Annotated in this window: 89 protein-coding genes and 3 pseudogenes (1 of these 92 only partly in view); 52 read left to right on the forward strand and 40 right to left on the reverse strand. The window is 68.0% G+C overall.

All coding sequences use genetic code 11. From position 1 onward, the window contains the following. The 8 genes from K883_RS19590 to K883_RS19625 all read left to right on the forward strand — a co-directional run. Window positions 1-1,201 (forward strand): thioesterase domain-containing protein (locus K883_RS19590; RefSeq protein WP_036455738.1); only part of this gene is annotated, 1,201 nt, incomplete at its 5' end. Then, a complete protein-coding gene (locus K883_RS19595; RefSeq protein ID WP_085976443.1) occupies window positions 1,201-2,709 on the forward strand; it encodes an MFS transporter in 1,509 nt (502 codons plus the stop codon). The genes K883_RS19590 and K883_RS19595, both read left to right, overlap by 1 nt. A gap of 377 nt (window positions 2,710-3,086) precedes the next feature. Continuing rightward, window positions 3,087-9,437 carry a sulfolipid-1 biosynthesis phthioceranic/hydroxyphthioceranic acid synthase gene (pks2, locus tag K883_RS19600; RefSeq protein ID WP_020822408.1) on the forward strand — a complete coding sequence of 2,117 codons (6,351 nt, stop codon included), beginning with the start codon at window positions 3,087-3,089 and terminating at the stop codon, window positions 9,435-9,437. Window positions 9,438-9,455: 18 nt separating this feature from the next. Continuing rightward, entirely contained in the window at window positions 9,456-10,754 is a 1,299-nt protein-coding gene (locus tag K883_RS19605) for a cytochrome P450 (RefSeq protein WP_020822409.1), read from the forward strand. After that, complete coding sequence (locus tag K883_RS19610) at window positions 10,751-11,089, forward strand: hemophore-related protein (protein WP_172417511.1); 339 nt, start codon at window positions 10,751-10,753, stop codon at window positions 11,087-11,089. Before K883_RS19605 ends, K883_RS19610 begins: the two co-directional genes overlap by 4 nt. A 48-nt stretch (window positions 11,090-11,137) precedes the next feature. After that, window positions 11,138-11,905, forward strand: a complete 768-nt coding sequence (locus tag K883_RS19615; protein ID WP_179945107.1) for a siderophore-interacting protein — start codon at window positions 11,138-11,140, stop codon at window positions 11,903-11,905. A gap of 2 nt (window positions 11,906-11,907) precedes the next feature. Further along, window positions 11,908-13,647, forward strand: coding sequence for an AMP-binding protein (locus K883_RS19620; RefSeq protein WP_036455744.1), 1,740 nt, complete (start codon window positions 11,908-11,910; stop codon window positions 13,645-13,647). Between the two features lie 810 nt (window positions 13,648-14,457). Further along, window positions 14,458-15,336, forward strand: coding sequence for an SDR family oxidoreductase (locus K883_RS19625; RefSeq protein ID WP_020822413.1), 879 nt, complete (start codon window positions 14,458-14,460; stop codon window positions 15,334-15,336). Here the strand turns inward: K883_RS19625 and K883_RS19630 are convergent. Together K883_RS19630 and K883_RS19635 are read right to left on the reverse strand one after the other, a co-directional pair. Then, the gene (locus K883_RS19630) at window positions 15,333-16,778 is read right to left on the reverse strand and encodes an amino acid permease (protein ID WP_020822414.1); all 1,446 of its coding nucleotides are present in this window, start codon (window positions 16,776-16,778) and stop codon (window positions 15,333-15,335) included. The two genes, K883_RS19625 and K883_RS19630, sit on opposite strands and share 4 nt — an antisense overlap. A gap of 75 nt (window positions 16,779-16,853) precedes the next feature. Beyond that, window positions 16,854-17,756: a PAC2 family protein gene (locus K883_RS19635; RefSeq protein WP_014380025.1), complete on the reverse strand. Its 903-nt coding sequence runs from the start codon at window positions 17,754-17,756 to the stop codon at window positions 16,854-16,856. Between the two features lie 479 nt (window positions 17,757-18,235). On the opposite strand from K883_RS19635, the gene metH reads away from it, so the two are divergent. Further along, on the forward strand, window positions 18,236-22,030 hold the full coding sequence (gene metH / locus K883_RS19640) for a methionine synthase (RefSeq protein WP_020822415.1): 3,795 nt from the start codon (window positions 18,236-18,238) through the stop codon (window positions 22,028-22,030). Between the two features lie 247 nt (window positions 22,031-22,277). Here metH and K883_RS19645 read toward each other — a convergent pair whose 3' ends face one another. The 10 genes and pseudogenes from K883_RS19645 to K883_RS19690 all read right to left on the reverse strand — a co-directional run bounded on the left by K883_RS19645 (window position 22,278) and on the right by K883_RS19690 (window position 32,778). Next, window positions 22,278-23,045 carry a mannan-binding family protein gene (locus tag K883_RS19645; protein ID WP_014711532.1) on the reverse strand — a complete coding sequence of 256 codons (768 nt, stop codon included), beginning with the start codon at window positions 23,043-23,045 and terminating at the stop codon, window positions 22,278-22,280. Next, window positions 23,042-23,716 carry a tetratricopeptide repeat protein gene (locus K883_RS19650; protein ID WP_020822416.1) on the reverse strand — a complete coding sequence of 225 codons (675 nt, stop codon included), beginning with the start codon at window positions 23,714-23,716 and terminating at the stop codon, window positions 23,042-23,044. The genes K883_RS19645 and K883_RS19650 overlap by 4 nt, the downstream gene beginning before the upstream one ends. A 30-nt stretch (window positions 23,717-23,746) precedes the next feature. Next, window positions 23,747-25,006 carry an MlaD family protein gene (locus tag K883_RS19655; RefSeq protein ID WP_020822417.1) on the reverse strand — a complete coding sequence of 420 codons (1,260 nt, stop codon included), beginning with the start codon at window positions 25,004-25,006 and terminating at the stop codon, window positions 23,747-23,749. Then, the gene (locus K883_RS19660) at window positions 25,003-26,244 is read right to left on the reverse strand and encodes an MlaD family protein (protein WP_020822418.1); all 1,242 of its coding nucleotides are present in this window, start codon (window positions 26,242-26,244) and stop codon (window positions 25,003-25,005) included. Before K883_RS19660 ends, K883_RS19655 begins: the two co-directional genes overlap by 4 nt. Beyond that, complete coding sequence (locus K883_RS19665; RefSeq protein ID WP_020822419.1) at window positions 26,241-27,380, reverse strand: MCE family protein; 1,140 nt, start codon at window positions 27,378-27,380, stop codon at window positions 26,241-26,243. The genes K883_RS19660 and K883_RS19665 overlap by 4 nt, the downstream gene beginning before the upstream one ends. Further along, window positions 27,377-28,432: an MCE family protein gene (locus tag K883_RS19670; protein ID WP_036455746.1), complete on the reverse strand. Its 1,056-nt coding sequence runs from the start codon at window positions 28,430-28,432 to the stop codon at window positions 27,377-27,379. Before K883_RS19670 ends, K883_RS19665 begins: the two co-directional genes overlap by 4 nt. Then, complete coding sequence (locus K883_RS19675; protein ID WP_009953394.1) at window positions 28,425-29,480, reverse strand: MlaD family protein; 1,056 nt, start codon at window positions 29,478-29,480, stop codon at window positions 28,425-28,427. Before K883_RS19675 ends, K883_RS19670 begins: the two co-directional genes overlap by 8 nt. Continuing rightward, window positions 29,477-31,047, reverse strand: a pseudogene (locus K883_RS19680) (MCE family protein). The gene K883_RS19675 and the pseudogene K883_RS19680 overlap by 4 nt, the downstream one beginning before the upstream one ends. Before the next feature lie 23 nt (window positions 31,048-31,070). Beyond that, window positions 31,071-31,934 (reverse strand): ABC transporter permease, encoded by an 864-nt coding sequence (locus tag K883_RS19685; RefSeq protein WP_014711536.1) that lies wholly within the window; start codon window positions 31,932-31,934, stop codon window positions 31,071-31,073. Window position 31,935: 1 nt separating this feature from the next. After that, window positions 31,936-32,778, reverse strand: coding sequence for an MlaE family ABC transporter permease (locus K883_RS19690; protein WP_008256279.1), 843 nt, complete (start codon window positions 32,776-32,778; stop codon window positions 31,936-31,938). Window positions 32,779-33,082: 304 nt separating this feature from the next. On the opposite strand from K883_RS19690, the gene K883_RS19695 reads away from it, so the two are divergent. The 5 genes from K883_RS19695 (at window position 33,083) to K883_RS19715 (ending at window position 36,875) form a co-directional block, all read left to right on the forward strand. After that, entirely contained in the window at window positions 33,083-33,685 is a 603-nt protein-coding gene (locus K883_RS19695) for a TetR/AcrR family transcriptional regulator (protein WP_014711537.1), read from the forward strand. 46 nt (window positions 33,686-33,731) lie between these two features. Continuing rightward, on the forward strand, window positions 33,732-34,013 hold the full coding sequence (locus K883_RS19700; RefSeq protein ID WP_009953388.1) for a phosphoribosyl-ATP diphosphatase: 282 nt from the start codon (window positions 33,732-33,734) through the stop codon (window positions 34,011-34,013). A gap of 2 nt (window positions 34,014-34,015) precedes the next feature. Beyond that, complete coding sequence (gene hisG, locus K883_RS19705; protein ID WP_008256290.1) at window positions 34,016-34,870, forward strand: ATP phosphoribosyltransferase; 855 nt, start codon at window positions 34,016-34,018, stop codon at window positions 34,868-34,870. 119 nt (window positions 34,871-34,989) lie between these two features. After that, window positions 34,990-35,508 (forward strand): membrane protein, encoded by a 519-nt coding sequence (locus K883_RS19710; RefSeq protein ID WP_026071592.1) that lies wholly within the window; start codon window positions 34,990-34,992, stop codon window positions 35,506-35,508. Next, window positions 35,505-36,875, forward strand: a complete 1,371-nt coding sequence (locus tag K883_RS19715; protein ID WP_014711538.1) for an FAD-containing oxidoreductase — start codon at window positions 35,505-35,507, stop codon at window positions 36,873-36,875. The genes K883_RS19710 and K883_RS19715 overlap by 4 nt, the downstream gene beginning before the upstream one ends. A gap of 3 nt (window positions 36,876-36,878) precedes the next feature. Here the strand turns inward: K883_RS19715 and K883_RS19720 are convergent, their stop codons facing one another. Next, window positions 36,879-37,775 (reverse strand): RecB family exonuclease, encoded by an 897-nt coding sequence (locus K883_RS19720; protein WP_014711539.1) that lies wholly within the window; start codon window positions 37,773-37,775, stop codon window positions 36,879-36,881. 74 nt (window positions 37,776-37,849) lie between these two features. Between K883_RS19720 and trmI the strand changes: the two genes are divergently transcribed. Next, complete coding sequence (trmI, locus tag K883_RS19725; RefSeq protein ID WP_014711540.1) at window positions 37,850-38,695, forward strand: tRNA (adenine(58)-N(1))-methyltransferase TrmI; 846 nt, start codon at window positions 37,850-37,852, stop codon at window positions 38,693-38,695. A gap of 140 nt (window positions 38,696-38,835) precedes the next feature. On the opposite strand, the gene K883_RS19730 is transcribed toward trmI, so the two are convergent. After that, the gene (locus K883_RS19730) at window positions 38,836-39,135 is read right to left on the reverse strand and encodes a DUF503 domain-containing protein (protein WP_008256301.1); all 300 of its coding nucleotides are present in this window, start codon (window positions 39,133-39,135) and stop codon (window positions 38,836-38,838) included. A gap of 8 nt (window positions 39,136-39,143) precedes the next feature. Then, on the reverse strand, window positions 39,144-39,755 hold the full coding sequence (locus tag K883_RS19735) for a lipoprotein LppK (protein ID WP_014711541.1): 612 nt from the start codon (window positions 39,753-39,755) through the stop codon (window positions 39,144-39,146). Window positions 39,756-40,064: 309 nt separating this feature from the next. Here K883_RS19735 and arc point away from each other — a divergent pair, with 309 nt between their 5' ends. Further along, a complete protein-coding gene (gene arc / locus K883_RS19740) occupies window positions 40,065-41,894 on the forward strand; it encodes a proteasome ATPase (protein WP_008256304.1) in 1,830 nt (609 codons plus the stop codon). A gap of 39 nt (window positions 41,895-41,933) precedes the next feature. On the opposite strand, the gene K883_RS28385 is transcribed toward arc, so the two are convergent. After that, window positions 41,934-42,167 carry a hypothetical protein gene (locus K883_RS28385; protein WP_231504864.1) on the reverse strand — a complete coding sequence of 78 codons (234 nt, stop codon included), beginning with the start codon at window positions 42,165-42,167 and terminating at the stop codon, window positions 41,934-41,936. Between the two features lie 51 nt (window positions 42,168-42,218). On the opposite strand from K883_RS28385, the gene K883_RS19745 reads away from it, so the two are divergent. Next, a complete protein-coding gene (locus K883_RS19745) occupies window positions 42,219-43,790 on the forward strand; it encodes a hypothetical protein (protein ID WP_231504865.1) in 1,572 nt (523 codons plus the stop codon). Window positions 43,791-43,797: 7 nt separating this feature from the next. Here the strand turns inward: K883_RS19745 and K883_RS19750 are convergent, their stop codons facing one another. Beyond that, the gene (locus tag K883_RS19750; protein ID WP_008256307.1) at window positions 43,798-44,403 is read right to left on the reverse strand and encodes a hypothetical protein; all 606 of its coding nucleotides are present in this window, start codon (window positions 44,401-44,403) and stop codon (window positions 43,798-43,800) included. Window positions 44,404-44,526: 123 nt separating this feature from the next. Between K883_RS19750 and dop the strand changes: the two genes are divergently transcribed. The 11 genes from dop to K883_RS19805 all read left to right on the forward strand — a co-directional run bounded on the left by dop (window position 44,527) and on the right by K883_RS19805 (window position 56,616). Further along, window positions 44,527-46,035 (forward strand): pup deamidase/depupylase, encoded by a 1,509-nt coding sequence (dop, locus tag K883_RS19755; RefSeq protein WP_008256308.1) that lies wholly within the window; start codon window positions 44,527-44,529, stop codon window positions 46,033-46,035. 117 nt (window positions 46,036-46,152) lie between these two features. Beyond that, window positions 46,153-46,344, forward strand: coding sequence for a ubiquitin-like protein Pup (locus K883_RS19760; RefSeq protein ID WP_008256309.1), 192 nt, complete (start codon window positions 46,153-46,155; stop codon window positions 46,342-46,344). Next, entirely contained in the window at window positions 46,341-47,216 is an 876-nt protein-coding gene (gene prcB / locus K883_RS19765; RefSeq protein WP_008256310.1) for a proteasome subunit beta, read from the forward strand. Before K883_RS19760 ends, prcB begins: the two co-directional genes overlap by 4 nt. Further along, entirely contained in the window at window positions 47,213-47,980 is a 768-nt protein-coding gene (gene prcA, locus K883_RS19770; protein WP_008256312.1) for a proteasome subunit alpha, read from the forward strand. The genes prcB and prcA overlap by 4 nt, the downstream gene beginning before the upstream one ends. Before the next feature lie 214 nt (window positions 47,981-48,194). Continuing rightward, window positions 48,195-49,553: a Pup--protein ligase gene (gene pafA, locus K883_RS19775; RefSeq protein ID WP_008256314.1), complete on the forward strand. Its 1,359-nt coding sequence runs from the start codon at window positions 48,195-48,197 to the stop codon at window positions 49,551-49,553. Between the two features lie 75 nt (window positions 49,554-49,628). Then, window positions 49,629-50,636: a helix-turn-helix transcriptional regulator gene (locus tag K883_RS19780; protein WP_008256316.1), complete on the forward strand. Its 1,008-nt coding sequence runs from the start codon at window positions 49,629-49,631 to the stop codon at window positions 50,634-50,636. Continuing rightward, the gene (locus K883_RS19785) at window positions 50,633-51,604 is read left to right on the forward strand and encodes a helix-turn-helix transcriptional regulator (RefSeq protein WP_008256317.1); all 972 of its coding nucleotides are present in this window, start codon (window positions 50,633-50,635) and stop codon (window positions 51,602-51,604) included. Before K883_RS19780 ends, K883_RS19785 begins: the two co-directional genes overlap by 4 nt. 94 nt (window positions 51,605-51,698) lie before the next feature. After that, a complete protein-coding gene (tatA, locus tag K883_RS19790; protein WP_008256319.1) occupies window positions 51,699-51,977 on the forward strand; it encodes a Sec-independent protein translocase subunit TatA in 279 nt (92 codons plus the stop codon). 55 nt (window positions 51,978-52,032) lie between these two features. Continuing rightward, window positions 52,033-52,989 carry a twin-arginine translocase subunit TatC gene (gene tatC / locus K883_RS19795; RefSeq protein WP_008256322.1) on the forward strand — a complete coding sequence of 319 codons (957 nt, stop codon included), beginning with the start codon at window positions 52,033-52,035 and terminating at the stop codon, window positions 52,987-52,989. 19 nt (window positions 52,990-53,008) lie between these two features. Further along, window positions 53,009-55,789, forward strand: coding sequence for a DEAD/DEAH box helicase (locus K883_RS19800; protein ID WP_008256325.1), 2,781 nt, complete (start codon window positions 53,009-53,011; stop codon window positions 55,787-55,789). Window positions 55,790-55,854: 65 nt separating this feature from the next. Further along, a complete protein-coding gene (locus K883_RS19805; protein WP_008256331.1) occupies window positions 55,855-56,616 on the forward strand; it encodes a DUF4333 domain-containing protein in 762 nt (253 codons plus the stop codon). A gap of 7 nt (window positions 56,617-56,623) precedes the next feature. On the opposite strand, the gene K883_RS19810 is transcribed toward K883_RS19805, so the two are convergent. Continuing rightward, window positions 56,624-57,580 carry a 5'-3' exonuclease gene (locus K883_RS19810; RefSeq protein WP_008256332.1) on the reverse strand — a complete coding sequence of 319 codons (957 nt, stop codon included), beginning with the start codon at window positions 57,578-57,580 and terminating at the stop codon, window positions 56,624-56,626. A 142-nt stretch (window positions 57,581-57,722) separates the two neighbouring features. On the opposite strand from K883_RS19810, the gene K883_RS19815 reads away from it, so the two are divergent. The 4 genes from K883_RS19815 to K883_RS27115 all read left to right on the forward strand — a co-directional run bounded on the left by K883_RS19815 (window position 57,723) and on the right by K883_RS27115 (window position 60,211). Next, window positions 57,723-58,850 carry a M24 family metallopeptidase gene (locus tag K883_RS19815; protein ID WP_008256333.1) on the forward strand — a complete coding sequence of 376 codons (1,128 nt, stop codon included), beginning with the start codon at window positions 57,723-57,725 and terminating at the stop codon, window positions 58,848-58,850. A 106-nt stretch (window positions 58,851-58,956) separates the two neighbouring features. Beyond that, a complete protein-coding gene (locus K883_RS19820; protein WP_225337376.1) occupies window positions 58,957-59,325 on the forward strand; it encodes a hypothetical protein in 369 nt (122 codons plus the stop codon). A gap of 240 nt (window positions 59,326-59,565) precedes the next feature. Beyond that, complete coding sequence (locus K883_RS19825) at window positions 59,566-59,859, forward strand: hypothetical protein (RefSeq protein ID WP_014711543.1); 294 nt, start codon at window positions 59,566-59,568, stop codon at window positions 59,857-59,859. Between the two features lie 88 nt (window positions 59,860-59,947). Then, window positions 59,948-60,211, forward strand: coding sequence for a hypothetical protein (locus K883_RS27115; protein ID WP_080687334.1), 264 nt, complete (start codon window positions 59,948-59,950; stop codon window positions 60,209-60,211). Window positions 60,212-60,274: 63 nt separating this feature from the next. Here the strand turns inward: K883_RS27115 and K883_RS19830 are convergent, their stop codons facing one another. Then, on the reverse strand, window positions 60,275-60,685 hold the full coding sequence (locus K883_RS19830) for a F420-dependent biliverdin reductase (protein ID WP_008256343.1): 411 nt from the start codon (window positions 60,683-60,685) through the stop codon (window positions 60,275-60,277). Between the two features lie 35 nt (window positions 60,686-60,720). Here K883_RS19830 and K883_RS19835 point away from each other — a divergent pair, with 35 nt between their 5' ends. Genes K883_RS19835 through K883_RS19850 form a run of 4 tightly spaced genes read left to right on the forward strand, consistent with a single transcriptional unit; the run spans window position 60,721 to window position 64,148 of the window. Next, a complete protein-coding gene (locus tag K883_RS19835) occupies window positions 60,721-61,470 on the forward strand; it encodes an SDR family NAD(P)-dependent oxidoreductase (protein WP_008256344.1) in 750 nt (249 codons plus the stop codon). Window positions 61,471-61,501: 31 nt separating this feature from the next. Then, complete coding sequence (locus K883_RS19840; protein ID WP_008256345.1) at window positions 61,502-62,668, forward strand: bifunctional cobalt-precorrin-7 (C(5))-methyltransferase/cobalt-precorrin-6B (C(15))-methyltransferase; 1,167 nt, start codon at window positions 61,502-61,504, stop codon at window positions 62,666-62,668. Further along, entirely contained in the window at window positions 62,665-63,420 is a 756-nt protein-coding gene (gene cobM, locus K883_RS19845) for a precorrin-4 C(11)-methyltransferase (protein WP_008256346.1), read from the forward strand. The genes K883_RS19840 and cobM overlap by 4 nt, the downstream gene beginning before the upstream one ends. Next, window positions 63,420-64,148, forward strand: coding sequence for a cobalt-precorrin-6A reductase (locus tag K883_RS19850; RefSeq protein WP_008256348.1), 729 nt, complete (start codon window positions 63,420-63,422; stop codon window positions 64,146-64,148). Before cobM ends, K883_RS19850 begins: the two co-directional genes overlap by 1 nt. Here the strand turns inward: K883_RS19850 and sigC are convergent. Both sigC and K883_RS28395 read right to left on the reverse strand, forming a co-directional pair. Then, window positions 64,137-64,691, reverse strand: coding sequence for an RNA polymerase sigma factor SigC (sigC, locus tag K883_RS28390; protein WP_225337380.1), 555 nt, complete (start codon window positions 64,689-64,691; stop codon window positions 64,137-64,139). The two genes, K883_RS19850 and sigC, sit on opposite strands and share 12 nt — an antisense overlap. A 126-nt stretch (window positions 64,692-64,817) precedes the next feature. After that, window positions 64,818-65,612, reverse strand: a pseudogene (locus K883_RS28395) (DUF2275 domain-containing protein); the annotation flags it as partial. 61 nt (window positions 65,613-65,673) lie between these two features. Here K883_RS28395 and K883_RS19860 point away from each other — a divergent pair. Then, window positions 65,674-67,326 (forward strand): PPE domain-containing protein, encoded by a 1,653-nt coding sequence (locus K883_RS19860; RefSeq protein WP_008256352.1) that lies wholly within the window; start codon window positions 65,674-65,676, stop codon window positions 67,324-67,326. A gap of 118 nt (window positions 67,327-67,444) precedes the next feature. On the opposite strand, the gene K883_RS19865 is transcribed toward K883_RS19860, so the two are convergent. The 3 genes from K883_RS19865 to cobG are packed head-to-tail and all read right to left on the reverse strand — an operon-like array spanning window position 67,445 to window position 70,681. After that, window positions 67,445-68,938 carry a precorrin-2 C(20)-methyltransferase gene (locus K883_RS19865; RefSeq protein ID WP_008256354.1) on the reverse strand — a complete coding sequence of 498 codons (1,494 nt, stop codon included), beginning with the start codon at window positions 68,936-68,938 and terminating at the stop codon, window positions 67,445-67,447. Then, a complete protein-coding gene (locus K883_RS19870; RefSeq protein WP_008256356.1) occupies window positions 68,935-69,561 on the reverse strand; it encodes a precorrin-8X methylmutase in 627 nt (208 codons plus the stop codon). Before K883_RS19870 ends, K883_RS19865 begins: the two co-directional genes overlap by 4 nt. A 19-nt stretch (window positions 69,562-69,580) precedes the next feature. After that, window positions 69,581-70,681: a precorrin-3B synthase gene (cobG, locus tag K883_RS19875; protein ID WP_008256359.1), complete on the reverse strand. Its 1,101-nt coding sequence runs from the start codon at window positions 70,679-70,681 to the stop codon at window positions 69,581-69,583. Between the two features lie 102 nt (window positions 70,682-70,783). On the opposite strand from cobG, the gene K883_RS19880 reads away from it, so the two are divergent. The 4 genes from K883_RS19880 to K883_RS19895 all read left to right on the forward strand — a co-directional run bounded on the left by K883_RS19880 (window position 70,784) and on the right by K883_RS19895 (window position 74,809). Further along, window positions 70,784-71,611: an ABC transporter permease gene (locus K883_RS19880; RefSeq protein ID WP_008256361.1), complete on the forward strand. Its 828-nt coding sequence runs from the start codon at window positions 70,784-70,786 to the stop codon at window positions 71,609-71,611. Between the two features lie 11 nt (window positions 71,612-71,622). Continuing rightward, on the forward strand, window positions 71,623-72,378 hold the full coding sequence (locus K883_RS19885; RefSeq protein WP_008256363.1) for an ABC transporter ATP-binding protein: 756 nt from the start codon (window positions 71,623-71,625) through the stop codon (window positions 72,376-72,378). 103 nt (window positions 72,379-72,481) lie between these two features. Continuing rightward, window positions 72,482-73,156: an alpha/beta hydrolase family protein gene (locus K883_RS19890; protein ID WP_036429219.1), complete on the forward strand. Its 675-nt coding sequence runs from the start codon at window positions 72,482-72,484 to the stop codon at window positions 73,154-73,156. A gap of 138 nt (window positions 73,157-73,294) precedes the next feature. Next, on the forward strand, window positions 73,295-74,809 hold the full coding sequence (locus tag K883_RS19895; protein ID WP_268818657.1) for a molybdopterin-dependent oxidoreductase: 1,515 nt from the start codon (window positions 73,295-73,297) through the stop codon (window positions 74,807-74,809). A gap of 4 nt (window positions 74,810-74,813) precedes the next feature. On the opposite strand, the gene K883_RS19900 is transcribed toward K883_RS19895, so the two are convergent. Then, entirely contained in the window at window positions 74,814-75,014 is a 201-nt protein-coding gene (locus K883_RS19900; protein ID WP_020822433.1) for a hypothetical protein, read from the reverse strand. 56 nt (window positions 75,015-75,070) lie between these two features. Between K883_RS19900 and cobN the strand changes: the two genes are divergently transcribed. After that, the gene (cobN, locus tag K883_RS19905; RefSeq protein ID WP_008256369.1) at window positions 75,071-78,646 is read left to right on the forward strand and encodes a cobaltochelatase subunit CobN; all 3,576 of its coding nucleotides are present in this window, start codon (window positions 75,071-75,073) and stop codon (window positions 78,644-78,646) included. A gap of 83 nt (window positions 78,647-78,729) precedes the next feature. Here the strand turns inward: cobN and K883_RS19910 are convergent, their stop codons facing one another. Continuing rightward, window positions 78,730-79,533 carry an SDR family NAD(P)-dependent oxidoreductase gene (locus K883_RS19910; protein ID WP_014711545.1) on the reverse strand — a complete coding sequence of 268 codons (804 nt, stop codon included), beginning with the start codon at window positions 79,531-79,533 and terminating at the stop codon, window positions 78,730-78,732. A 16-nt stretch (window positions 79,534-79,549) separates the two neighbouring features. After that, window positions 79,550-80,197 carry a TetR/AcrR family transcriptional regulator gene (locus K883_RS19915; protein WP_014711546.1) on the reverse strand — a complete coding sequence of 216 codons (648 nt, stop codon included), beginning with the start codon at window positions 80,195-80,197 and terminating at the stop codon, window positions 79,550-79,552. Window positions 80,198-80,325: 128 nt separating this feature from the next. Here K883_RS19915 and K883_RS19920 point away from each other — a divergent pair, with 128 nt between their 5' ends. After that, window positions 80,326-80,706, forward strand: coding sequence for a PPOX class F420-dependent oxidoreductase (locus tag K883_RS19920; protein WP_014711547.1), 381 nt, complete (start codon window positions 80,326-80,328; stop codon window positions 80,704-80,706). 3 nt (window positions 80,707-80,709) lie between these two features. On the opposite strand, the gene K883_RS19925 is transcribed toward K883_RS19920, so the two are convergent. Continuing rightward, window positions 80,710-81,417 carry a dienelactone hydrolase family protein gene (locus K883_RS19925; protein WP_014711548.1) on the reverse strand — a complete coding sequence of 236 codons (708 nt, stop codon included), beginning with the start codon at window positions 81,415-81,417 and terminating at the stop codon, window positions 80,710-80,712. Between the two features lie 73 nt (window positions 81,418-81,490). Here K883_RS19925 and K883_RS19930 point away from each other — a divergent pair, with 73 nt between their 5' ends. The 3 genes and pseudogenes from K883_RS19930 (at window position 81,491) to lnt (ending at window position 86,546) form a co-directional block, all read left to right on the forward strand. Next, a complete protein-coding gene (locus tag K883_RS19930) occupies window positions 81,491-82,012 on the forward strand; it encodes an FxsA family protein (protein WP_014711549.1) in 522 nt (173 codons plus the stop codon). A 149-nt stretch (window positions 82,013-82,161) separates the two neighbouring features. Further along, window positions 82,162-83,694 (forward strand): amidohydrolase, encoded by a 1,533-nt coding sequence (locus K883_RS19935; RefSeq protein ID WP_085976496.1) that lies wholly within the window; start codon window positions 82,162-82,164, stop codon window positions 83,692-83,694. Next, window positions 83,687-86,546: pseudogene (lnt, locus tag K883_RS19940) on the forward strand (apolipoprotein N-acyltransferase). Before K883_RS19935 ends, lnt begins: the two are co-directional and overlap by 8 nt. Before the next feature lie 9 nt (window positions 86,547-86,555). On the opposite strand, the gene K883_RS19950 reads toward lnt, so the two are convergent. Next, on the reverse strand, window positions 86,556-86,891 hold the full coding sequence (locus K883_RS19950; RefSeq protein WP_007770897.1) for an RNA polymerase-binding protein RbpA: 336 nt from the start codon (window positions 86,889-86,891) through the stop codon (window positions 86,556-86,558). 173 nt (window positions 86,892-87,064) lie between these two features. Between K883_RS19950 and K883_RS19955 the strand changes: the two genes are divergently transcribed. From K883_RS19955 to K883_RS19965, 3 genes are all read left to right on the forward strand, one after another. After that, window positions 87,065-87,415, forward strand: a complete 351-nt coding sequence (locus tag K883_RS19955; protein ID WP_081490098.1) for a hypothetical protein — start codon at window positions 87,065-87,067, stop codon at window positions 87,413-87,415. A gap of 361 nt (window positions 87,416-87,776) precedes the next feature. Further along, a complete protein-coding gene (locus K883_RS19960; RefSeq protein ID WP_014711554.1) occupies window positions 87,777-100,322 on the forward strand; it encodes a type I polyketide synthase in 12,546 nt (4,181 codons plus the stop codon). Between the two features lie 26 nt (window positions 100,323-100,348). Beyond that, window positions 100,349-102,958 carry a sugar epimerase family protein gene (locus tag K883_RS19965; protein WP_036455748.1) on the forward strand — a complete coding sequence of 870 codons (2,610 nt, stop codon included), beginning with the start codon at window positions 100,349-100,351 and terminating at the stop codon, window positions 102,956-102,958. On the opposite strand, the gene K883_RS19970 is transcribed toward K883_RS19965, so the two are convergent. From K883_RS19970 to K883_RS20015, 10 genes are all read right to left on the reverse strand, one after another. After that, a complete protein-coding gene (locus K883_RS19970; protein WP_014711556.1) occupies window positions 102,955-104,181 on the reverse strand; it encodes a cytochrome P450 in 1,227 nt (408 codons plus the stop codon). The two genes, K883_RS19965 and K883_RS19970, sit on opposite strands and share 4 nt — an antisense overlap. 19 nt (window positions 104,182-104,200) lie before the next feature. Further along, window positions 104,201-105,160, reverse strand: coding sequence for an SDR family NAD(P)-dependent oxidoreductase (locus K883_RS19975; RefSeq protein ID WP_014711557.1), 960 nt, complete (start codon window positions 105,158-105,160; stop codon window positions 104,201-104,203). Window positions 105,161-105,371: 211 nt separating this feature from the next. Continuing rightward, the gene (locus K883_RS19980; protein WP_014711558.1) at window positions 105,372-105,794 is read right to left on the reverse strand and encodes a hypothetical protein; all 423 of its coding nucleotides are present in this window, start codon (window positions 105,792-105,794) and stop codon (window positions 105,372-105,374) included. Next, a complete protein-coding gene (locus K883_RS19985) occupies window positions 105,791-106,840 on the reverse strand; it encodes an NAD(P)H-dependent amine dehydrogenase family protein (RefSeq protein WP_014711559.1) in 1,050 nt (349 codons plus the stop codon). Before K883_RS19985 ends, K883_RS19980 begins: the two co-directional genes overlap by 4 nt. Before the next feature lie 13 nt (window positions 106,841-106,853). Beyond that, the gene (locus K883_RS19990) at window positions 106,854-107,285 is read right to left on the reverse strand and encodes a hypothetical protein (protein WP_014711560.1); all 432 of its coding nucleotides are present in this window, start codon (window positions 107,283-107,285) and stop codon (window positions 106,854-106,856) included. A gap of 13 nt (window positions 107,286-107,298) precedes the next feature. After that, entirely contained in the window at window positions 107,299-108,024 is a 726-nt protein-coding gene (locus tag K883_RS19995) for a hypothetical protein (protein WP_008256388.1), read from the reverse strand. Beyond that, window positions 108,021-108,149: a hypothetical protein gene (locus K883_RS28400; protein ID WP_007770904.1), complete on the reverse strand. Its 129-nt coding sequence runs from the start codon at window positions 108,147-108,149 to the stop codon at window positions 108,021-108,023. Before K883_RS28400 ends, K883_RS19995 begins: the two co-directional genes overlap by 4 nt. A 17-nt stretch (window positions 108,150-108,166) precedes the next feature. Then, window positions 108,167-108,961, reverse strand: a complete 795-nt coding sequence (locus K883_RS20005; RefSeq protein WP_014711561.1) for a CbbQ/NirQ/NorQ/GpvN family protein — start codon at window positions 108,959-108,961, stop codon at window positions 108,167-108,169. A 22-nt stretch (window positions 108,962-108,983) separates the two neighbouring features. After that, window positions 108,984-110,513 (reverse strand): nitric oxide reductase activation protein NorD, encoded by a 1,530-nt coding sequence (locus tag K883_RS20010; RefSeq protein ID WP_014711562.1) that lies wholly within the window; start codon window positions 110,511-110,513, stop codon window positions 108,984-108,986. Window positions 110,514-110,692: 179 nt separating this feature from the next. Next, entirely contained in the window at window positions 110,693-111,340 is a 648-nt protein-coding gene (locus K883_RS20015) for a hypothetical protein (protein WP_095532428.1), read from the reverse strand. A 389-nt stretch (window positions 111,341-111,729) separates the two neighbouring features. Between K883_RS20015 and K883_RS20020 the strand changes: the two genes are divergently transcribed. After that, a complete protein-coding gene (locus tag K883_RS20020; RefSeq protein WP_008256395.1) occupies window positions 111,730-112,833 on the forward strand; it encodes an NAD(P)H-dependent amine dehydrogenase family protein in 1,104 nt (367 codons plus the stop codon). A 7-nt stretch (window positions 112,834-112,840) separates the two neighbouring features. On the opposite strand, the gene K883_RS20025 is transcribed toward K883_RS20020, so the two are convergent. After that, window positions 112,841-113,440 (reverse strand): TetR/AcrR family transcriptional regulator, encoded by a 600-nt coding sequence (locus K883_RS20025; protein WP_036428842.1) that lies wholly within the window; start codon window positions 113,438-113,440, stop codon window positions 112,841-112,843. Between the two features lie 209 nt (window positions 113,441-113,649). On the opposite strand from K883_RS20025, the gene K883_RS20030 reads away from it, so the two are divergent. Both K883_RS20030 and K883_RS20035 read left to right on the forward strand, forming a co-directional pair. Further along, a complete protein-coding gene (locus K883_RS20030; RefSeq protein WP_008256400.1) occupies window positions 113,650-114,438 on the forward strand; it encodes an SDR family NAD(P)-dependent oxidoreductase in 789 nt (262 codons plus the stop codon). Window positions 114,439-114,500: 62 nt separating this feature from the next. Continuing rightward, window positions 114,501-115,343 carry the 5' portion of an NAD(P)H-dependent amine dehydrogenase family protein gene (locus K883_RS20035; protein ID WP_014711564.1) on the forward strand. 240 nt of this gene lie beyond the right edge of the window, so 843 of the gene's 1,083 nt are visible here — the first part of the coding sequence; it begins with the start codon at window positions 114,501-114,503; its stop codon lies off the right edge, out of view.

Here is a 115,343-nt window from a genome sequence, read left to right on the forward strand (position 1 = left end):
TGTCACTGGCGCCGTTGACCCGGCCGATGTTCGGGCCCGGCTGGGTCAGCGGCTGCCGGCCTACATGGTCCCGGCGGCGGTGGTGGTGATCGACGCGCTGCCGTTGACGGTCAACGGCAAACTGGACACCCGGGCCCTTCCGGCACCCGAGTACTGCGAGGGCGATCGCTACCGCGCGCCGGCCACGCCCACCGAGGAGATCGTGGCCGGCATCTACGCCCAGGTGCTCGGGCTCGAGCGCGTCGGGGTCGACGACTCCTTCTTCGATCTGGGCGGGGATTCCCTGTCGGCCATGCGGGTCATCGCCGCCATCAACAAATCCCTGGACGCCGGCCTCGTGGTGCGCACGTTGTTCCACGCGCCGTCCGTCAGGAGCTTGAGCCGGGAATTGGGCCAAGACGCCGGCGAGGTGGAAGTCGTGCCCGTCGAGTTCCTCAAGGAGGGCACCGGTATTCCGCTGTTCTGCATCCATCCCGCGAGCGGGCTGAGCTGGCCGTATCACGCCCTCGGAAATTACCTGGACTGCCCGATCATCGGAATTCAGCAAGCCCCGCAAAACGGCGAGGCCGAACCCGCGTCAATCCGCGACATGGCGAAAAACTATGCCGACCGGATTCAGGGGGTCGATCCGACCGGACCCTACAACCTTCTCGGCTGGTCTTTCGGAGGCGTCGTCGCCCATGAAATCGCCATCGAGCTTCAGCGACGCGGATGCTCGATCGCACGCCTGATCCTTCTCGACGCCCTCCTGACCGTCCCGAACAGCGACGTCCTCAACAGCGATGTGTTGGTCGAGAAGGCGCTGGAAGAAGTTTTGCGGTTCTGCCGCATCGACATTCCCGATGAGCCGCTCACCTACGAGCTGGCAGAAGAACTACTCCGCGAACGAGGAATCGTCGAATTGGCTCGATACAAGCCGCTCCTCGATTCGATCGTCCGCAACGACGACACGAATCTGGCGTTGGCCCGAGACCATGAACCAGGGGTTTTCAACGGTGACGTGGACGTTTTCGCTGCCGTGGAGGATGACGACGACCAGAATTCGTCTCCGCTGCAGAGTTGGCGACCTCACATTACTGGCGAAATCCATTGCTACGCGGTCGATTCCAGGCATCAAGAAATGCTGAATACAGAATCGCTCATCCAGTATGGCCAACAACTCAAAGTTCTATTAGAACTCGAAGGTGCGCGCACAGAATGATGGCCGTCAAACCGAGCGCGCCGCGCCCCGCGAAGAGGCGCCTTCCGCCTTTGCTGCGGTCTCGCCCGTTCGTCGCCGTCGTTGTCGCGATCGGCGGCATGCAACTGATGGTGGCGATGGACGGCCCCGTCGCGATCTTCGCGCTGCCCAGGATCCAGAACGAGCTGGGCTTGTCGGATGCCGGGCGGAGCTGGGTGATTACCGCCTACATGCTGACCTTCGGTGGCCTGATGCTGCTGGGTGGCCGCCTGGGTGACACCATCGGCCGCAAGCGCGCTTTCATCGTCGGGGTCGCGCTGTTCACTTTCGCCTCGACCTTGTGCGGCATCGCCTGGGACGGGGGGACCCTGATAACGGCGCGGCTGCTGCACGGCGCGGCTTCCGCGATCATGGCGCCGACCAATTTGGCGCTGATAGCGACCACGTTCCCGAGGGGATCGGCACGCAACGTCGCAACAGGGGTGTTCGGCGCGATGTCCGGTCTCGGCGGGGTGCTGGGCCTGGTGGTGGGCGGCGCGCTGACCGACGTGTCGTGGCGGCTGGCGTTTTTGGTGAACGTGCCGATCGGGCTGGCGGTGATCTGCCTGGCCGTCATCATGCTGCAGGAAACCCAGAAGGAGCGGATGAAGCTCGACGCCACCGGGGCCGCGCTGGCCACGTTGAGCTGTACCGCCGCGGTGTTCGGCCTGTCGATGGGCCCGGAGCACGGGTGGCAGTCGGCCATCACGATCGGTTCGGGCCTGGTGGCCCTGGCCGCCCTCGTGGCGTTCGTCGTGGCGGAGCGCACCGCCGAGAACCCCATCGTGCCGTTCGGCCTGTTCTTCGACCGCAACCGGCTGGCCGCGTTCGCGGCCATGTTCCTCGGCGGTGGCGTGCTGTTCAGCCTGACCGTGCTGGTCGGCATGTATGTGCAGACCGTCATGGGCTACAGCCCGCTGCGCGCTGGTGTCGCCTTCATCCCGTTCGGCATCGGGGTGGCCATCGGGGTCGGCGCGGCGTCGAAGCTGGTGATGTGGTTCCCGCCGCGGGTGGTGGTGCTCGCCAGCAGCGGCCTGATTCTGATCGCAACGCTGTACGGCGCGACACTCAACGCCGGGATCCCGTACTTCCCGAACCTGCTTGTGCCGCTCAGCATCGGCGCCCTTGGTATCGGCGCGATCTTCGTCCCGCTCACGCTGTCGGTGATCGCCAGCGTCGGCTCCGACCGGATCGGGCCCACCTCGGCGATTGCCGTGATGCTGCAGACCTTGGGCGGACCGCTGGTGCTGGTCATCATCCAGGCCGCCATCACATCGCACACGCTGCGGCTGGGCGGCACCCTGGGTCCGGTGAAGTCCATGAACGCCGCGCAGTTGCATGCACTGGACCGCGGCTACACCTACGGCCTGTTGTGGCTGGCCGGGGTCGTCGTGCTGCTCGGCGCGGTGGCGCTGCTGATCGGGTACACGGCAGCGCAGGTGGCCCGCGCGCAGGAAGTCAGGAAAGCCGTCGACGCGGGGGAGATCTAGCTCGTCGCTGCCACGGCCGAAGTGTGCGGCGTCGACGAAAAATGCTGTTGCAGACCGTGATCCGCGCAGCGATCCGGTTTCTGGTGGAGTATTGTCCGCCGCCGACGCAGCCACCACTCTGTTGGCTCGCGTCGACCACTCTATGTGCGGGTCCTGACTACGCTACCGACTTGATAAGCCTGACAACGGGATTGCAAAACCACAACGCTCTGAATCATGCACCTTGTCGAGCCGTTCCGGGCGATGCCCTACAGCGCTCGCAACAGCTGCGCACCGATGTGTTCGGCCCTTGCCCACGCGAGATTTGGAGGACCGGTGAGTATCAATCCGTTCGACGACGACCCTGGCAGCCAACTCAGTTGCTGTGAGGGCGCGAAATGACTACCTACCCGATCGACGACGTCATGCAGCGCTCGCCGTCGACCGACTCGCCCCCGATCGGCGCCACACCTGTCACTCCCATTGCTGTGATCGGCATGGCGTGCCGGCTACCGGGAGGCATCGATTCCCCGGAGCAGTTGTGGGAGGCGTTGCTGCGCGGCGACGACCTGGTTACCGAGATCCCGCCCGACCGCTGGGACGCCGACGAATACTACGATCCCGAGCCGGGTGTGCCGGGCCGGTCGGTCTCGCGGTGGGGCGCATTCATCGACGACGTCGCCGGCTTCGATCCCGAGTTCTTCGGGATCAACGAGCGGGAAGCGACCGCGATGGATCCGCAACACCGGATACTTCTGGAAACCTCGTGGGAGGCCATGGAACACGCCGGTCTTACGCGGGAGCGGATCGCCGACTCGCGCACCGGCGTGTTCATGGGATTGACGCATGGTGACTACCAACTGCTGGCCGCCGACGCGCACTCCGTCGAGGGGGCATACGGCTTTTCCGGCAGCAACTTCAGCCTGGCCTCCGGGCGCATCGCCTACGCCCTGGGGGTTCACGGTCCCGCATTGACCGTGGACACCGCCTGTTCCTCCGGCCTGACCGCGATCCACCTGGCTTGCCGCAGCCTGCACGAGCGCGAAAGCGACCTCGCCCTTGCCGGCGGCGCCACGCTGGCGTTGGACCCGCGGAAGTTCGCCGCGGGGTCGGCCGAGGGCATGCTGTCGCCGACCGGGCGCTGCCACGCCTTCGACGTCGCGGCCGACGGGTTCGTGGGCGGCGAGGGCAGCGTCATGCTCTTACTCAAGCGGCTTTCCGACGCGCTGCGCGATGGCGACCGGATTCTGGCCGTCGTGCGGGGGACCGCCGCCAATCAGGACGGTCACACCGTGAATATCGCCACCCCGTCGAAGACCGCGCAGACCGCGGTGTATCAGGCGGCGTTGGCCGCCGCGGGTGTCGACGCCCGAACGGTTGCCATGGTCGAGGCCCACGGGCCCGGCACCCCGGTGGGTGACCCGATCGAATATGCCAGCCTGGCCGACATTTACGGCGTCGAGGGGCCCTGCGCGCTGGCGTCGGTGAAGACCAACTTCGGCCATGCGCAGGCGGCCTCCGGAGCGCTCGGGATGATGAAGGCGATCCTCGCGCTGCAACACGGTGTGGTTCCCCGGAATCTGCATTTCACCCGGCTGCCCGATGACCTGGCCAAGATCGATACGAAACTCTTTGTGCCCCTTGAGACTACGCCGTGGACTACCAACGGGGACCACCCACGACGGGCGGCGGTCTCGTCGTACGGCCTGTCGGGAACCAACGTGCACGCCATCGTGGAACAAGCACCCGAACAAGCCCTGAAAACCGTTGTATCCCAGTCTGAATCGTCGACGACGGAACCGATGATATTCCCGCTGTCGTCCACCTCGGCCGATGAACTGCGCCGCACGGCCGGCCGGCTGGCCGGCTGGGTGCGAGCACACGACGATCTGGCGTTGCCCGACCTGGCCTACACCCTGGCGCGTCGGCGCGCCCACCGCCCGGTACGCACCGCGGTCATCGCGGATAGCCGGCCCGGGCTCGTCGTGGCTCTGCGCGAGGTCGCCGACGGCGATGCTCCGTATCAGCCCGCGGTCGGACAGGACGACCGCGGGCCGGTTTGGGTGTTCTCCGGGCAGGGTTCGCAATGGGCGGCGATGGGCGCAGACCTGCTGGCGACCGAACCGGTGTTTGCCGCCACCGTCGCGGAGGTCGAACCGCTGATCGCGCGGGAGTCCGGATTCTCGGTGATCGCAGCCATGTCGGCGCCGCAGACCGTGGCCGGTCAAGACCGTGTCCAGCCGACCCTGTTCGCCATGCAGGTCGCGCTGGCGGCCACGATGAAGGCATATGGAGTGCGCCCGGGCGCGGTGATCGGGCACTCCCTCGGCGAGGCCGCGGCAGCTGTCGTCGCGGGTGCGATGTCGCTGGAAGATGGGGCGCGGGTGATCTGCCGCCGCTCGCGGCTGATGTCCCGCATCGCCGGTGCGGGTGCCACAGCATCGGTGGAATTGCCCGCCCAGCAAGTGCTTTCGGAGCTGACGGCGCGTGGCGTCAACGACGTCGTGGTGGCGGTGGTGGCCTCGCCGCAGTCCACCGTGATTGCCGGTGCCGCCCAAACGGTTCGCGACCTGGTCGCGGCCTGGGAGCAGCGCGATGTGATGGCCCGCGAGGTCCCCACGGACGTCGCCTTTCATTCGCCTCAAGTCGATCCGATCATGGACGAGCTGACCGCGATGCTCGCAGAGATCAGACCGATGACACCGGAGGTTCCGTACTACTCGGCGACCCTGTTCGACCCGCGCGAGCAGCCCGTGTGCGACGCCCGCTATTGGGCGAACAACATGCGCCGTATGGTGCGGTTCGCCACGGCCGTGCAGGCCGCTTTGGAGGACGGCTTCCGGGTCTTTGCCGAGCTGGCGCCGCACCCGCTACTTACCCGCGCTCTCGAGCAGACCGCGCGCGGTCGGGAGATGCCGATGGCCGCTCTGGCCGGGATGCGCCGTCAACAATCGCTTCCCTACGGGCTGCGTGGTTTTGTGGCGGATCTACACAGCGCGGGCGCCGCGGTCGATTTCTCCGTGCTCTACCCGAGTGGGCGGCTGGTGGACGCGCCGCTGCCGACCTGGACGCACCGCCGGCTGTGGTTGAGCGGCGGCGGCCAGGAATCCCCGACACACGGCGGCTGCACCGTTTCCGTGCATCCACTGCTGGGTTCGCACGTGCACTTGCAGGAGGAGCCCGAGCGCCACGTGTGGCAGGCCGAGGTCGGCACCGCCGCGCAGCCGTGGCTCGCCGACCACCAGATCCGCAATGTGGTTGTGCTCCCGGGAGCCGCGTACTGCGAGATGGCGTTGGCCGCCGCGCGCACCGTGCTGGGCGAGACGGCCGAGGTTCGCGACATCCGGTTCGAGCAGGCGCTCCTGCTGGATGAGCAGACCACGATCGGCGCCTTGGCGTCGTTGTCCTCACCGGGCGTCGTCGAGTTCACCGTCGAGTCGAATCGGGGCGGCGAACAGGCGCGGCATGCCGCCGCAATCCTCCGTGCCGCAGAGGATGACCGGCCGCCCGCGTACGACATGTGCGCGCTCCTCGCCGCGCATACGGGTAGCGATGATGGCGACGAGGTGCGCGCGCGCATGGACCGACGTGGCGTTCAGTACGGTCCCGCATTCGCCGGTCTGGGTGTCGTCCACACCGGCAAAGAGGCGCCCGGCACCGTCCTGGCCGAGGTGGCGCTGCCCCGCCAAATCCGCTCGCAACAGGCTCTTTACGGCGTACACCCCGCATTGCTGGATGCCTGTTTCCAGTCCGTTGAAGCTCATCCGGACGTCCGGGCCCTGGGCGACGGCGCGCTGGGGTTGGTGTTGGGTATTCGTCGACTCCGCGCCTACGGCGCCGCCCGCAACGCCCACTACTGCTACACACGGGTGACCAAGGCCGACACTTCCGGGGTCGAGGCGGACATCGACGTGCTCGACGAGCACGGGGCAGTCCTGCTCACCGTGCAGGGCCTGCGGGTGGGCACCAGCGCATCCGAGAGCGGCAACAAAGATCGGGTGCTGGCCGAGCGGCTGCTGACCGTCGAATGGCGGCAACGCGAATTGCCGGAGCCGGACCACACCGACGCCGGAAGCTGGCTTTTGCTCGGCACTTCCGCCACCGCGGACGTGGCCGCCAGCTCGCTCGCCGACGCGTTGAAAAACCACGGGATGCAGTGCACGACCATGTCCTGGCCGCGGCACGCCGACCACAGCTCCACCGTGGGTCAGCTCGGAAATCATCTGCGTACCGGTGGATTCGCCGCAGTGGTGATCCTCACCGGGCCGGACAACGGTGAATCCGACGAGCAGTGTGCGCTTTTGGGTCGGGACTACGTGCGACATCTGGCGCGCATTGCCCGCGAGCTGGTGGACGTTCCCGGCGAACCGCCGCGCTTGTACGTCGTCACCCGCAACGCCCAAACGGTGGTGTCCAACGACGAGCCCGACCTCGCGCAGGCCGGGCTGCGGGGCCTGGTCCGGGTAATCGGCATGGAACACCCGCATCTGGGCGCCAGTCTGATCGATGTGGACGAAACCACCGACGCCGAGCAGCTGGCACGGCAACTGCTCGCCGGTTCGGACGAGGACGAGACCGCCTGGCGAAATGGCGCGTGGTACACCGCGCGGTTGTGCCCCGCTCCGCTGCTCTCCGAGGAGCGGAAAACCGCCGTCGCCAACCACGAGTCCGACGGGATGCGGCTGCAGATCCGTACGCCCGGCGACCTGGAGTCACTCGAACTCGTTGCCTGCGACCGCGTTCCACCGGGACCCGGAGAGATCGAGGTCGCCGTCAGCGCGTCCAGCATCAACTTCGCCGACGTCCTCGTCGCGTTCGGCCGTTATCCGGCCTTCGAGGGCCGGCTGCCTGCGCTGGGCACCGACTTCGCCGGCGTGGTGACGGCGGTCGGACCGGGCGTGACCGGCCACCGGGTGGGGGATCATGTCGGCGGCCTGAGCGCCAACGGTTGTTGGGGTACGTTCCTCACCTGCGACGCGCGCCTGGCCGTCACGCTGCCGCCCGGCCTGGCCGACGACCAGGCGGCGGCGGTCACCACCGCGCACGCCACCGCCTATTACGGCCTGCATGAGCTGGCCCGAATCAAAGCCGGCGAGCGGGTGCTGATCCACTCCGCGACGGGTGGGGTTGGACAGGCGGCAATCGCCATCGCCCGGGCCGCGAAGGCCGAGATCTTCGCCACCGCGGGCAGCGAGCAACGCCGACAATTATTGCGCGACATGGGTATTGAGCATGTCTACGACTCGCGAAGCGTGGAGTTCGCCGACCTGATACGGCGCGACACCGACGGCTATGGCGTGGACATCGTGCTCAACTCGGTCGTCGGCGCCGCCCAGCGCGCGGGCGTCGAATTGCTGGCGTTCGGTGGCCGATTCGTCGAAATCGGCAAACGCGACATCTATGGTGACACCCGGTTGGGGCTCTTCCCGTTCCGGCGAAACCTGACGTTCTACGCCCTCGACCTGGCGTTGATGTCATTCAGCCACCCGGACAGGTTGCGAGACCTGCTGAACACGGTGTACCGGCTCACCGCGGACGGCTCGTTGCCGATGCCGCAGAGCACGCACTACCCACTTGCCGACGCCGCCACCGCGATTCGGGTGATGAGCGGCGCGCAGCACACCGGCAAACTCGTGCTCGATGTCCCGCGCACGGGCCGCAGCCGCGTGATGGTGCCGCCCGCGCAGGTCGGGGTCTTCCGCAGCGACGGGGCTTACATCGTCACCGGTGGGCTGGGAGGCTTGGGGCTGTTCCTGGCCGAGAAGATGGCTACTCCCGGTTCGGGAGCCGGTTGCGGGCGTATCGTGCTGTCCTCGCGCTCGCAACCAACTCCCGAGGCGCTGGAGATGATCGAGCGCATCCGCGCGATCGGTGCCGACGTCGTGGTCGACTGCGGCGACATCACCGAGGCCGAGACGGCCCGGCGATTGGTGGCCACGGCAACCGCCACCGGGCTTCCGGTGCGCGGTGTGCTGCACCTGGCGGCTGTGATCGAGGACGCCACGCTGACCAATATCACCGACGAGCTCATCGAGCGTGACTGGGCACCAAAGGTTTACGGTGCATGGAATTTGCACACCGCGGCCGCTTCGCAGCCATTGGACTGGTTCTGCTCGTTCTCCTCGGCCGCCGCGCTGGTCGGCTCGCCCGGTCAGGGCGCCTACGCCGCCGCCAACAGCTGGCTGGACGCCTTCACCCGCTGGCGCCGGGCTCGAGGTCTGCCGGCCACCGCGATCGCGTGGGGCGCCTGGGCGCAGATAGGACGCGCCACCGCCTTGGCCGACCGCGCCGACGCTGCTATAGCTCCCGACGAAGGCGCTTATGCATTGGAAGCGCTGCTGCGCCATGACCGCGCCTGCACCGGCTACGCCCCGATAACGGCCACACCGTGGTTGGCCGCTTTCGCCCAACGCAGCCCCTTCGCCGAAGCGTTCCGCTCCAACGGGCAAAGCGCCACGGGCACAAGCAGACTGCGTGCCGAGCTCGAAGAGCTAACCCTCGACGAGTGGCCCACCCGGCTGCGGCGATTGATCTCCGACCAGGTCAGTCTGATCCTGCGTCGCAACATCGACCCCGACCGTCCGCTGTCCGAGTACGGACTCGACTCGCTGGGCGGCCTCGAACTACTTACCCGCATCCAGACCGAAACGGGCATACGCGTGACGCCCGCCGACATCGCCCGCATTGGCACCATTCGCGGTCTGGCGGAACTGCTGTGCGCAAAGCTGGCGCCCGCGGACGCGGCGTGAGGCGGAAAGGATTTCATCATGGCTTCCGATCACATGGTCACAGGAAAGTCCGCTCCGAGCGGACCCGAGCACCTCGACTTCTTCACCGACAAGGCGCTCGTCGACGACCCCTACGACTACTACGACGCGATCCGTCGTTGCCCGGTATGGCGTGAGCCGGCGCACGGTGTGGTGATGGTGTCGGGGTACGACGAGGCCCTCGCGGTGCAACGCGACACCGAGCAGGCCCTGTCGGTATGCAACATCGTCAGCGGGCCATGGTCGGGGATTCCGACCAAAACCGACAGCGACGACATCTCGGACGTGATCGAGCGGCACCGCAAGAAGGTTACGTTCGGCGACTACTTCATCACGTTCGATCCACCGAAGCACACCGCGCACCGCTCGCTGTTGAGCCGGTTGTTCACGCCGAAACAGCTCAAGAACAACGAGGACTTCCTGTGGCGCCTTGCCGATGAACAACTCAACCGCTTCGTCGCAAAGGGTAAGTGCGAGATCGTCTTCGACTACAACTTCCCGTTCACGCTCGACGCGATCACCGACCTGCTGGACGTACCAGAGTCCGATCGAGAGCGATTCCGCCACGCAGCGAGGGCCAGCAGGCTCGAAGGCGACCGCAGCGGTTTCGTCGGCGTGAAAGAGGAGTGGTTCGTGGAGTACATCGAGGAACGGCGGCGCAATCCGCGCGACGACGTCCTCACCGAGCTTGCGTTGGCAAAGTTTCCCGACGGCACGACCCCCGACGCGATAGACGTCGCCCGCGTTGCCACCTTCATGTATGCCGCGGGCCACGGCACGACGATCGACCTGCTGAGTCTCTCGATGCTCACGTTGGCGGAGCGACCGGACTTGCAAGAGCAGCTGCGCGAGGACAATTCAAAGATTCCCGCCTTCATCGAGGAGATGCTGCGCATCGAGAGCCCGATCAAATCGAACTTCCGCCTGGCCCGGCGTAGCACCAGGATCGGCGACGTCGATGTGCGAGCCGGTACCAGCATTCTGGTGATGAACGGTGCGGCAAACCGCGATCCCCGGCGGTTCGACGATCCCGACGAATTCCGCCTCGGCCGCCCGAACATACTGCATCACATGGCATTCGGCCGTGGTGTTCACACGTGCCCGGGCGCGCCCATCGCCCGCGCCGAAGTGCGGGTGAGCCTGGAACGAATCCTGGCTCGGATGCGCGACATTCGGCTTTCCGAGGCCAAGCACGGTCCCCCGGGCGCTCGCCGGCTCGACTGGGACCGCACCCTGTTGTTCAGGCGCCTCAAGGAATTGCACCTCGAGTTCACACCCGTTCAGGAGGTATCCAATTGACCACGCAATCGTTGACCCGAGTGGCTGTCGGCGTTTGCGCGCTCGCAGTGTCGTTGACCGCCGGTGCCGGTCTTGCGTCCGCCGATCGGGACCTGAGTCCGTTCGTCAACACCACCTGCAATTACGGACAGGTGATATCGGCGCTGCAGGCGGCGGATCCGCAAGCCGCCGCACAATTCAACTCTTCGCCGGAGAGCGTCGCCTTCCTGCGTCAGTTCCTCGCGTCCCCGCCGGGTCAACGCCAGCAGATGGCCCAGATGCTGGCCGGCCAGCCGGGGGCCGACCAGCAGTTTGAACTCGTCCAGCGCGTCTTCGGCACCTGCAACAACTACTGAGCCGACCGGCACCTACCGTCGACCACCGAAAGCGTTTTGGAGTTCTTTGTGGCCACCCTCATCGATCGTTTCCCACTGATCAGCACGCTGCGAGACGCTGTCTTCCTCTCCGCGACGGTCAGCGAGATCGAAAGTCTGACACCAAGAATGCGCCGCATCCGGTTCAGCGGCCCGCGGCTGCAGGGACTGACCTGGACGCCGGGTCAGCAGGTCCGGCTGCAGGTCGCGAACCTGCGTGATTCCGTTGTGCGGCTGCGCCCGTACCCGGTGCTCCGCACGTATTCCATCTACGCCGTCGACCCCGACCTCGGTGCGCTCGACATCGTGATGGTCGACCACGACGGCGATCCGAAGAACGCGACGCCCGCCCGACGCTGGGCGACGGCCACCTCCGTCGGAGACCAGGCCCAGTTCACCCGTCCCCAGGGCAAATTCGTCATCCGCCGCGACGCGCCCTACCACGTGTTCGCCGGCGAAGAAACCGCGTCGGTCGCGTTCGCCGCGATGCTGCGCTCTCTGCACCCGTCCGCCGAGGTTTACGGCGTGGTCGAGGCCGCGACCGACACCGACCACCTTCCCCTCGTCACCCCCCTGACCCGGGTCGAGCGCGGTGACGCCCCGGCGGCGGACTCCGCCGTGCTCGCCGATGCCCTACGTAGCCTCCCGCTGCCCGCCTATCCCGGCGTCGCCTACCTCGCCGGCGAGGCCCGCACCATACAAACCTTGCGCAAGATCCTGACCACCGAACGTGGCTGGGATCGACGCCAGATATGCACCAAACCCTTTTGGACCCCCGGCCGAGCCGGCATGGAGTGATCATGGTTGAGACGTCCATTTCGAACCTGCTGTGTGAACGAGCCAGCTTGCAGCCCAACGACACGGCGTTCACCTTCATTGACTACGAGCAGGACTGGAACGGAATGGCCGAAAGCCTGACGTGGTCGCAGCTGCAGCGGCGAACGGTGAACCTTGCCCGGCAGCTTCACGATTGCGGGTCGACGGGTGACCGCGCCGTCATCATGGCCCCGCAGGGCCTCGACTACGTCGTGGCGTTTCTCGGCACACTGCAGGCGGGGCGGGTCGCGGTTCCGCTTTCGGTTCCGCTGGGTGGCGTCAGCGATGAGCGCGTCAGTTCGGTGCTGCGCGATGCGTCACCGGCTGTCGTCCTCACCACGTCCGCCGCTGCGGAAACCGTTGCGAACTATGTCAAGTCGGAGTCCGGCGGGCCCGTGCCGTCGGTGGTTGAGGTCGACCTGCTGGGCCTGGACGCCCGCACAGGATCCGGCACCGGGAGCGAGAATCACGCAGATCTGGCGTATTTGCAGTACACGTCCGGGTCGACCCGTCAGCCCGCCGGGGTCATGGTCTCGCATCGGAACCTGCTGGCCAATTTCGGGCAGGTGATGTCCGACTTTTGTGTGGAGTACGGCGGCGTCGCTCCACCCGATACGACCATCGTGTCGTGGCTGCCGTTTTACCACGACATGGGCTTGGTACTGGGGGTGTGCGCACCGGTCCTGGGCGGTATTCGCACGGTGCTGATGAGTCCGGTGTCGTTCCTGCAGCGACCGGCCCGATGGATGCAATTGCTGGCCAAGGAAAGTCACGCATTTTCCGCGTCGCCGAACTTCGCTTTCGAATTGGCGGCCCGCAAAACCTCAGACGAGGACATGGCCGGACTGGATCTCGGGGACGTACTGGTCATCCTCAGTGGTAGCGAACGGGTGCATCCGGCGACCTTGCGGCGTTTCACCGGGCGGTTCACGCGCTTCAATCTGCCCGACAAAGCGGTGCGGCCCGCCTATGGGCTCGCGGAGGCAACGGTGTACGCGTTGACCCGCACACCGGCGCAACCACCCAAAATCGCCCACTTCGACTCCGAGAAGCTGGCCACCGGGATTGCGCAGCAGTGCGAAAGTTCAACCGGCACACCACTGGTCAGCTACGGGGCGCCGCGGTCTCCGATGATTCGCGTCGTTGATCCCGACACCAGGATTGAGTGCCCCCAGGGAACGGTCGGTGAGATCTGGGTGCATGGCGACAACGTCGCCATGGGCTATTGGCTAAAGCCCCAGGAAACCGAAACCACCTTCGGCGGTCGGCTTGTCGCTCCGTCGGCCGGCGCACCGGAAGCGCCGTGGTTGCGAACGGGGGACTCGGGATTCTTCTTCGACGGCGAGCTGTTCATCATCGGCCGCATCAAGGATCTGCTGATCGTCTACGGGCGTAACCACTCGCCCGACGACATTGAAGCGACGGTCCAGGAGATCACCCGGGGCCGGTGCGCGGCGATTGCGGTTCCGCATCAGGGCATGGAAAAGCTCGTCGTGATCGCCGAAGTCAGGAACAGGGCCGCGTCCCGCGACGAGGCAGTGGACACGCTCGCCGTCGTGGAGCGTGACGTCACCTCCGCGGTCTCCCACTCGCACGGCGTCGGCGTCGCGGATCTGGTTGTGGTGGCACCCGGGTCGATACCGATCACAACCAGTGGCAAGGTGCGGCGCTCGGCGTGCGTCGAGCAGTATCGGCAAGGTCAGTTCGCCCGCTTGAACGCGTAGGGGACCACCCACGCCGCCGAAACAGCGTTGATCGCCTTTTTTCTCCGTCTTTTAGCCGGCGAATTTGGTTACGCCCGTCATTACGCGACGTTCTTCTTTGTCGCTGCATTCCACGTCTTTCCCACCGGGCGCCAGCAGAATAGGTTGCTGCCCTGACGATGCCAGAGATAGGTGTCCACGTCACCGAAGCTGGCATGGGACACAAATTTCCACACGGGTAGATTCGATGGAGTCGATTTTCTGTGCATCATCCCTCCCGTCAATTACTGAAGCCGACTAGGCCGAGGGTGGATGCGTTGTTAAATCCGGCGCGCGGTGGCTGGGTTGGCGGGGCCACCGCGCGCCGGTGGCTTATCGGATATGGCCGAATTCGACTTCTACATGGGTCACTGGCGGTCGGGCAGAGCTGTCGACTGTCATCCCGTGGCCCCCGCCGACATGCGCAACTGCGTGTCATGCCCGGAGCCTACGGTCGGCATTGGTGTCGGCGGGCACGGTGCGAACGAAATAGAGTAGTGGGGGCCGCAAGTTAGCGTAGTGTTTACACAGACTCATCGATCCGCAAAGAGTGGGCGGAGATAACCATCGCCCCGCGACATTTTATGAGACGCGCGCTAAATACCGACCGCTTTCTGTAATCAATTTCGTGGACGCTAATTCCATTCGTGCATAATTCGTCCGCCTGGTGATCCACGGCAGAGCCTCGATCGACCGATCAGCGTCCTCGGCCCGTGCCGCCGAGGCCGATGCCGACCGTCCCGCGCCGGCGGCCGCAGTCATTCGGGTCCACCGCGCGGTACGTTGTCGGCCATGACATTGCTGCGGGACCAAGTCGTTTTCATCACCGGCGGCGCCCGGGGGATCGGCGCCGAGGTCGCGCGCCGGCTGGCCGCCGAGGGCGCCAAGCTCGTCCTCACCGATCTCAACGAGGCCGACCTGACGGCGCTCGCCGGCGAGCTCGGCGAGGACCGGGTGCTGACCGCCGTGGCCGACGTGCGCGACCTGTCGGCGATGCAGGCGGCCGCCACCCGCGCCGTCGAGCGGTTCGGCGGCATCGACGTCGTCGTGGCCAACGCCGGCATCATGAGTTACGGGTCGGTGACCCAAGTCGACCCCGAGGCGTTCAAGCGGGTCCTCGACATCAACGTGCTCGGCGTCTTTCACACGGTCCGCGCCGCCTTGCCCGCCCTGATCGAGCGCCGCGGCTACGTGTTGATCGTCTCCTCGCTGGCCGCCTACACGGCCTGCCCCGGGCTGGCGCCGTACAACGCCTCCAAGGCCGCCGTCGAGATGCTCGCCAATGCGCTGCGGCTGGAGGTGGCCCGCCACGGCGTGCACGTCGGCTCGGCGCACATGTCCTGGATCGACACCGCGCTGGTCCGCGACACCCAAACCGACCTGTCCGCGTTCAACCAACTGCTGGCCAGCTTCCCGTGGCCGCTGAACAAGACGACGACCGTCGACAAATGCGCCGCCGCGTTCGTCAAGGGCATCCGGCGCCGGCGCACCCGCGTCTACTGCCCGCGCTGGGTGGCCCTGTTCCGGTGGGTCAAGCCGGTGTTGTCCAGCGCGGTCGGCGAAGCGCCCCTGCACAAATCGACCGCCGAGCTGTTACCCCAACTGGACGCCCAGGTCGCGGCGCTCGGCCGTTCCACCAGCGCCTATAACCAGGGACTTGGCAAGTCCTAGCCGGTCTGGGTCGCGCGCTGCGACGCGATGGCCGCCACCCGGTTGCGCACCAGGAGCCACCCGGCGCTCAGCGCCGGGATGACCACCACGACCGTGGCGATGGTCCAGGTGCCGGTCTGTTTGTCGAAGGCCATCATGACCAGGACGCCGGCCAAGAACGCCAGGGTGAGATAGCCCGAATAGGGCGCCCACGGCATGCGAAACCGCGGCCGCTGCAACAGCCCGGCCTTGGCCATCCGGTAGGCGCGCAGCTGACAAAGCACAATGGTCGCCCAGCACGCGATGATGCCCGGCGCCACGATGTTGAGCACGATCTCGAAGGCTTCGCCGGGATTGACCGCGTTCAGGGCAATGCCGAACAGGCAGATGGCGGCCGCCATCGTGATGCCGACGTAGGGCACCCCGTTCTTGGACATCCGGGTCGCGAACCCGGGGGCGCTGCCGCTTGCGGCCATCGAGTGCATGATGCGGCCGGTGGAATACAGCCCCGCATTCAGGCTCGACAGGGCCGCGGTGAGCACCACCACGTTCATCACGTCCCCGGCGCCGTGGAAGCCGATCGTGGAAAAGAAAGTGACAAAAGGACTTTCGGTGGCCTTGTAGGAGGTGTACGGCAGCAGCAACGCCAGCAGCGCGACCGACCCGACGTAGAAGATCGCGATGCGAGCGATCACCGAATTGATCGCGCGCGGCATGACCTTTTCCGGCTCCGCGGTCTCCCCGGCGGCCGTGCCTACCAATTCGACGGCGGCATAGGCGAATACCACGCCCGAGGTGGTCAGCAGCATCGCCAGCACGCCGGAGGGGAACATGCCCCCGTGGTCGGCCCACACGCTCAGTCCGGTGCTGTGGCCGTCGATCCGATAGCGCCCCGCCAGGAAGACGATGCCCACGACCAAGAAGGCGATGAGGGCGAAAACCTTGATCAGGGCCGCCCAGAACTCCAGCTCACCGAACCATTCCACCGAGATCAGGTTCATCGACAGCACGACGATGAGGGCCAGTAGCGCCAACACCCACTGGGGGATCGATTCGAAGGTCGTCCACCGCCGCAGGTACGTGGCGATCGCGGTGGTGTCGACGATGGCCGTCATCGACCACCCCAGGAAATACATCCAGCCGATCGCGTAAGCGGCCTTCTCGCCGAAGAATTCGCGCGCGTACGACACGAACGAGCCCGACGACGGGCGATGCAGGACCAGCTCGCCCAGCGCCCGCAGGATGAGAAAGACGAAGACCCCGCACACGGCGTACACCAGGAACATCCCGGGGCCGCCCTTGGCCAGCCGACCGCCCGCGCCCAGGAACAGCCCGGAGCCGATCGCGCCGCCGATGCCGATCATCTGCACTTGCCGGGGCTTGAGGCCCTTGCGGTAGCCGGCGTCTTCGCCGAAGTCGCCGGCTCCTGGGTTGGGGTTGCCGTCAGCGGGCAACGAGGGCATGAAGCGTCCAATCGGTGGGTGCGAAGCGATGTTTCCGTAGTTGATCGGTCGCCGGCAAGTTCGGCGACCGCGCCATTAACGCCCGAAGCCGGGGCGGCGACGGCGCAGGTAGCGCTCGAACTCGGCGGCCAGGGCGTCGCCGTCGATCTTGCCCAGCGCGTCGTTCATGTCGACCTCGGCGTCGCCGCGCTGTTCCAGCGACTGCACGTATTCGGCGAGATCCTCGTCCTCGGCGGTCATCTCGGTGACCGCCTGCTCCCATTCCTCGGCGTCGGTCGGCAAGTCCGCCAGCGGAACCTCGATGTCGAGCACGTCTTCGACGCGGCGCAGCAGCGCTACCGTCGCCTTCGGGTTCGGCGGCTGCGACACGTAATGCGGCACGGCCGCCCAGAACGTCACCGCCGGGATCCCGGCGGCCACGCAGGCGTCCTGAAACACCCCGGCGATGCCGGTGGGCCCCTCGTAGCGGCTCTCCTCAAGGCCGAAGCGCTTCGCCGACTCGGGGGAGTAGGCCGCGCCCGAGACCGGAACCGGCCGGGTGTGCGGGGTGTCGGCCAGCAGGGCGCCCAGGATCACCACGGTGTCCACGTTGAGCTTGTCCGCGATGGCCACCAACTCCGCGCAGAAGGTGCGCCAGCGCATGTTGGGTTCGACCCCGTGCATCAGCACGACATCGCGATCACTGCCCGGGGGTCGGCAGTGCGAGATCCGCATCGCCGGCCACACCAGCTCGCGGGTCACGCCGTCCACCTGCCGGATCACCGGGCGATTCACCTGGTAGTCGTAGTACGCCTCGTCGTCGATCTCCAAGATGGGGTCGGCTTCCCAGATGGCCTCGAGGTGTTCGAGCGCGTCGCTGGCCGCGTCGCCGGCGTCGTTCCAGCCCTCGAATGCGGCCACGACGATGGTCTGATGCAGTTCGGGCAGAGCGGCCTTACCACTAGGGAGGCCAAAGGGAGGGCCATCGGGCGGGGTCACAGAATTAGCGTACGGCCTTCCGCGCGACGACGATGCGGACCGCGCGCGGTTCGATGAGGAGTCGGGCAATTGGATCTAGCCCCCATCTTCGGGGCGCGGTGGCGGTGAATTGGCGCCCGCCGAGCGTTTTACCGGGGGCTTTACATAGGCCGACTATTCTTATGGCGTGACTGCCGCTGACGAAGGCCGTGCCGTGGACTTTGTACTGGACGATCGCCACAACGGCGTCGCCGCGGTCAAGGCGAAATACGGCCGGCTGCAATCTCGTTAACCTTGGTAACTACTCCATTGCCGACAAGACCCGCGCGCTGGCGAGCCGGGGCAGCGCGGGTCGGGTCGAGCCAGGGCGTCCGGGCGTCGGGTGACGACGTAGACTTTTCTGGTCGAGAGGCGTTGCAACGGTTTCTGGAGGGGGCCTGGTCCCCTGCCGGTCTCCGCCACGCTCGGCAGAGTCAAGGACGCCTTCCGCTACGGAAGGAATGCACATGACCGCCGTTGAGACGAAGACTTCCGCGACGAATACTTCCGCGTCTGATGCCTTCGCGCCGAACATCCGCCCCGACTGCACCGACGAACTGACGGCCGCCCTGCGCCAGCGGATCATGGTGATCGACGGCGCGATGGGCACGGCGATCCAGCGGGACCGGCCGGACGAGGCCGGCTACCGCGGCGATCGGTTCACGGAATGGCCGACCGCCCTGCAAGGCAACAACGACCTGCTCAACCTGACGCAACCGCAGATCATCGAGGGGATTCACCGCGAGTACCTCGAGGCGGGCGCCGACATCCTGGAAACCAACACGTTCAACGCGAACGCCATCTCGCTCTCCGACTACGACATGGCCGACCTGGCCTACGAGCTCAACTACGCCGGCGCCGCCCTGGCCCGCAAGGCGGCCGACGAGTACAGCACGCGTGAGAAGCCCCGCTACGTGGCCGGCGCAATCGGGCCGACGACGCGGACCGCGTCGATCTCGCCCGACGTCAACGACCCCGGCGCCCGCAACGTCTCCTACGACCAGCTGGTTGCCGCCTACCTGGAAGCCGCCAACGGCCTGGTCGACGGCGGCGCCGACCTCCTCATCATCGAGACGATCTTCGACTCGCTGAACGCCAAGGCGGCCGTGTTCGCCGTCGAGACGCTGTTCGAGGACCGCGGACGCCGCTGGCCGGTGATCATCTCGGGCACCATCACCGATGCCTCCGGGCGGACGCTGTCCGGTCAGGTCACCGAAGCATTCTGGAACGCGATCAGGCACGCGAAGCCGATCGCGGTCGGCCTCAACTGCGCCCTGGGCGCGCCGGAGATGAGGCCCTACATCGCCGAGATGTCGCGGATCGCGGACACCTTCGTCTCGTGCTACCCGAACGCCGGCCTACCCAACGCCTTCGGCGAGTACGACGAGACCCCGGAACGTCAGGCCGGTTACATCGCCGACTTCGCCGAGGCGGGCCTGGTCAACCTGGTCGGCGGGTGCTGCGGAACGGCGCCGCCGCACATCGCCGAGATCGCCAAGGTCGTCGAGGGCAAACCGCCGCGCGAGGTGCCGAAGATCGAGGTGGCCACCCGTCTGTCGGGCCTGGAGCCGCTCAACATCACCGACGATTCCCTGTTCGTGAACATCGGTGAGCGCACCAACATCACCGGTTCCGCCCGGTTCCGCAACCTGATCAAGGCCGAGGACTACGACACCGCGCTGTCGGTGGCCCTGCAGCAGGTCGAGGTCGGTGCGCAGGTCATCGACATCAACATGGACGAAGGCATGATCGACGGCGTCGCCGCGATGGACCGGTTCACCAAGCTGATCGCGGCCGAGCCGGACATCAGCCGCGTTCCGGTGATGATCGACTCCTCCAAGTGGGAGGTCATCGAGGCCGGCCTGAAGAACGTGCAGGGCAAGCCGATCGTCAACTCGATCTCCATGAAGGAGGGCGAGGAGAAATTCATCCGTGAGGCGCGCCTGTGCCGCAAGTACGGCGCCGCCGTCGTCGTGATGGCCTTCGACGAGCAGGGTCAGGCCGACAACCTGGAGCGCCGCAAGGAGATCTGCGGGCGCGCGTACCGGATCCTGACCGAGGAGGTCGGCTTCCCGCCCGAGGACATCATCTTCGACCCGAACTGCTTCGCGCTGGCGACCGGAATCGAGGAGCACGCGACGTACGGGATCGACTTCATCGAAGCCTGCGCCTGGATCAAGGAGAACCTTCCCGGGGTGCACATCTCCGGCGGCATCTCGAACGTGTCGTTCTCGTTCCGTGGCAACAACCCCGTGCGCGAGGCGATCCACGCCGTGTTCCTGTTCCACGCCATCAAGGCCGGCCTGGACATGGGCATCGTCAACGCCGGCGCGCTGGTGCCCTACGACTCGATCGACCCCGAGCTGCGCGACCGCATCGAGGACGTCGTCCTGAACCGCCGCGAGGACGCGGCCGAACGGCTGCTCGAGATCGCCGAACGGTTCAACAAGTCAGAGAAATCCGAAGACCCCGCCGCGGCCGAATGGCGCAGCCTTCCGGTCCGCGAGCGGATCACCCACGCTTTGGTCAAGGGCATCGACGCCCACGTCGACGACGACACCGAGGAATTGCGGGCCGAGATCGCCGCCGCCGGGGGCCGCCCGATCGAGGTGATCGAGGGCCCGCTGATGGACGGCATGAACGTCGTCGGTGACCTGTTCGGCTCGGGCAAGATGTTTTTGCCCCAGGTGGTGAAGTCGGCCCGGGTGATGAAGAAGGCCGTGGCGTACCTGCTGCCGTTCATCGAGGCGGAGAAGCAACAGAACGGTACGGCAGCGGCGAAGGACACCAACGGCACGATCGTGATGGCGACCGTCAAGGGCGACGTCCACGACATCGGCAAGAACATCGTCGGGGTCGTCTTGCAGTGCAACAACTTCGAAGTGATCGACCTTGGGGTGATGGTGCCCGCCGAGAAGATCCTGGCCGCGGCCAGGGAGCACGACGCCGACATCATCGGGCTGTCCGGGTTGATCACCCCGTCTCTGGATGAGATGTCCAACTTCGCCGTCGAGATGGAACGTGAAGGCCTCGAGATCCCGCTGCTCATTGGCGGCGCGACCACCTCACGCGCTCACACAGCCGTGAAGATATCGCCGCGCCGGTCCGGTCCGGTGGTGTGGGTCAAGGACGCGTCCCGCTCGGTGCCGGTCGCCGCGGCCCTCCTCGATGACAAGCAGCGGCCGGGCCTGCTGGAAGCCACCGAGAAGGACTACGCATCGCTGCGCGAGCGGCACGCTCAGAAGAACGAGCGCCCGATGCTCACGCTGGAGAAGGCCCGCGCCAACCGGACGCCGATCGAGTGGGACGGCTACACGCCGCCGGTGCCCGCCCAGGGCCTCGGGGTGCGGGAGTTCAAGGAGTACGACCTCGCCGAGTTGCGCGAGTACATCGACTGGCAGCCGTTCTTCAACGCCTGGGAGATGAAGGGCCGCTTCCCCGATATCCTCAACAACCCGGCCACCGGCGAGGCCGCCCGCAAGCTGTACGACGATGCGCAGGAGATGCTCGACACCCTGATCAAGGAGAAGTGGCTGACCGCCAACGCGGTGATCGGGTTCTTCCCCGCAAACGCGGTCGGCTCGGGTATCGAAGACATCGAGGTCTACACCGACGACACCCGCACCGAGGTGCTGACCACGCTGCACCACCTGCGTCAGCAGGGGGAGCACCGGGAGGGCATCCCGAACCGGTCGCTAAGCGACTACATCGCGCCCAAGGACACCGGCCTGGCCGACTACATCGGCGCGTTCGCCGTCACCGCCGGGCTCGGCAGCGGTGAAAAGATCGCGGAGTTCAAGGCGGCCCTCGACGACTACAGCGCGATCCTGCTGGAGTCGCTCGCCGACCGGCTGGCCGAGGCGTTCGCCGAACGGATGCACCAGCGGGTCCGCAAGGAGTTCTGGGGATTCAAGCCCGACGAGCACTTGGACAACGACGCACTCATCGCCGAGAAGTACCAGGGGATCCGCCCCGCCCCGGGCTACCCGGCGTGCCCGGAGCACACCGAGAAGGCGACGCTGTGGAAGTTGATGGACGTCCACGAGCGCACCGGCATCGAGCTCACCGAGTCGATGGCGATGTGGCCCGGCGCGGCCGTCAGCGGCTGGTATTTCTCGCACCCGCAGTCGCAGTACTTCGTGGTCGGCCGGATGGCCCAGGACCAGGTCGCCGACTACGCGAGGCGCAAGGGCTGGACCCTGAAGGAAGGTGAGCGCTGGCTCAGCTCCAACCTCGCCTACAACCCGGAGGACTGAGCTCCGGCGCCTTCGTGCCGCGGTCCGCGAAGCCGAGTACGTCAACGTCTGACGCGCGGCGCGCCCGGCGGGCTCGGACTGTGGCCAGAGTCCGGCCGCAATGGCATCACACCTTTTGCCCGCCTCCGAGCGACAACGCCCGCCTCCATCTGAGGTTGTCGCTCGGAGGTGGGCACGTCGGCAGTACCCCGGTCCAGATACTCCTGTGACTGGCGGTATGCCTGTGGCGCAACGACTTACACGGGGCTCATATGCGCAGCACGGAACTGAGCGCCGACAGCGGGATGTGCGCCTGCACCGTGCCGCCGTCCATGTACCACTGCATGACACCGGGTGTGAAGTTGATCGGGCTGTCGTGGCCGACCGGGTAGTCCGGCATGTAGAGGATCAACTCGTCGGGGGTCACCGCCCAGGCCTTGTACGCCCCGGAATAGACCTTGTCCGGGGTCCAGCGGTCGACGGTGAAGGGGTAGCTGCCGGGGTCGTGCGGCGGCGGCGCCTGATCGAGCGCGGTTTGGACAAACGGTTGAGCCAGTGGGGGAATGGCGGTCAGCGGGTCTGACGTCGTCAGGTCCGCCAGCTGCACCCGCCTGCCGCTCGACATGTCAAACGTGAAGGTCCGATAGGCGTTGTTGGACTGGGGGCCATCGGCGTGATAGTCCTCGTGAAACACCGCGCTGAGCAGGTTGGCGTGCCGGAAGACTTCGAAGTTCTCCTCGCCGTAGCTGTCGGCGGCCATGCTGGAGTTGGCGTTTCGCCAGTTGTTGACCAGGGTGTGCAGGTAGTCGCGGATCACCGGTCCTGTGGTCGGATTGTCGACCAGGTCCTCGGGCACCGCGACCTTGATGTCGCGCACGGCGTTGCGTTCCGAGGTGACCGAGGTGTGGCAGTACTGGCCGTCCCAGTTCCCGCCGAGCTCGCCGCAGAACGACGGCGCCGAGGCGTGCGCACGGGCGGTGGTGGGAAGCGTTGCGGCGGCGACCAATACGAGTGCCGCGATGAGCCGGCGCGTCACAGCAGCTGCACCTTGCTTGCCCGCCAGCGGCCGTCGACCTTTTCCATGGTCATCTTGATCCTGCTGCGGTCGATGCGGGGATCGGGTGCGGCCGTGTTGGTGACGGTCTGGTCGATGAACACCAGCACGACGACCTTGTTCATGGATTCGGACTGGATGGCCGAGTCCACCACCACCCCATGCGCGGTCGCCTTGTTGTCGATCAGCAGCTGCCGAAGTTTCACGCTGGACTGGGTGTACATGTCCTTGAATTCGCCGGTCGCGCCGTCGAGCACCTGCCGGAAGTTCTCGTCGACCTTGTTCGAGTCGATGCTCGTCAGCACCTGCGCGTAGGCGATCGCCGCCTGCTGGGCCTGTTCGCCGGCCAGCTTGACCCGATGGTCCTGCCACTGCCGCCATCCCAGGAATCCCGAAACGGCAAGCGAGGCAACAAGTAACAGCGGCAGGATGCTGCGGCGCAGATATTGCTTCAGATCCTGTTTCCGAGGCCACTTGCGGCGCTCGGCGTCGGGACGCTTGCGCGTGAGCAGACCGCCCTCGTCGTGATCCTCGGCCTCGTCGGCGGTCACGTCGTCGACATCGTCGGACACGTCTTGCGTCGATTCGGCGTCCGGCTCCGTCTTGACGGCCTCGGATTTCGGATTCTTTTGGGAGGTCACGATCACGGTCATCTCCTAGGATCGGCGCGGACGGTTCGGGGCCTAGTGCGGCGGTTCGATCGGCAGCTGCGGGCCGCCGTAGGGGGTCGGAATGGTGAAGCGGCCCTTGGGGGTCGGATCGGTCCGGCGGCCCAGGTTGGCCCCCATCGGCGGACCGGCCGTGTCGTCGCCGCCCGGCCGCGGCGCGTTCTTGGCGCCCCGGATCGAGACGGCGGGGTCGTCGTCGCGGCAGTAGGTGTACATGAAGGGCTCGTAGTAGTCGGCGGCCGACGGCGGGTGCGACGGTGTCCCATAATCGCACACGTAGCGGGGGTACAGGTCGGCGATCGCCCACACCCCGTTGTCGTGGAACGCGCTCGTCACTGCGTCCAACACCGACCCACGGTAGTCCGGGAACAGCGCGTTGAGCGCCGGAACCCGCAGATACAGCAGCTGCGATACGGTCGCCATGCTGCCCAGTAGCTGCACCATCGTGTCGGAATTGTCGGCGAACAGATTGTCGACGGCCGACAGGGTGCGCGGCGCCTGCGCAGTCAACCGGCGATAGCCTGCCTGCATCCTGGCCACGCCGGACAGCGTGCGGTTGAGTTCCGTTGCGGCCGCGCCCAAGCCGGAGTTCTCGTCGCTTGCCAGGGTGAGCACGACCCGGCTGGTCTTGATGATGCTGGTGGTCTGGGGCAGCACCGAGTCGAGCGTGGACAGCAGGAAGGTGCCGCCGTCGACGATGGCGGTCAGCTTCGCCGGGCCCTCCTTGCTCAGGCTCAGTTCCTTCTTGATCAATTCGATCTTGTGGGGATCGACCTGGGACAGCAGCCCGTCGGCGTCGCCCAGCAACCGCGCCAGGCTGACGGGAACGGTGGTGTGGTCCAGGGCGATACGGCTGCCGTCGTGCAGATAGGGTCCAGCGTCGGACGCGGCCTCGAAGTTGATGTACTGCTCGCCGGCCGGCGACAGCGCCGAGACGTGCACGACGGCGTTCGCGGGGATCCGCACCTTCGAGGTGATGCTGGCGACGGCGTTCACCCCGTCGTCGGTGATCTGCAGCGACTCCACACGGCCGATGCGCACCCCGCGCAGCGCGACATCCTGATTGGGGAGCAGCCCGCCGGATTCCGGCAACTGCACCGTGACCCGGTAGGACGAGGCGAAGGGCTTCACCCGCAACGCGCCGACGAGCAGGTAGGCGGTGGCGACGACGAGGATCAGCACCAATCCGGCCACCGACAACCAAACCTGTTGCCGGTGGCCCCTGCGTACCACCCGGACAACGAAATTCGCGAACGCGGCGATGGTGCGGATCATGGGTGGGGTCCCGGCGGCGGCGGTTCGGGCGGCCCCGGTGGCGAGGCGGGCCCGGGCGGGGGACCGGGGGCGACGTCGATTTGGCCCGGGATGGTCGGGTCCGGAATCACCGGAACCTGTGGCGAATCCGGCCCCCGGCCCACCACGCGCTCCTGCAGGCGCCACAGGGTGTACTTCAGCGTGCCGACGAGCAGGTTCACGTTGTAGTGGTGGGGGCCGTGCAGCCCGATGTCACCGGGGTATCCGATATCGGGAAGCGACCCGAGCAGAATCTTGTCCACGCTGACGTTCACCGAAATTGAGTTCCCCGCAGTCGATTTGATTAACGGGGGAATCAGTCGATTCACCGACAGCCAGCTGGTGTCGGGGCTCACCGCCACATCGTTGGCCGCCCCGGCGACCGTGTTGAGGTCGCGGATCAGGCTGCGGCCGCTGGTGTCGGTTCCGCCGATCGACGGGAACCTGGCCAGCAGCCGGGAGGTGTCGCCCACCTGCACGGCCAGATTGGAGAGCTGGGCGGTGTTGTCGGCCAGGGCCGATGTGGCGGGACGGGCGGCCGACATCAGGTCGCTGATGGTGTGATTCTTGGCGTCGAGTTGGTCGGCCAGGTGCGACAATTGGGTCAATGCGTTCTTGATCTGATCGGACCGCGAATCCAGCGTCCCGAGCAGCTCGTTGGATTTGCGGATCATGTCCCCGAACGCCTGGCCCTGGTCGCCGGTCGCCTTGCCGAAACCGTTGATGATGTTGGTGAAATTGCGGACCGCCCCGCCGTTGACCAGAATCGCCGCCGAGCTCAGCACCGACTCGACCGTCGCGGCGGCGGCCGTGGAATCCAGGCCGATGGTGTCGCCGTTGCGCAGCAGCGGCGCATCCGTATCACCGGCGGCCGGTGGCTTCAGGGCGACGAACACGTCGCCCAGCGGTGTCGCGGTGCGCAATTCGGCGGTGCTGCCGCGGGGGAGCTGCACGCCGTCCCTGATCCGCAGCCGGGTCAGCGCGGTGTAATTGCGCGCGATCATCGATTCGAGCTGCCCGACGTCGGCGCCGGCGAGCTTGACCTTGGCGTTCATCGGCAGGTTGAGCGCGTTGGAGAACACCGCGTTCAGCGAATAGCCGCCCGAACCCAGCCCCGGCGCCGGAAGGGGCAGGCTGGCAAGGCCATTCGTGGCGCATCCGGCGCTCACCATGACCGCGGCCAGCAGCGCCGGCATTGCCCGCCCGCGGGTGGTCATCATTTCTGCCCCATGGCGGCCATACCGTCCAGCACATAGGTCAACCCGAAATCGGGGCCGAAGTCCTGGATGGTCCCGGTGCTGCAGCCCAGTTGCCGAAGACCCATCAGGTTGCAGATCTCCTTGGTGTACTGGCTGTCGAAGATCAAACGGTCGGTGAGGAAGCGGGCCCGCACGGCGCCGTTGGCCCGGTCGATCATGTTGTAGGCGTTGTCGGCCAGCAGCGGGGCCAGATCCAGGAGCTCGGCCAGGTCGCGCCGCTGGTCGGCCACCGTCTTCAGCGTGGTGTTGCCGCTGCCGACGGCCTGCTTGACGTTGTCGCGGTTGGCGTCGAGCAGGTCGCCCGCCCGCTGGATCAGGTGGTCGAGCTTGCGTCCGGTGCTGCCGCTGCCGAGGTCCTCGTCCGCCATGATGTGGCTGACTTGGTGGATGGTGGTTGCGAATTCGCGCAATTTCGTGTCGTTGGCGGCCACGGCGTCGAACAGCGTGCTGATGTTTTTGACGATCGTGGTGATCTGCTCGCGGGTCGTCGTCCCGCCGTCGCTGGACAGGCGCAGCGCCTTGGACAGCTCGCCGAGAGCGGCTTTGATCTTCTCGCCGTTGCCGCTGACCACCGCGGTGCCACCGTTCAGCACGTCGGCGATCGGGCCGCCGCCGTGGCCGTCGCCCTCGAGCGATTTGGTCACCTTATCCAAAACGTTGAGGACGCTGCTGAATTCGACGGGCGTCTTGGTGCGGGGCAACCCGATGGTGTCGTGGTTCTGCAGGGTCGGCCCGTCGTGATAGGGCGGCGTGAGTTCGATCTGTCGGTCGGTGAGGATGGAGGTCGACACCGTCACGGCCTGCGCGTCGGCGGGAATCTTGACGTGGCGGTCGACGGTGAAGTCGACCTCGACATAGCCGCCCTTGGCGTTGATCTTGGTGACCTTGCCCACCGGCATGCCCAGCACCGCGACCACGTTGCCCTCGTAAAGGCCCGAGGCGCTGTCGAATTGGGCGGTCACCGTGATCGTGTCCTCGTCGGAGCGCAGGTACCACCAACCGGCGACGGCCACCACCGCGATGGCCGCCACGGCAGCGACGATGGCCACCACCTTGACGACGAGCGTGGCGCCGGGGTTGTTCGTGCGGTCCTTCACTTGCAGTCCTTGAAGTACTGGATCATGCCGAACTGCTTGGCGCGACCGCTGATCGCGCACATCCACGAGTCGATCAGCGGAACGTTGGGGGCGTTGAAGTTGACCGCGTTGCCCTCGCCCGTGAGGTTGGCCGCCTCGCGGAAGAAGATCGGGCTGATTTGCAGCATGCTGTGCAGCAGGTCGTCGTGCGCGGACATCAAGGCGGTGAAGTCCCGCATATCTTTGATCAGCGCGTCCAGACCCGCCCGGTCGTTGACCACGACCTGACTCATGGTGTCAACGAGACTTGTCAACGACTGCATCATCGCGTGGAAGACGGCGCGCCGCGCGACGAATTGGCCGAGCAGGTCTTGGCCCTGGTTGATCAGATTGCCGATGCCGGCCTGCTGGCGGCGCAGGGTGTTCGTCACCTGCTCGGTGCTGCGCAGTAGCTGGCCCAGCTGGTCACGGCGCACCGCGATGATCGACGACAGCGTGTTGATGTTCGTGATCGCCTGCGGCACAACCGCGGGCAGGCCCTCGAGCTGCTTGCCCAGCACCGCCAGCGATTGGGCGAACCTGTCGGAGTCGACCTGCTCGAACGTCGTGGTCGCGTCCTGCAGTGCGGCTTGCAGGTCGTAGGGCACCTCGGTGTGAGCCAGGTCGAAGGTGTTGTGGGGCAGGTGCGCCGGGCCGCTGGGTTCCAGCGCGAGGTACCGCGACCCCAGGATGGTGGTGACCTTGATCCGGGCGCGGGAGTCCTTGCCCAGCGCGATGTTGTCCCGAACCTTCAGCCCGGCCTCGACGTGGTCGCCGACGAGTTTCATGCTCGTGACGTTGCCCACCGGGATGCCCGCGACCACGATCGGATTGCCGGCCCGCAGCGAGGCGGCTTGCAGGAACTCCGCGGTGTAGTGGCGATAGCCGGCGCCGATGGCGTGCACCAGCAGCATGACGCCGATCACCACCGCCACCACCGCGACCGCGATGAATCCGAGCCACGTCTTGTTGTAGCTTTCCAGCGGGCGTCGCTTCATCCCCGAAAGCCGTTGCCGCACAGTCTTGTCAGCCATCGACGGTGCTCCTGCATCTCGGGGTGTGCCACGCCCTGTTTCCCGGCGTGGCGGCGTTGATGATGATCGGCACGACATCGTTGAGGCCGGGGAAGAACCCCAGGAAGTTCACGTCACACACGTAGGCGTTGCCGTAGGCGCCCTGATTGCCGACCCGGACAAGTCCTTTCAGCAGCAGCGGGATGTTGTCGCCGAAGAACGCCACCTGCGGCTCGACGTCCATGATGTGCCGGGCCACGCCGGGCTTGCGATCGATGAATTCGCGCAGCGCCGGATAGACGTCGGACGCCGAGGTCGACAGGCGGCCGGTCACCCGCGCCAGCGAGCCCACGGAGGCGACCAGGTCGGGGCGCCGCCGGTCGAGCTCGCCGACGACGCTGCGGGTCTCGGTGATGACGCCGTCGAGATCGTCGTTCTGCGCCGCGAGGTTGCCCACCACCTTGTTGAGGTTGGTGATCACGCTGCCCAGCGCCTGATCCCGGCCCGCGAATGTCTCTGTGAGCGTGGACGTCTGGCCGACCAGCGTGGCCAGCGACGAGGTGTCGCCCTGAAGCGACTGAATGATGCCCTTGGTGAGGTTGTCGGCGTCGTGCGGGTTCAGCAGGCTGAACAACGGCTCGTAGCCGTTGAGCAACGTGGTGACGTCGAACGACGGCTCGGTGCGTTCCACCGGTATGGTGCTGCCCGGCGCGAGCAGCTCCGGACTCCCTTCCTTGCCCAACGACAGTCCGAGGTAACGCTGGCCGACGATGTTCTGGTAGGTCACCGACGCCAGGGTGTTTCCGAACAGCCGCTGTTCTTGCTGCACGACGAACGAGACCTTCGCCAATTTCCCGTCGAGCTCGACCTTTTCGACACGGCCGACGCGCACCCCGGCCATGCGGACGTCGTCGCCCTCGCGCAGCCCGTACACGTCGGTGAACACCGCCGAATACCGTGCGGTGTCGCCGGCCACGTCACGGCGCAGGCTCACATACACCAGCCAGGTCAGCGTCAACGAGACGACCATGAACAGCGCCAGCGCGATGAGTGGACCGCGAAACTTCATGGGGCCTCCCCGGCCGGACGGCCCAGCGACACCGTGCTGCCATGGGCGACCGGTCCGAGCAGCAGCTCGGTGGCCGGCGAGGCGGGCGTTCCGGTGATCACGCCCATCATGTTTCGTTCGTACTGGCTCCCGACGGGCCCCACGTTCCCCCCGAATCGAGAGCCCCCGAAGGCGGACTGCGGAATCCACGGCGCCTTGGGCGCCACCGGGGCGACCCACGGCTGGTGCGGCTGCGGAGTCGCCGGCGCCCCCGGCGACGGGTTGTCGGGATTCGCGCTCCCTGGCACGGGCGGCGACGGCGTGATCCCCGGGGCCAGCGGGGGATTGGGATCGGTCAGATTGGGAGTCGGGTTGATCAGCGGCGGGCCCACCGCGACAAGGTTTCCGTCCGGCCCGATCACCGTGCCCGGCGGGGGCGCCAGATCCTTGGGCGGATGATAGTTCTGCGGCAGCAGCACCTCGGGCAGGTCGGGGCGCACCGGAATCAGCGGCGCCGTAAAGCAGCTGGGCCCCTTGAGTTCGCCGTAGTGCGGACAGTCGGCGCGTGTGTAGGTGGAACTGGGCGTGAACGTCAGCATCGCGTGCATGTTGCCCAGGTTCTTCTCCGGGTTCCAGACCTGCTCCATGAACTGGTGGCCAGGTTGTCCAGCTTGGTCACGGCGGGAACGAAGTTGTTCGACTTTTGCGCCAGCACGCCGAGCACCGGCGTGAAATCGGTGGTGATCCGGATGAGTTGGTCGATGTGGTTGTCGAACGACTGGCGCGTCGTGCCGACCGTGTAGTCCGCACCCGACACCAGCGAGGCCAGCTGCTCGCGCGTCTCGGCGAAGGTCCGCATCGGTTCGACGGCCTGATGCAATGCGTCGAGAAGATCGGGGGCGGTCTGCGCGAGCCCCGTCGTCGCATCCAGCAGGGCGGACACCGTCGACGGGCCGGTATCGGTGCTGACAATCGAATTGAGCTGGTCGAGAAGGCGATTCAATTGCGCGCCGGCATTGAGCAGGCTGACGCGACGGTGGTCGGTGGCCGCACCCAGGGCGGCCAGGATCCCCACCGACCTGTCGTCGCGGCCGCGCCCCGCGGCGGCCAGCAGGTCGCGCAACTTGCTGACGGTGGTTTGGAACAACACGGTCGGCAGCTGCTTGTCTTCCGGAATATGCGCGCCCTGGCGGATTTTCGCCCCTGGCCCATTACCTACCAACTGCACCGACGACACCGCGAATACATTGCTGGGCACCACGCGCGCGGTCACGGCGGCCGGAATCGCCTGGGCGTATTCGGGTTTGAGGTCGATGTGGACATAGTTGGGTTTGCCATGCGCCGCCGGGACGACGTCGTTGACCATGCCGACAAGCACGCCGTGGTATTTGACGTCCGACTTCTGCGGAAGGCCATCGCCCACGTTGACCAGATCGGCAACCACTCGCACGTAATCGTTCAGCCTGCCAGTGGATTTGACCAACATCATGGCCGTGACCAGGGCGCTGACCACCACCACGGCGATGCCAACGCCGAACAGCTGGCGCTCGGAGGGGCCGCGTCCGTCCAGCTCAAGGGAATTGGGCATCATCCACCGACCTCGCCACGGGCCTACCCGCCGAACCTTGCGCCGGAATCCACACCCCACAGCGCCATGGTGAGCAGCATGTTCACGATGATCACGACCGTGATGCTGGCCCGCATGCCGTGCCCCGCGGCGACCCCGACGCCTTCGGGTCCGCCGCTGGCGTAATAGCCGTAGTAGCACTGGATGGTGGAGGCGATCCACACGAAGATGACGGCCTTGATCAGCGAATAGACGATGTCCTGGCCGGCGAGCATCAGCGTGAAGTAGTGCAGGTAGGACCCGGTCGAACCGCCGCTGCCGATGCCCACCACGACTTGCGTGCTCAAGTAGCCGATAGCCAGGCAGGCGGCATAGAGCGGAATGATCGCCACCACCGAGGCGATCAGCCGGGTGGTCACCAGGTAGGGAATGGGGCGGATCGCGATCGACTCCAACGCGTCGATCTCCTCGGCGATGCGCATGGATCCCAGTTGGGCGGTGAAGCGGCAGCCGCCCTGCATGGCGAAGGCGAGCGACGCCATCAGCGGAGCCAGCTCGCGCGTGTTGACCAACGACGAGACGAACCCGGTGGCGGGCCCCAGACCGAGCAGGTCCAAGAAGTTATACCCCTCGATCCCTACGAGTGCGCCGACCGTCATGCCCAGCACCACCGCCACGCCCGCGGTGCCGCCGCCGACCACGATCGAGCCGTTGCCCCAGGTGATGTTCGACAGCAGCCGCAAGAATTCGCCGCTGTACTGGCGCACGGCGAGCGGCACGGCGACCGCCGCCCGGACGAAGAAGACCAGCAGATGGCCGAGCCGGATGATCGGCACTTTGCCCCTGCGGTAGAGCCGGACCAGCGGCGTCGAAATCGGTGCGAAAGGCTCATACGCCGAGGCCGTCACGTCAGAGCCCCGTCCTGGGCGACAGCATGATGTAGAGCTGGCTGATGGCAACGTTGACGATCATCAGCAGCAGGATCGCCTCGACGACGGCGGCGTTCACCGAGTTCGCGACGCCGGTCGGTCCGCCCTTGGTGGACAACCCTTTTTGGCTTGACACGATGGCCACGATGGCGCCGAACACGATCGCCTTCAGCAGCGCCAGGACCATGTCACCGGTCGTCGCGAACGACGCGAACGTCGACACGAAGCTGCCCGGCGCGCCGTTCTGGAAGTACACGTTGAACATGTAGCTCGCGAAAAATCCGGCGAAGCATACGACGCCGGTCAGCGCCACACCGATCATCACCGCGGCTGCGAAGCGGGGGACTACCAACCGCCGGATCACCGAGACCCCCATCACCTCCATCGCGTCGGTTTCCTCGCGCATGGTGCGCGAACCCAGATCGGCGGTGATCGCCGACCCGACCGCCGATGCCATGAGCACCGCCGCCACCAACGACGCGCCCTGGCGGATGACGGCGAGTCCGCTGGCCGCGCCGGCCAGCGAGGTGGCGCCGACCTGGCCGGCCAGCAGTGCGAACTGGATGGACAGGGTGACGCTGATCGGCAGCGAGACCAGGATCGTCGGCAGCACGGCGGTGCCGGCCATGAACGCGCCCTGCCGGACGAATTCGTGCCATTGGAACCGCCCGGTGATCAGGTCGACGAAGAAATATTGAACGGTGCGCACACCCAGGACGAACTGTTCGCCCACGGTCGTCAGGGAGGCGACCGGATGACGTTTGACGTATCCGACGGACCAGTCCCGGATGGCGACAACGCCGTCAAGCTGTGCCGTCGTCATAGCGGCGCGACCTGCGGTCGGTCTAGCAAACCCATGGCACAGGTCATCGCGTACCAGCTACCGCTGTCATCGGCCCTCTTCCCACCCCTAAGTCCTGAGTGCCGAGCAGAGGCCGTTGGGCCGCCGTTGGACGCTAACTTTATTAAAATAGTGTCAACAAGCGCCAAGTCTCTGCAGTTCATCGGTGTGTGCTGCATCACACTAGCCTATTTGATAGGGACTTTCAATAGTGTAGAGTCCCTCATCTGAGTTCGTCGCTGGACGCACCGCGGGGTTGTTTTGTCGGATTGACGAAGGTGATGGCATGCCCTCAGCAAACACCGGTTCGTTGCGGGACCGACGCCGTGCTGAGCTGCTGTCCCAGATCCAGCAGACCGCGCACCAGCTCTTCGCCGAGCGGGGCTTCGAGGCGGTGACGACCGAGGACATCGCGTCGGCCGCCGGGATCTCCATCAGCACCTATTTCCGGTACGCGCCCACCAAGGAGGGCCTGCTGGTCGACCCCGTCCGGGATGCGGCCGCCGAGATCGTGGGTTCCTACAGTGCGAGACCGCAACACGAGTCGCCCGTCGAGGCGCTGATCCAACTGTTCGTCACGCACGCCAGGGACGTCAGCAACGTTGACAACCTGGACACCTGGCGCCTCGCCGTGGCCACCGCGCCGCACCTGTTGAGTAAATCCGTGCTGATCAGCGAAACCGACCACGGCAACCTGATCCAGCAGGTCGCTCACCGGATGGGTGTCGATGCGATGGCCGACATTCGACCCGCATTGTTGGTCCACACCAGTTTGGCCACAGTCCAATTCGTCCTCGACGGATGGCTGACCTCCGATGTCGGCGAAAGTCCGCCTTTTCACCAGCAATTGGAGCAAGCGCTGCGGCTCACCCTCGCCGGATTCGACTGAACCAGGCAGTGCTGAACGAAACCGCCGTGACTTTGCCGACCGGCGCGTGAAACAATCGCTGGCCGTGAAGACCTTCGAGGATCTGTTCGCCGAACTGGGCGAGCGTGCCCGCACCCGGCCGGCCGGCAGCGCGACGGTCGCCGCGCTCGACGGCGGCATCCACGGGCTGGGCAAGAAGATCCTCGAGGAAGCCGGCGAGGTGTGGCTGGCCGCCGAACACGAACCCGACGACGCGCTGGCCGAGGAGATCAGCCAGTTGCTCTACTGGACACAGGTGCTGATGGTCGCCCGCGGGCTGTCCCTCGACGACGTGTATCGGAAGCTGTGACCATGCTGCGGGTTGCGGTTCCCAACAAGGGCACGCTGAGCGAGCCGGCCACCGAGATCTTGGCGGAGGCCGGCTACCGGCGCCGCACCGATTCCAAGGATCTGACCGTCATCGACCCGGCCAATCAGGTCGAGTTCTTCTTCCTGCGGCCCAAAGACATTGCCATCTACGTGGGTTCGGGCGAGCTGGATTTCGGCATCACCGGCCGCGATCTGGTGGGCGATTCCGACGCCCCGGTGCGGGAACGCCTGGCGCTGGGATTCGGTTCGTCGAGCTTCCGCTACGCCGCCCCGGCCGGGCGCGACTGGAAGATCGCCGATCTGGCCGGCAAGCGGGTCGCTACGGCGTATCCCAACCTGGTCCGAAAAGACTTGGCGGGCCGGGGTATTGAGGCGACCGTCATCAGACTCGACGGCGCGGTGGAGATCTCGGTGCAACTCGGCGTCGCCGACGCCATCGCCGACGTGGTCGGGTCCGGTCGCACCCTGAGCCTGCACAACCTGGTGGCCTTCGGTGATCCGCTGTGCGATTCGGAAGCCGTGCTGATCGAGAGCGACCAGGCCAGCCGCTCCGGGACGCAGGCCGCGCGCGATCAGCTGGTGGCGCGCATCCAGGGTGTGGTGTTCGGCCAGCAGTATCTGATGCTCGATTACGACTGCCCCCGCTCGGTGCTGGACAAGGCCACCGCGATCACCCCGGGGCTGGAGTCGCCCACGATTGCGCCCCTGGCCGATCCGGATTGGGTTGCCATCCGGGCGCTCGTCCCGCGCCGGGGAGTGAACGAAATCATGGATGAGCTGGCGGTCATCGGCGCCAAGGCGATCCTGGCGTCCGATATCAGGTTTTGCCGGTTCTGATTGCACACGCGGTGCGACCGCCGCGGCTGTGTTAGCGTCCGCCTCGGGGGACTGCCCGGGTTGGCGTATGGGCCGTCCCTGAAAAGGTCGCCGGCTGTTTCGTCCTCCAGGAGGTCTTCGTGACTCACGCGCTTGTTGTGTTGCTGGCTTTGTTGATTGGTGTCGTTGCCGGGTTGCGCTCGCTGACGGCGCCCGCGGTGGTCGCCTGGGCCGCCGCCCCCGCCCTCCTGGGGTGGATCGACCTGCACGGCACGTGGGCGTCCTGGATGGCCAGCATCGTCGCGGTGGTCGTCTTCACGGTCCTCGCCGTCGGCGAATTGATCAACGACAAGCTGCCCAAGACCCCGCCGCGCACGGCGGCACCGATCTTCGCGGGCCGCATCGTGATGGGTGGGCTCGCGGGCGCGGCGCTGGGCGCCTGGCCGCACTGGACCTTTACCGCGCTCGGCGCCGGCGTCATCGGCGCGGTGCTGGGCACCCTCGGCGGCTACCAGGCGCGCAAGCGGCTGGCCGCCGCGGCGGGCCGGGACCTGCCCATCGCGCTGCTCGAGGACGCGGTCGCGATCGTCGGGGGACTCGTCATCGTGGCCGTGACGGGCCACGTGCTGACGGAGTACCTGCTGACGGCGGTTAAGTGACAGAACATTTCGACGCGATCATCGTCGGTGCGGGCCAGGCGGGCCCGCCGTTGGCGGGGCGGCTGACGGCGGCCGGGCAGCGCGTCGCGATCGTCGAACGCAAACTGATTGGCGGCACCTGCGTCAACACCGGGTGCATCCCTACCAAGACGCTGGTGGCCTCCGCCCATGCCGCGCACCTGGCGCGGCGCGGCGCCGACTACGGCGTCGGCACCGGCGAGATCAGCGTGGACATGGCGAAAGTCAAGGCCCGCAAGGACGAGATCATGCTCGACGACCGCAAGGGTGTCGAAGACTGGCTCGAGGGCATGGACGGCTGCACCGTCGTCCGCGGGCACGCGGTATTCACCGATCCGCACACCGTGCGGGTCGGTGACGACCTGCTGCACGCCGACCGCATCTTCCTCAACGTCGGCGGCCGCGCCGTGGTGCCCGACGTTCCGGGGCTGGACGAGGTCGACTTCCTCACCAACGCGTCGATCCTCGAACTTGATGAACTGCCAACACATCTCGTCATCGTGGGAGGCAGCTACATCGCGCTGGAGTTCGCCCAGATGTACCGGCGCTTCGGGGCGCGGGTGACGGTGGTGGAGCGGGGTCCGCGGCTGGCGTCGCGCGAAGACGAGGATGTCTCGGCCACCATCGAAGACATCTTGCGGGCCGAGGACATCGACATCGTCGTCGACGCCGACGACGTGCGGGTCACCAAGACCGACAACGGGTTTGAACTCACCCCGCGCGACGGCGCCACGCCCATCCGGGGGAGTCATCTGCTGCTGGCGGTGGGCCGGCGCCCCAACACCGACGACCTGGGCCTGGCGGCCGCCGGTGTGCGGACCGACGCCCGCGGCTACATCGTCGTCGACGACCAGCTCAAGACCAGCGTCGAGCACATCTGGGCGATGGGCGACTGTAACGGCAAGGGCGCGTTCACCCACACGTCCTACAACGACTTCGAGATCGTCGCCGCCAATCTGCTCGATGACGACCCGCGGCGGGTGAGCGACCGCATCACCACTTACGCGCTCTACATCGATCCGCCGCTGGGGCGCGCCGGCCTGACCGTCGAGCAGGTCCGCGCGTCGGGGCGCAAGGCGCTCGTCGGAAAGCGGCCGATGACCAGAGTCGGCCGTGCGGTGGAAAAGGGTGAGACACAAGGCTTCATGAAAGTCGTGGTCGACGCCGAAACTAAGGAGATCCTGGGGGCCGCCGTCTTCGGGGTCGGCGGCGACGAGGCCATTCACTGCATCCTGGACGTCATGTCGGCCAAGGCACCGTACACCACGCTCTCCCGCACCATGCACATCCATCCCACGGTCAGCGAGCTCATTCCGACGGTGCTCCAGGAGATGTCACCGCTGGACTAGGCGCTACGCCGCCGGCTCGCTCGAGCGCGAATCGCTTTGCGCGTCAAACGATTCCGGCCAGCCCGGGTAGGGCGGCGGTGTCCCACCGAAAAGGGGGCAGTGCTGCTGGTGGGGGCACCAGTCGCACAATCGCGACTGGGTGGGACGGAAATCGCCCGTCTGACCGGCGGATTGGATGGCGCGCCAGATCGCGATCAGGGTCTTCTCGAAGCGCAGCAGCTCGTCGTGATCCGGCGAATAGTCCAGGACCTGGCCGTCGGCCAGGTAGATCAGCCGCAGCCGGGTGGGCGGCACGCCGCGAGAACGCAGCAGGGCCACCGCGTAGAACTTCATCTGGAACATGGCCTTGAACTCGGCCAGGGCCCGCGCTTCCGGCGGCGCCTTGCCGGTCTTGTAGTCGACCACCCGGAGCTCGCCGGTGGCGGCGACGTCGATGCGGTCGATGAATCCACGCAGCAGCGTGCCGTCGGCGAGTTCGACCTCCACGCGTTCTTCGCAGCATTGCGGGTCGAAACGCGTCGGGTCCTCGAGGCGGTAGTAGCCGGCAAGCAACGCCTGGGCCTCGGCCAGCAGCTGGGAGCGCTGGGCGGGGTCCAATCCCGCGGTCATCTCCGGCGTCGCGGCCATCACCTGCTCCCACGCGGGCTGCACCAGCGAAAGGGCAGTGTCGGGGCCGCGCTGCGCGGCGGGGAGCTCGTAAAGCTGCTGCAGGGCGGCGTGAACCAGGGACCCGCGCAGCTGCGCCGGCGACGGCGCCTCGGGCAGGCGGTCGATGGCCCGGAAGCGGTACAGCAGTGGGCATTGCTTGAAGTCCGCCGCCCGCGACGGTGACAGCGCCGGGCGGGACACCTGCCTCGCCGGGCCCGTCACCGACTGCGGCGCCTCCGGCTGGACGATCATGTCGAAAGCCTATGACCGGGCTCCGACAACCCCCAAGCACCCGTGCGGGCGAGTCGGCTGGCACGCTAGACCGCGTGTCCGTAACCGGCCCGTTCACCGTGGGCGAGCGTGTGCAGCTCACCGACGCCAAGGGCCGGCATTACACGATGGTGCTCGCCGAGGGCGCCGAGTTCCACACCCATCGCGGGTCGATCCCGCACGACGCGGTCATCGGGCTCGAGCAGGGCAGCGTGATCAAGTCCAGTAACGGCGCCGCGTACCTGGTGCTGCGGCCGCTGTTGATCGACTACGTGATGTCGATGCCCCGCGGCCCGCAGGTGATCTACCCGAAGGACGCGGCACAGATCGTTCACGAGGGCGACATCTTCCCCGGCGCCCGGGTGCTCGAGGCCGGGGCCGGTTCGGGCGCGCTGACCTGTTCGCTGCTGCGCGCCGTGGGGCCCGGCGGGCGGGTGGTCTCCTACGAGCAGCGCGCCGACCATGCCGAGCACGCCCAACGCAATGTGTCGGTGTTCGCCGGCGGCGAGGCGCCGGACAACTGGGATTTGATCGTCAGCAATGTGGCCGACTCCGAGCTGCCTGATGGATCCTTCGATCGCGCCGTGCTCGACATGCTCGCGCCGTGGGAGGTGCTGGAGTCGGTCGCGCGGCTGCTCATCCCCGGCGGTGTGCTGATGATCTATGTGGCCACCGTCACCCAACTGTCGCGCGCCGTCGAGGCCCTGCGGGCTCTGCAGTGCTGGACCGAGCCGCGGTCGTGGGAGACGTTGCAACGCGGGTGGAATGTCGTCGGGCTCGCGGTGCGCCCGCAGCATTCGATGCGCGGGCACACGGCCTTCCTGATCTTCACGCGACGGCTCGCCCCGGGGGTGGTTGCGCCCGCGCCGCTGGGCCGCAAGCGCGAAGGCCGCGACGGTTAGTGGCGATCGCAAGCGCGGCGTTGCCGGGCGCAGCGGGTCGCCATCGTCGGCTTAGTGGCGATCGCAAGCGCGGCGTTGCCGGGCGCGGCGGGTCGCCACCGTCGGCTTAGTGGCGGTCGCAAGCGCGGCGTCGCCGTCGACTAGGCCAGATCTTCGGGGCGCACCAGCGAGCGTCGCACCGACAGCAGCTCGAACTCGGGATGCGCGGCCACCAGCCGCTCGGCCGCGTCCAGCACGTCGACCGCGTGGCCGCGGTCACCCGAAACCAGGGCGACCCCGATGCCGGCCCGTCGATACAACTCGTGCGAACCCGTCTCGGCCGCCGAGACGCTGAACTTGCGCTGCAGTTCGGCGACGACGGGACGGACGACCGATCGCTTCTGCTTGAGCGAGCGAACGTCGCCCAGCAACACGTCGAACTCGAGCCAGCCGATCCACATCCGGCGCGTCAGCCCGGCGGGTTTTGGGACGGACCGGGTTCGGGAGCCGGCGGGGGAGGCGGCGGTGCGGGTTCGGGTGGGCTCGCGGGGGCGCCGGAGGACGGGGCCGCCGGCGACTTGCCCATGGCCAACAGCGTTTCGGCGGTGTGCCGGGAAAGCTGCCAACCGCCTTGGAAGGGAGCGAATTCCATCGGGAAGGTGAAGTTCGCGTTGTCGGCCTGGGCGGTGTGGACGGCGACGCTGGCCTTCACATTGGACGGGTTCTTGTCCGACCACGCGATGTCGGTCGCGGCGAAGGTCATCGGCAGGTAGCCGTTGTCCCGCAACGCGTTGGTGAACTTGTCCAACGTGGCCGCGCTCTCCGGGGTGGCGCCCTCCACCAGACTCACCTTGGCGTCGCCGGGGACGTTCGGATCGGCCAGGCGGGCCAGGACATCGGTGAGGGCTTCGGGCGGTGGCAGGGGAGCCGTGGCGGGCGCAGCAACTTGGCTGGAAGTGGCCGGTGGCAGCGACGAGACGGTCGACGACTCGCTTGCGGGGTGCTTCGACGAACACGCCGCAAGACCGACCACCGCCAGGGCGATGGCGGTGCTGAGCGCTACGGACAGTGGTCGATGCATCCAGTGGGTCGGCCGGCTAAACGGCTCTGGCCGCTTCGGGTGGGAGCGATGTCGCTAAGGTCGGGCCGATGGGTGCAACTGAAGTCACACCGGCGGTGACTGCGACGCGAGCCGAGCCGGTGGCGAGGCTTTTTGCGGTCACTGTGCCACCTCCCGAGGCCGTTTCGATCATCACGATTAGTGGCCGAGATTACCAGCGTGACGAAAATCTTAACTTTTCGTGGGTATTTGACTACGCACATCAATCGTCAATCGCCGGTAGCTTTGAAGTATCCGCCGCGCCAATTCGGTGTGGGAAAGGAGCGCAAGATGGGTAGCTCAGAGCGTTCTGAAGCTTTCGGAACCCCCCACGAATCAGACATGTCCAGCGGCGACGAGGCCGAGTTGGAGCAGCTACGCCGCGAGGCGGCGATGTTGCGCGAGCAGCTCGAGCACACGGTCGGTGCGCAAGGCGGCGCCCGCTCTGCCCGCGACGTGCATCAGCTCGAAGCGCGCATCGACTCCCTCGCGTCCCGTAACTCGAAGTTGATGGAGACCCTCAAAGAGGCCCGCCAGCAACTGCTGGCGTTGCGGGAGGAAGTCGACCGGTTGGGGCAGCCGCCCAGCGGCTACGGCGTACTGCTCGGCACGCACGAGGACGACACCGTCGACGTGTTCACGTCCGGCCGCAAGATGCGCCTGACGTGCTCGCCGAACATCGAAGTCGCGTTGCTGCGTAAGGGCCAGACCGTTCGCCTCAACGAGGCGCTGACGGTCGTGGAAGCGGGCACCTTCGAGTCGGTCGGCGAGATCTCCACACTGCGTGAGCTCTTGGCCGACGGGCACCGGGCGCTCGTGGTCGGGCACGCCGACGAGGAACGCATCGTCTGGCTCGCCGAGCCGCTGGTCGCCGAGAACCTGCCGGACGGTCATCCCGACGCCCTCAACGACGACACCCGGCCCCGCAAGCTGCGGCCCGGCGACTCGCTGCTGGTCGACACCAAGGCCGGCTACGCGTTCGAGCGCATCCCCAAGGCCGAGGTCGAGGACCTGGTGCTGGAAGAGGTGCCCGACGTCAGCTACCTGGACATCGGCGGCCTGACCCGCCAGATCGAGCAGATCCGCGACGCCGTGGAGCTGCCCTTCCTGCACAAGGAGCTCTACCGGGAGTACGCGCTGCGTCCGCCCAAAGGTGTGCTGCTCTACGGTCCGCCCGGCTGCGGTAAGACGCTGATCGCCAAGGCGGTGGCGAACTCGTTGGCCAAGAAGATGGCCGAGGTCCGCGGCGACGACGCGCGCGAGGCCAAGTCGTACTTCCTCAACATCAAGGGCCCCGAGCTGCTGAACAAGTTCGTCGGCGAGACCGAGCGCCACATCCGGCTGATCTTTCAGCGCGCCCGCGAGAAGGCGTCGGAAGGCACCCCGGTGATCGTGTTCTTCGACGAGATGGACTCGATCTTCCGCACCCGTGGCACGGGGGTGTCCTCGGACGTCGAGACGACCGTGGTCCCGCAGCTGCTCAGCGAGATCGATGGCGTCGAGGGCCTGGAGAACGTCATCGTGATCGGCGCGTCCAACCGCGAGGACATGATCGACCCCGCGATCCTGCGGCCGGGCCGGCTCGACGTCAAGATCAAGATCGAGCGCCCGGATGCCGAAGCGGCGCAAGACATCTTCTCGAAGTACCTGACCGAGGAGCTGCCGCTGCACGCCGACGACCTCGCCGAGTTCGGCGGCGACCGCACGGCCTGCATCAAGGCGATGATCGAGAAGGTCGTCGAGCGGATGTACGCCGAGATCGACGACAACCGGTTCCTGGAGGTCACCTACGCCAACGGTGACAAGGAAGTCATGTACTTCAAGGACTTCAACTCCGGGGCGATGATCCAGAACGTCGTCGACCGGGCGAAGAAGAACGCGATCAAGTCGGTGCTGGAAACCGGTCAACCGGGCCTGCGCATCCAGCATCTGCTCGACTCGATCGTCGACGAGTTCGCCGAGAACGAGGACCTGCCCAACACCACCAACCCCGATGACTGGGCGCGGATTTCGGGCAAGAAGGGCGAGCGGATCGTCTACATCCGCACGCTGGTCACCGGCAAGAGCTCGAGCGCGTCGCGGGCCATCGACACCGAGTCGAACCTGGGTCAGTACCTCTAGAGGTTGTCGGTACGCCCGGCTAGCGTCGTTCGGGTGCGGCTACATTTCGATCCCGGCGACGACGATGCGTACGGCGCCACGCGTGATGCGCTGCTCGACGAGCTTGACCGCTGGCTGGATCGGCCTGAGCAAGAACGGGCCGGAGTGGTCACCGATGTCGATATTTTCTTGGATTGGCGCTATCGCGAATCCAACGGCGTTCTCGACGAATTCGCCCCCAGCGACGTGGCGGAGTTTCTGCTTCAGTGGTGCCCGCGCCGGTTCAAAGGGCATCCCAGTGGCGCCGCCTACCTGTGCAACGCGGTCGGCGTCTACGTCGACTTCATGGCGGCCACCGGACGCTTGGTGGGCGGAGTCGAACGCGCGACCCGGCTGAGGAAACTGGCGGCCGACCTCGCGCCCGCCTTGCACGCAGAATTGCGCAATCCCACGCCGGAGGTGGATGCGTTCAGCCCGGACGACGTCGACGAAAAGCTCCAGGCCGCGCTGGGCGAAATCGACGAAAAGTACGGCCGCGCCGTGGAAGAGGAGCCCGAGCCGTACGAGTTGCCGTTCGTGTACGTTCCGCCTCCGGCGTGCGACGTGGCGGCCGCCGCGGCCGACGCGCCGATGCTCGCGAAATTTGAGTCTCTGCGCGAGTACCTTGGCGCGGGCGGCAAGCAATTGACCGACAAGGGAAACCTCAAACGGGTCGACGGCCGCGCGCTGGTAGATCTCCTCGACACCGGTGATGACATGGACCCGCAGATCGGCGACAAGACATTCCGGACCTCGTCCACGGCGAATTTGCCGCGCCTGAATTTGATAGTCGACCTGGCCAGGGGCGCCGGCGCTGTACGCGTGCATCAGCGTCGTTTGGTTCCCGTCAAGGGGTGGGCCGCCCATACCGCCGTGCAGCGGGCGGGGGCGCTCTTCGCGGCGATCATCGAAGTCGGACCGCTGGAGTCGCTTTACTCCGGCCGCGTCTGGTTCCTTGACGAACTGCACGAGGTGCTCGACGACGGGATCGTGCACTGGCTGGCGCCGTTGCTTGCCGACGACACCACCGAGTTACCTTTCGAGTCTTTCCTGCAGTGGGCCGAATCGGTGGTAGCCCAGCGAATCACGCCTTTCGTGCCGGAACGTCAGGAGCATCTCGACGAATTCACGCAACGCTACATGGGCCGTATTTTCGAGGTCCTCGAGGAAGCCGGGATCGTGCGGTGGACCGATCGGATCGAGTTGCCGCAGACCTACGGACCCAGTGATTGGACCGGCGGCACAGTTGCGCTCACCGCCCTTGGCCGCCATGTACTTCCGAATTTTCTCGATGATGCCGGATACGTGCTGCGGCGCGTGGACAACGTCGCCGATGGCGATGGCGCGGATTTGATCGAAGCCCTGTTGTCGGTGCCGGAATCCCACCAGAATGCGCTCATCGCGGGTTGGCAGGCCGACCGTCCGGCCGCCGAGCGGGTGCAGATGCTCACCGAGGCAGTCGCGGCGACACCGGGCGCGGCCGGCCGCCTGATGGGATTCGTCGCCCTGAACGAGTTCGACATCGACGTGGCCGAACCCTTCGTTCGTCAGCTGCTGGACAGCCCGGTCGCCGGCCACGCCGCGCTCTGGCTGATCCAGCGGGACCGCGCCGACGCCGAGACGCTCGCGAGCTTTGTCGACGTTGCCGTGCTCGTCGACGTCCTTGCGGGGACCCTCGAATCGCCCGAGGAGCTGTGCGGCCTCTTCGCCGGTTTGTCCGACCCGTCCCAGTTGCTGGACGACATCTGGCGTCATCCGGCGCCGGAGACCGCGCTCGTCCTCGACGCGCTCGGCCGTCACCTGCCGGACCGAGCACTGGCCAAGGCCGCGCGCAAAGCGGCGGTGCGGCACCAGAGTTGGATGGCAAATCGCCTGTGATGCGGCGTCAGTCCAACTGGAGCGAGTAGCTGTTCGTCAGATCGTCCTGCGTGACATGCGCGGAACGGGTGCGGGTGTCCACCCGCAACTCCTCGGTCAGCACGCGCGGCTGATAGGCCCACCCGTGCGGCAGGTTGAGCCGGGCGGCCAAGCCGGGCAGGTCGGCGCGCGACAAGGTGGGGTCGGCGACCTGGCTCCAAGTCTGCATGACCCAGCGCTGCCCGCCGGGATCGAGGAGTTCGTAGACCTCTTCACCCGGGTTGAAGACGAAGACCGTGTGGCGGTTGACCTGATTGGCGGTATAGGGCGCGGGGTTCATCGACGACAACAGGACCGTGGCCTGCTGAATCATCTCGATCCCGCCGAAGGTCTTGGTGATACGCGGCCCTTGCCGTTGCTTCTCGATGGCGTTCATCAGCCAGTAGCGCGGACCGTTGAGCAGCGCCGTGGCCGCCCCGTGCTCCTTGGCGATGGCCTGGGCGTCGAGCTTCGACCACAGCTCGGCCGGACAGTCGTTGAGCGGGAAGCTGTTGTACACCGTGGCCTGCGGTCCCGCCTCCCCGGGGGTCACGAGAAGCACTTCGCCGTAACGCTTCCCGGATAGGTCGGTCATCCCGTGAAGCTAATCACCGTCGTCGGCGGCGTCAACAGCAAACGCGATCACCGATGACCAGCGGCGCCGGGGCGCCGACGCCCGGGAGAAGGTCAATTCCGCACCTCGCCTAGTCTTTGAAGCATGCAAAGGATTATCGGGACGGAGGTCGAATACGGCATTTCCTCGCCATCGGACCCGACGGCGAACCCGATCCTCACGTCGACGCAGGCGGTCTTGGCTTATGCGGCCGCGGCGGGCATTCAGCGCGCCAAGCGGACCCGGTGGGACTACGAGGTGGAATCGCCGCTGCGCGACGCGCGCGGGTTCGACCTGAGCCGCTCGGCCGGCCCGCCGCCGGTGGTCGACGCCGACGAGGTCGGCGCGGCCAACATGATCCTGACCAACGGGGCACGGCTCTACGTCGACCACGCGCACCCCGAATACTCCGCGCCCGAATGCACCGACCCGCTCGACGCCGTGATCTGGGACAAGGCCGGCGAGCGGGTGATGGAGGCCGCCGCCCGACACGTCGCCAGCGTGCCCGGGGCCGCGAAATTGCAGCTTTACAAGAACAACGTCGACGGCAAGGGCGCCTCCTACGGGTCGCACGAAAACTATCTGATGTCGCGGCAGACGCCGTTCTCGGCGATCATCGCCGGGCTGACCCCCTTCCTGGTATCGCGGCAGGTGGTCACCGGCTCGGGACGCGTGGGCATCGGGCCCTCCGGCGACGAGCCCGGCTTTCAGCTGTCGCAGCGCTCGGACTACATCGAGGTCGAGGTCGGCCTGGAGACCACCCTCAAGCGCGGCATCATCAACACCCGCGACGAGCCGCACGCCGACGCCGACCGGTACCGGCGCCTGCACGTCATCATCGGCGACGCCAACCTCGCCGAGACGTCGACCTATTTGAAGCTGGGCACCACGTCGCTGGTGCTGGACTTGATCGAAGAGGGCCCGGCGCACGGAATCGATTTGAGCGATCTGGCCCTGGCGCGGCCGGTGCACGCGGTCCACGCGATCAGCCGCGACCCGTCGCTGCGCGCCGCGGTGGCTCTGGCCGACGGTCGAGAGCTGACCGGGCTTGCGCTGCAACGGGTTTACCTCGATCGGGTGGCGAAGCTCGTCGACAGCCGCGACCCCGATCCGCGCGCGGCCGACATCGTCGAAACCTGGGCTCACGTGCTCGACCAACTCGAGCGCGATCCGATGGAATGCGCCGAGCTGCTGGACTGGCCCGCCAAGCTGCGTCTGCTCGAAGGGTTCCGGCAGCGGGAGAACCTGAGCTGGTCGGCGCCGCGGTTGCACCTGGTCGACCTGCAATACTCCGACGTCCGGCTGGACAAGGGTCTGTACAACCGGCTGGTCGCGCGGGGCTCGATGAAGCGCCTGGTGTCCGAGCACCAGGTGCTCGAAGCGGTGGACAGCCCGCCGACGGACACCCGCGCGTACTTCCGCGGTGAATGCCTTCGCCGGTTCGGCGCCGACATCGCCGCGGCCAGTTGGGACTCGGTGATCTTCGACCTGGGGGGCGATTCCCTGGTCCGCATTCCCACGCTGGAGCCGCTGCGGGGCAGCAAAGCGCACGTGGGAGCGCTGCTGGACTCGGTGCACAGCGCGGCGGAACTGGTCGAACAACTCACCAGCTAGCCGCCGGTTCGGCCGGGGAACGTCGGGGTTGACCGGTAGGGTAGGAAAGACCAACGGGCGGCGTGGCTGGACAATTGAAAGGCCATTCAACAAGCCCAGACAACGCAGGAGGCGGCGATGGCTCAGGAGCAGACCAAGCGTGGCGGTGGCGGCGACGAGGACGACTTCGCCGGCAGCACGGCCGCGGGCCAAGAGCGCCGGGAGAAGCTGGCCGAGGAGACTGACGATTTGCTCGACGAGATTGATGACGTTCTCGAGGAGAACGCCGAGGACTTCGTGCGGGCGTACGTCCAAAAGGGCGGCCAGTGACCTGGCAGTTCTCTGATCGCCTACCCATCAACTCCGCACTTCCGGGAAACCCCGCTGTAGACCTTTCCTCGTTCGCCGACTTCCTGCGCCGTCAGGCGCCGGAGTTGCTGCCGGCCTCCTTCGGGGCCGTCCAGTCGGAAAGCGCCGGGGCGCAGCTGCCCCACGGGACTACCATCGTCGCGCTGAAGTACCCCGGCGGTGTGGTGCTCGCCGGCGACCGGCGCTCGACGCAGGGCAACATGATCGCCGGTCGTGACGTCAAGAAGGTGTACATCACCGACGACTACACCGCGACCGGCATCGCCGGAACCGCCGCCATCGCCGTGGAGTTCGCCCGCCTTTACGCCGTGGAACTCGAGCACTACGAGAAACTCGAAGGCGTGCCGCTGACGTTCGCCGGCAAGGTGAACCGGCTGGCGATCATGGTGCGCGGCAACCTGGCCGCCGCCATGCAGGGGCTGGTCGCGTTGCCGCTGCTGGTGGGTTACGACATCGACGCGCCCGATCCGGAAGGCGCCGGCCGCATCGTGTCGTTCGACGCCGCCGGCGGCTGGAACCTGGAGGAGGAGGGCTACCAGTCGGTGGGCTCGGGCTCGATTTTCGCCAAGTCGTCGATGAAGAAGTTGTACTCGCAGGTCACCGACGCCGACTCCGCGGTGCGGGTCGCGATCGAGGCGCTCTACGATGCGGCCGACGACGACTCCGCGACCGGCGGGCCGGATCTGGTCCGCGGCATCTATCCCACGGCGGTCACCATCGGCGCCGAGGGGGCGCTGGAAGTGCCGGAGGGCCGCATCGCCGAGCTGGCTCGTGAGGTGATCCAAAGTCGTTCGCGCGCTGACACTTTCGGCCCCGATGGTGGTGAGAAGTGAGCTTCCCGTATTTCATCTCGCCCGAACAGGCGATGCGTGAGCGCAGCGAGCTCGCGCGCAAGGGCATCGCCCGGGGCAAGAGCGTGGTCGCCCTGGTCTATGCCGGCGGGGTGCTTTTCGTCGCGGAGAACCCGTCGCGGTCGCTGCAGAAGATCAGCGAGCTCTACGATCGGGTGGGCTTCGCCGCCGCCGGAAAGTTCAACGAATTCGACAATTTGCGCCGCGGCGGAATCCAATTCGCCGACACCCGCGGCTACGCCTACGACCGTCGCGACGTCACCGGCCGCCAGCTGGCCAACGTCTACGCGCAGACGCTGGGCACCATCTTCACCGAACAGGCCAAGCCCTACGAGGTGGAATTGTGCGTCGCCGAGGTGGCGCACTATGGGGAGTCGAAACCGCCTGAGTTGTACCGCATTACCTATGACGGGTCGATCGCCGACGAGCCGCATTTCGTGGTGATGGGTGGCACCACCGAGCCGATCACCACCGCGCTCAAGGACTCGTACGCCGAAAACGCCAACCTGCGCGAGGCCACGCGCATCGCCGTGAAAGCGTTGCGGGCCGGCAGCGAATCCTCCAACGGCGACCAGTCCACCCTGGACGTGGCCAGCCTGGAGGTCGCCATCTTGGACGTCAACCGCCCGCGGCGGGCGTTCCGGCGGATCAACCGCGCCACCCTGGAGAATTTGCTGCGCGAACTGGATTCGAACGGATCCTCCGACGGCGACGAGTCGGAGTCGAACGGCGGCTCGCCCGACTAGACCACCGTCGGGCATAGCGTCCGACGCGGTGGTGCTGGTGTGGCTGCCGGTGCTCAAGGTGCCGATGAGGCTCGCATCTCCCCGGGGTTGCGCCCCGGCCGCGTCATCGCCAGGTGGAGCGGCGCGGCCATAAAACCGGACCGCGCAAAACTTCGTCGATCGATACGCGCGGCTTGCTCACCGTCATGCTCGGACAACCAGTACGCTCGATTACGTGCAGCGACGAATCATGGGCATCGAGACCGAGTTCGGGGTCACCTGCACATTCCACGGCCATCGCCGGCTCAGCCCGGACGAGGTGGCCCGCTACCTGTTCCGGCGGGTCGTGTCGTGGGGGCGCAGCTCCAACGTCTTCCTGCGTAACGGCGCCCGCCTCTACCTCGACGTGGGCAGCCACCCCGAGTACGCCACCGCCGAGTGCGACAGCCTGGTGCAGCTGGTCACCCACGACCGCGCCGGGGAATGGGTGCTCGAAGACCTGCTCGTCGACGCCGAGCAGCGCCTCGCCGACGAGGGCATCGGCGGCGACATCTACCTGTTCAAGAACAACACCGATTCGGCGGGCAACTCCTACGGGTGCCACGAGAACTACCTGATCGTGCGGGCCGGCGAATTCTCCCGGATCTCCGACGTCCTGCTGCCGTTCCTGGTCACGCGCCAGCTGATCTGCGGGGCCGGCAAGGTGCTGCAGACCCCGAAGGCGGCGACGTTCTGCCTTTCCCAACGCGCCGAGCACATTTGGGAGGGCGTCTCGTCGGCCACCACCCGCAGCCGGCCGATCATCAACACCCGCGACGAGCCGCACGCCGACGCCGAGAAGTACCGGCGCCTGCACGTGATCGTCGGCGACTCCAACATGTGCGAAACCACCACCATGCTCAAGGTGGGCACCGCCGCGCTGGTGCTGGAGATGATCGAAGCGGGCGTGCCGTTCCGGGATTTCTCGCTGGACAACCCCATCCGCGCCATCCGCGAGGTCAGCCACGACATCACCGGCCGGCGGCCGGTGCGGCTGGCGGGCGGGCGTCAGGCCAGCGCCCTGGACATCCAGCGCGAGTACTACAGCCGCGCGGTCGAGCACCTGCAGACCCGCGAACCCAACGCCCAGATCGAGCAGATCGTCGACCTGTGGGGTCGCCAGCTCGACGCCGTCGAGAGCCAGGACTTCGCCAAGGTGGACACCGAGATCGACTGGGTGATCAAGCGCAAGCTGTTCCAGCGCTACCAGGACCGCTACAGCATGGAGCTGTCCGACCCGAAGATCGCCCAGCTCGACCTGGCCTACCACGACATCAAGCGCGGGCGCGGCGTCTTTGATCTGCTGCAGCGCAAGGGACTTGCGGCCCGCGTCACCACCGACGAGGACATCGCCGAGGCGGTCGACAATCCGCCGCAGACCACCCGGGCGCGGCTGCGTGGCGAGTTCATCAGCGCCGCCCAGGCCGCCGGCCGTGACTTCACCGTCGACTGGGTGCACCTCAAGCTCAACGACCAGGCGCAGCGGACCGTGCTGTGCAAGGACCCCTTCCGTGCGGTCGACGAGCGGGTCAAGCGGCTGATCGCCAGCATGTAGCCGCGCCGACGCGGTTGCGCGACGCGGTGCGCGGGTGGAAGCGCCGGGCGGCGACCATCGAATAATCTGGTGCCAATGGCGACGTCAAAAGTCGAACGGTTGGTGAACCTGGTCATCGCCCTGCTGTCCACCCGCGGGTACATCACGGCGGAAAAGATCAGGTCGAGCGTGGCGGGTTACTCGGAGAGCGCGAGCGCCGAGGCGTTCTCCCGCATGTTCGAGCGCGACAAGAACGAGCTGCGCGACCTCGGCATCCCGCTCGAGGTCGGCAGGGTGTCGGCGTGGGACGCATGCGAGGGCTACCGGATCAACCGCGACGCCTATTCGCTCGCGCCGGTCGACCTGACCCCGGACGAGGCGGCCGCGGTGGCCGTCGCGACCCAGCTGTGGGAGTCACCCGAACTCATCACCGCCACCCAGGGGGCGCTGCTCAAACTGCGCGCCGCCGGCGTCGACGTCGACCCCCTGGATGACGGGGCGCCGGTCGCCATCGCGTCGCCGGTCGGAGTGCCGGGCCTGCGTGGCTCGGAGGATGTTCTCGGAATCCTGTTGTCGGCCATCGATTCCCGACGGGCGGTCCAGTTTCCGCACCGGCCGTCGCGGGCCGAGCCCTACGCCACCCGCACCGTCGAGCCCTGGGGTGTCGTCACCGAGAAGGGCCGCTGGTATCTGGTGGGCCACGACCGCGACCGCGACGCCACCCGGACCTTCCGGCTCTCCCGGATCGGCCCCGATGTCACGCCGATCGGCCCGGCGGGCGCGGTCACCGTGCCGGAAGGCATAGACCTGCGCCGGATCGTGGCCCAGACGGTCACCGACGTTGCAGCGACACCGGCCGGCGGGCTGGCCCAGGTGTGGGTGGCCGCCGGGCGGGCCACCGCGCTGCGCCGGGCCGGCAGGCACGTCGGCGAACGGCGACTGGGTGAGCGCGACGGCGAGGTGATCGAGCTCGACATCCGATCCACCGACCAGCTCGCCCGTGACATCGCCGGCTACGGCGCCGACGCCCTGGTGCTCGAGCCCCAATCGCTGCGCGACGACGTGCTGGCCCGGTTGCGGGCGCATGCGGGCGTGTCCGCATGACCGCCATCTCCACCCGCCTGGTCCGGCTGCTGAACATGGTCCCGTACTTCCAGGCCAACCCGCGGGTCACCCGGGCCAAGGCCGCCGCCGACCTCGGGGTTTCGGCCAAGCAACTCGAAGAGGACCTCAACCAGCTCTGGATGTGCGGCCTTCCCGGCTACTTCCCGGGCGACCTCATCGATTTCCAGTTCTCCGGGGACACCATCGAGGTGACGTTCTCCGCCGGCATCGACCGACCGCTCAAGCTCACCTCACCGGAGGCCACCGGCCTGCTGGTGGCGCTGCGGGCGCTGGCCGACATCCCCGGCGTCGTCGACCCCGAAGCCGCGCGCAGTGCGATCGCCAAGATCGAGGACGCCGCCGGGGCCCTCGGCCACGACACCGCACCCGCTGCGACGGCCGTCGACGAGCCCGCGCCGGCGGAAAGCCGGGCCGCCGCCGCGGTGCGCGCCGCCGTGCAGTCGCGACACGCGCTGGCCATCGACTACTACTCCGCCTCGCACGACACCCTCACCAGCCGGGTCGTCGATCCCATCCGGGTGCTGCTGATCGGCGGCCACAGCTACCTGGAGGCCTGGTCGCGGGAGGCAGAAGGGGTCCGGCTGTTCCGCTTCGACCGCATCGTGGAGGCCAGCGAACTCGATGAGCCCGCAGCGCCGCCCGAGCCGGCGCTGCACGCGCCCCCCGACACCTCACTGTTCGACGGCGATCCCTCACTGCCGTTCGCCAAACTACGGGTCGCGCCCACGGCGTCCTGGATGTTCGAGTACTACCCGATGCGCGACGTGCGCGAGTTGCCCGACGGATCCTGCGAGGCGGTGATGACCTACGCCTCCGAGGACTGGATGACGCGGCTGGTGCTGGGCCTGGGGCCGGCCGTGCGGGTGCTGGCACCGGAGTCGCTGGCACAGCGGGTGCGGGACGCCGCGGCGGCCGCGGTGGCGTCGTATGACGCCCTGAGCTCATAAAAGTCCAGGCAACGTGGCCCCTCGGCGCGGCGCGGGCCCACCGCCACGCGGCGCTGCTGCGGTAGCATCGGGTCAACGTCTGGAGGTAATCAAAGTGGGCAGTCTGAGTCCGTGGCACTGGGCGATCCTCGCGGTCGTGGTGATCTTGCTGTTTGGTGCCAAGAAGCTCCCCGACGCGGCGCGTTCGTTGGGCAAGTCGATGCGGATCTTCAAGTCCGAGATCCGGGAAATGCAGAGCGAGAACAAGCCGGAGACCTCGGCTTTGGGGACCCAAAGCGACGCCCCCGCGGCGAACCCGACGCCCGTGCAGTCGCAGCGGGTCGACCCTCCGGCGCCCAGCGAGCAAGGGCACAGCGAAGCACGCCCGGCGTAGCCGCCGTCATCGTCGCGGTGCCCGAGCGCCCCTGACCGAGCCCTAGACGAGCATCGTGAAATCACTCAAGGTTTCAGCGCGCACTTCTGGCCTGCTGAAGCGCCTCAACCCACGCAACAGACGCAGTCGCACCAACCCGGACGCGACCATGTCGCTGGTCGACCACCTCACCGAACTGCGCAGGCGGCTGCTGATTTCCCTGGCGGCCATCGTGCTGACCACGATTTTCGGGTTCGTCTGGTACTCGCATCCGATCTTCGGGCTGGAAAGCCTCGGCGAGTGGCTGCGTCATCCCTACTGTTCGCTGCCGCAGTCGGCGCGCGCGGACATCAGCGCCAACGGGCAATGCCGGCTGCTGGCCACCGCGCCGTTCGACCAGTTCATGCTGCGGCTCAAGGTGGGACTGACCGCCGGGGTGGTACTGGCCTGCCCGGTCTGGTTCTACCAGCTGTGGGCGTTCATCACCCCCGGCCTCTATCAGAAGGAGCGCCGCTTCGCGATCGCGTTCGTGGTCCCGGCCGTGGTGCTGTTCGGCGCGGGTGCGGCGCTGGCCTACTTCGTGCTGTCCAAGGCCCTGGGCTTTTTGCTGACGGTCGGCAGCGACGTGCAGGTGACCGCCCTGTCCGGTGACCGCTATTTCGGGTTCCTGATCAATCTGCTGGTGGTGTTCGGCGTCAGCTTCGAATTCCCGCTGCTGATCGTCATGCTCAACACGGTCGGCCTGCTGACCTACCAGCGGCTCAAGTCGTGGCGGCGCGGCCTGATCTTCGCGATGTTCGTGTTCGCGGCGGTATTCACACCAGGCTCCGATCCGTTTTCGATGACCGCACTCGGCTTGGCGCTGTCCGTCCTCCTCGAGTTCGCCATCCAGATCGCCCGCCTCCACGACAAGCGCAAGGCCAAACGCGAAGCCCAGACGGAGATCCCCGACGACGAAGCATCGGTCATCGATCGGCCCACCGCGATACCGGAGCCGTCGGTCACCGCCGGGCAACACGACGATGTCACCTGAACCGTCGGCGCCCCATGAGGTGGCGGAGCTGGTCGAACTCACCCGATTCGCCATGGATCTGCCCTTCGCGCTCGACGGCTTTCAGCATCGGGCGTGTGTGGCGCTCGAACGCGGCCACGGCGTGCTGGTCTGCGCGCCGACCGGCGCCGGCAAGACCGTCGTCGGGGAATTCGCGGTACACCTGGCGCTGGCGGCCGGCGGCAAGTGCTTCTACACCACGCCGCTCAAAGCGCTGAGCAACCAGAAGCACACCGACCTGACGGCGCGCTACGGCCGCGACCGCATCGGCCTGCTCACCGGGGACATGTCGGTAAACGCCGATGCGCCCGTCGTGGTCATGACGACCGAGGTGCTGCGCAACATGCTCTACGCGGATTCGCCTGCGCTGCAGGGCCTTTCCTACGTGGTAATGGACGAAGTGCACTTCCTGGCCGACCGGATGCGGGGCCCGGTGTGGGAAGAGGTGATCCTGCACCTGCCGGACGAAGTCCGCGTGGTCAGCCTGTCGGCGACGGTGAGCAACGCCGAGGAGTTCGGCGGCTGGATCCAGACCGTGCGCGGCGATACGACGGTCGTCGTCGACGAACACCGGCCGGTGCCGCTCTGGCAACACGTGTTGGTGGGCAAGCGCCTTTTCGACCTCTTCGATTACCGGCATTCGGACACCCCCGAGCAGCCGGGCGCCCCGCGCGAGCCGCGCGTCAACCCGGATCTGTTGCGGCACATCACCCATCGCCGCGAGGCGGATCGGATGTCGGATTGGCAGCCGCGGCGAAGTGCCGGACGCGGGCGTCCGCCAGCGCGGTCGGGCCGGCCCCGGCTCTACCGCACGCCGGCGCGTCCGGACGTGATCGCGAGCCTGGATGCCGAAGGGCTGCTGCCGGCGATCACGTTCGTGTTCTCGCGGGCCGGCTGTGACGCCGCCGTCCAGCAATGCCTGCGTTCGCCCCTGCAGCTGACCACTCAGGAAGAGCGGGCGCAGATCGCGGAGGTGATCGAGCACCGCTGCGGCGATCTCGCCGACGCCGACCTGGCCGTGCTCGGCTACTACGAGTGGCGCGAGGGGCTGCTGCGCGGTTTGGCCGCCCACCACGCCGGCATGTTGCCCGCCTTCCGGCACACGGTCGAAGAGCTGTTCACCGCCGGGCTGGTGCGGGCCGTGTTCGCCACCGAGACATTGGCGCTGGGGATCAACATGCCCGCCCGCACCGTGGTGCTCGAGCGGCTGGTCAAGTTCAACGGCGAGCAGCACGTGGCGCTGACGCCGGGGGAGTACACCCAGTTGACCGGGCGCGCCGGGCGGCGCGGCATCGATGTCGAGGGCCACGCGGTGGTGCTCTGGAATCCCACCGAAGAAACCACCGAACCCTCCGCGGTCGCCGGGCTGGCCTCCACCCGCACCTTCCCGCTGCGCAGTTCGTTCGCCCCGTCGTACAACATGACGATCAACCTCGTGCAGCAGATGGGCCCCGAGCAAGCACATCGCTTGCTGGAGCAGTCATTTGCGCAGTATCAGGCCGACCGTTCCGTCGTCGGGCTGGTGCGCGGCATCGAGCGGGGCGACGCGATGCTGGGCGAGATCGCCGGCGAGCTGGGCGGCCCCAAGGCGCCGATCCTCGAGTACGCCCGGATGCGCGCGCGCATCTCCGAGATGGAGCGCGCCCAGTCGCGTGCCTCGCGATTGCAACGCCGGCAGGCGGCCACCGACGCGCTGGCCGCGCTGCGCCGGGGCGACATCATCAACATCGCCCACGGCCGGCGCGGTGGGCTGGCCGTGGTGCTGGAATCCGCCCGCGACAGCTCCGACCCGCGGCCGCTGGTGCTCACCGAAAATCGTTGGGCGGGAAGGATTTCCTCGGCCGACTATTCGGGCATGTCGGCGCCGGTCGGGTCGATGCCCCTGCCGAAGCGGGTCGAGCACCGGCAGCCGCGCGTCCGCCGCGATCTGGCGTCGGCGCTGCGGTCGGTCGCCGCCGGGCTGGCCATTCCGGCGAAGCGCCGCGGCCGCGGGGACGCCGACGGCGAATTTCATGACCCCGAGCTGGCGAAGCTGCGCGAACAGCTGCGGCGGCACCCGTCGCACAACACGCCCGGCCGGGAAGAACAGGTCCGCCAGGCCGAGCGCTACCTGCGGATCGAACGCGACAACGCGCAATTGGAGAAAAAGGTTGCGGCAGCGACCAATTCGCTGGCCCGGACCTTCGATCGGATCGTCGGGCTGCTCACCGAGCGTGGCTTCATCGAAGGCGGCGACGGCGATCCCCGGGTCACCGACGACGGGCGGCTGCTGGCGCGCATCTACAGCGAAAGCGATCTGCTGGTCGCCGAATGCCTGCGCACCGGCGCGTGGTCCGGTTTGAAGCCCGCCGAGCTGGCGGCGGTGGTCTCGTCGGTGCTGTACGAGAGCCGGGGCGGGGACGGGCCGGGCGCGGCATTTGCCGCCGACGCCCCCACGCAGCCACTACGCCAGGCGTTGCAGCAGACGTCGCGGCTGTCGATGGCGTTGCGCGCCGACGAGCAGACGCACCGGATCGCCCCGAGCCGCGAACCCGACGACGGCTTCGTCAACGTCATCTACCGTTGGGCCCGGACCGGTGATCTGGCCGCGGCGCTGGCGGCGGCCGACCCGGCGGGCAGCGGCTCGCCCCTGCTGGCGGGCGATTTCGTGCGCTGGTGCCGGCAGGCGCTTGACCTGCTGGACCAGGTGCGCAACGCCGCCCCGGACGCCGAGGTTCGGGCCACCGCGAAGCGGGCCATCAACGACATTCGGCGCGGCGTCGTTGCAGTTGACGCCGGGTAGGCTAGGCCGGAGCTACCGTTAAACGCCGATAGTTCATGCCGAGACACAAGGGGCTGAGGAGAAAGATGAGCGGACCGCAGGGATCGGACCAGCAGTGGCAACCGCCCGGCCAAGGTCAAGGCAGCGACCACTCGTCGGACCCGACCCAGGTGGCGCCGTCCTGGCACGACCAGCAGACCCAGGAGGCCTCGTGGCAGGCGCCCGCCTACACGCCGCCGGCCGAATACCCGCAGTACCAGCAGCCGGCTGAACAGGCCTATCCGCAGCAGTACCCCCAGCAGCCGGGCTATGCCCAGCCCGGGCAGTACGGTCAGCCGGGTCAATACGCCCAGCCGGGTCAGTACGGGCAGCCGGGCCAGTACCCGCAGCCCGGCCAGTACGGGCAGCCGGGCCAATACCCACCGCCGGGTCAATACGGGCAGTACGGTCAATACGGCCAGCCGGGCCAGTACCCGCAGCAGTACCCGCCCTATGAGCAGCCTGGCAAGAAGCGACCGGTTGGGCTGATCGCCGGCGTGGGCGGCGGCATCGCGTTGCTGCTCGTCGTCGTCGTGCTGGTGCTGGGATTCTGGCAGCCGGGCTTCTTCGTCACCACCAAGCTCGACGTCAGCAAGGCGCAGGCCGGGGTTCAGCAGGTCCTCAGCGACGAAACGAACGGCTACGGCGCCAAGAACGTCAAGGACGTCAAGTGCAACCACGGCCAAAACCCGACCGTCAAGAAGGGCGCCACGTTCGACTGCGACGTCAGCATCGACGGCGCGCCGAAGCACGTGACGGTGACGTTCCAGGACAACAAGGGCACCTACGAGGTCGGCCGCCCTCAGTAGCGGACCCTCAGGTCGGCAGCGCGTCGAGCGCTTTCTGCAGGCGCGCGACCGACGATCCGACGCCCAGTTCGGTCGCCAGCTTGGCGGTTCGTTGCGGATCGGCCGCGACCAGCGGTAGTTCGTCGCTGGCCGTCGAAAACGTGACGTGCGCGTCGGTGGCCACCCGCACCACGTCGCCGGCCGCCTCGATGTAGTCCAGCGCGCCCAGCAGTTTCGCCCGCAGGCCCTTGGGCATCTTCGACTTCGGATCGTGGGCGGCGGCCAGGATCTGTTCCAGCGAGCCGTGCTGGGCCAGCAATGAGGCCGCGGTCTTCTCGCCGACGCCCGGGACGCCCGGTAGGCCGTCGGACGGGTCGCCGCGCAGCAACGCGAGTTCGGCGTAGGCGGGCCCGGCCCGCTCGACCGGCACGCCGTAGTGCTCGGCCACCTCGGCGGGCCCGAACAACGTGGCTTTGCTCAGCCCGCGGCCGAGGTAGAGCACCCGCACCGGGACCGGATCGTCCGACACCACCTGCATCAGGTCGCGGTCACCGCTGACCACCACGACCGGGTCGTCGCGTTCCCGCGCCGCCAACGTGCCGAGCACGTCGTCGGCCTCGAAACCCTCCGCGCCCGCCGTCGGAATCCCGAAGGCGTCAAGCAATTCGGCGATCATGTCTATCTGGGGCGTCAGGTCGTCGGGGACCTCCTCGATGTCCGGTTCGCCCGGCGGCTCGGGCTCGGCCACGCGGTGGGCCTTGTAGGACGGCACGAGGTCGACCCTGAACTGCGGCCGCCAATCCAGGTCCAGGCAGACCACCAGCCGGCTTGGTCGCTGTTGGGTAATCACGAAGGCGACGGAATCGATGAATCCGCGAACCGCGTTGACGGGCCGGCCGTCTGGGGCGGTGATCGAGGACGGGACCCCGAAATACGAACGGAACCACATGCTGGCGCCATCGAGCAGCACTAGTGGTCCTGGCATGCCGCATATGGTCTCACGCCGTCGAACGTCGACTTGTTGTCGGCCGGGCGACTCCACCCCGTCGAACGTCGAGTTGTTGTCGGCCCACGGGCGAAATCGGCGCAACAAGTCGACGTTCGGCGGGCGGGTTAGCCTGACTGCCATGGAGTCACACCGCTTCGACGCAGCCGTGTATGCCCGTCGATTGGCCGCGGCCGCTGCCGCGGCCGCCGATGCGGGTCTGGCCGGGCTGGTGATCACGCCGGGGTATGACCTGCGCTACCTGGTCGGGTCGCGCGCCCAGACCTTGGAGCGGCTCACCGCGCTGGTGTTGCCCGCGTCCGGTGACCCGACGGTGGTGGTGCCGCGACTGGAGCTGGCCTCGCTGAAGGGGTCGGCCATCGCCGAACTCGGCCTGGCGGTGGTCGATTGGGTCGACGGCGACAATCCCTACGATCTGGTGGGCGCCGGGCTGGGCGGTGCTCCCGCCGCGACCGCCGTGACCGATTCCATGCCGGCGCTGCATCTGCTCCCGCTGGCCGGTGTGCTCGGCGCGCTGCCGGTGCTGGCCACCGACGTGTTGCGCACGCTGCGAATGGTCAAGGAGGAGTGCGAAGTCGACGCGCTGCGCAAAGCCGGCGCGGCCATCGATCGGGTGCACGCCCGGGTGCCGGAGTTTTTGGTGCCCGGCCGCACCGAGGCCGACGTCGCCGCCGACATCGCGGACGCCATTGTGGCCGAAGGGCATTCGGAGGTGGCGTTCATCATCGTCGGATCCGGGCCGCACGGCGCCGACCCGCATCACGGGTATTCGGATCGCGAACTGCAGGCCGGTGACATCGTCGTTGTCGACATCGGCGGCGCCTATGAACCCGGGTACAACTCCGATTCGACGCGCACCTACAGCATCGGTGAGCCGAATCCAGAAGTGGTTGAACAGTATTCGGTGCTGCAGCGCGCCCAGCGCGCCGCTTATGAGGCGGTACGCCCGGGCGTGACGGCCGAGCAGGTCGACGCGGCCGCCCGCGATGTGCTGGCCGCCGAAGGACTCGCCGACTATTTCGTGCACCGCACCGGGCACGGCATCGGCTTGTCGGTGCACGAAGAGCCCTACATCGTCGCCGGAAACGACCTCCCGTTGACCGCGGGCATGGCGTTTTCCATCGAGCCGGGCATCTATTTCCCAGGCCGCTGGGGCGCGCGCATCGAGGACATCGTCGTCGTGACCGAGGACGGCGCCCTGACCGTCAACAACCGGCCGCACGAACTGATCGTCGTTCCGGTCGGCTGACGCTGTGGATGCCTGAGTTGTGGCGGCTCGGGGGCGCGGCTAGCTTGGCGGCAGCGATCATTGGGTGAGTAGCGTCGCCGGACGGGCCTGAGCGAAAATTTCCCGTGTGGCTCCCTTGGCCGTTGATCCGGAGGCGATGTACGCCGCGGGCAGCGCGGTGGTTGCCGCTGGTGATGGCCTTGCCGCGAGTCTGGCCATCCTGACCGCTGGTTTGTCGGCCCACACCGGGGTGGACCGCGCCGGCGAGGTGTTCGGCTTGGGGTATCAAGACACGGCGGAATCGCTGCTGAAAGCGGCGGCGGCGGCCGTCAACGCGTGCCGGAAATGCGGGGCCATCATCCAGCAGGGCGCGGCGAACTATTCGAACGTCGACGCGGCTTCGACGCTGGGCGGCGGTGGCGGCGTATTGCAGTCGCCATCTCCGCCGGCCGAGCTCGCCGCGCCCAAAGCCCCGGGAACGATGGGGCCCGGCTAGCCGCCACCGATGCTGTGGGCGGTCGTGCAGTCGTTTGTTCTCGAGTTGTGGCCCGACGGCGATGTAGCGGGTTTGCGTGCGGCCACATCTCGTTGGCGTGGCTTCGCCGCGGCGGCCAAAGGGGTGGAAAACGGTCGAGCTTCCACGACTCATGGACAATCCACGTGTCACCAAGATCGTGATCATCGATCCCGAAACAGGTGCTGAAACAACGGTTTTCGAGCGATGAAGGAGCCGAGGATGGATCCGGCCGACATTAGCGCCGCAATTGTCGTGGCCATCAGCGACACCACCGTTCCTCATATCGACAAACAGAAGGTGCTGGAGGTGTACGGGCCATCGCAAGCCGAATTGCTGGTTTCGCGTATTTCCGCACTGGTGCGTGAGGCAGTTGGCATGCCGATCGAGTGGGGCAATATGACGTTAGCGGAGGGCGTGAACGATATCCTCCGACGATTCCATCAAAAGCATCCAGAGTTATCCCAGGAAGCGTTGCATGAGATTGGCCGATGCGTTGGATGGAATCTTCGTTAACGGATGCTGCGATCGGCAAACTGCTAGACCAAGTTATCGCACCGGCGGCCTAGGCGTAGTCCGGCCCGGCTGACCTAGAAAAAATGTAATGAAATATGACGACACCTACTTTTCGCGAGACGATAGGTATTCGATCGGCGTCGAGACGATGTCGGGTCGATACTACGCTTCCATACCTGTGAGCAACGGAATCGTTGACTACGAAGAATATTACGAGCTCACGCCGAGTCAATACCACGAGTTTCTACGCGACAGCGGAGCGGCAATTCAATTCGTAGAAGCTTGCCGCAGGCATGAGCATGACGACCTACTGCTACAACAACCAGGCAATAATCGCGGAACTCCGGTGTGAAGGCCGAACACAGTCGCCGTCGGTCGGTCGCGGCGAGATCCGAGGCGATCCGTCTCGGCGCTCTTACGCGCCCCGGTCCAAAAGATCCGACGACCCGAGCACCCGCTCCACCTGAACCTCGATGACCACGCGCCGCGGGTTGGGGCGCGGCGTGCGGTAGCGCTGGGCGTAGCGCAACTCGGCGTCGCGCACCGCGTCGGCGTCGCTGTTCACCTTGGACCGGCCCTCCAGCGACAGCCAGCGCGCGCCGTCGACCTGGCTCAGCACGGCCAGCCCGCCGCGATCGGCGTTGACCGCCTTCTGGGACCCGCCGGTGGTGATGACCCGCGCGATGTGCGTCCTGGGGTCGAAGGTGAAGCCGACTGCCACCACGTGCGGCGAATTGTCGGCTCGCAACGTGGTGAGCATGGCCAGATGGCGTTCCGACAGAAACGCGAGGGCCTCGTCGGTTAGTCGGGTCGTGGTATTCGCCATCACCGCTCACGCTAGCGCAGGTAATAATCGCAGCCGTGGACGACACGGGCGCGGGTCCAGTACTAATCCTGGGCGGACGCAGCGAAATCGGGGTCGAGTTGGCGCGACGCCTGGCCCCCGGGGCGACGGTGGTGCTGGCCGCGCGCCGCGCCGATCAGCTCGCTGACCAGGTCAGCGCGCTCAAAGCGGCCGGCGCCGCCGCGGTCGACACCAGGGAATTCGACGCCGACGACCTGGCCTCGCACGCCGCCCTGGTCGCCTCGGTCGTCGCCGACCACGGGCCCATCGGCACCGCGGTGCTGGCCTTCGGAATCCTGGGCGACCAGGCTCGCGCCGAGACCGACGCCGCGCACGCGGTCGCCGTCGTGCACACCGATTACGTCGCCCAGGTCAGCATGCTCACCCACCTCGCCGCCGCCATGCGCAACGCCGGCAAAGGCCGACTGGTGGTGTTCTCCTCGATCGCCGGTGCCCGGGTGCGGCGCGCCAACTACGTCTACGGCTCGGCCAAAGCCGGCCTGGACGGCTTCGCCAACGGTCTGGCCGACGCGCTGCACGGCACCGGGGTGCGGGTGCTGATCGCCCGCCCGGGATTCGTCATCGGGCGTATGACGGAAGGCATGACGCCCGCGCCCCTGCCCAGCACGCCCACGAAGGTGGCCGCCGCGACCGCGCGGGCGCTGGCGAAAGGCCGGCGCACCGTGTGGATCCCATGGGCGCTGGGACCCGCGGCCGCCGTGATGCGATTGGTGCCCGCGTTCCTCTGGCGCAGGATGCCGCGATGATGCGCGCCCGCGGCGATGAGGGGCCGCGCTCGTGATCGTCGTCGTCGGTATCGGCGCCGACGGCATGGCCGGTCTCGCCGAAGCATCGCGAGCCGAATTACGAAGGGCCACAGTTATTTACGGCTCCCAGCGCCAACTTAACGTGCTCGACGACACGGTGCCCGCGCGCCGCCGGGAGTGGCCCTCGCCGATGCTGCCCGCCCTGAAAGCGCTGCCCATGGACGACGACATCCACGTGGTGGCCAGCGGCGACCCGCTGCTGCACGGCATCGGCGGCACGCTCATCCGCCTACACGGCCCCGAGAAGGTACGGGTGCTGCCGCACGTGTCCTCGGTGACACTGGCGTGCGCGCGGATGGGCTGGAACGTCCACGACACCGAGGTGATCAGCCTTGTCACCGCGCAACCGCACACCGCGGTGCGCCGCGGCGGGCAGGCGATCGTGTTGTCGCAAGGCAGATCCACACCCACCGAGCTGGCCACCCTGCTCAACGCGCACGGCCGCGGTGATTCGCAGCTCACCGTGCTCGAAAGGCTCGGCGGCCCAGACGAACACCGCCGCGACGGCACCGCCCGCGACTGGGCCGGCGGCGCGCCCGGCCACGTCGACGACCTCAACGTGATCGCCGTGCGCTACCTGCCCGACGAACGCGTCTCCCCAATACCCGACGACGCATTCACCCACGACGGCCAGATCACCAAACTCGGGATCCGCGCGGTGACGCTGGCCGCCCTGGCGCCGCGGCCGGGGGAGCGGTTATGGGACGTCGGCGCGGCCTCGGGCAGCATCGGCGTCGAGTGGTGCCTGAGCGGACCGGGTTGCGGCGCAATAGCCTTCGAACGCGACGAACAACGCCGTCACAACCTTGAGCGCAATGCCGCGGCTTTCGGCGTCGGCATCGAGGTGCGCGGCGACGCCCCCGAGGCCTTTGACGGCGCCGCGCCGCCGTCGGCGATCTTCATCGGCGGCGGCCTGACCCAGCCCGGCCTGCTCGACGCCTGTCTCGACCACCTGCCCGCCGGCGGGCGGCTTGTCGCTAACATGGTCACCACCGAATCGGAAGCCGCTGTCACACAGGCATATACGCGCCTCGGCGGTGAGCTGCGACGCTTCCAGCACTATCACGGCAAGGCCCTGGGCGCCTTCACGGGCTGGCAGCCGCACTACCCGGTCACCCAGTGGGTGATGACCAAATGACGGTATATTTCATCGGCGCCGGGCCGGGCGCCGCCGACCTGATCACCGTCCGCGGTCAACGGCTCCTCCGAACCTGCCCCGTGTGCCTGTACGCCGGGTCAATCATGCCCGACGACCTGCTGGCGCTCTGCTCTAAGGACGCGAAAATCGTTGACACGGGCCCGCTCACGCTGGAACAGATCATCGCCGAACTACGTGACGCGCATGCCGCAGGACACGACGTGGCGCGGCTGCACTCCGGCGACCCGTCGCTGTACAGCGCGCTGGCCGAACAGTGCCGCCGACTCGACGCGCTGGGCATCGACTACGAAATCGTGCCGGGCGTACCGGCTTTCGCCGCCGCTGCGGCCGCCCTGAAGCGCGAGCTCACCGTCCCCGGCGTCGCGCAGACGGTGACGCTGACCCGGGTGGCGACCCTGTCGACCGCGATGCCGCCCGGCGAAGACCTGGCGACGCTCGCCCGATCCGGCGCCACCCTGGTCCTGCATCTGGCGGCCGCCCAGATCGACGCCATCGTTCCGCAACTGCTCGACGGCGGCTACCGCCGCGAAACACCCGTCGCCGTCGTGGCTTTCGCGAGCTGGCCGCAGGAGACGGTGCTGCGCGGCACGCTTGCCGACATCGCCGCCCAGATGCACGAGGCCGACATCACCAAGACCGCGGTCATCGTCGTCGGCGACGCGCTGACCGCGGGGGAATTCACCGACAGCTATCTGTATTCGACCGGGCGGGCCCGGGGGAGCAGGCATTGATGCGCGTCTTGCTGCTCGGCGGCACCGGCGAGGCGCGCGCGCTGGCGAAAACCCTGCACCCCCGCGTCGACGTCATCAGCTCCCTGGCGGGCCGGGTGCCGGACCCGGCGCTGCCCGTCGGCCCCGTGCGCATCGGCGGCTTCGGCGGCGTGGACGGCCTGCGGCGCTGGCTGCGCGACGAAGGCATCGACGCCGTCGTCGACGCCACCCACCCGTTCGCGGCCACCATGACGGCGCACGCCGCCACCGCATGCGGCCAATTGCGGATACCTCATCTGATCCTGGCGCGCCCGGCCTGGGATCCCGGCGAGGCACTTGTCGTCGGGTCGGACACGCATGCGGCGCAAACGGTTGCCCGGCAGGGCTATTCGCGCATATTCCTCACCACCGGTCGCTCCGGCGTCCACGCCTTCGCCGGCAGCGACGCGTGGTTTTTGATCCGGGCGGTCACCGAACCCGACAGCGCCTCGCTGCCGCGTCATCACCGGCTGGTGCTCTCGCGTGGCCCGTACCGCTACGACGAGGAAGTCGCGCTGTTGCGCGAGCACCGCATCGACGCGCTCGTCACCAAGAACAGCGGGGGGCAGATGACGCGGGCCAAACTGGATGCCGCCGCCGCGCTCGAGGTGCCGGTGGTGATGGTGGCGCGCCCGCCGCTACCCGAAGGCGTCACCACCGTCGGCACCGTGGCCGACGCCGCGGAATGGGTTGGCGCGCTAGCCGGTTAGGTCGCTGCGCTCGCCGTCGGCCAGCAACGCATCGCGGGCGCGCGCGACCCGGGAGCGGATGGTGCCCACCGGGCAACCGCACACCGCGGCGGCGTCGGCGTAAGGCAGCCCGAGCAACTGGGTGAGCAAAAGCGCTTCCCGCTGTTCGGGATTGAGGCCGGCGATCATCGTCGTAACCTCAACGAGGTCTTCGAACCCGCGGGCGTTGCGGTCGCCGCGCACCACGTGTTCGGGATCGGCGCCCAGCGCGGCACGCGGCCGCGACTGCAGCTGGCGGATGTGATCGGCCACGACCCGGCGCGCGATGGACAGCAGCCAAGTCCGGGCGCTCGAGCGTCCGGAGAACCGCTCGATGGCGCCGATGGCGCGCAGGAAAGTCTCTTGGGTCAGATCGTCGGCATTGCCGGCATCGGAGAGGTAGGCGACGAACCGCCACACGTCTTGCTGGGTGGCTTTGATGAACGCCTCAAGCGCTCGCGCGTTCCCGCGCGCGGCGGACAAAGCAAGCTCGGTTACCGCCTCGTCGTCGCTCGGCGCGATCATGCTCAACCACCTTAGTTGCGCGGGTTTTCCGATCCTACGACGGGTCGTCGTAGAGGGCGCGGCGTGGTCGGGGGCGGCGTGGTTGATCGGCCGCAGGTGCCCGCGCCGTCGACCGCTCGACGGGTCGGCCGCCGAGGCGGGATAGTCGGCGTCGACCGAGCCATCGGAGCCGTGCCGCCGGTGCGAGCCCACGCGCTCGCGCGCCACCAACAACGCGAATGCCAGGCCCAACAACAGCGGCATGTGGCTGGCGATCCGGGTGGCCGTGACCTGTCCGTCGAAGGCGTCGACAATCACATAACCAAGCAGCGCAACGGAATACACGCCGGTGATCGCCGCCACCCCCGACGCGGAGGCGGGCCAGACGCCGGCGGCGACCATCGCCAGGCCCAACGCCAACAACCACGCCGTGGACTCGTGCATCAGGTGCTCGCCGGACATCGCGCCGTGCATGTGACCGGACACCATGCCGAAATCGACCCCACTGATCTGGGCCGCGGCAATCGCCACCTGGAACAGGCCCACCGCGATCAAACCCCAGCGCCGGTAGTGCGACCGCAACCAGCGCATCCACCTCGGGTGTCCGGAGGCTTGGTCGTCGATGCTGGCCATGATCTTGTCGACCAGGTCGGGTCCCTCGCCGGGCGCCACCGAGGCGAACCGACGGGTCTGCGCCGCCGCCCCGATAAGCCAGGAACGGCAACTGCGGCACGATTCAAGGTGGGCGTCGACCTGCTGCGCGAGCACCTGGGGTCGCTCGCCATCCAATCGAGCCGACAGCGCTTCACGCGCAACGTCACACCGCATCCCTGCATCGTTGCAGCACGACCGTTCGCGCGCAAAGAAGCCCGGCTTTTTGGCACCCGAACGAAATGGCGGGGAACTAAACGGCCGCCGCAACCGACCTCTGGTCGTACGCATCGCCAGCCCATCCACGAGATTCCGAAGAGGTATTCGTGTTCTTGCCTGAAGGCCCTAGACGATGACCGCCCCGATCTTTGCCGCGTTTCCTCCCGAAGTGCACTCGACCTTGCTCAGCAGCGGCCCCGGCCCCGCCCCGCTGCTGGCCGCGGCGACGGCATGGTCGTCGATGAGCACCGACTACGCGACCGCGGCGGCCGAGCTCAGCGGGTTGCTGGGCGCCGTGCAGGCCGGCGCGTGGGACGGGCCCAGCGCCGACCAGTACGTGGCCGCGCACGTTCCCTACCAGGCCTGGCTGGCGGAGAGCGCGGCCAAGAGCGCGACCGCGGCCAGCCTGCACGAGACCGCGGCCACCGCCTATACCGCCGCGTTGGCCGCCATGCCCACGATGGGCGAACTCACGGCCAACCACGCGGTGCACGGGGCGCTGGTCGCCACGAACTTCTTCGGCATCAACACCATCCCGATCGCCGTCAACGAAGCCGATTACGCGCGCATGTGGGTGCAGGCCGCGACGACGATGACCACCTACCAAGCCGTTAGCGAAGCCGCCCTGGCCGCGGTCCCGCCGACCACTCCCGCGCCGCCGATCGTCGTCCCGGGCGCCGAGGCCGGGACCGCCGGCGCCGCGGCGATGCAAGCGGCCGCCGTGGCGCCGGCGACGGATTCCGGCTCCAACCTCAACAACGCCGACACCTCGAGCGCCCAGCAGCAGGCCACCACCACGACGCAGTACCCGTCCTGGATGGACCAGCTGACCAAGTGGCTGCAGCAGTACACCCAGAATTTCGCGTGGCCGGTGTCCAAGGACCTCAACCCCGGTGGGTGGCCGTTCCCGCCGGTGCCGTGGGTCAACAGTCTCGCCTCGTTCTTCGGGCAGCTGGGACTGTCTCCGGCGCTGTCGACGGCGCTGGGTTGGGCCATCTTCCACACCTTGATGATCTTCTGGCCGTTCATCCAGCTGGCGATCCAGATGGCCGTGGTGCTGGCGCCGGTCGTCGTTGCCGCCATCGGCGCGGCCGCGGCCGGTGGGGCGGCTGCGGCGGTCACCGCGATCAGCGTCGGGATCCCGCTCGCGTCTGCCCCGCCCCTGCCGGCCGTCGCGGCGGCGCCCGCACCGGTGGTTGCTCCGGCGCCGACGATTGCCACCGCGCCCGCCAGTGTCAGCCACGTGTCGGCACCGTCCACCGCCCCCGCGACGGCGGTTGCCGGGTCGGCCGGCGGCGGACCGGTCGGCGGCGGACCCGGGGTGGGCTTCGGTCCGACGGCGACCGACGGAATCGGCGCGGGCCTCTCCAACGCCCTGTATGCGGTGGGGTTGTCGGGACTGTCGGCGCGCGGCAGCGCGAGCAGCCGGTCACGGCGCAAGTCGGAGGAGCCGTCCTCGGACGACCTCGACGCGCCCGCCGGCGCGGCCGCTGCCGCCGCAGCCAAGAAGAAGGCCCGGGCCCGTCGGCGCCGCGGCGGAACCGCCACCGAACGCGCCTACCGCTACGAATTCATGGACCTGGACCAGGATCTGGATCCGGGCGTTGATGCCGAGGATCCGGACGCCGCACGGCCCTCCGAGGACAGTGCGGGGCCGCTCGGATTCGCCGGTGCCGCAGCCAAATCCGACGCGGCCCGGGCCGCCGGATTGGCGACGCTGACCCGGGACGGATTCAGCGACGGTCCCAGCATGCCGATGATGCCGAGCACCTGGGACCGCGACTAGCCCTACGACGATGCAGCCCGCGTAGTGGGGTGCGGAGGAGTAGGGCAATCGGACTGAGCCCTATGACGATGCAGCCCGCGTAGTGGGGTGCGGAGGAGTAGGGCAATCAGACTGAGCCCTATGGCTGATAGCGCCGGGGAGTGAAGACCCGGTCCTCAGTGGAATCGGCTGAGTACCACTGGGTTTGCGATGACCCGACGATCAGCAGGCAGCGCATGTCGATCTCGGCCGGGTTGAGATCGGCCAGCCGGACGACGCGGACGTCTTCGTCGTCGCCCGACACGCTGCGGCCGATCACCACCGGCGTGCCCGGCTCGCGGTGGGCCAGCAAAATGTCGCGCATCGCACCGACCTGCCAGGTCCGCGTCTTCGACGCCGGGTTGTAGATCGCGAGCACCAGGTCGGCGGCCGCGGCGGCCTCAAGCCGCGCGGAGATCACCTCCCACGGCTTGAGCCGATCCGACAGCGAGATCACCGCGTAGTCGTGGCCCAGGGGCGCGCCGACCCGGCTGGCCACCGCCTGGGCCGCGGTCATCGCCGGGATCACCCGGATCTGCACGCCCGGCCATTGTTTGGCCTCTTCCAGCACCGCGGTCGCCATCGCGAAGACACCCGGGTCGCCCGACGACACCACCGCCACGGCCCGGCCCTGCTCGGCCAGCGCGCAGGCCAGCCGCGCGCGCTCGGGCTCGTCGCGATTGTCGCTGGGGTGCCGCTGCTGGCCCTCGTGCACCGGGACGCGATCCAGGTAACCGGCATAGCCGATCAGGTCGGTCGCCGCGGCCAGCTCCCGCCGGCTCTGCGGCGTCATCCAGTCCACGTCGCCGGGGCCCAGGCCCACCACCGCGACGCTGCCCGCCGCCTGCACCTCGGCGGCGCGCCGGTGCAGCCGACGGCCGCCGGGCAGCATGGCCAGCGAGAAGTACGGCACGCTGGTCTCGTCGACCTCCGCGGCGGGCAGGATGCGTTGTCCGGCGCTGCTGGCGCGTTCGACATAAAACGTGTCGTCGAGCTGTCCCGACGCCGAAAGCGCTTCCCGCACAGCGTGATATGAGCGCCCCAACTTGAGGACCACGGCGGCGTCGGCGTCGGCGAGCCGGCGGGTCAGTTCGGCGACCGGCAACGTGCCCGGCAGCACCGACAGCACCTCGTCGCCGGCCACCAGCGGCGTCGCCAGGGCCGCCGAGGCCGCGCTCACCGACGTGACGCCCGGAACGATGACCGCATCGAATCGCTCGGTCAGCCGCGTGTGCAGATGCATGTAGGAGCTGTAGAACAGCGGGTCGCCCTCGGCCAGCAGAGCCACGTTGCGCCCGCCGTCCAGGTGGGCGGCGATGCGTTCGGTGGCCTCGGCGTAGAAGTCCTCGAGCGCGCCGGCATAGCCGCCCGGATGGTCCGTCACCTCGGTCGTCACCGGGTAGACCAGGTGCTCCTCGATCTGGCCGGGCCGCAGATACCGTTCGGCGATGCCGCGCGCGATGCTGCGACCGTGCCGGGCGCTGTGATAGGCGACCACGTCGGCCTCGCCGATCACCCGCGCGGCCTTGACGGTCACCAGTTCCGGGTCGCCAGGTCCCAGCCCGACGCCCCACAGCGTCCCCCGGGCGGTCATTCGGCGTCGCTCGCGATCGCGTTGACGGCGGCAGCGGCCATGGCACTGCCGCCCCGCCGGCCCTGCACCACCAGATACGACATTCCGCGCGGACGGTCGACGAGCTCCTGTTTGGACTGCGCCGACCCGACGAATCCCACCGGCCCACCGAGCACGCCGGCCGGCGGCGCAAGCCCCTCGTCGATCAGCTCGAGCAGCCGGAACAGGGCCGTCGGTGCGTTGCCGATGGCCAGCACGGCGCCGTCGAGCCGCTCGGCCCACAGCTCGACCCCGGCCGCCGAACGGGTGGTCTGCCGGCGCGCGGCCAGCTCGGCCGCCCGCGGGTCGGCCACCAGCGACACGACCTCGTTGCCGGCGGGCAGCCGTGCGGTGGTGATCCCGGCGGCCACCATCGACGAGTCGCACAACACCGGGGCGCCGCCGCGCAGGGCCGCGCCGACGCGCTCGACGACGTCGTCGGTGAACGCGACGTGCTCGGCGACGTCGACCTGGCCACACGTGTGGATCAACCGGACGACGACGCGGGCCACGTCGGCGGGGAATCGGGCCAGGTCGGCCTCGGCGCGGATGGTCGCGAACGACTGGCGATAGATCTCCGCGGCATCGCGGATGTAGTCGAGCACCCGCTCACCCTAAGGCTTGTCAGGTTCGCAGCATCCGGTATCCGTCGCCGGTGGCGACCAGCACCTGACCGGCCGGCGGGCTGCCGCACGCGCGCTCGCAGCCCACGAAGTGCCGGTGCAGCGTGACGTCGGCGTCCAACGCCTCGGCGGCGTCGGCCCGCACGTCGGCGGCCGAGTGCGCACACCCGGGGCTGCCCGTGCAGGCGCTCACGGTCAGCCAGGGGGAGTTCTCGTCGAACACCAGCCCCAACGGGGCCAGCACGCGCAGCGCGGTGTCGGCCACGGATTCCTGCAGATCGCATACCAGCACCGAGCGCCACGGGGTGATCACCAGCGGCGCCTCGATCGCGGCCAGGTACTCCGCGACCCGCGCGGGCAGCACACCCAGTGGCGCCGCGGCCCCCAGCGTCACCCGGCCGTCATCCTGATCGATCCAGCCCACCGGCGCCTTGGTGACGACGGGAAAAGGTGTCCCACCCGGCTCGGCGTCGGGTAGTAGCCGACGGAGGTCAGCCAATTCCTGGACGCGCCAGGCGGTTTCGCGGATCTCGACGAAGCGCGTCGCGAGAGCGACGAGCGTCTCCACCACCTCGCCGGCGGCCAGCCGCACGCCGGTGTCACGTCCGGCGAGCAGCAGCGCGCAACCGTCGGGCGACGCGTGCACGCCGATGTCGGCGCGCAGACCGGACACGTCGGCCCGCCCGTCGTCGAGGCTGAACCAGAACCGGCCGCCCAGGTCCGCGAGGCGTGGCGCCGCGCAGATCGCGGCGTCCAGGTCGCCGACCCAGCCGCGCACGTCGACGTCGCCCCCGGCCCGCCCCGACAGCGGCGACGCGACGATGTTGCGGACGCGCTCATGCGTCGTCGACGGCAACAGGCCTGCGGCCGCCAGCGTCTCGGCCACCGCGGTGACGTCGGTCAGCCCGCGCAACTGCACGTTGCCCCGCGCGGTGAGTTCGAGCGTTCCCGACCCTGACTGCGTGGCGGCGGCGCTCAACGCCGCCAGCTGCGCGGCCGTGAGCATGCCCCCGGGTAACTGCACCCGGGCCAAAGCGCCGTCGGCGGCCTGGTGCACCTGCAGCGCACCCGGGCAAGCGTCGGTGTCACGCGTCCTGGCCACCTGTACACGGTACGGCCACCGGCTGAACACGGCGGCCGACATTGGCTTCAGGCAGACGTAAACCCTTACCCACGGCAACGGTCGCGCCCTACCGTCGGCACGGTGAGCATTGCCACCGCGCTCGACGCTGCCCCGAAACAGCCCGGGAGCGCCCAAACCGGCGCGCCGGGCGGGTTATGGGCGCGCCGCAAATGGGAGATCGTGCGTATCGCTTCCCCGCTGGCGTTGCTGGCCCTGTGGCAGCTGGGCAGCGCGGTCGGTGTCATCCCGCAAGATGTGCTGCCCGCGCCGTCGCTGATCGTCGAGGCCGGAGTCGAGTTGATCCGTGACGGCCAGCTCGCCGCCGCGCTGCAGGTCTCCTCCGTCCGTGTTGTCGAGGGGCTGGTCCTGGGTGGGGTGATCGGGGTCGGCGCGGGCGCGGCGGTCGGACTGTCCCGTTGGCTCGAGGCCACCGTGGACCCGCCCATGCAGATGATCCGCGCGCTGCCGCACCTGGGCCTGATCCCCCTGTTCATCCTGTGGTTCGGGATCGGCGAGCTGCCCAAGATCCTGCTGGTGGCGCTGGGGGTGGTCTTCCCGCTCTACCTGAACACCTTCTCGGCGATCCGCCAGGTCGATCCCAAAATGGTGGAAACCGCTCAGGTGCTGGGCTTTTCGTTCGCGCAGCGGTTCACCCGCATCCTCGTGCCCAGCGCGGCGCCGCAGGTGCTCGTCGGCTTTCGGCAGTCGCTGGCGATCGCGTGGCTGACCTTGATCGTCGCCGAGCAGATCAACGCCGACAAGGGAATTGGCTTCCTGATCAACAACGCCCGAGATTTTCTGCGGATCGACATCATCATCTTCGGACTGACCATCTATGCGCTGCTGGGCATCGTCACCGACGCGATCGTCCGCCTCATCGAGCGCCGCGCCCTACGCTACCGACACTGAAAGGTTCACGGTTGACAGTCATCGCAGAATCCGACGCCCACCCGCGGGTGCGGACCGAGGTCGCGGGGGAGCTGCGCCACGTCGACAAGTGGTACGGGAATCGCCATGTCCTCAAAGACGTTTCGGTGCGGGTGCGCGGCGGCGAGATCGTCGCGCTGGTCGGGCGCAGCGGGTCCGGCAAGTCGACGGTGCTGCGGGTGCTGGCCGGGCTCTCGCGTGACCACAGCGGCGAGCGCGTGGTGGCCGGCGCCCCGGCCCTGGCCTTCCAGGAGCCGCGGCTCTTTCCGTGGCGCGACGTGCGCACCAACGTCGGCTACGGCCTCACCCGCAGCCGCCTCCCGCGGCCGCAGGTGCGACAGCGCGCCGAGCGTGCGCTGGCCGACGTCGGGCTAACCGACCGCGCCGGGTCCTGGCCGTTGACCCTGTCCGGCGGGCAGGCGCAACGGGTTTCGCTCGCGCGGGCGTTGGTCGCCGAGCCGCGGCTGCTGCTGCTCGACGAGCCGTTCGGGGCGCTGGACGCGTTGACCCGGTTGACGATGCACGCCTTGTTGCTGGATCTGTGGCGCCGGCACGGGTTCGGGGTGTTGCTGATCACTCATGACGTCGACGAGGCGGTGGCGTTGGCCGACCGCGTGCTGGTGCTCGAGGACGGGCGCATCATTCACACGCTGACGATCGGCGAGCCGCGGCGCACACCCGGTCATCCCGGCGCCCATACCGAGCGGCATCGCGCCGAGTTGCTGGATCGACTAGGTGTGCAATCGTGAACCGAGAACAGGCCGATCCTTGCGACGTCGAATCGAACTCCACCGCAACGGCATCGCCCGGCTCGCCGTTTGGGATCACGGCCCCAGGGGCACACTCGTGGCCGTGGACACGGTGGAATACGCCCCCGGACGCTTAGCCGACGTCTTCGGCGACTCCCGACGTCCCACCGTCCTGCTGTGGCACGGCATGCAGACCGATGCCCGCGCGGCGTTCGGACCCCTGGCCGGTATGCTCAGCGACCGCGGCGCGGCCGTGGTGGCGCCGGACTGGAATTCCCATGCCGACGACGGCGGCCGGGCGGATCTGTTGGGATCGCTCGATTTCACCCGCGACTTCGCGGGCCCCGGCAACGGCATCGTGCTCGTCGGGTGGTCCATGGGCGGTTGCGCCGCGGCGGGTCTGACGCTCAACGCGGCGCGGTTCGACGCCACCCTCGTCCACACCGTGTGTCTGGCCGGCGCGTTCATGGTGCCCGATCCGCTCTCCGGTCAGGCGCCGGCCGACGCGCTATCGGATGGCCGCGCCGGCACGCCGTTCACGCTGCTGCACGGGCTGGCCGACGACGCCGTCCCGGTGAGTGCCAGCCGGGAGTTCGCCACCGCCCTGGGCCGCGCCGGCTGGCCGGTCGAGTTGGTGGAGCTCGACGCCGACCATGGTTCGATCGCCGGCGCCGACTACGACCCGGTGGCGGATCGCTACGAGCCCGGCATGAGCGAGGAGGCGCTGCGCGTCGCCGGGGAGGTCGCCACGCGGATTGCGGCCCTGATCGGTCACTGACCGACGCGAATCACCCGTCCGCGAGGCTCAGACGCCACCTCGCTCGACGCCACCAGCGCTGTGCCGCAAGAGTTTTCCGGGAGGGGAGGAAGCGCGAGTAAAGTGACGTCGGTGGCCGCGGCTTCGTCGAATGACCGGATGATCGCCGGGGTCGCCGCTGCCTCCGTCGCGCTCGGTGTCACCCAACTGGCCAGCATCCCGTTCGGTGCGCGGGCCGAACCCCGCGCCGCCGTGGGTTCTGCGGTCGTCGACCTGACACCGGGGCCCGTCAAAGAGTGGGCCATCCAAACGCTTGGCCCGCTGGACAAACCGTTCCTGGCCGTCGTCGTGCTCGTGGTGATCGCGACGATCGCGGCGATCGCCGGGACCCTCGAGACGCGGCGCCGCCCGTTCGGCAGCGTGGTGATCGCCGCGGCGGGCGTCCTCGGCTGCATCGCCGTGCTGTCGCGACCAGGCGGGACGGCGCCCGATACGCTCCCCACCATCGTCGGTGCCGCGTGTGGCGTAGGGGTGCTGCGGGTGCTCACCCGGCGGTTCTCGCCTGAGCCGGACGACGACGCAGACGACCAGGAGGTGGCACATCCAAGCCGGCGCAGGCTGGTCATGTACGGGTTGCTCGGACTGGGCGTCGTCAGTGGGGTAGTGGGGGCGTTCGGTACCCGGCTGGCGCATTCGGTGGAAGCCGACCGTAAGACGTTCGCCCTACCCCGGCCACGATCCCCGGCGCGTCCGATACCGGCCGAAGTGCAGCCGAAAGGCGTTGCGTTGCCGAGCTTTATCACTTCAAGTGCTGACTTCTACCGGGTCGACACCGCGCTGAGCGTTCCCCAGCTCAGCCGCGGCGACTGGCGCCTGCGGATCCATGGGATGGTGGACCGCGAGATCACCTTGAGCTTCGACGACCTCGCCCGCTTCGACATCGTCGAGACGGTGACCACGTTGACATGTGTATCCAACCCCGTTGGTGGAGATCTCATTTCAACGGGCATCTGGACCGGCTACCGGCTGGCGGAGCTGCTGGCCGCGGCCGGTGTACACCGCGATGCCGACATGGTGCTCTCAACGTCGATCGAGGGATTCACCGTCGGCACCCCTGTGCAGGCGGTCACGGACGGCCGCGACGCGTTGCTGGCGGTCGGCCTCAACGGTCAACCGCTGCCGGCCGAGCACGGCTACCCGGCCCGCATGGTGGTGCCGGGACTCTATGGCTACGTCTCGGCCACCAAGTGGGTGGTGGATTTGGAGCTGACCCGGTTCGATCGGGCCAAGGCCTACTGGACGCGGCAGGGCTGGGCGGCGCAAGCGCCCATCAAGACGGAGTCGCGGATCGACGTGCCCAGGGGTGGCCAGACGGTGCCGGTGGGGCCGGTGGTGTTCGGCGGCGTTGCGTGGGCACAAAATCGTGGCGTGCGGGCGGTCGAAGTCCGCATCGGCGACGGCGGCTGGCAACCGGCCGAACTGGGCGCGAGTTATTCCAATGAGACATGGCGATTGTGGCGCTTCCCGTGGCAGGCGAAAAGCCCCGGGCGGGAAACCATCACCGTGCGAGCCATCGACAACACCGGTGCCGTCCAGACCGAAGAGCGCGCCAATCCCGTCCCCGACGGCGCCACCGGCTGGCACACGGTGAACTTCGCCGTCGTGCCGGCGTAGCAGCCTATTTCGACGAGAGCTTCCGCCAACTGATCACCGCGATCGCTATGCCGACGAGCGCTGTGATCGGCCCGATGACGGACCAGGTGGTGGTGTTGCTCATCGGGCTGCCGCCAAGCACCCCGAACCCTTGCAGTGCCCAGATCACCCCGAACAACGCGATGATCAGCCCAACCGCGAAAGTGACGACGAATCCTCTGCTCATAGAGGGACCCTACGTGCCGATTCGGCGGTCCGAAGCCGCTGCGGTACGAATGACGGGTGGCTGAACCGACCATCCTGCTGCTGTCGACATCCGACACGGACCTGATCAGCGCCCGTTCCAGCGGGAAAAACTACCGGTGGGCCAACCCCTCGCGGCTCTCAGAGGACGAACTGCCCGACCTGCTGGCCGGCGTCGCCATCGTGGTGGTCCGGATCCTGGGCGGCTACCGGGCCTGGCAGGGCGGGATCGACACGGTGATCGCCAGCGGCGTGCCCACGGTGCTGGTCAGCGGCGAGCAGGCCGCCGACGCCGAGCTGACCGGCTTGTCCACGCTGGCGGCCGGCATCGCGGTCCAGGCGCACATCTACCTGGCCCACGGCGGCGTGGACAACCTGCGGCAGCTGCACGCCTTCCTCTCCGACACCGTGCTGATGACCGGGTTCGGGTTCACCCCGCCGGTCGTGACGCCGACGTGGGGCGAGCTGGCGCGGCCGAATGCCAAGGATGTCGATGGGCCGACGATCGCCGTGCTGTACTACCGCGCTCAGCATCTGGCCGGCAACACCGGTTACGTCGAATCGCTGTGTGGGGCCATCGAGGACGCCGGTGCACAGCCGCTGCCCGTCTACTGCGCATCGCTGCGCACCGCCCAACCCGAACTGCTGCAACGGCTCAGCGCCGCCGACGCGATGGTCGTGACCGTCCTGGCCGCCGGGGGACTCAAACCGGCCACCGCGTCCGCGGGCCGCGATGACGACAGCTGGAACGTTGAACACCTTGCCGCGCTGGATATTCCGATCCTGCAGGGGCTGTGCCTGACCAGCCCGCGCGCCCAGTGGTGCGAAAACGACGACGGCCTGAGCCCGCTCGACGTGGCCAGTCAGGTGGCCGTGCCCGAGTTCGACGGCCGCATCATCACGGTCCCGTTCTCCTTCAAAGAGATCGACGAGGACGGCCTGATCTCCTATGTCGCGGACGCGGAACGCTGCGCCCGGGTCGCCGGGCTGGCGGTGCGGCACGCGCGGCTGCGCCACGTCGCGCCGCCCGACAAACGGGTCGCCCTGGTGTTTTCGGCCTATCCCACCAAGCACGCCCGTATCGGCAACGCGGTGGGGCTGGACACGCCCGCGAGCGCCGTCGCGCTGCTGCGGGCGCTGCGCGATCGCGGGTACCACGTCGGTGACCTGCCCGGCGTCGAGGCGAACGACGGCGACGCCTTGATTCACGCGCTGATCGAACGCGGCGGCCAAGACCCCGACTGGCTCACCGAAGGCCAATTGGCCGGCAACCCGATCCGCGTGTCCGCCAAGGACTACCGCGCCTGGTTCGCGACCCTGCCCGCCGAATTCACCGACGCCGTCGTCCAGCATTGGGGACCGCCACCGGGGGAGCTGTTCGTCGACCGCAGTAACGACCCCGACGGTGAAATCGTGATCGCGGCAATCCAATCGGACAACGTGGTGCTGATGGTGCAGCCGCCCCGCGGCTTCGGCGAGAACCCGGTGGCCATCTACCACGATCCCGACCTGCCGCCCAGCCACCACTACCTGGCCGCCTACCGCTGGCTGGACACCGGGTTCGGGGCGCACGCCGTGGTGCATCTAGGCAAACACGGCAACCTGGAATGGCTGCCGGGAAAAACCCTGGGCATGTCGGCGGGCTGCGCGCCCGATGCCGCGCTGGGCAACCTGCCGCTGATCTACCCCTTCCTGGTCAATGACCCCGGCGAGGGCACCCAGGCCAAGCGGCGCGCGCACGCGGTGCTCGTCGACCACCTCATCCCGCCGATGGCGCGCGCCGAAACCTACGGCGACATCGCCCGTTTGGAACAGCTGCTTGACGAGCACGCCAACGTCGCCGCGCTGGATCCCGGCAAGCTGCCCGCGATCCGCCAGCAGATCTGGACCCTCATCCGGGCCGCGAAGATGGACCACGATCTCGGGCTCACCGAACGTCCCGCCGAGGACTCGTTCGACGACATGCTGTTGCACGTCGACGGCTGGCTGTGCGAGATCAAGGATGTCCAGATCCGCGACGGCCTGCACATCCTGGGCCAAAAGCCCACGGGGGAGCCCGAACTGGACCTCGTGCTGGCGATCCTGCGTGCCCGCCAGCTCTTCGGCGGCGAGCACGCCATTCCCGGCCTGCGCCAGGCGTTGGGTCTGGCCGAGGACGGCACCGACGAACGAACCAGCGTGGACGCGACCGAGACGGTGGCGCGGGAGTTGGTCGCGGCGCTGCAGGCCTCCGGCTGGGATCCCGATGCGGCCGAACGGCTCAGCGACAACCCGGACGTGGCGCGAGTGCTCCGGTTCGCCGCCACCGAAGTGGTGCCCCGGCTGGCCGGCAGCTCCGCCGAAATCGAGCAGGTGCTGCGCGCCCTGGACGGACGATTCATCCCGGCCGGCCCCTCGGGCTCCCCGCTGCGCGGCCTGGTCAACGTGCTGCCCACCGGGCGCAACTTTTACTCCGTCGACCCCAAGGCCGTGCCCTCCCGGCTGGCCTGGGAAGCCGGTGTGGCGCTGGCGGATTCGCTGCTCGCCCGCTACCGCGACGACCACGGTCGGTGGCCGCGATCGGTGGGACTGTCGGTCTGGGGGACCTCGGCGATGCGCACCGCCGGCGACGACATCGCCGAAGTGCTCGCGCTGCTGGGCGTTCGGCCTGTGTGGGATGACGCGTCGCGCCGTGTCGTCGACCTCGCCCCGATTCCCCTGAGCGAGCTCGGGCGCCCCCGCATCGACGTGACGGTCCGGATCTCCGGCTTCTTCCGGGACGCCTTCCCGCACGTGGTGACGATGCTCGACGACGCGGTGCGGCTCGTCGCCGGGCTCGACGAACCGGCCGACGACAACTTCGTGCGGGCCCACGCTGAGGCCGATCTGGCTCAGCACGGCGATCAACGCCGCTCGACCACAAGGATTTTCGGATCGAAGCCGGGCACCTACGGCGCCGGACTGCTGCAGCTCATCGACAGCCGCAACTGGCGTGATGACGCCGACCTCGCCGCGGTCTACACCGCGTGGGGCGGGTTCGCCTACGGACGCGACCTGGACGGCCGCGAGGCAGTCGACGACATGAACCGGCAGTATCGGCGTATCGCGGTGGCCGCCAAGAACACCGACACCCGGGAACATGACATCGCCGACTCCGACGATTACTTCCAGTACCACGGCGGCATGGTGGCGACCGTGCGGGCGCTGACCGGCCAAGCGCCCGCGGCCTACATCGGCGACAACACCCGCCCCGATGCGATCCGCACCCGCACCCTGTCGGAGGAGACCACGCGCGTGTTCCGGGCCCGGGTGATCAATCCGCGCTGGATGGCGGCGATGCGCCGGCATGGTTACAAGGGCGCGTTCGAGATGGCGGCGACCGTGGACTACCTGTTCGGCTACGACGCGACGGCTCAGGTGATGGCCGACTGGATGTACGAACAGCTCACGGAGCGTTACGTTTTGGACCCGGAGAACCGGAAGTTCATGGCCGAGTCGAATCCCTGGGCGCTGCACGGCATGGCCGAACGGCTGCTGGAGGCGGCCGGGCGCGGCATGTGGGCGCAGCCGCAACCGGAGACCCTCGACGGGCTGCGCCGGGCGCTGTTGGAAACCGAGGGCGACCTGGAGGGCTAGTTCTTCCGGCGAGCAGACACAAAAGCACCTATTTCCACGGCGTGTCGGGTGCTTTTGCGTCTGTTCGCGAGGCGCACTCGACCTCAGATGAAGTCCGAGCCGCCGTCCACGTTGACCGTCGCGCCGGTGACGTAGCCATTTCGCCGCGATGCCAGGTAGGCGGTGATGGAGGCGACCTCTTCGGGGAGGCCCGCACGGCCGAGGTCGCAGGGCTGGTGAAAGTTGTTGTCGATCCAGGTCATGACGTCGACCGGATCGGTGGCGTCGAGGCCATCGGCGGCCAGGATGTCCTTGAGGTTTTCGGTGAAGCTGGCGGTCACGATGGTCCCGGGACACACACAGTTGACCAGAATGCCGTCCTTGGCAAGGCTTTTCGACAGATTCTTGGTGACACTAGCCAACGCCGCCTTCGATGCCGTGTAGGCGACGATCCGCGGGTTCTGGCGCTGAATCGAGTGCGCCGAGAACGTCACCACGCGGGCCCAGTCCGCGGAGCGCAGCAGCGGCAAGGAAGCGCGGATCGATCGCACAGCCGACATCGTGCCGAGGCTGAACGCCTCGTCCCACTGGGTGTCGTCCATCTGCTCGAAATAGCCGTCGCCCGGCCCGATCGTGTGGATCAGGCTGTTGAGCTGCCCCCAACGGTCGGCGACGGCGGCGAAACCCGCGGCGATGGATGCGGCATCGGCCATATCCACGCTGATCCCCACGGCATCCGGAGCGCCGGCCTCGCGCAGCGACGCCACGGCCGCATCGAGCGCACCCTGGCCCCTGGCCATCACCGCCACCCTGGCCCCTTCGGCCGCAAGGGTTTCGGCGATCGCCAAACCCATACCCTTGCTGCCACCCGTGACCACGGCGGTCGATCCCGCAAAACCCAAGTCCATCGCTAGTCCCTTTCCCTCACGTCGAACACACTTTGTCGATCGCCTCAGCCGCTACACCGAGACCGCGCAGGCAGAAGCATTGGATGCGCCGCCGCAGTTGCTCGCGGCCACCGGCGCCCTTCGCCCAGTGCTGGTCGATTCCCGCCCACACCACCCCATGGATGAACTCGGCGTCGGCCACCGGATCGACCCCGTGGAAGACACCGTCGTGTAGGCCGCGCCGGATCGCCTCGCGCAGCGGTGTGAGCATCTCCGCATAGGCCGGCTGAACCACACCGCGGGCCGCGACGGTCTGCGATTGAGCTTCTAACGACAAGCGCCGCAGATCGTTTGCGAGCCGCTCGTCGAATGCCAGGTCGAGTCGTGCGTCGATCCACGCCGCGACGGCCTCGATTTCTGTTGCAGCGCTGCCCATTCGGCGCTTGAGGCGCCGCTTTTCGGCGCGCGCACCCTCCAGGAAGACCGCGGCGACCAGGTCGTCCTTCGACCCGAAATGCCGATAGAACGCTCGTGTGCTCAACCCGGCCCGTTGCAGGACGGCGGCGACGCTTAGTCCGTCGACCCCATGCTCGCGCACCGTTGTCGTCGCCGCGGCCAGGATCTGGCGGCGGACCGTCGGATCTGGGCCCAGCTTCTCGCGTTGCCGCGTGCGGGGAGCGCTCACGATTGCGTGCTCTTCTCGGGACCGTGGCCCTTAAATGAAAACGCTGTTTTCGTTTAAGGCCTTATGACTATCGCAGCGCAGCGGCAAGGATGTCAACGTCGAATCGCCACGAGCGGTAGGTTGGCACCGTGACACCGACGTTCGCCGACCTCGCCAAGGCGCAATACATCCTGTTGACCACGTTCACCAAGGATGGCAGGCCCAAGCCGACACCGATCTGGGCCGCCTTGGACAGAGACCGGCTCCTGGTCATCACCCAGGAAAAGTCGTGGAAGGTCAAGCGGATCCGCAACACCCCGCGCGTCACGCTGGCCACCTGCACGATGAACGGCCGCCCCACCAGTGAGGCCGTCGAGGGGAGCGCCGTCATCCTCGACAAGTCGCACACCGCCGCGGTCTACGACGCGATCGGCAAGCGCTACGGCATCGTGGGCAAGGTGTTCAACTTCTTCAGCAAGTTGCGCGGCGGCATGGAGAACAATGTGGGGCTCGAGCTGAAAGTGGCGTGAACGCTAGGCCGTTGCCCCGGCCGCCAGGTGTTCGCCGAAGAACGCGAAAACGCGGCGCCAGGCGTCCTCTGTGGCGTCCTCGTTGTAGCCGAAGCCGGTGATGCGAAGCAGACCCTGGGCGGGAAGTTCGTTGGCGAAGCTGTGCCCGGCGCCGGGGTAGACCTTCACATCGGCGGTGATGTTCTTGTCGGCGATCGTCTTGCGCAGCTTCTCGGGTGCGCCCCGTCCCAGCGGGTCACGGCCGCCCAAGCTGGCCACGATCGGGCACGCCCCATCGAGCGTCTTGTCGAGGTTGCGGGGCAGGGGAGTGCTGTAGAAGGGCGCGGCGGCACCAAAACCCTTGGGCGACATCACAAGTGCGAACTGTCCGCCCATGCAGAAACCGGCGATGCCCACCTGACCGGAACATTCCGGCAGGGCTTTCAGGTGATCGCGCGCGGCCAGGATGTCGGTGAGGGCCCGGCCGCGCTGCGTCTGCAATTCCTTCATGACCCGCGAGATGCAACGGATCCGGCCACCGCGGGCATACATGTTCGGGGTGAGCGCCAGATATCCCGCCCGGGCGATGCGGTCGTTGGCCGACTGCTTGTCCCGGCCGTAGCCGAACGCATCGTGGATCACCACCACGCCCGGCCACGGGCCCTGTCCCGATGGCGTGCTCAGTAACGCATCGATCGGTCCGTCGGGGGTATCGATCTGAATCGTCGTCATATCGTCATCTAACTGCAATCGCGAGGGAGAGCACCACGGGAACTCGGGCGCGGTCCGCGGACGTTGGCCTGACATGGTGTCGCGGCTGTTGCTCGTCTATGCCGTCGTCGAACTGGCGGTGCTCTTCGCGCTGGTGTCGACGATCGGATGGGGTTGGACCCTGCTGATGCTGTTGGCGACGTTCCTGCTCGGGTGGGGCATCGTCGCTCCGATGGCAGGGTCCCACCTCATCCGTCGAATCGGGAGATTGCGCTCCGGGCCGGCCGGCTCACGCGACGCGGCCGGCGACGGCGCGGTGATCAGTTTGGCCGCGCTGCTCGTCCTCATGCCCGGGCTGGTCAGCACGGCGCTGGGCCTGTTGCTGCTCATTCCGCCGGTGCGGTCGGCCGCCGGCCCCGGGCTGGGCGCCATGGCGGTGCGCACGCTGCGGCGCCGGGTGCCCGGAATCAGTTACGCCACCACCTTCCGCGGCGATCCCTATCCGGCCGGTCCTTACCCGGGTGACGCCCACGGCCGCGGCGACTACATCGACGGCGAGGTCATCGACGTCAAGGACGTCGAGCCCGTGCGGACCCCGCGCTTCGACGGGCGCTGAGCCAGGAACGCTCGCCTCGCGCTGACCGTTATCGCCGCGCGACCGGCTGCACGTAGTTTTGGCGTGTGCTCGACAGTCCCGTTGATAGCCCGGTGACCCTGCTCGTCAACGGCCGGGTGCACAGCCCCGCGCACCCCGACGCGACCGCGATGGCGGTCCGCGGCGGCGTCATCGCCTGGCTGGGCAGCGACGAGGTCGGGCGCAACATGTTCCCCGATGCCGACGTCGAAGACGTCGACGGCGGTTTCGTGGCGCCGGGATTCGTCGACAGCCACATCCACCTGACCGCGACCGGCCTGACACTGAGCGGACTGGACCTGCGCCGGGCCGGCTCGCGCGCGCAATGCGTTCAGATGGTCGCCGACTACGCCGCCGCCCACCCCGGCCGACCGGTATGGGGGCACGGGTGGGATGAAACCTCGTGGCCGGACAACACCCCGCCCGGCACCAGCGACCTCGACGCCGTTCTCGGCGACCGACCCGCCTACCTGGCACGCGTGGACGTGCACTCCGCGGCGGCCTCGACGGGCCTGCGACGCCTCGTCGCGGAACTTCCCTCGGCGCCCGGCTTCAGTGAGCAGCGGCCCCTTGCCGGCGACGCGCACCATCTGGTGCGCGCCGCCGCCCGCGACCTGCTGACCCCCGAGCAGCTCGCCGAGGCCCGCGCCGCGGCGCTCGAGGCCGCCGCGGCGGCCGGCATCGTCGCGGTGCATGAGTGCGCCGGTCCCGAGATCGGCGGGATCGACGACTGGTTGCAGCTGCGGGCCCTCGATCACGGTGTCGAGGTGATCGGCTACTGGGGCGAGGCGGTGCGCACCCCGGAGCAGGCCCGCGAGGTGATGGCCGCGACCGGGGCGCGCGGCCTGGCCGGTGACCTGTTCGTCGACGGCGCGATCGGGTCGCGCACCGCCTGGCTGCACGAGCCCTACGCCGACGCGCCGGACCGCGTGGGCACCTGCTACCTGGACGCCGACGCCGTGGAGGCCCACGTGCGGGCGTGCACCGAGGCCGAGATCACCGCCGGGTTCCACGTCATCGGGGATGCCGCCGTCGCCACCGTGGTGGGCGCCTTCGAGCGGGTCGCCGCGGACCTCGGGCCGGTCGCCGTCGCGCGTTGCGGGCACCGCCTCGAGCACGTCGAGATGATCAACGCCGAGCAGGCCACCAAACTGGGTCACTGGGGCGTCGTCGCCAGCGTGCAGCCCAATTTCGACGCCCTCTGGGGCGGCGCCGACGGCATGTATGCGCGCCGGCTCGGCGCCGAGCGAGGCAGTCGGCTCAACCCGTTTGCGCTGTTAGCATCCCAAGGCGTGCCCCTCGCGCTAGGTTCCGACGCCCCGGTGACGGCTTTCGAACCGTGGATGAGCGTGCGCGCGGCCGTCAACCATCGCACCGCGGGCAGCGCCGTCTCGGCGCGGGCCGCGTTTGCTGCGGCCACCCGCGGTGGCTGGCGCGCGGCGGGTGTCCGCGACGGCAAGGCGGGCACCCTGACGCCGGGTGCGCCGGCGTCGTACGCCATCTGGGATGCCGGGGCGCTGGAGGTGCACGCCCCGCGCGACACCGTGCAGCGGTGGTCGACCGACCCGCGGTCCCGCGTGCCCGCGTTGCCGCGCCTGGGCCCGGACGACGCCCTGCCGCGGTGCCGGCGAACCGTGCATCGGGGCGCTGTCATCCATGGCTAGGCACTGGTCGGGCGGTGAGGAGCCCCCGGACCAAGACGAACCGGACCAAACCGCCGCGGCCGACCCGGTGGACGAGCGGGCCGACCCGATCAGCGACGACGCCGAATCCGAGCGCGACGACGAGCCCGCCGACGCGCACCCGAACCGGCCCCGCAAGCGCGCGCGGCTGACCGACCGACTGGGGACCGCGGCCCGCCGGACGGCGACCGGGCTGGTGACCGCGGTGATCGCGAGGCTGCCCGCCGCCGAGGCCGCACTGTTGCCCCGGCTGAGCCGGCTGATCTGCGCCGTGGTGGGCGGCCTGCTGCTGTGCGCCAGCTTCCCGACTCTGAACTGGTGGTGGGCTGCCGTGATTGCCGCGGCGCTGCTGGCGTGGGTGCTGACCCATCCCGCGACGACGCCGGCGGGCGGGCTGGGCTACGCGTTCCTGTTCGGCCTGGCCTTCTACCTGCCGCTGCTGCCGTGGGTCGGGCTCCTGGTCGGTTCCGTGCCGTGGGTCGCGCTGTCGGCCGTGTCGGCGCTGTTTCCCGCCGCTTTCGGTCTATGCGCCGTCGTCGTGCGCCGGCTGCCCGCCTGGCCCATCTGGTTCGCGCTGCTGTGGGCCGCACAGGAGTGGCTGAAGTCGGTCTTCCCGTTCGGCGGCTTCCCCTGGGGCTCGGTGGCGTTCGGCCAGACGCACGGACCGTTCCTGCCGCTGGTTCAGCTCGGCGGCGTCGCGCTGCTGTCCATGGCCATAATGCTGGTGGGTTTCAGCGCGACCGCCATCGCGCGGGAGATCGTGAAGTGGTGGCGCGCGGGCCACCCGGTGCGGGGCGCGGCCGAGGGAGCGGAAACCGAGCCGCCGCCGCCCGCGGTGGTGCTGCCCGGCGTCTGCATCTGCCTGGTGCTGTTCGCGTCGGCCATGGTCTGGCCGCCGGTGCGGCACGCCGGCACCGGCTCGGGAGGCGAGCCGTCCGTGACCGTCGCCGCGGTGCAAGGCAACGTGCCGCGGCTGGGTTTCGAGTTCAACGAGCAGCGACGGGCGGTGCTGGACAACCACGTCCGCGAGACGCTGGCGCTGGCCGACGACGTGCGCGCCGGGGCCGCGCCGCAACCCCAATTCGTGATCTGGCCGGAGGACTCATCCGACATCGACCCGCTGGTGAACCCGGACGCCGCGCTGGAGATATCGCAGGCCGCGGCAGCGATCGGCGCCCCGATCCTGATCGGCAGCGTGCTCGAAGTCCCCGGACGCCCCCCGCAGGATCCGCACTACACGAACACGATGATCGTGTGGAACCCGGCCACCGGCCCGGCCGAACGCCACGACAAGGAGATCGTGCAGCCGTTCGGCGAGTACCTGCCGATGCCCTGGCTGTTCAAGCATCTGTCCGGGTACGCCGGCCGCGCCGGGAGCATGGTGCCCCGGCCGGGCAGTGACGTCGTGCACATGGCGGGGGTGCCCGTCGGGGTCGCGACGTGCTGGGAAGTGATCTTCGACCGCGTCCCGCGGCACGCGGTCCTGGGCGGCGCCCAGCTGCTGACGGTGCCGGCCAACAACGCCACCTTCAACAAGACGATGAGCGAACAGCAGCTGGCGTTCGCCAAGGTCAGGGCAGTCGAACACGACCGATACGTGGTAGTCGCGGGCACGACGGGGATCAGCGCCGTGATCGCCCCCGACGGCGGCGAGTTGGCGCGTACCGACTTCTTCCAGCCCGCCTACCTGGACATGCCGGTGCGCCTCAAGACCAAGTTGACGCCGGCAACCCGCTGGGCGCCGCTGTTGCAGTGGGTCATGGTGGCAGCGGCCGGGGCGGTCATTTTGGCCGGGATACGGCACAATGGATGGTTCCCGCGTCCGAGTCGTCTCAGGACCAGGTCCTCGGGTCGATCGGCACGTCCTTCCAAAACGGCCGGTACGACCCCGGGCACATCCCCGCCCGACGAGCACGACTCAGACACCGCGCCCGACGAGGGCGGGGATCGCACGCCGGCAGACAACGGCGGGTGACGACACTCCGTCCCACCCGGGGACGGCCGACTTGCTTTCAATTCGGGCGACACAGAGGAGCTACATGACCACCGGCCAGCCGGCGCCCCACGCCCCGGGCAATCGTCCCAGCCAGCGCGTCTTGGTGATCATCCCGACCTACAACGAGCTGGAGAACCTGCCGGTGATCCACCGGCGGCTCAAGGACGCGTGCCCGCACGTGCACCTGCTCATCGTGGACGACAGCAGCCCCGACGGCACCGGCCAGCTGGCCGAGGAACTGGCCGCGGCCGACGCCGGTCGTACGCACATCATGCACCGGACCGCCAAGGACGGCCTGGGCGCGGCGTACCTGGCGGGCTTCGCCTGGGGACTGAGCCGTGACTACTCGGTGCTCGTCGAAATGGATGCCGACGGCAGCCACGCCCCCGAACAGCTGCACCGCCTGCTGGACGCGGTCGACGGCGGCGCCGACCTGGCCATCGGCTCGCGCTACGTCGACGGCGGGACGGTGCGCAACTGGCCCTGGCGGCGGTGGGCGCTGTCCTGGACCGCCAACACCTACGCGCGGCTGGCGCTGGGCATCGGGGTGCACGACATCACCGCCGGCTACCGCGCCTACCGGCGCGAGGTTCTCGAGGCGATCGACCTCGACGGCGTCGACTCCAAGGGCTACTGCTTCCAGATCGACCTGACGTGGCGGACCATCTGCAACGGGTTCACCATCGTCGAGGCGCCCATCACGTTCACCGAACGCGAGCTCGGCGTGTCCAAGATGAGCGGATCCAACATCCGCGAAGCCCTGGTCAAAGTGACCCGATGGGGCATTCAGGGCCGCCGGTCGGGCGCGCGGGCCACCAGGGCGGACAACCGCAGCTAAACCGCGCGGTCAGCCCCGTCGACGGGTCTTGATGATCTCGAGGCGCTCCTTGAGCAGCTCTTCGAGTTCTTCGACCGAGCGGCGCTCCAGCAGCATGTCCCAGTGCGTGCGCGGCGGCTTCACCTTCTTGGGCTCGGGCAGGTCGCCCTCGATCAGGGTGCCTTCCAGCCCGTTGCGGCACAGCCAGGTGCCGGGGATTTCGGCGTCGTCGGCGAAGGGGACCTCGAACTCCTCGCCGTTCTCGGTGCGGTACTTCGCGAGCTGGCGCGGCGCCAGGTCATGGTTGCGGTCGGTCTCGTAGCTCACGGCTCCGAGGCGACTGCCTCTCAGTACGCGATCAGCCATGGGTGCTACTCCTTTAAGTCGTTTCGGAGCCCTGCGGCCCCCTGTGGTGCAATTCTCTCTCGATTAGCAACGCTGTGGCGATCTGCGCAGTTCCCCGGCGTACAGCCGGCGTACGCGACGCGACCATCAATGATACCGGGATCGCAGGAGATCCCCGACTAAAGTCGGCAGGCGTGAGTCGCCGTACCCACCCGCAGCCCTGCCGCTGGTGCGGTCGAGACGTCGCCGACGTGGGGATGGGTCGCCGCCGCCAGTACTGCCGGCAGTCGTGCCGGCAGCGGGCCTACGAGCAACGTGCCTCGTTGAACCGGCACGGCGCGGCGGCGGTGCCCGACGACGCGGTGGTGCTGTCGGCTGACGACGCGGCCGACCTCTCCGACCGCGTCTACCAGGTGCGGTGCGCCGCAGAGGACGTTGCCACCGCCCTCGAGGAAGGCGCCGAGGCCACCGAACTGCGCCGGTTGTGCGACGCGCTGATCCACGCGGCCCGCGCCGCCGACGGCTGGCGCCGAGCGGGTGTATGACACTGCGCCTGACCACCGACTATGGCTAGACGGGTACAGTCTCGCCATGGACCACGGGCCACGTCTGCAGCGGGCTGTGGTCCATCGAGTTCACCGGGCTGCGCGCGGCGCACCTCGCCTGAGCGGGCGCCGCACCTGTCCAAGCCGGTCCTCCTGTAGCAATCGGGAGCAGCGGACGTTTTGAAATCCAGTCGGAGTTGGCCATACTCACCAGCAACATTCTTGGGTCGGAAAGCTGCACGACGCTGGTCGAAAGAAACACGGCGTCGCCTCGTGCAGCGAATCCCGTGAATCGGCGACAACCGCAGCCGGCGGGACACGACGGCCAGACATTAGGTGAGGGTTAGGGCGAGGTTTAGTGATGGTGGACCAACTCCAGCATGCGACCGAGGCGCTGCGGAAAGCGCTGGTCCAGGTTGAACGCCTGAAGCGCACCAATCGCGCGCTACTGGAGCGGTCAAGCGAGCCGATCGCGATCGTCGGTATGTCCTGCCGCTTTCCCGGCGGCGTCGACAGCCCCGAGTCGTTGTGGCAAATGGTGGCCGACGGCCGCGACGTGATCTCGGAGTTTCCCGCCGACCGAGGATGGGACCTGGGGGCGCTGTACGACCCCGATCCCGACGCCCGCCACAAGTGCTATGTGAACGCCGGCGGTTTCGTCGACGGTGTCGCGGATTTCGATCCGGCCTTCTTCGGCATCGCGCCCAGCGAAGCGCTGGCGATGGATCCCCAGCACCGGATGTTGCTGGAGCTGTCCTGGGAAGCGTTGGAGCGGGCCGGGATTGACCCCAGTGGCCTGCGCGGCAGCGCCACCGGGGTGTTCGCGGGGCTCATCGTGCAGGGCTACGGCATGCTCGCCGAGGAGATCGAGGGCTACCGGCTGACCGGCATGACCTCGAGTGTGGCCTCGGGTCGGGTGTCGTATGTGCTGGGGCTGGAGGGTCCGGCGGTGTCGGTGGACACGGCGTGCTCGTCGTCGTTGGTGGCGTTGCACATGGCGGTGCAGTCGCTGCGTTCGGGGGAGTGCGACCTGGCGCTGGCCGGTGGCGCGACCGTCAACGCCACGCCGACGGTTTTCGTGGAATTCAGCCGGCACCGCGGCCTGGCGCCCGACGGGCGATGCAAGGCGTACGCCGGCGCGGCCGACGGCGTTGGCTGGTCCGAGGGCGGCGCCATGCTGGTGGTGGAGCGCCTGTCGGACGCGCAGCGACTCGGGCACCCGGTGCTGGCGGTGGTGCGCGGCTCGGCGGTCAACCAGGACGGCGCCTCCAACGGACTGACCGCGCCCAACGGTCCCTCGCAGCAGCGGGTGGTGCGTGCCGCCCTCGCCAACGCCGGGTTGGCCACCGCCGACGTCGACGTGGTCGAGGGGCATGGCACCGGAACCACTTTGGGTGACCCGATCGAGGCCCAGGCGCTGCTGGCGACCTACGGGCAGGATCGCAGCGAGCCGCTGTGGCTTGGGTCGATCAAGTCGAACATGGGCCACACGCAGGCCGCCGCCGGGGTTGCCGGCGTCATCAAGATGGTGCAGGCGATGCGCCACGAGACACTGCCCGCGACGCTGCACGTGGACGCGCCCAGCCCGCATGTGGATTGGTCGGCCGGTGCGGTGTCGTTGCTGACCGAGGCACAACCTTGGCGGGCCGAGCGCCCCCGCCGGGCGGGCGTGTCGTCGTTCGGCATCAGCGGCACCAACGCGCACGTCATCGTCGAGGCCGCCCCGGCCGAACCGGTGCGCAAGGCCGCCCCGGCGCGGCCGGTGGTCCCGTGGGCGGTGTCGGCGAAGTCCCCGTCGGCGTTGGCCGCGCAGGCGGCCAAGTTGGCCGAATACGTTCGCGCGCATGATGATCTGGACGTCGCCGACATCGGATGGACGCTGGCCGGTCGCGCGACGTTCGAGCATCGGGCCGTCGTGGTGGCCGCCGATCGGGACCGGTTGCTGGCCGGGCTGGACGAGCTGGCCAACGATGACCCGACCGGGACCGTCCTGCGGGGCATCGCGACGCCGGCGGGCAAGACCGTGTTCGTCTTCCCCGGACAGGGCTCCCAATGGCTGGGCATGGGCATCGAATTGCTCGATACCGCACCGGTATTCGCACAACAGATCCAGGCCTGCGAAGAGGCGTTCTCCGAATTCGTCGACTGGTCGCTGATCGACGTGCTGCGCGGCGCACCCGGCGCACCGGGAATGGATCGCGTCGACGTGGTGCAGCCGGTGCTCTTCGCGGTGATGGTGTCGCTGGCCGAGCTGTGGAAATCGGTCGGGGTGAGCCCGGACGCGGTGATCGGCCACTCGCAAGGCGAAATCGCCGCGGCCTACGTCGCCGGAGCCTTATCGTTGCGCGACGCCGCCCGGGTGGTCACGCTGCGCAGCAAGCTCCTGCGCTCGCTGGCCGGCCCCGGGGGCATGCTGTCGATCGCCTGCAGCACCGAGCGGGCCCGGGAGTTGTTGGCGCCCTACGGTAGTCGGGTCAGCATCGCCGCCGTCAACGGCCGGTCGGCCGTCGTGGTATCGGGCGACGTGGCCGCGCTCGACGAACTCGTCGGGTTCTGCGCCGACCTCGAACTGCGGACCCGGCGCATCGACGTGGACTACGCCTCGCACTCGGTGGAGGTCGAGGCGATCCGCGACGACCTCGCCCAGGCGCTGTCCGGCATCGAGCCGCGTTCCTCGCGCATCGCGTTCTTTTCCACCGTGACCGGAAACCGCCTGGACACAGCGGGTTTGGACGCCGACTACTGGTACCGCAACATCCGGCAGACCGTGCAGTTCGACCAGGCCGTGCGGAGCGCGAGCGAGCACGGATACCGGACGTTCATCGAATCCAGCCCCCACCCGGCCCTGGTCGCGGGCATCGAGGACACCGCCAACCACCATCCCGGCCGCGACGCCGAGGCCTCCGAAGCCAAGGTCATTCCGACCCTGGGTCGCGACGACGGCGGGCTCGACCGATTCCTGACGTCCGCTGCCACCGCGTTCGTCGCGGGAGTGAGCGTGGGTTGGCGTGGTGTGCTGGACGGGGCCGGCTTCGTCGAACTGCCCACGTATGCCTTTGACCGCCGGCGGTTTTGGCTGTCCGGCGAAGGCGCTGCGGCCGACGCCACCGGCCTGGGCCTGGGAGCCAGCGAGCACCCGCTGCTGAGCGCAGTCGTCGAACTGCCGTCCTCGGGCGGGGTCGTGCTGACGGGCCGCCTGTCGCCCAGCCTGCAGGGCTGGCTGACCGACCACGCCGTCTCCGGTGCGGTCGTGTTCCCCGGCGCCGGCTTTGTGGAATTGGCGATCCGCGCCGGCGACGAAGTCGGGTGTTCGACGGTCGACGAACTGACCCTGCAGGCGCCATTGATGTTGCCCGCCAAGGGCTCCGGAGCGGGATCGGTGGCAGTACAGGTCGTGGTGGGCCCGGCCGCGGAAACCGGTCAGCGCGTCGTGTCGATCTTCTCGCGGCCGGACACCGGCTCGGGCTGGGTATGCCACGCCGAGGGCACACTGAGCACCGGCTCGGTCGAGCCGGGCGCGGACCTGTCGGCCTGGCCGCCGGCGGGCGCCGTCGCGGTCGACCCGGCCGACGGTTACGAGCAATTGGCCGCCCGCGGTTACGGTTACGGCCCGGCGTTCCAGGGCCTGACCGCGGCCTGGGTGCGCGGCGACGAGATCTTCGCCGAGGTGCGGCTGCCCGACGCCGCCGGGAGCGTCAACGGGTTCGGCGTGCACCCGGCGCTGCTCGACGCGGCCATGCACGCGCTGGTCATCGGCCACCAAATGGCCGACCACACCGACGAAGTGGTGTTGCCGTTCTCCTGGCAGGGCGTGTCGCTGCACGCCGCGGGCGCGTCGGCGGTGCGCGCACGCATCGCGCCGGCCGCGGCCAGTGCGGTGTCGATCGAACTGGCCGACGGCCTCGGATTGCCGGTGCTGTCGGTGCGCGCGATGGTGGCGCGCTCGGTGAGCGAGCGGCAGCTGCGCGCGGCGGTGTCGGCTTCGGGTCCCGACCGGCTCTTCGAGCTGGAGTGGTCGCCGGCGACCGCCGGCGCGGGCGAGACGCCCCCGCACGAAGTCTTCGAATCCCTTGCGGCCGAGGAAGACCCGATCACGGGATCGTATCGTCGCACGCATGAGGCCCTGGCCGCCGTGCGGTCGTGGTTGTCCGAGCGCGACTCCGGGCTGCTGGTCGTCGCGACGCGCGGCGCGATGGGACTGGCGGGGGAGGACGTCTCCGACCTGGCCGGCGCGGCGGTGTGGGGGCTGGTCCGGTCGGCGCAGACCGAGCATCCCGGCCGGATCGTGCTGGTGGATTCCGATGCCGCGCTGGACGATAGCGCGATAGCGACCGCTCTCGCCGTCGGCGAGCCGCAGGTGCTGCTGCGCGACGGCAAGGCCCACACCGCACGAGTGCGCGGCAGCCGTGCGGTCGACGGCATCATGACACCCCCGGAGAACGGCCCCTGGCGGCTGGGGATCAGCAGCGCGGGCACCTTCGAAAACCTGCAACTCGAGCCGGTGCCCAACGCCGACGTTGCGCTGGAGCCGGGTCAGGTTCGGGTGGCTCTGCGCGCGATCGCCACCAACTTCCGCGACGTCATGATCACCCTGGGCATGTTCACCCACGAGGCGCTGCTCGGCGGCGAAGGCGCCGGAGTCGTGGTCGAGGTCGGACCGGGAGTCACCGAATTCGAGGTCGGCGATTCGGTGTACGGCTTCTTCCCCGACGGCAGCGGCACCCTGGTGCCCGGCGACGTCCGTCTGCTGCAGCGCAAGCCGGCCGACTGGTCCTACGCCGAAGCCGCCGGCATCTCAGCGGTTTTCACCACCGCATACATGGCGTTCATCCACCTGGCCGAGGTCCAGCCCGGGCAGCGGGTGTTGGTGCACGCCGCCGCCGGCGGGGTCGGGATGGCCGCCGTCCAGCTCGCCCGGCACCTCGGCCTGGAGGTGTTCGCCACCGCGAGCCGCGGCAAATGGGACACGTTGCGGGCCATGGGCTTCGACGACGACCACATCTCGGACTCCCGCAGCCTCGAGTTCGAGGACAAGTTCCGCTCGGTCACCGGCGGGGCCGGCATGGACGTGGTGCTGGACTCGCTGGCCGGCGAATTCGTCGACGCCTCCCTGCGCCTGGTCGCCCCGGGCGGCATGTTCCTGGAAATGGGCAAGACCGACATCCGCGACCCGGGCGCGGTGGCCCAGGAATACCCGGGCGTCCGCTACCGCGCCTTCGACCTGTTCGAGCCCGGACGTCCCCGCATGCATCAGTGGATGATCGAGCTCGCCGGCCTGTTCGAGGCCGGGGTTCTGAAACCGTTGCCGGTGACCACCTTTGACGTGCGGCGCGGTCGCGTCGCCTTGCGGTACCTGAGCCAGGCCCGCCACATCGGCAAGGTCGTCATGACTGTGCCTACCGGACCGGGTGCCGGCCTGGCCTCGGGCACCGTGCTGATCACCGGCGGGACCGGCATGGCGGGATCGACGCTGGCGCGCCACCTGGTGGCGCACCACGGCGTCGAGGACCTGGCGCTGCTGAGCCGGCGCGGACCGGACGCGCCGGGAGCCGCCGAGCTGGTCGCCGAGCTGGAAGCGGCCGGCGCCCGGGCGCGAGTGATCGCCTGCGACGCGGCCGACCGGACGGCGCTGGCCGCGGTGATCACCGAACTCTCGGCGACCCGGCCGCTGTCCGGCGTGATCCACGCGGCCGGCGTCCTCGACGACGCGATGCTCACCTCGCTGACACCCGAGCGGATCGACGCGGTGCTGCGGGCCAAGATCGACGCGGCCTGGAACCTGCACGAGCTGACCCGCGACCTGAATCTATCGGTGTTCGTGATGTTTTCCTCGATGGCCGGGCTGGTGGGTTCGTCGGGCCAGGGCAACTACGGCGCCGCGAACTCGTTCCTCGACGCGCTGGCGGCGCATCGGCGCGCGCACGGGCTGCCGGCGATCTCGCTGGGCTGGGGCCTGTGGGACCAGGCCAGCGCCATGACCGGCGGGCTCGACGCCGCCGACCTCGCCCGGCTGGGCCGCGACGGGATCCTGGCGCTGTCCTCGGACGAGGCCATGGAACTGTTCGACACGGCATTGATCGTCGACGAACCCTTCCTGGCGCCCGCCCGCATCGATCTCGGCGCGCTGCGCGCCCACGCGGTCGCGGTGCCGCCGATGTTCGCCGACCTGGTCAACGCGCCCACGCGGCGCCGGGTCGACGACTCGCTCGTGGCCGCGAAGTCCAAATCGGCTCTGGCGCATCGCCTCGACGGCCTGTCCGAGGCCGAGCAGCACGCCGTGCTGCTGGACCTGGTGCGCTCCCACATCGCCACCGTGCTGGGCAACACCTCCGCCGAGGCGATCGACCCGGACAAGGCGTTCCAGGAGTTGGGCTTTGACTCGCTGACCGCGGTCGAAATGCGCAACAGGCTCAAAACCGCGACGGGACTGGCGCTTTCGCCCACGCTGATCTTCGACTACCCGACACCCAACGGCCTGGCCGGCTACATCCGCACCGAACTCGCCGGGGCGCCGCAGGAGATCAAGCACGCCCCGGTCGCGCGCGCCACCGAGGACGATCCGATCGTTATCGTCGGCATGGCGTGCCGCTATCCCGGCGGGGTGAACTCCCCCGAGGATCTGTGGCAGATGCTCACCGAGCGCCGCGACGTCCTCTCCGATTTCCCGACCGATCGCGGTTGGGATCTGGCCGGCGTGTACAACCCGGATCCCGACGTCCCGGGCACCTGCTACACCCGGACCGGCGGTTTCGTCGACGGTGTCGCGGATTTCGATCCGGCCTTCTTCGGCATCGCGCCGAGTGAAGCCCTGGCGATGGATCCGCAGCAACGCATGTTCCTCGAGCTCTCCTGGGAAGCCTTGGAGCGGGCCGGAATTGAACCCGGCGCGCTGCGTGGCAGCGCCACCGGCATGTTCGCCGGCGTGTACACACAGGGCTACGGCATCGACGCCGCACCCACCGCGGAGGGCTTCCGGCTGACCGGTCAGTCCTCGAGTGTGGCCTCGGGGCGGGTGTCGTATGTGCTGGGGCTGGAGGGTCCGGCGGTGTCGGTGGACACGGCGTGCTCGTCGTCGTTGGTGGCGTTGCACATGGCGGTGCAGTCGCTGCGTTCGGGGGAGTGCGATCTGGCGCTGGCCGGCGGCGTCACGGTCAACGCGACGCCCGACATCTTCGTCGAGTTCAGCCGCATGCGCGGGTTGTCCGTCGACGGCCGGTGCAAGGCGTACGCCGGCGCCGCCGACGGCACCGGATTCTCCGAGGGCGGCGGCATGCTCGTGGTGGAGCGGTTGTCGGATGCGCAGCGGTTGGGACATCCGGCGTTGGCGGTGGTGCGGGGTTCGGCGGTCAATCAGGACGGCGCCTCCAACGGGTTGACTGCGCCCAATGGTCCGTCGCAGCAGCGGGTGGTGCGTGCGGCGTTGGCCAATGCGGGGTTGTCGGCGGCCGAGGTGGATGTGGTTGAGGGGCATGGCACCGGGACGACGTTGGGTGATCCGATCGAGGCGCAGGCGTTGTTGGCGACTTATGGGCAGGATCGGGGTACTAGCGGGCCGTTGTGGTTGGGGTCGATCAAGTCGAACATGGGTCACACGCAGGCCGCCGCGGGTGTGGCGGGTGTGATCAAGATGGTGCAGGCCATGCGCCATGAAACGCTGCCCGCGACATTGCATGTCGATGAGCCCAGCCCGCATGTGGATTGGTCGGCGGGTGCGGTGTCGTTGCTGACCGAGGCCCAGCCCTGGGGTGCGCAGCGCCCGCGCCGGGCGGGGGTGTCGTCGTTTGGCATCAGCGGCACCAACGCCCACGTCATCATCGAGGCTGTCCCATCTGAGGCCCTTCCGAGCCCTGTTCAGGTCACCGAGCGCCCCGAGGTGCCGGTCCTCCCGTGGGTGGTGTCGGCGAAATCGCCGTCGGCGTTGAGGTCTCAGGCCGCCCGGCTGGCGACCCATCTGCGCGCCCACCCGGATCTGGACGCCGTCGATGTGGGCTGGACGCTGGCGGGCCGGTCGACCTTCGAACAGCGGGCCGTCATCGTCGCCGACGACCGTGACCGCCTGCTGGCCGGGCTGGACGAGCTGGCCGCAGACGAACTGGCCCAATCAATCATTCGCGGGACGGCGGCGCCCGGCGGCAAGACCGTGTTCGTCTTCCCCGGTCAGGGCTCCCAACTACTCGGCATGGGTAGGGGATTGCACGACGCGTACCCGATGTTCGCCGAGGCCTTCGACGCCGTCCTGGCCGAACTGGACCAGCACCTGCTGCGCCCCCTGCGCGACGTCATCTGGGGCAGCGACGAAAGCCTGCTGAACACCACCGAATTCGCGCAGCCGGCGCTGTTCGCGGTGGAAGTTGCGCTGTTCCGGCTGCTCGAATCCTGGGGCATACACCCCGACTTCGTGATGGGCCACTCGATCGGCGAGCTGTCCGCCGCCCACGCCGCCGGCGTCCTGTCGCTGAAGAACGCCGCCGTCCTCGTCGCCGCCCGCGGCCGATTCATGCAGGCGCTGCCTTCGGGCGGGGCGATGGTCGCCGTGCAGGCCACCGAAGACGAGGTGCGGCCGCTGCTCGTGTCCTCCGAACAAGACAGCGTGGGCATCGCTGCCGTCAACGGGCCTGCCTCCGTGGTGATTTCGGGAACGCAAGGCGCGGTGACCGCGATCGCGGACCAGCTCCGCGCCGAGGGCCGCCGCGTCCATCAACTCGCCGTCTCGCACGCTTTCCACTCCCCGTTGATGGACGCCATGATCGACGAATTCGGCACCGTGGCGGCGGGACTGACCATCGGCAAGCCGACCATCCCGATCGTGTCCAACGTGACCGGCGGGCTGGCCACCGATGACTTCGGAACCGCGGCGTACTGGAAGCGGCACGTCCGCGAGGCGGTGCGATTCGCCGACAGCGTCCGATTCGTCCATGCGGCCGGCGGCAACCGATTCCTCGAAGTCGGGCCGAGCAGCGGTCTGACGGCGTCGATCGAGGAAACGCTGGCCGACAACCCGGTGACGGAGATTTTTGCGATGTCCGCGCTCCGCAAGGACCGGCCGGAGCCGACGGCCCTTGTCAACGCCGTCGCGCACGGGTTCGTCGCCGGCATGGCGGTGGACTGGCGCGGCGCCATCGGCACGGCGAATCTCGTCGAACTGCCCACGTATGCCTTTGACCGGCGGCGCTTTTGGCTCTCGCGCGACGACGCCCCCGCCGATGCCGCGGGCCTGGGCCTGGCCCCCGGCGAACACGCCCTGCTGGGCGCGGTGGTCGAACTGCCGGCGTCGGGTGGGGTGGTGTTGACCGGTCGGTTGTCGCCGGGTACGCAAGGCTGGCTGGCCGATCATGCCGTCGGCGGTGTCGTGCTGTTCCCGGGTGCGGGATTCGTCGAGTTGGCCATCCGCGCCGGCGACGAGGTGGGCTGCGGAATCCTCGACGAGTTGAATCTGGCCGCGCCGCTGGTGCTCCCGGCCGGCGGCTCCGTCGCGGTTCAGGTCGTGGTCGGTGGCCCGGACGACTCGGGTGCGCGCGCGGTATCGGTGTTCTCACGCGCCGAAGCGGGCTCGGGCTGGTCGTTGCACGCCGAAGGCGTGCTGCGCGCGGGGTCGGTGGAGCCGGGCGCGGACCTGTCCGCGTGGCCGCCCGCGGGTGCGGTCCCGGTGGAGGTCGGCGACGGGTACGAGCAACTGGCCGAGCGTGGTTACGGGTACGGGCCCGCGTTCCGTGGCCTGACCTCGATGTGGCGCCGTGGCGACGAAATTTTCGCCGAAGTGACCCTGCCGTCCGACGCCGGGGTGTCGGTGAGCGGGTTCGGGGTCCACCCGGTGCTGCTGGACGCGGCGCTGCACGCGGTCATCTTGTCGTCCGAGAGTGACGAGCTCGCCCCGGGTTCGATACTGGTGCCGTTCTCCTGGCAGCAGGTGTCGTTGCACGCCGCGGGGGCGGCGGCGGTGCGCGCCCGGATCATGCCCGTGGGCGCCTCGGCGGTATCGATCGAACTGGCCGATGGGCTCGGACTGCCGGTGCTCTCGGTGGCATCGATGGTGGCCCGTCCGGTGACCGATCAGCAGCTCCTGGCCGCGGTGTCTAACTCGGGACCGGACCGGCTCTTCGAGCTGATTTGGTCCGCTCAGCCGACATCGACGGTGCAGCCGGTGTCGGTAAGCGCTTGGGGTGCACCGGAATCCGCGGAATCCGACAACGGCGAGGCCGGACAATCCGTGGTGCTGTTCGAATCGGAGCCGGTGTCGGGCGACGTGATCACCGAGGTGTACGCGGCGACGCGAGCGGTGCTGCCGGTGCTGCAGTCCTGGTTGTCCCGCGACGTCGCCGGGACGCTGGTGGTGGCGACCCGGGGTGCGATGACGTTGCCCGGGGAGGACGTCACCGATTTGGCCGGCGCGGCGGTGTGGGGCCTGGTGCGGTCGGCGCAGACCGAACACCCCGGCCGCATCGTGCTCGTCGACACGGACGCGCCGCTGGATCCCGACGCGATCGCCGCCGTGTTGGCGGTCGGCGAGCCACAGGCGTTGCGGCGCAACGGGATGGTCTACACCGCGCGGGTGCTCGGCAGCCGCGCGGTCGGCGGCCTGCTGACGCCGCCCGAGCAGGGCCCGTGGCGGTTGGGCATGAGCAGCTACGGCACGATCGAGAACCTGCGGATAGAGCGGATTCCGGACGCCGACGCGCCGCTGGGACCCGGGCAGGTGCGGGTGGCGCTGTCGGCCATCGCCGCCAACTTCCGTGACGTCATGATCGCGTTGGGCCTCTATCCCGACCCGGACGCGATCATGGGCATCGAGGCCGCCGGCGTGATCACCGAAACCGCCTCGCAGGACGGGCGTTTCGAGGTCGGCGACCGCGTCATGGGGCTGTTCCCGGACGGCACCGGAACGATCGCCAAAACCGACGAACGACTGCTTGTCAAGGTGCCGGCGGGATGGTCACACACCGCCGCGGCGACTGCTTCGGTGGTGTTCGCCACGGCGCGCTACGCCCTGGTGGATCTGGCCGCCGCGAAGCCCGGTCAGCGGGTGCTGGTGCACGCCGCCGCCGGCGGGGTGGGAATGGCCGCGGTCCAGCTGGCCCGCCAGATCGGGCTGGAAGTGTTCGCGACGGCAAGCCGTGGCAAGTGGGACACGCTGCGGGCCATGGGGTTCGACGATGACCACATCGGCGATTCGCGCAGCCTTGAGTTCGAGGAGAAGTTCCGCGCGGTCACCGGCAGGACCGGCACGGCCGGGATGGATATCGTGCTCGACTCGCTGTCCGGCGAATTCGTGGACGCCTCCCTGCGGCTGGTCGCGCCCGGCGGGGTGTTCCTGGAGATGGGCAAGACCGACATCCGCGACCCCGAGGTCGTCGCGCGCGACCACTCCGGGGTGCGTTACCGCGCCTTCGATCTCTTCGAAGCCGGACCGGACCGCATCGCCCAGATGCTCGACGAGCTGGCCGCCATGTTCGCCGAAGACGTGCTGAGGCCGCTGCCGGTGACCCGATTCGACGTGCGCCGTGCGCCCGCCGCACTGCGCTATCTGAGCCAGGCCCGCCACGTCGGCAAGGTCGTCATGACCATGCCGGACGCGTGGACGGCGGGCACCGTGTTGATCACCGGCGCCACCGGGATGGCCGGTTCGGCGGTCGCGCGGCACGTCGTGACCCGTCACGGCGCGCGGAACGTGGTGTTGGTCAGCCGGCGCGGTCTTGATGCGCCGGGGGCGGCGGAGCTGGTGGCCGAGCTGAGGGCGGCCGGCGCGCACGCCGAGGCGGTGGCCTGCGATGCCGCCGACCGCGAGGCCTTGGCCAAGGTGATCGCCGACATCCCGATGCAACGCCCGCTGACCGGGGTGATCCATGCCGCCGGCGTCTTGGACGACGCGGTGGTGACGTCGCTGAATCCCGAGCGGATGGCTGCGGTGCTGCGTTCCAAGGTCGATGCGGCATGGAACTTGCACGAGTTGACCCGCGACCTGGATGTGTCGGCCTTCGTGATGTTTTCGTCGATCGCCGGCCTGGCGGGCGCCTCGGGTCAGGCCAACTACGCCGCCGGCAACTCGTTCCTGGACGGGTTGGCCGCGCATCGACGCGCCCACGGCCTGCCGGCGATCTCGCTGGGCTGGGGGCTGTGGGATCAGGCCAGCGCCATGACCGGCGGGCTGGGCGCCGCCGACCTCGCCCGGTTCGGCCGGGACGGGATCGTCGCGATGTCCTCGGAGCAGGCGCTGGAGCTGATGGACACCGCGCTCATCGTCGACGAGCCGTTCATGCTGCCCGCCCACATCGACCTCGCGGCGCTGCGGGTCAAGTTCGACTCGGGCACGCTGCCGCCCATGTTCGTCGATCTGATCAACGCGCCGACGCGGCGCCAGGTCGACGACTCGCTGGCCGCCGCCAAGTCGAAATCCGCTCTGCTGCAACGCCTCGAGGGGCTCCCCGAGGACGAGCAGCAGGCGATCCTGCTGGACTTGGTGCGTTCGCACATCGCCACCGTGCTCGGCAGCTCCAGCCCGGAGGCGATCCACCCGGACCGGGCGTTCCAGGAGCTTGGCTTCGACTCCCTGACCGCAGTCGAGATGCGCAACCGCCTCAAAGCCGCGACCGGGCTGGCGCTTTCACCCACGCTTATCTTCGACTATCCGAACTCGGCGGCGCTGGCGGGCTACATGCACCGAGAACTCGTGGGGGCGTCGGAACAAACCCCGGGGGGCGCGGCGCCGGGCGAAGCCGAGATCCAGCGCGTCGTCGGGTCGATTCCGGTCAAGCGGCTCCGACAGGCCGGCGTGTTGGAACTGCTGCTGGCGCTGGCCGACGAATCCAACGGCAACGCGCAGTCCGCGGCGCCGGCGACCACCGAAAAGGACATCGCCGACATGGACCTCGATGACCTGGTCAACGCGGCGCTGCTGGACGACGACGACTAGCCACCTATGACCACCAAAGGCATTCAGTGAGAATTGCTGTCACCGGGGCCAGCGGAGTGCTCGGCCGCGGACTCGCCATGCGGCTGCTCACCCAGGGCCACGATGTCGTCGGCCTTGCCCGCCACCGCCCCGAAAGCTGGCCGAGCGCAGCCGACTTCGTCGACGCCGACATCCGTGATGCCGCCGCGGTCAAGCGCGCCCTGGCGGGCGCGGAAGTGGTTGCGCACTGCGCGTGGGCGAACACTCCCGGACCAGACGAACGGATCGGTCACGAGGTCAACATCGACGGCGCCCGCAACGTGCTCGACGCGATGGTCGAGACCGGGTCCAGAAGAATCGTTTTCGCGTCTTCGGCACACGTCTACGGCGGCGGCGGTGCGCCCAAGGCCGAACACGAGGCCTTGACCCCGGTCACCGTCGATGGCCAACTCAATGCCCAGGTCGAACGCATGGTCGCGGAAGCGGGCACGGAATGGGTCGTGATCCGCTCCGCGCTGATCCTCGGCCGAAGCGTCGACAATTGGGTGCGCCGGATGCTGGCGCTACCGGTGTTTCCCGCCCGGTCCAGCGATCCCCGCATGCAAGTCGTCCATCTCGACGACGCGCTTCGGCTGTTCAACCAGGCGATCGTGGACGGTGGAATCGACAGCGGCCCGGTCAATCTCGCCGCTGCCGGACAGGTGACCTTCCGGCAGATCGCCGCCGCTCTCGGGCGCCCGGTCGTGCGGCTGGGCTTCGAGCCGGGCGAACTGCAACGGGCGAAGGGCGCTCCACTCATGGATCTCTCGCGGTTGCGGCACGAGTGGGGATTCCGGCCCGCGTGGGAATCCGGCGAATGCATCGACGATTTCGCGCTGGCCGTGCGCGGCCGGGTCACCGTGGGCAAGCGGGTGATATCGCTGCCCTGGCGGCTGGCCACCATCCAGGACCTACCCTCGGTCGACGCGCCGAGCGACGACGGCGTCAAGCCGAATTTGGCGGGCGCAGCGGGGGATAACGGGGAATTCGACACACCGATCGACCCGCGCTTTCCGACGTTTTTGGCCACGAACCTGTCGGAGGCACTACCCGGCCCGTTCTCGCCGGCGTCGGCGTCGGCGACGGTCCGGGGACTGCGGGCCAGCGCGGTGTGCGTCGCCGAGCGGTTGCGCCCGGGGGGCACGATCCAGCGCGAAATCGCGATGCGCATGGTCGCGGTGTTCGCCCACCGCCTGTACGGCGCGATCACGACCGCGCACTTCATGGCCGAGACGGTGCCTTTCGTGAAGCCCACGACGGTGGTGAGCAACAGTGGATTCTTCGGCCCCAGCATGGCCGCCTTGCCGATCTTCGGTGAGGAACATCCGCACTCCGACACCGATCGAATCCGCAAGCGACTGCGCACCGTCCGCAACATCGGGGTATTCGGCGTCAACCTGATCGGCCTGTCGGCCGGCGCGCCCGCCGACACCCGCGAATTCGTTGCCGACGTCGATCGCCTGGAACGCCTGACCGAAGGGGACCTCGCCGGAATCGACGATCGCCGGCTGCTGAGCCTGATCTTTCTGGCGCGGGACCAGGTGGTGCACGGCTGGGTGCTGGCCGCCGGCTCATTCCTGCTGTGCGCGGCGTTCAACGTGCTGCTGCGTGGTCTGTGCGGGCGGGACGTCGCCGCCCCCGGTGGGCCCGAATTGGTCAGCGCGCGTTCGGTCGAGGCGATGCAGCGGTTGGTGGTTGCCGCGCAGCGCGATCCGAAAGTGACGGCGCTGCTGGCTGAACCAGGGGACCGGCTGGACAAGCTGGCCGTCGAGGCTCCGGAATTCCATGCCGCGCTGCTGGCCGAGCTGGCGCTCATCGGCCACCGTGGGCCCGCCGAGCTCGAGATGCTGTCAACCAGCTACGCCGACGACCCCGAGCTGCTGGTCCGGATGGTGACCAGGGCGATGAGCGCGCCGTCGGCGCAGCAACCCCAGCGCCCCCAGATTCCGTTGCACGCCAAGCCAATTGCGGTGCTGGCCACCCAGCAACTGCGCGACCGTGAGGTCCGCCGCGACAAGGTGGTGCGGGCCAACTGGGTTCTGCGCACGCTGCTGCGCGAGTACGGGCGCAGGGCGGTCGAGTCGGGCGTCTTCGAAGCCGCCGATGATGTCTTCTATCTGCTCGTCGACGAACTGGATGCCCTGCCGGCGGACGTGGGCGCGCTGGTGGCCCGGCGCCGGGCCGAGCAACGCCGGCTGGTCGCGGTGGCGCCGCCGACGGTGTTCAGCGGAAGCTGGCAGCCAACCGCGCCCTCGTCGCCCGCCCTGGCCGGCGGGGACATCCTGCGCGGGGTCGGGGTGTGCGGCGGGCGGGTGCGCGGCCGGGTACGCATCGTGCGCCCCGACACCATCGACGACTTGCAGCCCGGCGAGATCCTCGTCGCCGAGGTCACCGACGTCGGATACACGGCGGCGTTCTGTTACGCCGCCGCCGTCGTGACCGAACTGGGCGGCCCGATGTCCCACGCCGCGGTGGTGGCCCGCGAATTCGGCTTCCCCTGTGTTGTCGACGTTCAGGGGGCGACCAAGTCGTTGCCGCCGGGTGCCCTGGTCGAGGTCGACGGCGCGACGGGCGAAATCCACGTCCTGGAGCTGGCCGCGGACGACGCGCTGAGCTAGTCGAATTCCATCTCCAGACCGACCGGCCCGCTCAGCCCCAGCATCGGCTTCCACTGCGCCGTCGCCACGCGCCGCGGGTTGGTCATGCGCCGGGCGAGGACTTTGAGCGCTCCGGCGAGTTCCGTTCGGGCGAGGTTCGCGCCCAGGCAATAGTGGGCACCGCCGCCGAACGTCAGAATGGGCGGCGGGTCCTCGCGGGTGATGTCGAACCGGCCCGGGTGCGCATAGACCTCCGGATCGCAGTTGGCGGCAAAGGTATTCACTGAAATGAAGGTGCCGGCCGGAAAGGTGTAATCGGCGAATGTGACGTCGTCGAGGACGGTGCGCAGGGTGGTGCAGACCGCGGGCGAATGGCGCATGCATTCCTCGACGGCCGGCATCGCGAGGTTGGGATCTTGGCGGAGCATCGCCAGTTGCTCGGGGTGATCGCACAGCGCGTGCATGCACGCGGCCAGCTGATTGCGGGTGGTGTCGGTGCCGGCGGACAGGATGCTGAACGCCAGCATGCGCATCTCCGCGTTGCTCAGCCGGTCGCCGTCGTCCTGCGCGCGGATCAGTTCGGAGATCAAGTCGTCGGTCAACCGGCTCCGCCGTTCGGCGATCATGTCGTCGATGTAGGCGTCGAACTCGTCCCACGCCCGCATCACGATGTGCTGCTCGTTCGCCAGGTCGGAGTCGAACCGCACGATCTTGAAAATGTCTTCCGCCCATAGGGAAAACTGCTCCCAGTCCTCGGGTGGTGCGCCCAACAACGCGCAGATGATCGGGATCGGGTAGGGCCGGGCGATGTCGGCGACGAAGTCGCAGCGGCCGGCCCCGGCGACCTGATCGATCAAATGGTTGATCACCGTGTCGATGGTGTCTTCCATGCGCGCGGACGCCCGCGGGGTGAATGCCTTGGAGACCAGACCGCGCAGGCGCCGATGTTCCTCGCCTTCCATGCCGAGGATGGTGCCCAGCACCCGGTCATAGAGCGGGCCGGAGGTTATCCCGCGAGCCGTCATGTGCATGCCGGGCGGGAAGACGAACCGGGGATCGCGAAGTATCCCTCGGGCGAGTTCGTAGCCGAGCACCTCGGGTCCCAGCGGCCCGAGGGCGATCGGAGATCGCTTGCGCGCCTCGTGGATCCGCGGGGCGACCTGGTGCACGGTGTCGGTGATGTCGTAGTGCAGTGTAGGCAGGCCTGCGTCGAAGACGCTGGGTGCTGTGGTGTCGACGGTCATGATGTCTCCTTGGCCGAAATCAACTCGGTTGGTAGCGCTTCGGTAGTACCTCGATAGGCGCCGAAATGGCCTCGCCCGGGGCTAACTCACCGGAGTCGGGCAAATCCGGTATCAACCTGGCCGTCGACGTGTCGGTTATCGCCGCGAAGGTGTCCCGCACCTTCTCGATGGTGAGATCGGCGTCGTATATACCCGTCGTCTGACCGAACACCCGGATGCCCACGTTTCCCCCACCCGCCTCGAGGTTGGCTCCGGATACCGGGCAACTCTCGTGAACCAGGAACGCCACCGCGGGTGACACCAGGCCGGTCGGAAAGTGATCCTCCATCAGCCTGGTGAAGGCGGACGGGTTGTTGAAATGGCGCACGGCGGTGGTGTTGGCGGCCGGCCCCAACGCATTGACCTTGATGCCCATCGGTGCCCCTTCGACGGCGAGACCGCGTGTCAGCCCGAAGATTCCGCCCTTTGCCGCACCGTAGATGGAAAGATTCTCCAGTCCGAACATCGCCCCGGAGGTGGTGTTCACAATGCGGCCGTAACCCTCATCGCGCATGTGGGGCCACGCCGCCCGGCACATCCACACGGTCCCCATCAGGTGCACGTCGATGACATTGCGAATGTCGGCGTCGGAGATCTCGTCGAAGTGCGCCATGAAGCAGACACCGGCATTGTTCACCAGGATGTCAACGCGGCCCCACACGTCCAGCGCGGTCTGGACGACCCGGCGCGCGCCGTCCTCGTCGGCGACGCTGTGCAGGTCGGCAACCGCCTCACCACCGGCCGCGCAGATCTCGTCGGCCACCTGTTCTGCGTTGGCCCGCAGGATGTTTCGGCCGTCGGGCCCGACGCCGAGGTCGTTGACGACGACCTTGGCCCCTCGCTGGGCGAGCAGCTTGGCGTGCGAGCGCCCCAGGCTCGGCTCCTGGCCGCCGGCCCCGGTGACGATCGCCACCCTCCCGTCGAACCGAAGCTCGGTCATGACCTCTCCGTGGCGAGGATCCGCAACGGCAATCGCGGCAGGGTGCACGTCGGGGACGGCCACGTGTTCCAGGGTCCCGGTGACAGCTTGAAATGGGCTATCCTCCTTGACCACTCGGTCACGACGCCGCGGTCGAGAGCCATGGGCAGATCGTCCAAGTCGAGCTCGCAAATTCCGTTCGGCTCACGATGTTGGGCCATGCCGTCTCCAATCACGGAATGTTGGTCGCCAGGAATGTCAGTGGCAGTCCCAGGATCGACACGTCGTTTTCGTCGAGAAAGGTGCCCTCGCCCTCCATGCGTTGCCGGAAACGCGTTGTCGCACCGTAGCGCTCGGCGACGGCGTCGGCCCTGGAAGCTTCCGGGACCCCGATGACCACGGTGAACACGCCGTCTCCGTGGCGCTCGATGAACTCGGTCACCGAAACGGCGACCTCCCCGGTCGACCCCGGGATCGGGCTGATCAGCTCGATGCCCCGATTCCAGTCGAGGTGAATGTCCAGGCCGAGCTCGGCCAGCTGCAGCGGCTCGAAGACGAACCCCAGATCGCTGAACATCTGGGTCACGGCCGCATGTCGTTCCGGTGCCACGGCGAACACGACGTGATGGAGCGAGGGTTCTTGTGTTGTCGTCATGTCGTCAGGACTCCGCGGGGAAGTAGCAGGGGGAGGTCGTTGTAGGTGACGATGCCGGGAGGCGCGGCGACGACGGCGGGTATCGCGGTGATCGCCGGCACGGCGGTGATGGTGAGGCCCAACATGATGTAGTCGTCCAAGGTCGTGCCCTCGAAGTCCGGCGGTGGCAGGAAGCTCAGCGTGGTCTTGATCGTCGGTCGGCCCTGCACCTCGACGGTGTAGCCCATGTCCAGTGGCCAATCCGGTTCCAGCGCTTGTCCCTTCCGCCATTGCCCGCCGATCTCGATGACCTCTCGACCGGCAACAATCCCTTTCCAGCGAACGTGAATGCCCGCCACGCAGCCCGCCGCGATGTTCCAGTCCCCTGGCAGGTGCAGATCCTCGGTGGTCTGGGCGTACTCGGCTTCACAACGGACCTCGTCGAGCTCGACGCCGAGGGCGTCGGCGAGCAGCAACACGCCGTCGCGGAAGATGCCGGATCCTTTCTCGGTGACAGCCGGCAGGTCCGGACGGTCGATGGGATAGCCGAAGCCCATAGGGATTTCGGTCGCCGGCGAGTTGTAGATCGTGGTATCAAAGGACTCCAGCACCGACACCTTGTCCACCCGCTCCGAGAGTCCCGCCGACACGATGGTGAACAGTTGGACGAAGCCGGGGTTGATGCCGGTGCCGAAGATGCTCGATCCGCCCGCCTGGCAGGCCTGGGCGATGCGCTCGCGTCCCGCGCCGAGAAAGTGGCCGGTGATGAACTCGGCGGTGCCCACCACATTGATGCCGGCCTCGAGGATGCGGACCAGCTCGTCGACGTCGGCGAACATCGGGTTGTAGACCACGCAGTCCGGCTTGAGCGCGAGCAGCGCCTCGATGTCGTTGGTCGCCTTGATATTCAGTGGCTCGATCCCGCACAGCTCGCCGACGTCGCGCCCTGCCTTCTCCGGCGAGAAGGCATAGCATCCGACCAGCTCCAGCGTCGCGTTCGCGGCAATCGCCCGGACGGAGCTCTTGCCGACGTTACCGGTCGTCCATTGGACGACCCGATAGGTCACCGGGCCGGCCCCGTCATGGGTGCGTCGGCGCCGGCGCTTGGCGGGCGAGTCGTTCGTCGTGGATCTTGACGAGTTCGCGGAACCCCAGCCGGTGGTACTTCGGTATCGGTTGGATGCCCCAGACGTCCTGCGCGGTGGCTTTGCCCTCGGCGCCCTCCGGGGGCCCGAACGGCGGGTAGGGGTACTTGCACTCCAAGGTGTCGTTGGAGTACCGGATCTTAAGCAGCTCACTGCAGATTTGGGTGAGGCTCAGCGTCGGGTACCCGTAGTAGATCGCCATGAACGGCAGCGTGAAGGCACCCTCGATCACCAGCGCTACCAGGCACACCAACACGGCGCGCTTGATCCAGGTGTGCATGCGCGCGTAGTACGGCGTCGTCCCGGGCTCGAGATCGGCGGCCGGGTCCTTGTCTTCGGTGGGGGACGGTACGGACGGACTAGTCATGGCACTGCTCCTTTTAGTCGGAGAAGATTTCGCGATTGACGGTGTGCAGGTACGGGATCGCGAGGAACGGGGTGATGTAGAAGATGTCGTAGAGCCACCAGCCGATGACCGGGAACACGACACCGGCGTAGCGCACGTCGGCGAACATGGTCATGTTGAAGACGTAGGCCGACCAGATCACCACCCCCATCCAGCAGGTGACGACCATCCACTGATGGCCCCAGCGCTTCATCTGCAAAAACCCGATCGCCGCCGCCACCCGCATCGAGAACACGGTGAGGATCAGGCCTGCCACGTAGGCCTTTTCGCCCGGGCCCGCCGCGCCGCCGATCCACAGCTCGTTGTAATGCCAGAAGTAGCCGGCGTCGAACATGTTGCCCCACCCGACCATCAGCACCCTGTTGATCAACGTGTGGTTGGCGACCAGGTCAAGAGCCCAGCCCAGACTGTTGAGCATCCCGTCGATCAGGACGAGATAGCCGATGAGGGTCACGATCATGGGCCGAACCGATAGCCCGGCGCGCAGGGCCTGGCGCTGCAGCCATACCCCGCGCATGAAGATGGGAAATCCGATCAGGCCCGGCGCCCACATGCCCATCAGGGCGGCGCCGACGATCATCCACTTGTCGGCGTGGCGCTGGGCCTGGCGTGATTCGTCGTGGTGATCATCGAGGCTGCGCGACGCGTCGGCGCGGTCGGGCGTGCCTCCCGAATTCCGTTTCAGCAGCGGTACATTCACAGATCCCACCAGCCCCGCGCGAACGACATGTAGAGCTGGACTCCGAACATCGCGAGCAGATAGCCGTAGATGAAGATCTGGAAGATGATGAGCGCCCTTTTGCGCTTCTCCTCCTGTCGGTCCATGCCGGTTGCTCCTTTCCCTAGGGCGAACTGGTCGAGGTGGCCAGGCTGGCTGCCGCGACTTCACGCAGACCGTCGGTGACCGCGCCGTCGGTGCTCAGCGGCGCGAGTATGCACGCGTCGGCGGCGTCCAATTCGGTTGCGCCGGCGGCGATCAGCTGGGCGGCGGTGACCAGCACCCTGGTCGACGGCGGTTCGAAGTGGAAGGCTTCGTCGGCGGTGCGGATCGCGACCGCGCACCCGACCAGCCGCTGGGCGGTGGCAAGGGGGATTCCGGATTCGGCGACGATCACGTCGGCCTCGCGGTCGGGCGGCAGATAATGCATCGCCAGCGTGACGAACCGTTGGCGGAACGAGGGTTTGAGCTCCTTGAGTGAGCTGCGATAGGCCGGGTTGTACGAACACACCAGCATGAACTCTTCGGGGGCTTTCACCACCTCGCCGGCGCGGTCCAGGTACAACGACCGTCGGTGATCGGTGAGGGAATGCAGGATCGCCAAGGAGTCGTGGCGGGCCTCGACGACTTCGTCGAGGTAGCAGATCGCGCCGGCTTTGACGGCCCGGGTGAGCGGGCCGTCGGTCCAGACGACGTCGCCGCCGGTCACCATGAAGCGCCCGACGAGGTCGGAGCTGGTGAGGTCGTCGTGGCAACTGATCGTGACTACCGGTCGCTGCAGCAGCGAGCCCATGTGTTCGACGAACCGGGTTTTGCCGCACCCGGTCGGGCCGGTCAGCATCACCGGCAGACGCCGCGCAAAGGCCTGTTCGAACAGCTGAACTTCGTTGCCGTTGGCGAAATATGTGTCGGTGGTCATCTCTTCCTCAATCGGTCGGCATTCACGCTGCGACCAGTTCGCGATGGACATGGGCCAATACCCGGGGTAATTCCTCGATGCGCCGGATCCGTTGCGACCGGCGCGGCCCGAACACCTCCGGGAGGGGGTCGACCCGGGTCGGCCCGACGCCCACGTAATACATCGACACCCCGGCCTCGTTGGCCTCCTGGACGGCGTGCGCGGCATCGGCCCAGGCGTAACGGCCCTCGTAGCCTTCGTCGGAGATCAGCCCGTCCCCGATGATGATCAGCAGGCGCCGCTCGGAGGCCTGGGCCAGCAGGCGGCTGGTCAAATGGCGCAGCGGCGCACCGAGTCTGGTGTAGCCGCGGGTGGACAGGCCCAGCCCGCTCGGCGGCACGAACCGGCGGTCTTCGAAGTCCTTCAGGCACCGCACCTCGACCCGGTGCCGGGTGTTGCCGGTGAACACGAAAACGCCATGGCGTTCGCGCGCCAGCGTCATGGCACGCGAAAGCGCGTCGGCACAGGCCAATTCGAGCTGGAACACGCGGCCCCCGTGTACCCCCAGCGACGAGCTGCCGTCGAGCAGCAGCGCCGTGGTGACGTCGCGGCTGCTGGGCAGCAGGTCGCGAAACACCCTCGGCTCCTTGGCCTCGCCCGTCGTCAGGTCGATGTAGTGGCTGACGTATTGGTCGACGTCGAGGTCCGAGCCGTCTTCGAGGCGGCTGGTCATTGCACGGTGGGTGTGTTCTTCGAACCACTTGCGGACGTCGACGGCCACCGGCACCGGACGGCGCAGGCGCCGGCCGTCGGCGTGCTCGACGACAGCGACGTGGTCGTGCATGAATCGCTGTGTCCACATGTTCCACTCGGGATAGGGAATCCCGGGCCGGTGTTGGGGTGTGACGTCGAGATCGTTGTCCTGCGGCCGGCTCGGCGGCGGCAGGTTCGGGTTGCGGACGCCCCCGTCACCGCCGACCGGAACCGAGTATGGCCGCGGAAGACGCTTCTGCGTCGTGGTCCACGGCATCCTCCCGAAGCTGCGTCGCAGCTTATCGGTCAATCCCTGCGGCGCCGTGTAGGCCAGCGGCAAAGCACCCAGCAGCGCAGGGACCGCCAATTCCCGCCCGGTGGCCGCCAATCCGGTTGCCCTGTCGAGCATCTGGACGCCGTCCATGTCCGCGGCTTCGGGGTGGATGTCGGGGAGTAGCCGTTGGACCTCGGGAACCAGGCCGGGCCACCGCGACGCGATCCAGCCGAGGGCGACGCCGCCTTCGACGAGCGTGAGCGCGCGCAGTTCGCGCGCGGATAGCTCGTTCAGCCGAAATTCGGTGACGCGTTCCTTGGATGGCGAGCATTGCAGGGCCACCCCGCAGGTCAGGGTTCTGCGTGTCCAGTCGGAGGGGGCGGGATAGGGGATGTGGACGAACGTGAGCGCCGCGTTCAATCCGAAGCCCCGCCGCTCGCCGGTGACGAGCCGCACGCCTTCGCGGCGCTGCTCGCTCAGCGCGACCGCCGTCACGGCGCAACTGCGTTCCAGCGCCATCGCATGGCCGTCGGAATGCTCAGTCATCGGCCCAATCCCGCGCTCCCCGGACCCGGCTCAGAACGTGCCGATGTTGGAGAACAGCCAGTACCAGAACCAGATGATCAGTCCGGTGCCGCCCCACGCGGCGACGTAACGAAGGATTTCCCATAGATAGCCCATGATGTGACTTCCTCGGTGGCGTAGTGGTTTTCGGGTCGCGCATTTCAGTCGGAGAAGAGTTCGCGGTTGACGGTGTGCAGATAGGGGATGGCCAAAAACGGGGTGATGTAGAAGATGTCGTAGAGCCACCAGCCGACGACCGGGAGCACGACGCCGGCAAAACGCACGTCGGCGAACATCGTCATGTTGAACACGTAGGTGATCCAAATGACCACGCCCATCCAGCAGGTGATGACCATCCACTGGTGGCCCCACCGCTTCATCTGCAGAAAGCCGATGGCGGCGGCGATCCGCATGGTGAAGACGGTCAGGATCAACCCGACCTCCAGGGCCTTCTCGCCGGGCCCCGCCGCGCCGCCGACCCACAGCTCGTTGTAGTGCCAGAAGTAGCCGGCGTCGAACATGTTGCCCCACCCGTTGAGCAGCACGCGCGCCAGAATGGTGTGGTTCGCCACCAGATCAAGCGCCCACCCGACGGTGTTGATGGCGGCGTCGATGATGACGAGATAGCCGAGCAGGGTGACCAGCATCGGCCGGACCGAGAGGCCGTCGCGTTGCGCCCGGCGCAGCAGCCGCACTCCCCAGAGGAACAGCGGCAGCCCGAAAATACCCAGGGCCGCCGTGCCGATCAGGAGGCTGCCGGAGATAAGCCATTTGTCGGCCCGGCGCTGCGCGAGCTGTGAGCGTTCCATGTGCTCGTCGATGGCCAGACCCGGCGGCGCGGCAGAGCCGGGCGATCGCGTGGCTGCACCTATCCCGGCGTCGCGCTGATGCAGCTTCGGCAAATTCACGAACCCTCCCCGCCATCGACACTGATTGGACCGGCGAGTGCACTATAACAGGCTGACTGCAGTCAGCAGAAGACGCCCACCGAGTCGACGGCGAACAGTCAGCGAGATTCGCTCCACTTCCCGCGGTTAGTGCGTGCCACAGGGCTAATGCGGAGTTCACGCGGCTTGTCCACGCCCACCAGCGGAGCGACAGTACTGACGAAAGTCAGCTGGCATTCGTTGACACGCCCGTTGCCAGACGCCTACGCTCAGCGAGCGCTCAGGCATTCTGGCCATGCAAAGGAGTAGCGATGACGCTCAAGTCGCCGGCCGAGAAGAAATATCGTGTAATCCAATGGGGCGTCGGCAATGTCGGGACGATCGCGCTGCGTCATTTCGTGCACAACCCTGCCTACGAACTGGTCGGCGTCCTGTGCAATCGACCGGAGAAAGTCGGCAAGGACGCCGGTGAGCTCTGCGGCAAACCGCCGACCGGCGTGCGGGCGACCACCGACAAGGATGCCATCGAGGCGCTCGACGCCGATTGCGTGTTCTATGCGCCGCTATGGTCCGACCCCGACGAGGTGTGCCGCCTACTGCGCGGCGGCAAGAATGTCGTCGCATCGGGTGGGGCGTGGTGGTATCGGACCGAGCACAGTCAGGCGGACATCGACAAGATCGACGCCGCGTGCCACGAGGGCGGCACGTCGTTTCATGCGGGTGGTGTCAACCCCGGGTTCGCCGGAGACCTGCTCGTCCTGACGCTGGCCCGAATCATCAGTCAGATCGACACCATTCACATCTACGAGGTGGTGAATTTCGGGCGCGACACCCTGAAGTACCTGTTCGAAATGGGGATGGGCAGCGACCCGGCCGGGTTCGAAGACGGCCCGAATCTGCTCGGACAGGCATGGCCGTTGTTCGCCCAATCGATGGCGATGGTCGTCGAGGGACTGGGCAAAACAGTCGAGAGATACACGACCGAGGTGGAGCTCGGGACTGCCACCCGCGACATCCCCTTCGAGGGAGGGGAGACCAGCGACATGCCGGGCTTCAAGGGCGTGATCAAAAAGGGGACTGTCGCTCGCCAGCACCACAAGTGGACGGCGTGGGTGGACGGCAAACCCCTCATCGTCTTTCACGAGATCTACACGATGGACACCTTCGACGCCATTGCACCGCAGGAGGATTGGCCCCAGCACTACCACTACCGCATTGTGATCGAGGGTGATTCCTCCACCGAGCTGATCCTGCAGGGCGCGCAGGACCCCAACGGCGGCTACGCGCTGCCCGGATACACCTGGACCGCGATGGGCCCCGCGAACGCCATACCCGCGGTCTGCGACGCTCCGCCGGGGTTCATGTCCCACAAGGAACTCGGCCTGATGCCGCTGCGCGGCGTCATACGCCCCTAGCGGCGGGTCAGGGTTTCAAACTTCGCAACGTCCTCGCGACGTAGTCTTCCAGCAGCGCATGGCCGGTCGGCCAGTGGTTGGTGGTGATCAACAGCGCGTAGAGACCCAGCAAGAAGAACACCGCACTGTTCATGGGATTGACGTGCGGATCCGTGTCACCGCGTTCCTGCGCCTGCGCGATTTCCTGGGCGACCAGGACGATCAACGGGTGATCCCTGCCGTCCTCGGTCTGCGGGCGGGTCTGGGAGAAGTGCAGCGCGAGAAAGTCATTGAAGAGCCGATCGCCCAGCCGCCGTTCGAGCCCGACCACCAGGCGGACCGCCTCATTCAACGCGGAAGCGAGATCGTGCTTGGACTTCAGGAATTGGGCGAACTGCTTGGCTATGCGATCCTCTTCGCGGCGCTCGAGCTCCAGCAGCACATGCTCCTTGGTGGGGAAGTGGAAGAAGAACGTCCCGTGCGCCACGCCCGCGGCGGCCACGATGGCACTGACGTCCGCCTCGGCCATGCCGGCCCGGGCGAACTCCGCGATCGCGGCCCCCATCAAACGCTCCCTCGTCTGCAGACGCTTTGCTTCTCGGGTCGACAGCCGATCCGTCACAGCCATGTGTTTCCTCACAGTTGACCCGACTCATGCGAGAGTTGCGGGGCTCAACGGCTCATTATGCCGTGTCCGCGCCAAAAACGCTTGCATAACTTGATCATTCTCAGACAATCAACGGTACCGCGAATGGGGGTCGGAATGATTCGTTGACTTTAGTCAGCCCAGTTCATAGATTAAACGGCGCACCCCACGCACGATCGAAGGAGCTCGGCATGGCGTTGGAACAGTTCCAGCTCGATGGGCAGGTCGCGATCGTGACGGGCGCCGGGAAGGGTGTCGGGGCGGGCATTGCCCGGGTGTTGGCGGAGGCCGGCGCCACGGTCGTCGGGACCGCGCGTACCGAGGCGGATATCGTTGGCACGATTGAGGGCATCGAGGCCTCGGGCGGCAAAGGGCTGGCGCTCGTCGCGGACGCGATGAGCCGCCCGGACGGCGAGCGCGTCGTGAACACGGCCATGGAACGCTTCGGGCGCATCGACATTCTCGTCAACAACGTCGGCGGCTCCACCTATGCGCGCTTTCTGGACATCACCGACGAAGACTTCCGGCACACCTTCGACTGGTGCGTGACATCCGCGTTCATCATGAGCCAGCTCGTCGCCCCGCACATGATCAGCGCGGGACGCGGATCCATCGTCAACATCTCGTCTGGTTCCGCCCGGTTCGGCATCCGCGCGTTGACGGCCTACTGCGTCGCGAAGGGGGGCCTCGAGGCGCTCACCCGCGCGATGGCACAGGAACTCGCGCCGAAGATCCGCGTCAACGCCATTGCGTTGGGATCGTTCGCCACCGACGGCTTGCGTGGCAGCCTGGACTTGATGCCCGGATCGCTGGAGAAAATGCAGGAGGCCACCCCGCTGCATCGGCTCGGTGACGTCGAGGATCTCGGGCGGCTCACGGTGTACCTGTGCACGCGCGACTGCTACGCGACGAACGCGATCTTCCACGTCGACGGCGGCATCGACTCGAACAACTCGCCGCTCCCAATCCCCGATTACTGACCTGGACCGCGACGCAACGCGCCATGATGGGTCATCGCTCACGGTCGGAAGGATGAGGGTAAGTGCGCAGAGTCATACAGTTTTCCACCGGGAATGTGGGCCGGCACTCGTTGCGGGCCATCATCGGCCGACCGGATCTGGAACTGGTCGGCGTGCACGCCGCCAGCGCCGACAAGATCGGCAAGGACGCGGCGCAGCTCTGCGGGCTGGACGAGCCGACCGGCATCATCGCCACCGACGATATCGACGCACTGCTCAATCTTGGCGCCGATTGCGTCGTCTACACGTCTCAGGGTGAGACGCGACCCATGGAAGCCATCGAACAGATGGCCAAGTTCCTCGCGGCGGGCATCAACGTCGTTGGCACATCGATGGTCTGGCTGGTGACACCCCGCCATGCCGACGATTGGTTGCGAGAGCCCTTGGAGCGCGCCTGCGCGGCAGGCAACGCCTCGCTCTACGTCAACGGCATCGACCCCGGCTTCTCCGGCGATACGCTGGTGCATTCGGCGGCCAGCCTGACCACGCGGATCTCGTCGATCACCGTGCAGGAGATCTTCGACTACGGAAACTACGACGATGCCGAGTTCACCGGCGCGGCAATGGGGTTCGGCACCACACCCGACGACGACTCACCGATGATGTTCTTGCCCGGAGTGATCGTGGCGATGTGGGGCGGTCAGGTCCGCAGTCTGGCCGACCATCTCGACATCACGCTCGACGACGTGCGCCAGCGCTGCGAGCCGTGGTACACGCCCGAACGCATCGAATGCACGATGATGACCGTCCAGCCGGGGCAGATGGCCGCGGTCCGATTCGCCACCGAGGGCGTGCGCGACGGCAAGCCGGTCATCACCCTCGAGCACGTCACCAGGCTCACCCCGGCCGCCGCGCCCGGCTGGGAA

The sequence above is a fragment of the Mycobacterium sp. TKK-01-0059 genome, assembly GCF_000709305.1.
Taxonomy (GTDB): domain Bacteria; phylum Actinomycetota; class Actinomycetes; order Mycobacteriales; family Mycobacteriaceae; genus Mycobacterium; species Mycobacterium intracellulare.

Coding starts and splice junctions, on each gene's coding strand:
- K883_RS19760 (WP_008256309.1), top strand. CDS start 46,153: ATGGCTCAGGAGCAGACCAAGCGTGGCGGTGGCGGCGACGAGGACGAC.
- K883_RS19895 (WP_268818657.1), top strand. CDS start 73,295: ATGATCGCCGGGGTCGCCGCTGCCTCCGTCGCGCTCGGTGTCACCCAA.
- K883_RS27115 (WP_080687334.1), top strand. CDS start 59,948: ATGAAATATGACGACACCTACTTTTCGCGAGACGATAGGTATTCGATC.
- K883_RS19695 (WP_014711537.1), top strand. CDS start 33,083: ATGCCCTCAGCAAACACCGGTTCGTTGCGGGACCGACGCCGTGCTGAG.
- metH (WP_020822415.1), top strand. CDS start 18,236: ATGCACATGACCGCCGTTGAGACGAAGACTTCCGCGACGAATACTTCC.
- K883_RS19990 (WP_014711560.1), bottom strand. CDS start 107,285: ATGACTAGTCCGTCCGTACCGTCCCCCACCGAAGACAAGGACCCGGCC.
- cobM (WP_008256346.1), top strand. CDS start 62,665: ATGACGGTATATTTCATCGGCGCCGGGCCGGGCGCCGCCGACCTGATC.
- K883_RS19865 (WP_008256354.1), bottom strand. CDS start 68,938: ATGACCGCCCGGGGGACGCTGTGGGGCGTCGGGCTGGGACCTGGCGAC.
- K883_RS19970 (WP_014711556.1), bottom strand. CDS start 104,181: ATGACCGTCGACACCACAGCACCCAGCGTCTTCGACGCAGGCCTGCCT.
- hisG (WP_008256290.1), top strand. CDS start 34,016: ATGCTGCGGGTTGCGGTTCCCAACAAGGGCACGCTGAGCGAGCCGGCC.
- K883_RS19815 (WP_008256333.1), top strand. CDS start 57,723: ATGGAGTCACACCGCTTCGACGCAGCCGTGTATGCCCGTCGATTGGCC.
- K883_RS20025 (WP_036428842.1), bottom strand. CDS start 113,440: ATGGCTGTGACGGATCGGCTGTCGACCCGAGAAGCAAAGCGTCTGCAG.
- K883_RS19785 (WP_008256317.1), top strand. CDS start 50,633: ATGACCGCCATCTCCACCCGCCTGGTCCGGCTGCTGAACATGGTCCCG.
- K883_RS19935 (WP_085976496.1), top strand. CDS start 82,162: ATGGCGGTCCGCGGCGGCGTCATCGCCTGGCTGGGCAGCGACGAGGTC.
- K883_RS19830 (WP_008256343.1), bottom strand. CDS start 60,685: ATGGCGAATACCACGACCCGACTAACCGACGAGGCCCTCGCGTTTCTG.
- K883_RS20010 (WP_014711562.1), bottom strand. CDS start 110,513: ATGACTGAGCATTCCGACGGCCATGCGATGGCGCTGGAACGCAGTTGC.
- K883_RS19960 (WP_014711554.1), top strand. CDS start 87,777: ATGGTGGACCAACTCCAGCATGCGACCGAGGCGCTGCGGAAAGCGCTG.
- K883_RS19595 (WP_085976443.1), top strand. CDS start 1,201: ATGGCCGTCAAACCGAGCGCGCCGCGCCCCGCGAAGAGGCGCCTTCCG.
- K883_RS20005 (WP_014711561.1), bottom strand. CDS start 108,961: ATGACCACCGACACATATTTCGCCAACGGCAACGAAGTTCAGCTGTTC.
- K883_RS19810 (WP_008256332.1), bottom strand. CDS start 57,580: ATGCCAGGACCACTAGTGCTGCTCGATGGCGCCAGCATGTGGTTCCGT.
- K883_RS28385 (WP_231504864.1), bottom strand. CDS start 42,167: ATGCCCTTTGAACCGGCGCGGGCACCACTGAAGCAGAAACTCCGCCAC.
- K883_RS20030 (WP_008256400.1), top strand. CDS start 113,650: ATGGCGTTGGAACAGTTCCAGCTCGATGGGCAGGTCGCGATCGTGACG.
- K883_RS19975 (WP_014711557.1), bottom strand. CDS start 105,160: ATGACCGAGCTTCGGTTCGACGGGAGGGTGGCGATCGTCACCGGGGCC.
- K883_RS19850 (WP_008256348.1), top strand. CDS start 63,420: ATGCGCGTCTTGCTGCTCGGCGGCACCGGCGAGGCGCGCGCGCTGGCG.
- K883_RS19670 (WP_036455746.1), bottom strand. CDS start 28,432: ATGGCTGACAAGACTGTGCGGCAACGGCTTTCGGGGATGAAGCGACGC.
- K883_RS19930 (WP_014711549.1), top strand. CDS start 81,491: ATGGTGTCGCGGCTGTTGCTCGTCTATGCCGTCGTCGAACTGGCGGTG.
- sigC (WP_225337380.1), bottom strand. CDS start 64,691: ATGATCGCGCCGAGCGACGACGAGGCGGTAACCGAGCTTGCTTTGTCC.
- K883_RS19735 (WP_014711541.1), bottom strand. CDS start 39,755: ATGCATCGACCACTGTCCGTAGCGCTCAGCACCGCCATCGCCCTGGCG.
- K883_RS19860 (WP_008256352.1), top strand. CDS start 65,674: ATGACCGCCCCGATCTTTGCCGCGTTTCCTCCCGAAGTGCACTCGACC.
- K883_RS19780 (WP_008256316.1), top strand. CDS start 49,629: ATGGCGACGTCAAAAGTCGAACGGTTGGTGAACCTGGTCATCGCCCTG.
- K883_RS28400 (WP_007770904.1), bottom strand. CDS start 108,149: ATGGACCGACAGGAGGAGAAGCGCAAAAGGGCGCTCATCATCTTCCAG.
- K883_RS19745 (WP_231504865.1), top strand. CDS start 42,219: ATGGCGGCCACCGGACGCTTGGTGGGCGGAGTCGAACGCGCGACCCGG.
- K883_RS19660 (WP_020822418.1), bottom strand. CDS start 26,244: ATGATGACCACCCGCGGGCGGGCAATGCCGGCGCTGCTGGCCGCGGTC.
- K883_RS19825 (WP_014711543.1), top strand. CDS start 59,566: ATGGATCCGGCCGACATTAGCGCCGCAATTGTCGTGGCCATCAGCGAC.
- K883_RS19730 (WP_008256301.1), bottom strand. CDS start 39,135: ATGTGGATCGGCTGGCTCGAGTTCGACGTGTTGCTGGGCGACGTTCGC.
- K883_RS20020 (WP_008256395.1), top strand. CDS start 111,730: ATGACGCTCAAGTCGCCGGCCGAGAAGAAATATCGTGTAATCCAATGG.
- K883_RS19690 (WP_008256279.1), bottom strand. CDS start 32,778: ATGACGACGGCACAGCTTGACGGCGTTGTCGCCATCCGGGACTGGTCC.
- K883_RS19900 (WP_020822433.1), bottom strand. CDS start 75,014: ATGAGCAGAGGATTCGTCGTCACTTTCGCGGTTGGGCTGATCATCGCG.
- K883_RS19720 (WP_014711539.1), bottom strand. CDS start 37,775: ATGATCGTCCAGCCGGAGGCGCCGCAGTCGGTGACGGGCCCGGCGAGG.
- K883_RS19925 (WP_014711548.1), bottom strand. CDS start 81,417: ATGACGACGATTCAGATCGATACCCCCGACGGACCGATCGATGCGTTA.
- K883_RS19950 (WP_007770897.1), bottom strand. CDS start 86,891: ATGGCTGATCGCGTACTGAGAGGCAGTCGCCTCGGAGCCGTGAGCTAC.
- K883_RS19620 (WP_036455744.1), top strand. CDS start 11,908: ATGGTTGAGACGTCCATTTCGAACCTGCTGTGTGAACGAGCCAGCTTG.
- K883_RS19650 (WP_020822416.1), bottom strand. CDS start 23,716: ATGACCGTGATCGTGACCTCCCAAAAGAATCCGAAATCCGAGGCCGTC.
- K883_RS19625 (WP_020822413.1), top strand. CDS start 14,458: ATGACATTGCTGCGGGACCAAGTCGTTTTCATCACCGGCGGCGCCCGG.
- K883_RS20015 (WP_095532428.1), bottom strand. CDS start 111,340: ATGGAACGCTCACAGCTCGCGCAGCGCCGGGCCGACAAATGGCTTATC.
- pks2 (WP_020822408.1), top strand. CDS start 3,087: ATGACTACCTACCCGATCGACGACGTCATGCAGCGCTCGCCGTCGACC.
- K883_RS19605 (WP_020822409.1), top strand. CDS start 9,456: ATGGCTTCCGATCACATGGTCACAGGAAAGTCCGCTCCGAGCGGACCC.
- K883_RS19750 (WP_008256307.1), bottom strand. CDS start 44,403: ATGACCGACCTATCCGGGAAGCGTTACGGCGAAGTGCTTCTCGTGACC.
- K883_RS19980 (WP_014711558.1), bottom strand. CDS start 105,794: ATGACGACAACACAAGAACCCTCGCTCCATCACGTCGTGTTCGCCGTG.
- K883_RS19805 (WP_008256331.1), top strand. CDS start 55,855: ATGAGCGGACCGCAGGGATCGGACCAGCAGTGGCAACCGCCCGGCCAA.
- dop (WP_008256308.1), top strand. CDS start 44,527: ATGCAAAGGATTATCGGGACGGAGGTCGAATACGGCATTTCCTCGCCA.
- arc (WP_008256304.1), top strand. CDS start 40,065: ATGGGTAGCTCAGAGCGTTCTGAAGCTTTCGGAACCCCCCACGAATCA.
- K883_RS19655 (WP_020822417.1), bottom strand. CDS start 25,006: ATGATCCGCACCATCGCCGCGTTCGCGAATTTCGTTGTCCGGGTGGTA.
- K883_RS19910 (WP_014711545.1), bottom strand. CDS start 79,533: ATGGACTTGGGTTTTGCGGGATCGACCGCCGTGGTCACGGGTGGCAGC.
- K883_RS19630 (WP_020822414.1), bottom strand. CDS start 16,778: ATGCCCTCGTTGCCCGCTGACGGCAACCCCAACCCAGGAGCCGGCGAC.
- K883_RS19675 (WP_009953394.1), bottom strand. CDS start 29,480: ATGAAGTTTCGCGGTCCACTCATCGCGCTGGCGCTGTTCATGGTCGTC.